This window comes from Promicromonospora sp. NPDC050262, from assembly GCF_040655935.1.
GTDB lineage: Bacteria > Actinomycetota > Actinomycetes > Actinomycetales > Cellulomonadaceae > Promicromonospora.
In genome coordinates, this window is the sequence record NZ_JBFAKX010000015.1 from 56,410 (window position 1) to 151,446 (window position 95,037).

79 protein-coding genes are annotated in these 95,037 nt (G+C 73.3%); 38 read left to right on the plus strand and 41 right to left on the minus strand.

All coding sequences use genetic code 11. The features are described from left to right. Nucleotides 1–116 precede the first annotated feature (116 nt). Nucleotides 117–623, plus strand: a complete 507-nt coding sequence (locus tag AB0I29_RS20825; protein ID WP_285100746.1) for a GNAT family N-acetyltransferase — start codon at nucleotides 117–119, stop codon at nucleotides 621–623. Nucleotides 624–743: 120 nt separating this feature from the next. Beyond that, entirely contained in the window at nucleotides 744–3,050 is a 2,307-nt protein-coding gene (locus tag AB0I29_RS20830; RefSeq protein ID WP_357485282.1) for a family 43 glycosylhydrolase, read from the plus strand. 110 nt (nucleotides 3,051–3,160) lie between these two features. Here the strand turns inward: AB0I29_RS20830 and AB0I29_RS20835 are convergent, their stop codons facing one another. Next, nucleotides 3,161–4,021: a helix-turn-helix transcriptional regulator gene (locus AB0I29_RS20835; protein ID WP_357485287.1), complete on the minus strand. Its 861-nt coding sequence runs from the start codon at nucleotides 4,019–4,021 to the stop codon at nucleotides 3,161–3,163. Nucleotides 4,022–4,199: 178 nt separating this feature from the next. Here AB0I29_RS20835 and AB0I29_RS20840 point away from each other — a divergent pair, with 178 nt between their 5' ends. Further along, on the plus strand, nucleotides 4,200–5,066 hold the full coding sequence (locus tag AB0I29_RS20840; RefSeq protein WP_357485291.1) for an SDR family NAD(P)-dependent oxidoreductase: 867 nt from the start codon (nucleotides 4,200–4,202) through the stop codon (nucleotides 5,064–5,066). A gap of 24 nt (nucleotides 5,067–5,090) precedes the next feature. Here the strand turns inward: AB0I29_RS20840 and AB0I29_RS20845 are convergent, their stop codons facing one another. Then, nucleotides 5,091–5,984, minus strand: a complete 894-nt coding sequence (locus tag AB0I29_RS20845; protein WP_357485294.1) for an SDR family oxidoreductase — start codon at nucleotides 5,982–5,984, stop codon at nucleotides 5,091–5,093. 103 nt (nucleotides 5,985–6,087) lie between these two features. Here AB0I29_RS20845 and AB0I29_RS20850 point away from each other — a divergent pair, with 103 nt between their 5' ends. After that, complete coding sequence (locus tag AB0I29_RS20850) at nucleotides 6,088–6,678, plus strand: TetR/AcrR family transcriptional regulator (RefSeq protein ID WP_357485296.1); 591 nt, start codon at nucleotides 6,088–6,090, stop codon at nucleotides 6,676–6,678. Nucleotides 6,679–6,684: 6 nt separating this feature from the next. On the opposite strand, the gene AB0I29_RS20855 is transcribed toward AB0I29_RS20850, so the two are convergent. Both AB0I29_RS20855 and AB0I29_RS20860 read right to left on the minus strand, forming a co-directional pair. Then, a complete protein-coding gene (locus tag AB0I29_RS20855) occupies nucleotides 6,685–7,461 on the minus strand; it encodes an ABC transporter permease (RefSeq protein ID WP_285100752.1) in 777 nt (258 codons plus the stop codon). Further along, a complete protein-coding gene (locus AB0I29_RS20860) occupies nucleotides 7,458–8,222 on the minus strand; it encodes an ABC transporter ATP-binding protein (protein ID WP_357485300.1) in 765 nt (254 codons plus the stop codon). Before AB0I29_RS20860 ends, AB0I29_RS20855 begins: the two co-directional genes overlap by 4 nt. Before the next feature lie 114 nt (nucleotides 8,223–8,336). Between AB0I29_RS20860 and AB0I29_RS20865 the strand changes: the two genes are divergently transcribed. Together AB0I29_RS20865 and AB0I29_RS20870 are read left to right on the plus strand one after the other, a co-directional pair. Continuing rightward, nucleotides 8,337–9,437: a histidine kinase gene (locus AB0I29_RS20865; protein ID WP_357485303.1), complete on the plus strand. Its 1,101-nt coding sequence runs from the start codon at nucleotides 8,337–8,339 to the stop codon at nucleotides 9,435–9,437. Beyond that, entirely contained in the window at nucleotides 9,434–10,078 is a 645-nt protein-coding gene (locus AB0I29_RS20870) for a response regulator transcription factor (protein WP_285100755.1), read from the plus strand. Before AB0I29_RS20865 ends, AB0I29_RS20870 begins: the two co-directional genes overlap by 4 nt. Nucleotides 10,079–10,091: 13 nt before the next feature. Here AB0I29_RS20870 and AB0I29_RS20875 read toward each other — a convergent pair whose 3' ends face one another. The 6 genes from AB0I29_RS20875 to AB0I29_RS20900 all read right to left on the minus strand — a co-directional run bounded on the left by AB0I29_RS20875 (nucleotide 10,092) and on the right by AB0I29_RS20900 (nucleotide 17,286). Continuing rightward, on the minus strand, nucleotides 10,092–11,279 hold the full coding sequence (locus AB0I29_RS20875; RefSeq protein ID WP_357485307.1) for an AI-2E family transporter: 1,188 nt from the start codon (nucleotides 11,277–11,279) through the stop codon (nucleotides 10,092–10,094). A gap of 209 nt (nucleotides 11,280–11,488) precedes the next feature. Further along, complete coding sequence (locus AB0I29_RS20880; protein ID WP_285100757.1) at nucleotides 11,489–12,529, minus strand: 1-aminocyclopropane-1-carboxylate deaminase; 1,041 nt, start codon at nucleotides 12,527–12,529, stop codon at nucleotides 11,489–11,491. A gap of 4 nt (nucleotides 12,530–12,533) precedes the next feature. Further along, nucleotides 12,534–13,214, minus strand: a complete 681-nt coding sequence (locus AB0I29_RS20885; protein WP_357485311.1) for a GntR family transcriptional regulator — start codon at nucleotides 13,212–13,214, stop codon at nucleotides 12,534–12,536. 150 nt (nucleotides 13,215–13,364) lie between these two features. Beyond that, nucleotides 13,365–14,969 carry a D-aminoacylase gene (locus AB0I29_RS20890; RefSeq protein WP_357485314.1) on the minus strand — a complete coding sequence of 535 codons (1,605 nt, stop codon included), beginning with the start codon at nucleotides 14,967–14,969 and terminating at the stop codon, nucleotides 13,365–13,367. Further along, nucleotides 14,953–16,206, minus strand: a complete 1,254-nt coding sequence (locus AB0I29_RS20895) for a glycosyl hydrolase (protein ID WP_357485317.1) — start codon at nucleotides 16,204–16,206, stop codon at nucleotides 14,953–14,955. The genes AB0I29_RS20890 and AB0I29_RS20895 overlap by 17 nt, the downstream gene beginning before the upstream one ends. Before the next feature lie 57 nt (nucleotides 16,207–16,263). Further along, nucleotides 16,264–17,286 carry a LacI family DNA-binding transcriptional regulator gene (locus AB0I29_RS20900; RefSeq protein ID WP_357485319.1) on the minus strand — a complete coding sequence of 341 codons (1,023 nt, stop codon included), beginning with the start codon at nucleotides 17,284–17,286 and terminating at the stop codon, nucleotides 16,264–16,266. Between the two features lie 158 nt (nucleotides 17,287–17,444). On the opposite strand from AB0I29_RS20900, the gene AB0I29_RS20905 reads away from it, so the two are divergent. From AB0I29_RS20905 to AB0I29_RS20930, 6 genes are all read left to right on the plus strand, one after another. Beyond that, nucleotides 17,445–18,731: an ABC transporter substrate-binding protein gene (locus AB0I29_RS20905; RefSeq protein WP_357485322.1), complete on the plus strand. Its 1,287-nt coding sequence runs from the start codon at nucleotides 17,445–17,447 to the stop codon at nucleotides 18,729–18,731. 29 nt (nucleotides 18,732–18,760) lie between these two features. After that, complete coding sequence (locus tag AB0I29_RS20910) at nucleotides 18,761–19,696, plus strand: sugar ABC transporter permease (protein ID WP_285100763.1); 936 nt, start codon at nucleotides 18,761–18,763, stop codon at nucleotides 19,694–19,696. A gap of 43 nt (nucleotides 19,697–19,739) precedes the next feature. Further along, a complete protein-coding gene (locus AB0I29_RS20915) occupies nucleotides 19,740–20,591 on the plus strand; it encodes a carbohydrate ABC transporter permease (protein WP_285100764.1) in 852 nt (283 codons plus the stop codon). Next, the gene (locus AB0I29_RS20920) at nucleotides 20,588–22,909 is read left to right on the plus strand and encodes a glycoside hydrolase family 3 N-terminal domain-containing protein (RefSeq protein ID WP_357485328.1); all 2,322 of its coding nucleotides are present in this window, start codon (nucleotides 20,588–20,590) and stop codon (nucleotides 22,907–22,909) included. Before AB0I29_RS20915 ends, AB0I29_RS20920 begins: the two co-directional genes overlap by 4 nt. Next, the gene (locus AB0I29_RS20925; protein WP_357485331.1) at nucleotides 22,906–24,198 is read left to right on the plus strand and encodes a glycoside hydrolase family 125 protein; all 1,293 of its coding nucleotides are present in this window, start codon (nucleotides 22,906–22,908) and stop codon (nucleotides 24,196–24,198) included. Before AB0I29_RS20920 ends, AB0I29_RS20925 begins: the two co-directional genes overlap by 4 nt. 146 nt (nucleotides 24,199–24,344) lie before the next feature. Beyond that, on the plus strand, nucleotides 24,345–25,298 hold the full coding sequence (locus AB0I29_RS20930; protein ID WP_357485334.1) for a patatin-like phospholipase family protein: 954 nt from the start codon (nucleotides 24,345–24,347) through the stop codon (nucleotides 25,296–25,298). Nucleotides 25,299–25,340: 42 nt separating this feature from the next. Here the strand turns inward: AB0I29_RS20930 and AB0I29_RS20935 are convergent, their stop codons facing one another. After that, a complete protein-coding gene (locus tag AB0I29_RS20935; protein WP_357485337.1) occupies nucleotides 25,341–27,008 on the minus strand; it encodes a LuxR C-terminal-related transcriptional regulator in 1,668 nt (555 codons plus the stop codon). 366 nt (nucleotides 27,009–27,374) lie between these two features. After that, nucleotides 27,375–30,191, minus strand: a complete 2,817-nt coding sequence (locus AB0I29_RS20940; protein ID WP_357485339.1) for a hypothetical protein — start codon at nucleotides 30,189–30,191, stop codon at nucleotides 27,375–27,377. Nucleotides 30,192–30,562: 371 nt separating this feature from the next. Here AB0I29_RS20940 and AB0I29_RS20945 point away from each other — a divergent pair, with 371 nt between their 5' ends. Beyond that, entirely contained in the window at nucleotides 30,563–32,374 is a 1,812-nt protein-coding gene (locus tag AB0I29_RS20945) for a M15 family metallopeptidase (protein ID WP_357485342.1), read from the plus strand. 704 nt (nucleotides 32,375–33,078) lie between these two features. Continuing rightward, entirely contained in the window at nucleotides 33,079–34,797 is a 1,719-nt protein-coding gene (locus AB0I29_RS20950) for a DUF222 domain-containing protein (RefSeq protein ID WP_357485429.1), read from the plus strand. Between the two features lie 244 nt (nucleotides 34,798–35,041). On the opposite strand, the gene AB0I29_RS20955 is transcribed toward AB0I29_RS20950, so the two are convergent. Next, nucleotides 35,042–35,446: a pilus assembly protein CpaE gene (locus tag AB0I29_RS20955; RefSeq protein ID WP_285103137.1), complete on the minus strand. Its 405-nt coding sequence runs from the start codon at nucleotides 35,444–35,446 to the stop codon at nucleotides 35,042–35,044. A 52-nt stretch (nucleotides 35,447–35,498) separates the two neighbouring features. Further along, on the minus strand, nucleotides 35,499–35,888 hold the full coding sequence (locus AB0I29_RS20960; protein WP_285103135.1) for a VOC family protein: 390 nt from the start codon (nucleotides 35,886–35,888) through the stop codon (nucleotides 35,499–35,501). 233 nt (nucleotides 35,889–36,121) lie between these two features. On the opposite strand from AB0I29_RS20960, the gene AB0I29_RS20965 reads away from it, so the two are divergent. Both AB0I29_RS20965 and AB0I29_RS20970 read left to right on the plus strand, forming a co-directional pair. Beyond that, nucleotides 36,122–36,343 (plus strand): hypothetical protein, encoded by a 222-nt coding sequence (locus AB0I29_RS20965; protein WP_357485344.1) that lies wholly within the window; start codon nucleotides 36,122–36,124, stop codon nucleotides 36,341–36,343. Between the two features lie 102 nt (nucleotides 36,344–36,445). Beyond that, the gene (locus AB0I29_RS20970) at nucleotides 36,446–36,838 is read left to right on the plus strand and encodes a BlaI/MecI/CopY family transcriptional regulator (RefSeq protein ID WP_285103132.1); all 393 of its coding nucleotides are present in this window, start codon (nucleotides 36,446–36,448) and stop codon (nucleotides 36,836–36,838) included. A gap of 72 nt (nucleotides 36,839–36,910) precedes the next feature. On the opposite strand, the gene AB0I29_RS20975 is transcribed toward AB0I29_RS20970, so the two are convergent. Next, nucleotides 36,911–37,582 carry a DUF5134 domain-containing protein gene (locus AB0I29_RS20975; protein ID WP_357485345.1) on the minus strand — a complete coding sequence of 224 codons (672 nt, stop codon included), beginning with the start codon at nucleotides 37,580–37,582 and terminating at the stop codon, nucleotides 36,911–36,913. A gap of 118 nt (nucleotides 37,583–37,700) precedes the next feature. Between AB0I29_RS20975 and AB0I29_RS20980 the strand changes: the two genes are divergently transcribed. Beyond that, nucleotides 37,701–37,913: a heavy-metal-associated domain-containing protein gene (locus AB0I29_RS20980; RefSeq protein WP_285103128.1), complete on the plus strand. Its 213-nt coding sequence runs from the start codon at nucleotides 37,701–37,703 to the stop codon at nucleotides 37,911–37,913. On the opposite strand, the gene AB0I29_RS20985 is transcribed toward AB0I29_RS20980, so the two are convergent. The 6 genes from AB0I29_RS20985 to AB0I29_RS21010 form a co-directional block, all read right to left on the minus strand. After that, entirely contained in the window at nucleotides 37,897–39,354 is a 1,458-nt protein-coding gene (locus tag AB0I29_RS20985; protein WP_357485346.1) for a PepSY-associated TM helix domain-containing protein, read from the minus strand. The genes AB0I29_RS20980 and AB0I29_RS20985 overlap by 17 nt on opposite strands. 13 nt (nucleotides 39,355–39,367) lie before the next feature. Further along, entirely contained in the window at nucleotides 39,368–40,591 is a 1,224-nt protein-coding gene (locus AB0I29_RS20990) for a Dyp-type peroxidase (protein WP_357485347.1), read from the minus strand. Continuing rightward, nucleotides 40,591–41,145 (minus strand): copper chaperone PCu(A)C, encoded by a 555-nt coding sequence (locus AB0I29_RS20995; RefSeq protein ID WP_357485348.1) that lies wholly within the window; start codon nucleotides 41,143–41,145, stop codon nucleotides 40,591–40,593. Before AB0I29_RS20995 ends, AB0I29_RS20990 begins: the two co-directional genes overlap by 1 nt. Nucleotides 41,146–41,171: 26 nt before the next feature. Continuing rightward, on the minus strand, nucleotides 41,172–41,792 hold the full coding sequence (locus AB0I29_RS21000; protein WP_357485350.1) for a copper resistance CopC family protein: 621 nt from the start codon (nucleotides 41,790–41,792) through the stop codon (nucleotides 41,172–41,174). Nucleotides 41,793–41,877: 85 nt separating this feature from the next. After that, on the minus strand, nucleotides 41,878–42,522 hold the full coding sequence (locus AB0I29_RS21005; RefSeq protein WP_285103118.1) for a hypothetical protein: 645 nt from the start codon (nucleotides 42,520–42,522) through the stop codon (nucleotides 41,878–41,880). A 104-nt stretch (nucleotides 42,523–42,626) separates the two neighbouring features. After that, nucleotides 42,627–43,238 carry a TetR/AcrR family transcriptional regulator gene (locus AB0I29_RS21010; RefSeq protein WP_285103117.1) on the minus strand — a complete coding sequence of 204 codons (612 nt, stop codon included), beginning with the start codon at nucleotides 43,236–43,238 and terminating at the stop codon, nucleotides 42,627–42,629. A gap of 144 nt (nucleotides 43,239–43,382) precedes the next feature. On the opposite strand from AB0I29_RS21010, the gene AB0I29_RS21015 reads away from it, so the two are divergent. Both AB0I29_RS21015 and AB0I29_RS21020 read left to right on the plus strand, forming a co-directional pair. Beyond that, a complete protein-coding gene (locus tag AB0I29_RS21015; RefSeq protein ID WP_285103115.1) occupies nucleotides 43,383–44,243 on the plus strand; it encodes an alpha/beta hydrolase in 861 nt (286 codons plus the stop codon). A gap of 20 nt (nucleotides 44,244–44,263) precedes the next feature. Further along, nucleotides 44,264–44,992: an aminotransferase class IV gene (locus AB0I29_RS21020; RefSeq protein ID WP_357485356.1), complete on the plus strand. Its 729-nt coding sequence runs from the start codon at nucleotides 44,264–44,266 to the stop codon at nucleotides 44,990–44,992. 18 nt (nucleotides 44,993–45,010) lie between these two features. On the opposite strand, the gene AB0I29_RS21025 is transcribed toward AB0I29_RS21020, so the two are convergent. After that, a complete protein-coding gene (locus AB0I29_RS21025) occupies nucleotides 45,011–45,466 on the minus strand; it encodes a helix-turn-helix domain-containing protein (RefSeq protein WP_357485358.1) in 456 nt (151 codons plus the stop codon). 71 nt (nucleotides 45,467–45,537) lie between these two features. On the opposite strand from AB0I29_RS21025, the gene AB0I29_RS21030 reads away from it, so the two are divergent. Continuing rightward, nucleotides 45,538–46,950: an MFS transporter gene (locus tag AB0I29_RS21030; protein WP_357485361.1), complete on the plus strand. Its 1,413-nt coding sequence runs from the start codon at nucleotides 45,538–45,540 to the stop codon at nucleotides 46,948–46,950. Nucleotides 46,951–47,147: 197 nt separating this feature from the next. Here AB0I29_RS21030 and AB0I29_RS21035 read toward each other — a convergent pair whose 3' ends face one another. Both AB0I29_RS21035 and AB0I29_RS21040 read right to left on the minus strand, forming a co-directional pair. Then, on the minus strand, nucleotides 47,148–51,203 hold the full coding sequence (locus tag AB0I29_RS21035; protein WP_357485364.1) for a S8 family serine peptidase: 4,056 nt from the start codon (nucleotides 51,201–51,203) through the stop codon (nucleotides 47,148–47,150). A gap of 174 nt (nucleotides 51,204–51,377) precedes the next feature. After that, nucleotides 51,378–52,238 carry an alpha/beta hydrolase gene (locus AB0I29_RS21040; protein ID WP_285103105.1) on the minus strand — a complete coding sequence of 287 codons (861 nt, stop codon included), beginning with the start codon at nucleotides 52,236–52,238 and terminating at the stop codon, nucleotides 51,378–51,380. Between the two features lie 110 nt (nucleotides 52,239–52,348). Between AB0I29_RS21040 and AB0I29_RS21045 the strand changes: the two genes are divergently transcribed. Both AB0I29_RS21045 and AB0I29_RS21050 read left to right on the plus strand, forming a co-directional pair. After that, nucleotides 52,349–55,138 (plus strand): AAA family ATPase, encoded by a 2,790-nt coding sequence (locus tag AB0I29_RS21045; protein ID WP_357485368.1) that lies wholly within the window; start codon nucleotides 52,349–52,351, stop codon nucleotides 55,136–55,138. Nucleotides 55,139–55,242: 104 nt separating this feature from the next. Further along, nucleotides 55,243–56,067: an alpha/beta hydrolase gene (locus AB0I29_RS21050; RefSeq protein WP_357485371.1), complete on the plus strand. Its 825-nt coding sequence runs from the start codon at nucleotides 55,243–55,245 to the stop codon at nucleotides 56,065–56,067. Here the strand turns inward: AB0I29_RS21050 and AB0I29_RS21055 are convergent. Next, nucleotides 56,054–57,355 carry an MFS transporter gene (locus AB0I29_RS21055; protein ID WP_285103101.1) on the minus strand — a complete coding sequence of 434 codons (1,302 nt, stop codon included), beginning with the start codon at nucleotides 57,353–57,355 and terminating at the stop codon, nucleotides 56,054–56,056. The genes AB0I29_RS21050 and AB0I29_RS21055 overlap by 14 nt on opposite strands. A gap of 73 nt (nucleotides 57,356–57,428) precedes the next feature. Beyond that, nucleotides 57,429–58,436, minus strand: a complete 1,008-nt coding sequence (locus AB0I29_RS21060; protein ID WP_285103099.1) for a helix-turn-helix domain-containing protein — start codon at nucleotides 58,434–58,436, stop codon at nucleotides 57,429–57,431. 116 nt (nucleotides 58,437–58,552) lie between these two features. Between AB0I29_RS21060 and AB0I29_RS21065 the strand changes: the two genes are divergently transcribed. After that, on the plus strand, nucleotides 58,553–62,347 hold the full coding sequence (locus tag AB0I29_RS21065) for a S8 family serine peptidase (protein WP_357485374.1): 3,795 nt from the start codon (nucleotides 58,553–58,555) through the stop codon (nucleotides 62,345–62,347). Nucleotides 62,348–62,428: 81 nt separating this feature from the next. Here the strand turns inward: AB0I29_RS21065 and AB0I29_RS21070 are convergent, their stop codons facing one another. From AB0I29_RS21070 to AB0I29_RS21080, 3 genes are all read right to left on the minus strand, one after another. Then, the gene (locus AB0I29_RS21070) at nucleotides 62,429–62,734 is read right to left on the minus strand and encodes a helix-turn-helix transcriptional regulator (RefSeq protein ID WP_285103095.1); all 306 of its coding nucleotides are present in this window, start codon (nucleotides 62,732–62,734) and stop codon (nucleotides 62,429–62,431) included. Then, nucleotides 62,731–63,120 carry a type II toxin-antitoxin system RelE/ParE family toxin gene (locus AB0I29_RS21075; protein ID WP_285103093.1) on the minus strand — a complete coding sequence of 130 codons (390 nt, stop codon included), beginning with the start codon at nucleotides 63,118–63,120 and terminating at the stop codon, nucleotides 62,731–62,733. The genes AB0I29_RS21070 and AB0I29_RS21075 overlap by 4 nt, the downstream gene beginning before the upstream one ends. Nucleotides 63,121–63,578: 458 nt before the next feature. Further along, nucleotides 63,579–64,166, minus strand: a complete 588-nt coding sequence (locus AB0I29_RS21080) for a hypothetical protein (protein WP_357485378.1) — start codon at nucleotides 64,164–64,166, stop codon at nucleotides 63,579–63,581. 153 nt (nucleotides 64,167–64,319) lie between these two features. Between AB0I29_RS21080 and AB0I29_RS21085 the strand changes: the two genes are divergently transcribed. Both AB0I29_RS21085 and AB0I29_RS21090 read left to right on the plus strand, forming a co-directional pair. Further along, nucleotides 64,320–64,688 (plus strand): YciI family protein, encoded by a 369-nt coding sequence (locus AB0I29_RS21085; protein ID WP_357485380.1) that lies wholly within the window; start codon nucleotides 64,320–64,322, stop codon nucleotides 64,686–64,688. Beyond that, entirely contained in the window at nucleotides 64,685–65,929 is a 1,245-nt protein-coding gene (locus AB0I29_RS21090; protein ID WP_357485382.1) for a sigma-70 family RNA polymerase sigma factor, read from the plus strand. Before AB0I29_RS21085 ends, AB0I29_RS21090 begins: the two co-directional genes overlap by 4 nt. 13 nt (nucleotides 65,930–65,942) lie before the next feature. Here the strand turns inward: AB0I29_RS21090 and AB0I29_RS21095 are convergent, their stop codons facing one another. Then, nucleotides 65,943–66,980, minus strand: a complete 1,038-nt coding sequence (locus AB0I29_RS21095) for an aldehyde reductase (protein ID WP_357485384.1) — start codon at nucleotides 66,978–66,980, stop codon at nucleotides 65,943–65,945. A 54-nt stretch (nucleotides 66,981–67,034) separates the two neighbouring features. Here AB0I29_RS21095 and AB0I29_RS21100 point away from each other — a divergent pair, with 54 nt between their 5' ends. The 3 genes from AB0I29_RS21100 (at nucleotide 67,035) to AB0I29_RS21110 (ending at nucleotide 69,517) form a co-directional block, all read left to right on the plus strand. Further along, entirely contained in the window at nucleotides 67,035–67,709 is a 675-nt protein-coding gene (locus AB0I29_RS21100) for a TetR/AcrR family transcriptional regulator (RefSeq protein ID WP_357485387.1), read from the plus strand. A 293-nt stretch (nucleotides 67,710–68,002) separates the two neighbouring features. Then, nucleotides 68,003–68,761: a C40 family peptidase gene (locus AB0I29_RS21105; protein WP_285103073.1), complete on the plus strand. Its 759-nt coding sequence runs from the start codon at nucleotides 68,003–68,005 to the stop codon at nucleotides 68,759–68,761. Nucleotides 68,762–68,857: 96 nt separating this feature from the next. Then, nucleotides 68,858–69,517 (plus strand): class I SAM-dependent methyltransferase, encoded by a 660-nt coding sequence (locus AB0I29_RS21110; RefSeq protein ID WP_357485390.1) that lies wholly within the window; start codon nucleotides 68,858–68,860, stop codon nucleotides 69,515–69,517. On the opposite strand, the gene AB0I29_RS21115 is transcribed toward AB0I29_RS21110, so the two are convergent. Further along, a complete protein-coding gene (locus AB0I29_RS21115; protein ID WP_357485393.1) occupies nucleotides 69,480–70,208 on the minus strand; it encodes an SDR family oxidoreductase in 729 nt (242 codons plus the stop codon). The genes AB0I29_RS21110 and AB0I29_RS21115 overlap by 38 nt on opposite strands. Nucleotides 70,209–70,273: 65 nt before the next feature. Here AB0I29_RS21115 and AB0I29_RS21120 point away from each other — a divergent pair, with 65 nt between their 5' ends. Then, nucleotides 70,274–70,663 carry a MerR family transcriptional regulator gene (locus AB0I29_RS21120; protein ID WP_357485395.1) on the plus strand — a complete coding sequence of 130 codons (390 nt, stop codon included), beginning with the start codon at nucleotides 70,274–70,276 and terminating at the stop codon, nucleotides 70,661–70,663. A 13-nt stretch (nucleotides 70,664–70,676) separates the two neighbouring features. On the opposite strand, the gene AB0I29_RS21125 is transcribed toward AB0I29_RS21120, so the two are convergent. The 4 genes from AB0I29_RS21125 to AB0I29_RS21140 all read right to left on the minus strand — a co-directional run bounded on the left by AB0I29_RS21125 (nucleotide 70,677) and on the right by AB0I29_RS21140 (nucleotide 78,491). Further along, nucleotides 70,677–71,846: a cation:proton antiporter gene (locus AB0I29_RS21125; RefSeq protein ID WP_357485397.1), complete on the minus strand. Its 1,170-nt coding sequence runs from the start codon at nucleotides 71,844–71,846 to the stop codon at nucleotides 70,677–70,679. Further along, nucleotides 71,843–73,111 carry a chloride channel protein gene (locus AB0I29_RS21130; protein WP_285103064.1) on the minus strand — a complete coding sequence of 423 codons (1,269 nt, stop codon included), beginning with the start codon at nucleotides 73,109–73,111 and terminating at the stop codon, nucleotides 71,843–71,845. The genes AB0I29_RS21125 and AB0I29_RS21130 overlap by 4 nt, the downstream gene beginning before the upstream one ends. Before the next feature lie 122 nt (nucleotides 73,112–73,233). Then, entirely contained in the window at nucleotides 73,234–74,826 is a 1,593-nt protein-coding gene (locus AB0I29_RS21135; RefSeq protein WP_285103062.1) for a peptide chain release factor 3, read from the minus strand. A 167-nt stretch (nucleotides 74,827–74,993) separates the two neighbouring features. Next, complete coding sequence (locus AB0I29_RS21140; protein WP_357485401.1) at nucleotides 74,994–78,491, minus strand: family 43 glycosylhydrolase; 3,498 nt, start codon at nucleotides 78,489–78,491, stop codon at nucleotides 74,994–74,996. 275 nt (nucleotides 78,492–78,766) lie between these two features. Between AB0I29_RS21140 and erm the strand changes: the two genes are divergently transcribed. Both erm and AB0I29_RS21150 read left to right on the plus strand, forming a co-directional pair. Beyond that, nucleotides 78,767–79,627 (plus strand): 23S ribosomal RNA methyltransferase Erm, encoded by an 861-nt coding sequence (gene erm / locus AB0I29_RS21145; protein WP_357485403.1) that lies wholly within the window; start codon nucleotides 78,767–78,769, stop codon nucleotides 79,625–79,627. Between the two features lie 65 nt (nucleotides 79,628–79,692). Beyond that, complete coding sequence (locus AB0I29_RS21150) at nucleotides 79,693–80,304, plus strand: hypothetical protein (protein ID WP_285103058.1); 612 nt, start codon at nucleotides 79,693–79,695, stop codon at nucleotides 80,302–80,304. A gap of 24 nt (nucleotides 80,305–80,328) precedes the next feature. Here AB0I29_RS21150 and AB0I29_RS21155 read toward each other — a convergent pair whose 3' ends face one another. Next, nucleotides 80,329–80,658 (minus strand): nuclear transport factor 2 family protein, encoded by a 330-nt coding sequence (locus AB0I29_RS21155; protein ID WP_285103057.1) that lies wholly within the window; start codon nucleotides 80,656–80,658, stop codon nucleotides 80,329–80,331. Nucleotides 80,659–81,329: 671 nt separating this feature from the next. Here AB0I29_RS21155 and cysK point away from each other — a divergent pair. Together cysK and epsC are read left to right on the plus strand one after the other, a co-directional pair. After that, nucleotides 81,330–82,265: a cysteine synthase A gene (cysK, locus tag AB0I29_RS21160; RefSeq protein ID WP_357485407.1), complete on the plus strand. Its 936-nt coding sequence runs from the start codon at nucleotides 81,330–81,332 to the stop codon at nucleotides 82,263–82,265. Beyond that, the gene (gene epsC / locus AB0I29_RS21165; protein ID WP_285103055.1) at nucleotides 82,265–82,861 is read left to right on the plus strand and encodes a serine O-acetyltransferase EpsC; all 597 of its coding nucleotides are present in this window, start codon (nucleotides 82,265–82,267) and stop codon (nucleotides 82,859–82,861) included. The genes cysK and epsC overlap by 1 nt, the downstream gene beginning before the upstream one ends. Before the next feature lie 63 nt (nucleotides 82,862–82,924). Here the strand turns inward: epsC and AB0I29_RS21170 are convergent, their stop codons facing one another. Continuing rightward, entirely contained in the window at nucleotides 82,925–83,317 is a 393-nt protein-coding gene (locus AB0I29_RS21170) for a hypothetical protein (protein ID WP_285103054.1), read from the minus strand. A 104-nt stretch (nucleotides 83,318–83,421) separates the two neighbouring features. Between AB0I29_RS21170 and AB0I29_RS21175 the strand changes: the two genes are divergently transcribed. Further along, a complete protein-coding gene (locus AB0I29_RS21175; RefSeq protein WP_357485410.1) occupies nucleotides 83,422–84,534 on the plus strand; it encodes an LLM class F420-dependent oxidoreductase in 1,113 nt (370 codons plus the stop codon). 132 nt (nucleotides 84,535–84,666) lie between these two features. Here the strand turns inward: AB0I29_RS21175 and AB0I29_RS21180 are convergent, their stop codons facing one another. Then, nucleotides 84,667–85,143: an MGMT family protein gene (locus AB0I29_RS21180; protein WP_357485413.1), complete on the minus strand. Its 477-nt coding sequence runs from the start codon at nucleotides 85,141–85,143 to the stop codon at nucleotides 84,667–84,669. A 55-nt stretch (nucleotides 85,144–85,198) separates the two neighbouring features. Between AB0I29_RS21180 and AB0I29_RS21185 the strand changes: the two genes are divergently transcribed. Together AB0I29_RS21185 and AB0I29_RS21190 are read left to right on the plus strand one after the other, a co-directional pair. Further along, complete coding sequence (locus AB0I29_RS21185; RefSeq protein ID WP_357485415.1) at nucleotides 85,199–86,515, plus strand: GNAT family N-acetyltransferase; 1,317 nt, start codon at nucleotides 85,199–85,201, stop codon at nucleotides 86,513–86,515. Continuing rightward, nucleotides 86,515–87,495 carry a phosphotransferase gene (locus AB0I29_RS21190; protein WP_357485418.1) on the plus strand — a complete coding sequence of 327 codons (981 nt, stop codon included), beginning with the start codon at nucleotides 86,515–86,517 and terminating at the stop codon, nucleotides 87,493–87,495. Before AB0I29_RS21185 ends, AB0I29_RS21190 begins: the two co-directional genes overlap by 1 nt. Here the strand turns inward: AB0I29_RS21190 and AB0I29_RS21195 are convergent. Both AB0I29_RS21195 and AB0I29_RS21200 read right to left on the minus strand, forming a co-directional pair. Beyond that, nucleotides 87,486–88,511: a zinc finger domain-containing protein gene (locus AB0I29_RS21195; RefSeq protein WP_285103049.1), complete on the minus strand. Its 1,026-nt coding sequence runs from the start codon at nucleotides 88,509–88,511 to the stop codon at nucleotides 87,486–87,488. The two genes, AB0I29_RS21190 and AB0I29_RS21195, sit on opposite strands and share 10 nt — an antisense overlap. Continuing rightward, complete coding sequence (locus tag AB0I29_RS21200; protein WP_285103048.1) at nucleotides 88,504–88,956, minus strand: ribose-5-phosphate isomerase; 453 nt, start codon at nucleotides 88,954–88,956, stop codon at nucleotides 88,504–88,506. The genes AB0I29_RS21195 and AB0I29_RS21200 overlap by 8 nt, the downstream gene beginning before the upstream one ends. A 49-nt stretch (nucleotides 88,957–89,005) precedes the next feature. On the opposite strand from AB0I29_RS21200, the gene AB0I29_RS21205 reads away from it, so the two are divergent. Next, nucleotides 89,006–91,027, plus strand: a complete 2,022-nt coding sequence (locus AB0I29_RS21205) for a M13-type metalloendopeptidase (RefSeq protein WP_357485422.1) — start codon at nucleotides 89,006–89,008, stop codon at nucleotides 91,025–91,027. 98 nt (nucleotides 91,028–91,125) lie between these two features. On the opposite strand, the gene pepN is transcribed toward AB0I29_RS21205, so the two are convergent. Then, the gene (gene pepN / locus AB0I29_RS21210; protein WP_357485425.1) at nucleotides 91,126–93,690 is read right to left on the minus strand and encodes an aminopeptidase N; all 2,565 of its coding nucleotides are present in this window, start codon (nucleotides 93,688–93,690) and stop codon (nucleotides 91,126–91,128) included. 207 nt (nucleotides 93,691–93,897) lie between these two features. On the opposite strand from pepN, the gene AB0I29_RS21215 reads away from it, so the two are divergent. Then, complete coding sequence (locus AB0I29_RS21215) at nucleotides 93,898–94,911, plus strand: hypothetical protein (protein ID WP_285103045.1); 1,014 nt, start codon at nucleotides 93,898–93,900, stop codon at nucleotides 94,909–94,911. Nucleotides 94,912–95,037: the final 126 nt, after the last annotated feature.

A 95,037-nucleotide genomic window follows, 5' to 3' on the forward strand; every position in this document is an offset into this window, starting at 1 on the left:
TCCGACAAGGCTAGACCACTGTCAGGATCCGCCGGGCGGACGGCCGGTCGGGGTTAGCCTCTCACCGGCGTGCCCGATCAGGCCGCGCCGGCGTGGCAGTCGTGAGAGGAAGAGCAGTGGAACGAACCCGGGTCCGTGAGACGACCGACCAGGACGAGGCGGTCGTGCTCCGGCTCATGACCGAGTACATGACGTGGGCACTCGCGACCTTCGAGGAGACCTACGGGTTCGCGATGGGTCTGGACGCGCGGCACACCAGCGCCGACCTGGACACGTTCCGCCGGCCCACCGGACTGATGGCGCTCGCCGACGTCGACGGTTCACCCGCCGGCGTCGCCGCGCTGCGCGCTCAGGACGACGGCGTGGTCGAGATCAAGCGGATGTTCGTGCGCCCCGAGCACCGCGGGGAGCACCTGGGCTCGGCGATGCTGGACTGGCTGCTGGAGCGCTCCCGGGCGGACTTCGGCGCGCGGACCGTGCGGCTGGACAGCAACCGCTTCATGACCGGGGCGCACCGGCTCTACGAGTCGCGCGGCTTTGTCGAGCGCACGCCCTACCCGGGCTCCGAGATCCCGGGCGAGCTCCAGCACCTGTGGCGGTTCTACGAGCTGTCGCTGGACTGATCAGCCCCTTGCCGACCGCAGGTTATCCGTTGTAACTTCGCGCGTGGTTATCCGTTGTAAAGGAGCGACGGCCACGTCATCGAGGACGTGGCGCGCGGCCGCCCGAAGGGACGATCACCCATGGAGATACGGTTCGTAGCCGCCCTCGCCACGCTCGCGCTGGTCGTCAGCGCCGTGGCCCTGCCCGGTACCGGAGGTGCGGCGGCAGCCCCCGCGGAAGCCGCGCCACCGCCGTCGGGCACCACGTATACCAACCCCGTGACCGACCCGTTCTCGGACACCTACGCCGACCCGGCGGTGATCCGCGGCAAGGACGGCTGGTGGTACCTGTACGCGACCAGCGACCCGCTGGTGTCGGGCGGCCCGTTCGGCAACATGCACGTGGCGAAGTCGCGCGACCTGGCCACGTGGGAGTACGTCGGCACCGTCTTCGACGGCGAGAACCGGCCCGCGTGGGCCGCGGAGGCGTCCTACTTCTGGGCGCCGGACATCCGGTACGTGGACGGCCGGTACGTCATGTACTACACCGTCACGGACACGGCGGCGAACCCCGACGCGTGGGACTACACGATCGGCGTCGCGACGGCGCCCACCCCGACGGGGCCGTGGACGGACTCGGGCGGGCCGGTCCTGGACCCGCGTCCCGCACCGGGCGGCGGGTACCTCAACACGATCGACCCGGCCCTGTTCGCCGACGACGACGGCTCCCGCTACCTCTACTTCGGCGGCTTCAACGGCGGCATCTGGGTCACGGAGCTGGACGAGACCGGAACCCGCGCCGTGGGTGAGCCCACGCGCGTGACCGTCGCGGACCGCTACGAGGGCGCGTTCGTGGTCAAGCGGGACGGCTGGTACTACCTCATGGGGTCGTCGGCCAACTGCTGCTCCGGCCCCGTGACCGGGTACAGCGTCTACACCGGCAGGTCGCGCTCGCCGCTGGGCCCGTTCACCGACCACGAGGGTGTGGGCATGAACGAGTCGCGCGTGGGCGGCACCCTCGTCGTGGCGCAGAACGGCAACAGGTGGATCGGCGTGGGGCACCACGCGGTGTTCGCCGACGTGTCCGGGCAGGACTGGATGCTCTACCACGGCATCGACCGCGACAACGCGTGGCTGAACCAGCCCGGCGGCGTGAACCGCCGGCCCACGCTGCTCGACCGGCTCGACTGGATCGACGGCTGGCCCGTGGTCAACGCCGGGGCCGGCCCGAGCGAGGGCGCGCAGACCGCGCCGGTGGCCGCGAGCGAGCTGGGCATCGTGAGCGCCGACCCGGCCTCCGGGCACGCGCTGCGGCGCGTGACGGGCGCGTTCGCCCGGGGCACGGACGGCTCCGGCGACGCCGGGGCGATCGCGCGGCTGGTCCCGGACCGGCGGCACGCCGCCGTCGTGCGGACGGCGCCCGCGCCGCGGGACGTGCGGGTCGAGACGGACGTGCGGCTGCCCGACGCCGACGGGTCGTTCACGGTCACGGTCGGCGGGCCCGGCTCGGCCGGGGTGTCGGTGCGGCTGGACGCGCAGGAGCGCGAGCTCGTCGTCGGACAGGGACGGCAGAAGGTACGGACGGCGCTGCCGGCGAACGCGGACCTGACCTCCTGGCACGTGCTGAGCGTCGAGGTGCGCGACGGCGTGGCCGATGCGCGGCTGTCGTCGAGCGGCCTGGGTGACGTGGACGCCGAGGCACGGTTCGAGCCGCGGACGCCGCTGCCCCGCAAGGCGCCGGTGCGCCTCGTGGCGGACGGCGCCGAGGCGCAGCTCGACAACCTGACCGTCGTCGCGGCGCACGAGCCCGTGACGGAGCGCGTGTCAGAGCCGGAGGCGGGCGCGGTCACGTTCGCCGAGGAGTTCGACGGCGATCTGGACGCCGGCTGGCGCTGGCAGCACGGGCCGGCCGCCGTCGACGTCGCCGACGGGGCCCTGACCTGGCCGCTGACCGGCCACGACCTGGTGGGCACGCGGAACGACGCGCCGGTGCTGCTGCGCGACGCGCCCGACGGCGACTACGTGCTGGAGGCCACCGTGCGCCTGCCGCTGGGCGAGGACACGGTGCGCAACTTCCAGCAGGCGGGCCTGCTGGTGCACGCGGGCGACGACGACTTCCTGCGGCTCGGCTCGGTGGCGATCGGCCGGACCCGCCAGGTCGAGTTCGGCAAGGAGCTCACGGCCGACGGCGCCGTCCGGTTCGGCGGCTTCGTCTCCGGTCCGGTGGCCGACACCATGCACCTGCGGCTGTTCCACACCACCGATCCGGTCACGGGCGAGCACCGCTACCGCTCCGCCACGTCGCGCGACGGTGACCACTGGCGCTTCGGGGCCACGTGGACGCTCCCGGCCGACACGGACCCGGCGATCGGGATCTACGCGGGCGGCGGCGCGACACCCGCGGTGAGCGCGGTGTTCGAGGAGGTGCTGGTCCGCGACCTGGGCTAGACCCGGGGGCGCCCCTCTGGCGCCCCTCCCCTTCGAGGCCTAAGTTTCTTCGCTTTGAGCGGCCTCAAAGCGAAGAAACTTAGGCCTCGAAGAAGGTTGACCCCGTCCGCCTACCGCTCCGCCGGCGTGGCCGTCAGGGACCAGCTCGCCAGGAGGCTCAGCGCCCGCTGGGACGGCGAGCCCGGCTCGGCCGAGTAGACGTACAGGGTCGTGTCGGGGTCGCCGGGCAGGGCGAGGGTCTCGTACTCGACGGTGAGGTCGCCGACGACGGGGTGGCGCAGCCGCTTGGACCCGTACGTGCGCTGGTAGACGCGGTGCTCCGTCCACCAGGCGGCGAACTCGTCGCTGGCCTCGCGCAGCTCCGCGATCAGCGCGGCCGTGGCCCGGTCTGCGGGGTCGTTCCCCGCCTCCAGCCGCAGGTTCTCGACGGCGGCACGGGCCTGCTCCTCCCAGTCGACGAACAGCGACCGCGCGCCGTCGTCGAGGAACATCCAGCGCGCATAGTTGCGCCGCGGCGCCGGGAACCGCTCGAAGTCGGTGAACAGGGCCCGGCCCATGCGGTTCTGGGCGAGCACGTGGGCGCGGCGGCCCAGAACAAGCACGGGCGCGTCGCCGAGCGCGTCGAGCAGCTGGTACAGCCCGGGGCGGACCCGCTGGACGGGACGGGTGCGCGGCTGGACCGACCCCGAACCGAGCCCGATGAGGTCGGCCAGGTGGGCACGGCCGGCCTGGTCCAGCCCGAGCGCGCGCCCGATGGCGTCCACGACCGACGGCGACGGCACGATGCGCCGGCCCTGCTCCAGGCGGGCGTAGTAGTCGGTCGAGACGCCGGCCAGGAACGCGACCTCCTCGCGGCGCAGGCCGGGCACGCGGCGCACCCGGCCGTCGGCGGGCAGGCCGGCGCGCGACGCGTCGCCCTGGCTCCGTGCGCGACGCAGGAAGTCCGCCAGCTCCGTGTTCTTCTCGGCCATGGCTCCATTCTGGGCAGGCCGCCTCGTGCGGCGCACCCGTCAGGGTGGACCTCCGCGTCCTAGTCAGCCGCGACCCAGGACGCAGGGGGCCGGACATGGCGCCCTGCGGCGCGGTTCCGGGCGGAAGTCTTGACGTGTCGGCACGCCCCGCCGACCTGACCCTCCCGAGGAGACCACCATGTCCTACCCCACCGACCGCCCCGCGACCTGGTTCGTCACCGGCGCCTCCCGCGGGCTCGGCCTCGAGCTCGTCCGGCAGCTCCTGGAGCGCGGCGAGAACGTCGCCGCCACCACCCGGTCCACCGAGCGCCTGACGAGCGCGCTCGACGACGTCGACACCTCCCGGCTGCTCGCCCTGACCGTCGACCTGGCCGACCAGGCCCAGGTGAACCGGGCCGTCGCCGCCACGACGGAGCGCTTCGGCACCCTCGACGTGGTCGTGAACAACGCCGGGTACGGCTACCTGGCCGCCGTCGAGGAGGTCTCGGACGCCGACGCCCGTGCGATGTTCGACGTCCAGGTCTTCGGCGTCTGGAACGTGCTGCGCGCGGTGCTGCCGGGCTTCCGCGCCCACCGCGGCGGGCACGTGATCAACGTGTCCTCGATCCTCGGCCTGCTCTCGTTCCCCGGCTGGAGCCTGTACGCGGCGGGCAAGTTCGCGCTGGAGGCGATCACGGAGTCCCTGGCCGCCGAGGTGGCGGACCACGGGATCCGCGTGAACCTCGTCGAGCCCGGCTACATGCGCACCGACTTCCTGCGGCCCGTGTCGCTCGGCCTGCCGTCGGACACGAACGAGGCCTACCCCGCCGTCCGCGAGATGGTCGAGCAGCACCTCGGGATGCCGGGCACCCAGCTCGGCGACCCCGCCAAGGCGGCCGCGGCGATCATCACCGTCGCGACCTCCGGCGAGGCGCCCCTGCACCAGCTCCTCGGCTCGGACTCGCTGGGGTTGGCTGCGGGACGCCTGCACAGCCTGTCCGACGACGTCGAGGCGTCCCGCCCGCTGGCGACCACCACGGACATCGCTGAGACGCCGGCGGCCTGAGGCTTCTCAGGCCGGGCGCCCGGCCTAGACCGCGGCCGTCGTCGAGTAGGCGCCGGCCGCGATGTCCTCGACCAGCGTCGGGCCCGTCGGCGTCCAGCCGAGCAGCTCGCGCGTCGCGGTGCTCGTCGCGGACCCCTCCATGCCGAAGAACCCGCCGATCCAACCGAAGTGCGCGGCGACGTCGTCGGGCGCGATCGAGGCGACCGGCAGGTCGAGGGCCGCTCCGATCGCCTCGGCGATCTCGCGGCTCGTGACCCCTTCCTCGGCCACGGCGTGCAGCCGGGAGCCGGACGGGGCCTTGGCCAGGCCGAGCGCCACGAGGCGCGCGGCGTCGGAGCGGTGCACGGCGGCCCAGCGGTTGCTGCCGCCGCCCGGGTAGCCGGACACGCCGTGGCGGCGGGCAGCGTCGGCGATCACCGAGATGAAGCCGTGGTCGCCCGCCCCGTGCACCGTGGGCGAGAAGCGCAGGCTCACGACCCGCACGTCGCGGTCGACGTACTCCAGCGCCAGGTTCTCGGCGCCGCCGCGCGGTGAGCCGGGGCCGTGGGCCGACGAGGCGTCCGCCTCGGTGGCGGGGCGGCCCTGTGCCAGCCCGGCGGTACCCGCCGCGAAGAGGAACGGCCGGCCCGAGCCTGCGAGGGTGTCGGCGAAGGTCTGCACGGCGGCCCGCTCGGCGGCGTTGGACGCGGCCGGGTTCGAGAAGTCGTGCTTGTTGGCCAGGTGCAGCACTGCCTCGGCGGCGTCGGCGCCCCGGCGGAGGCCGTCGAGGTCGTCCAGGTCGCCGCGCTGCACACGGACCCCCTTGGCCTCCAGCGCGTCCGCGGACGCGTCGGACCGGGCGAGCGCGGTGACGGCGTGGCCGTCCGCGAGCAGCTCGTCGACGGCGGCCGACCCGATCCAGCCGGATGCTCCGGTCACGAAAACCTGCATGGTGAACCTCCAGTGATGTCAGTGACTGCTGTCAGTCACAGACATCACCTTACGCGTGACGTCAGCCTCTGTCATCACCTAGACTGGAGCCATGGTCAGATGGCAGCCCGGGACGAGCGAACGACTGCAGGCCGCCGCGCTGGACCTCTTCGCGAGCCAGGGCTACGAGCAGACGACGGCCGCGGAGATCGCGCAGTCCGTCGGCCTGACCGAACGCACCTTCTTCCGGCACTTCAGCGACAAGCGCGAGGTGCTGTTCCACGGGCAGCAGCTCCTGGTCGACGCGTTCCTCGCCGGGATGGCGGCGGCGCCGGACGACGCCACGCCGATGGAGCTGGTCGCGGCCGCGCTGGAGTCGGCGGCCGAGTTCTTCCCGGACGAGCGCCGCGAGCACTCCCGGCTGCGGCAGACCGTCATCGACCAGAACCCGGCACTGCAGGAGCGGGAGCGGCACAAGCTGTCGGTGCTGGCGGCGACGGTCTGCGAGGCGCTGCGCGCCCGGGGCGTCACGGAGCCGGCGGCCACCCTCGCGGCGGAGTCGGGCGCCACGGTGTTCGGCGTCGCCTTCACGCAGTGGATCGCGCCGGGCGAGACCCGGCCCATCACGCAGATCGAGCGCGCGGTGCTCGCCGAGCTGCGCGGCCTGACCGCCGTCGGACCCGGCCCTGCCGCCGGGGACTGACGCCGGTCAGCCCCAGCGGAACAGCAGCGCCGCGGTCACCGAGCCGACGACCACCGTCACGCCCAGGCTGATCAGGTGCACGGGCTCGACGGGAGCCCCCACCCAGGCCGCCGCGAGCGCCTGGACCGCCGCCCCGAAGGGCAGCCGTTCGCCGACGGCGGCGAACGGCTCGGGCAGGCTGCCGGGGCCGCCGAACATGCCGCCGAGGGCACCGAGCGCGAAGAAGCCGACGAGCCCGATCGCGACGGCCGAGTTGGGCGTGGGCGCTACGGCGGCCACGATCATCCCGACGGCGTACATCGCCGCCATCGCGAGGGCGTAGACCCCGACGGCCGTGGCGGGATGCGCGGGCGGGCTCGCACCGAAGCCGAGGAACGCCACGCCGAGGGCGAGCGCCAGCCCGAGGACCGTCTGGAGCACGCTGACGATCACCTGGGCGACGAGCACCATCGCGGGTGACGCCGGGGTGACGGCGAGCCGCCGCAGGATGCCGCTGTGGCGGTAGTAGGCCAGGAAGCTCGGCATGTTGATGACGCCGATGGTCGCCATGACCATCGTGAGCACCAGCGGCAGCACGTACGCCTCCAGGGCGGAGAACCCGGCGACCACCTCCTGGTCGCCGGCCGCGTGGGCGCTCGTCAGGAGGATCAGGAGCGGCAGGCCGAGGGGGACGACGAGGCCGGCGGTGTCCCGCGCGACCATCTTGGCCTCGCAGACCACGAGGGTGAGCCAGGCCCTCGGGCCCGGCCGCCGGACGGTGACGGGAGTGGCGATGGTGCTCATTCGGCTGCCTCCAGCTGCTTTCCGGTGAGGGCGACGAACGCGTCGTCGAGGGTGTCCGCGCCCGCTCGCGCGGTCAGCTCTCCCGGCGGTCCGACGGCGACCAGCCGGCCGGCGTCGAGCAGCGCGACCCGGTCGCAGAGCCGTTCGACCTCCTCCATCGCGTGGCTGACGAGCACGATCGTCACGCCCTCGTCGCGCAGGCGCTCGACCGTCGCCCACATGCGGCGGCGGGCGAGCGGGTCGAGCCCGGTCGTGAGCTCGTCAAGGATCACGACTCGCGGCCGGCCCACCATCGCGAGCGCGATGGAGACCCGCTGCTGCTGGCCGCCGGACAGCTTCTCGAACCGCACGCGCCGCTGCTCCTCCAGGCCCACCAGGCCGAGGAGCTCGGCAGCCGGGCGTGGGTCGGGGTAGAAGCTGCGGTACAGGTCCAGCAGCTCGGCCACCGTGAGCGCGCCGTGCAGGTAGGCCGCCTGGAGCTGCACGCCCAGCACCTGGCACACCTTCGCCCGGTCCCGCCGCGGGTCGAGGCCCAGCACGCGGACGCTCCCCCGGTCCGGCCGGCGCAGCCCCGCGATCATCTCGACCGTGGTGGTCTTGCCCGCGCCGTTGGTGCCGAGAACACCGAGCACCTCCCCGGTGTCGACCCGCAGGCTGACGTCGTCGACGGCAACCTTGTCGCGGTACCGCTTGACGAGACCCTCGGCCAGGATCGCCGGCGCTCGCCCGCCGGTGCCGCTCCCGTTCGTGTCGCTGCTCATGTCCGACGACGCTAGGCGCCGGGCCCGGGCGCGCACCTGTGCCGTTGGTCAGGGATGTGAACCATGACTTTCGGCACGGGCGGGGTCGGGCGCGCCGACCGTAGGGTGGCTGTCATGCGGCGCCTGGGGACCGAGGAGTGGTCGGGTCTCGCGATGCTCGTGGTCGCGCTGGCCCTGGCCGGGCCGGTGCTGTTCGGGTACGCGGCGCCGTCCGTGCCGCGTGGCTGGTGGATCGCACTGTTCGTCCTCGTGATGGTGACCCTGCTGGGCTCCCTGATGCGGGAGAAGGCCGACCTGCTGCGGCACACGATGTTCGGGACTGCCGTCGTCGCGTCCTGGGCCGTGGTGCTCACCGCTCCGCAGGTCGGCCTCATGCCGGTGCTGCTGGTCGTCATCGCGAGCGTGAGCGTCTACGTCGCTCCGCTGGGGGTGGGCTTCGTCGTCGTGGCGCTGAACACCGTGGTGCTGGTCGTGCTCGCGACCCTGCGCGACGACGGGCTCGCCGACGCCCTGGTGGGTGTCGGTTTCTACCTGCTCATCCAGCTCGCGACGATGCTGAGCTCGATGACGCTCGTCCGCGAGCAGCGCCTGCGCCGGGAGCTCAGCCAGGCGCACGTCGACCTGCGGGCGGCGTCGGCCCTGCTCACGGAGTCCGCGCGGACGGCGGAGCGGCTGCGGATCTCGCGCGACCTGCACGACCTCATCGGCCACCAGCTCACCGTGCTCACCCTGGAGCTGGAGGCGGCGCGGCACCGGGACGGCGCGCAGGCCCGCGACCACGTGGAGCGGGCGAACCGGGTGGCCCGCGACCTGCTGGCCGACGTCCGGGCGACGGTCGGCGAGCTGCGGACGGCGTCGTCGGACCTGACCGAGGCGTTCCGGCAGGTGGTGCGCGACCTGCCGGACCTGGACGTGTCGATCGACGTCGGTCCGGACCTGCAGGTGGACGAGGAGCAGACGGCGGCCCTGGTCCGTGCCGTGCAGGAGATCGTCACCAACACCCTGCGGCACGCCGATGCCCGTGCGCTGCGGATCGCGGTGGCCGCCGGACCCGGCGGCGTCGTCCTGACCGCGCTGGACGACGGCCGCGGGTTCCACGAGCTGGTGCCCGGCAACGGGCTGCGCGGCCTGGCGGAGCGGTTCGAGGCCCTGGGCGGCGGCGTCGAGTTCGACGGCGCCGACGGCTTCCGGGTCACGGCGCGGGTGCCGACGTGACCCGCGTCGTCATCGTCGACGACCAGACGCTGGTGCGGCACGGCATCCGGGCCCTCCTGGAGATCGCCGACGTCGACGTGGTGGGCGAGGCCGACGACGGCGCGGCCGCGCTGGAGGTGATCGCCGCGACCGAACCCGACGTGATCCTGCTGGACCTGCGGATGCCGCGCCACGACGGCCTCTGGACCCTGGGCCGGCTGCGGGAGCTGGGCAGCGACGTGCCCGTGCTGGTGCTCACCACGTTCGACGACGACACGCTCGTGCTCGACGCGCTGCGCTCCGGCGCGCGCGGGTACCTGCTCAAGGACGTGACGGTCGAGCAGCTCACCCGGGCGGTGCACGCACTGGCCGGCGGCGGGACCCTCGTGGCGCCGTCGATCACGGACCGGATGCTGCGCGCGATCCGCGCCGTGCCGCCGGCGAGCGGCGCCGACGCGCTGCCGGTGCAGCGGCTGACCGACCGCGAGCTCGAGGTGCTGCGGCTCATGGCCGAGGGCTACACGAACCGCGAGATCTCCGGCGCGCTGTCCCTGGTCGAGGGCACGGTCAAGAACCACGTCTCGACCATCCTGCTCAAGCTCTCGGCGCGGGACCGGACCAACGCCGTGCTGCGGGCCCTGCACCTGGGCGTGCTCGGCTAGCGCGTCTCCTGGCCTAGCGCATCTCCTGGTACGGGATCACCACGCGCTTGATGACCAGCAGGCCCGCCGCCGCCACCGGGACCGCGACGAGGGCCCCGAGGATGCCGCCGAGCGCCGCGCCCGCCAGGGCCGCGACGATGACCAGGACGCCGGGCATCGACACCGCGCGGCTCATCACGCGCGGGGACAGGACGTACGCCTCGACCTGCATGTAGACCAGCAGGCACGCCCCGACGACGATCGCGGCGACGGGGCTCACCGTCAGCGTCGCGAGCGTCACGAGGATGGACCCGATGACCGTGCCCACCACGGGGATCAGGGCCGCGACGAACGCGATGACGGCGAGCAGGATCGGGGCCGGGCTGCCCGCGAACAGGGTGAGCACCAGCGTGAACGTGGCGTTGATGGTCGCCAGGATGAGCTGCCCGGAGACGTACCGGCCCACGGAGTCCAGCACCTCGTCCAGGAGCGACCCGGTCATCTCCCGCCGGGAGCGCGGCACCAGGCGCAGGACGGCGGCGACCATGGTCGGCAGCGTCAGGGCGAAATAGATGGTCAGGGCCGTGACGATGATGACCGCCGTGACGCCGTTGATCAGCCCGGTGCCGACCTGCAGCACGCCGCCGGCGATCGCCGAGAGCTGTCGCGGGTCGCTGAGCAGGTCGGTCAGCGAGGACAGCAGCCCGTTCAGGTCGAGGGCGCCGAGGTTGCTGGTCGCCCACGCGTACCAGGCCTGGTCGGGCAGGGTGCGCAGCAGGTCCACGAGCTGGGTGCCGAAGCTGCTGACCTGCGGGACGGCGATCGGCAGCACCGCTACGACGACCAGCGCGATCACCACCAGCGACCCGACGACCATCACCGTCGCCGCCACCCAGCGGGGCAGACCCCGGTCGGTCAGGGTCTCGATGCCGGGCTCCAGGGCCAGCGCCAGGAACAGCGCCAGCCCGACGTAGACGAGCACCGTCGCCACGGCGGACAGCGCGCCCAGCACCGCGAGTCCCGCACCGACCCCCAGCGTGGCGAGCATCGCGTATCCGAACGGGTTGGCGGGCAGCCCCACCACGGCGCCGCCCCGGCCCGCGGCCCGCCCGCCCGCGATCCGCGCCGGTCGCGTGGGTGCCGCCGGGCGGAAGCTCGCGTCGAGGTCCCGCCCCCTGGGCAGGCGTGGCGGGGTGCCGGGGCGGTGCAGCAGGCGGGCCATGACGCTCCATCTCGATCCCGGGTGTCCGCGGTGAACATCCGGCGCGTGCCAAGCCTCCCCGAAAGCGGCCTGCTTGTCGCCGACCCGCGCGGCGGGTCTCCTCGGCGCGCCCACCGAGGAGACCGCCCACTGTGACAAGCTCAGCCAGCCGTCAGCACCTGCGACCTGTTCCCGGTGTCGTCGCCCGGGGGCACGACGCCGGGAGGCGCTCAGCCGAGCACGGGGCGGGTCTGCGTGAACAGGCCGCTGTAGGCGTTCAGGGCCGGCTGCCCGCCCAGGTGGGCGTACAGCACGTTGCTGGTCGCGGGGATGTCGCCGCTGGTCACGAGGTCGATCAGCCCGGCCATCGACTTGCCCTCGTAGACCGGGTCGATGATGACGCCCTCCAGCTCGCCGGTGAGCCGGATCGCGTCGAGCGTCGACTCCACCGGGATGCCGTACAGGTCGCCGGCCCAGCCGGGCAGCACGGTGATCTCGTCGTCCCGCAGCGGACGGCCGACGCCGATCAGGTCGGCCGTGGCGCGCGCGATCCGCGCGACCTGGTCACGCGTCTCGTCCAGCCTGGCGCTCGCATCGATCCCGATGAGCCGGCGCGGCGGGCCGCCGGCCTCCTCCAGCGCCGCGAACCCGGCGATCATGCCGGCCTGGGTGGATCCCGTCACCGCGCAGACGACGATCGTGTCGAAGAAGACGCCGAGCTCGCGCTCCTGCTCCTGGACCTCGTACGCCCAGCGGGCGAAGCCGAGACCGCCGAGCCGGTGGTCGGAGGCGCCCGCCGGGATCGCGTACGGCGTGCCGCCGCGCTCCTTGACGTCCTCGATCGCGCGGGACCAGGAGTCCTTGAAGCCGATGCCGAAGCCGGCCGGGTCGAGCCGCACCTCCGCGCCCATGATGCGGCTGAGCATGATGTTGCCGACCCGGTCGGCCACGGAGTCGGGCCAGTCCACCCAGTTCTCCTGCACCAGCACGGCCTTGAGGCCGAGCGACGCGGCGACGGCCGCGACCTGGCGCGTGTGGTTGGACTGGTAGCCGCCGATCGATACCAGCGTGTCCGCGCCCTGTGCGAGCGCCTCCGGGACGAAGTACTCCAGCTTGCGGGTCTTGTTGCCGCCGTAGGCGAGGCCCGCGTTGCAGTCCTCCCGCTTGGCCCAGACCGACGCGCCCCCGAGGTGGGCGGTGAGCCGCGGCAGCGGGTGGACGGGGCTGGGCCCGAAGGTGAGCGGGTGGCGGGGGAAGTCGGACAGGGCCATGGGTCTACTCCTCGCGGGCGGGCTGGTCGGTGTCGGCGTCCGTGTCGGTGGGCAGGGTGCTCCACGTGTCGAAGGCGACCGCCGCCGCCCCTTCCGCCTCCCCGGCGGCGCAGAGCCGGATCAGCTCCTCGTGCCGGGCGAACGACGCGCGCCCGCCCAGCGAGGAGAACCGCAGGCGTTCCGCGCGCCGCAGCACCGGCGTGAACTGGTCGAGCACGGACGACAGCGCCCGGTTGGCCGCCACCGTCACGGGCACGCCGTGCAGCGCGTCGTCGGCACGCAGGGCCGCCTCGACGTCGCCCCGTTCGATCGCCTCGCGGAACTCGCGCTCGGCCGCGCGCATCGCGTCGAGGTCGGCCTCCGTGAGACCCGGCACCGCCGCTCGCACGGCCACCTCGTGCATCGCGGCGACGACGTCGCGCGCACCGCGCACCTCACGCAGGTCCAGCGAGCTCACGGTCGTCGAGCTGCCCGGCCGGGCCACGACCAGCCCGGCCTCGGCCAGGCGCAGCAGCGCCTCCCGCACGGGCGTCCGGCTGACGCCGAGCCAGGCCGCGAGCTCGACGTCGCGCAGCTGCTCCCCCGGCGCGAGGCTGCCGTCGACGATCGCGTCGCGCAGCCGGCCGTAGACGTCGTCACGCAGCAGCCGGCGATCGATCCCGGGCACAGTTCTCGGAATGGGCATGCAATATATTACATACATCGAACCGCGTTCTGGCAAGACCGGTGCACCTCTGCCAGACACCCCCTGGCAGGGACCCCTGGCGAGACCTGCGCACCCTCGCAGGGGCGCAGTGCGCTTGGCACACTATTACTGCTGGTTCGACACCTCCCGTCAGCGCGGAGCGTGCCGCAGCGCCCCGCCCGGGCGCGCGGCGGTGCGCGCGCCCTCCTCGATCACCGGGACGCCGCCCACGAGCACCCACGGGATGCCCGCCGCGGTCAGGCGCGGCTCGTCCGGGGTCGCCCGGTCGGCGACGGCGGCGGGGTCGAAGAGCACGACGTCGGCCACGTGGCCCTCGGCGATCCGGCCGCGGTCGTGCAGGCCGAGCCGGGCCGCGGGCCGGGCCGACAGGTGCACGATCATCTCGGCGAGCGACAGCACACCCTCCTCGCGCACGTACCGGCCGAGGTAGCGCGGGAAGGTCCCGGAGCCGCGCGGGTGCGGCTTGGCGCCGACCAGGATGCCGTCGCTGCCGCCCGTGTGCCGGGGGTGGCGCATGATCTCGCGGACGTTCTGCTCGTCGCCCACGTGCTGCAGGATGCTCGTGCCGAGCCGGTCCGCGACCAGCAGGTCGAGGAACACCTCGGCCGGCGACCGGCCCTCGTCGAGCGCGATCCGGGCCACGGTGCGACCGACCCGGTCACCGAGGGCGGCGTCGCGCACCCCGGCGATCTCGATGGTGTCCCAGTCGACGGGCACGCCGTGGCAGCCGTCGCTGCCGACGACCTCGACCTCGTGCGTGATCCAGGCGCGCTCGGCGGGGTCGCCCAGGCGGGCGAGCGTCCGCTCCGGACCACCCACGGCCGCGCGGCTCGGGAGCAGCGCGGACAGCGTGGTGGAGCCGGGCAGGTAGGGGTAGGTGTCGAGCGTGATGTCCACGCCGTCGGCGACCGCCCGGTCCACGAGGGCGAGCAGCTCCCCCGCGCGGCCGCGGTTCTCGGGGAAGTTCATCGTCGCGTGCGTCAGGTGCAGGGCGCACCCCGAGCGCCGCGCGACGTCGACCATCTCGGCGTACGCCCCGATCGCGCCCGCGCCGTAGGACCGCTGGTGCGGGGCGTAGAAGCCGCCGCGCCCCGCGACCACCTCGCACAGGGCGACGAGCTCGTCGGTGTCGGCGAACATCCCGGGCACGTACGTGAGCCCGGACGAGAGGCCGAACGCGCCCTCCCGCAGGCCCCGGTCCACCTGGGCGCGCATCTCCGCGATCTCCGCGGGGGTGGCGCGCCGGTCGCCCGTGCCGACGACGTTCATCCGCACGGTGCCCTGTGGCACCAGGTAGGCGACGTTCGTCGCGCTGCCGCGCCGGTCCACCTCCGCCAGGTACTCCGCGACGGAGCGCCAGGAGAAGTCGACGCCGTCCGGGATGCCGTTCCAACCCGCGATCTGCTCGCGGACCAGCGCCATCGTCTCGTCGGTGACGGGCGCGTACGAGATCCCGTCCTGCCCCACCACCTCGGTGGTCACGCCCTGCGTGACCTTGGCGAGGTGGTCGCCGTCCGCCAGGACGGCCAGGTCGGAGTGGGCGTGCATGTCGATGAACCCGGGGGCCACGGCCAGGCCGTCGGCATCGACGACCCGCGCGCCGGGCGCGTCGATCCGCCCGCCGACGGCGGCGATCCGGCCGGACCGCACCAGCACGTCGCCGGTGACCGGCTCCGCCCCGCTGCCGTCGACGACCAGACCGCCGCGCAGGAGCAGGTCAGCCCGCGTCGACACGGACGAGCTCCCGGATGCCGCGGGCCTCCAGCGCCGCGGGGTCCGCGGCGGCGGCGCTCGTCACGACGGCGACCTCCACACCCTCCTCGCGCAGCGCGTGCCAGCGCTCGAAGACCGCCCCGCCGGGACCGAGGGACGGCCGGGACAGGGGCAGGTCGTCCGCGTCGACGTCGACCACCACCGCCGTCGCCCGCCCGGGGCCTGCCGGACGCGCACCCGCGGCACGCGCCTCCGCGACCACCTCGGCGAACCGCCGGCCGAGCGGCTTGACCCGGTTCTCGGTGTCGAGCAGGCCCAGCGAGTACTCCAGGTCCTTGTAGTCGCCCAGCTCGCGCGTCACGTCGTGCGAGCACCACCACGTGACCGCGTAGAGGTCGTCCGTGGTGAGCGCCGCCTCGATGGTGCGCGCGCAGAACTCGGGCATCTCCGCCTCGGCGAGGTTCATCGACGGCGCGCCGACCTCCTGCAGCCAGACGGGCCGGCGGGGCTCGGCGGCGAACGCCTTGGACAGCTCGATCATCCACTCGGCGTGCCGCACCGACTGCGGCGACAGCGCGCCGTAGGTCGCGGCCGTCCCGTTGAAGATCCAGGAGTGCACGGTGGTCACGTCGCCCAGGCGGGAGGCGTGCACCGGCACGAACGGGTGCTCGTCGCGGTACCAGAGGTGGTCGTTCTCGCTGTGGGTCACCAGGTGCCGCGGGTCGCGGTCGCGCGGGGCCTCCAGCAGCGACGTCAGCCAGTGCGTCACCTCGTCGCGCTTGGCGGGCATCGCGGCCGGGTTGGGCCGCTGGAACTGGTTGAGCTCGTTGCCGAGCGTGAGCCCCAGGAAGTTCGGCTTGTCGCGGACGGCGTCGTAGACCGCGGCGACGAGGGCCGCCTGCGCCTCGATCGCAGGCTGGTCGGTGAACATGTTGCCGTCGTGCCAGTTCACGAGCCACGCCGGCACGAAGTCGAAGCCGGACATGTGGCCCTGGATCACGTCGACCGCGATGTCCAGGCCCTGCTCGGCCGCGAGGTCGGCCACGAGCGCGATGTCGTCGAGCGCCCGCTGCCGGATCAGGGTGCGGTTGGGCTGCAGCACGGGCCACAGGGGGAACACCCGCACGTGGTCGACGCCGAGCGCCGCGATCGCCTCGAAGTCGGCGCGCACTACGTCCGGATCGATCGCCATCCACTGGAACATCCAGTCCTTCGACGGGGTGTAGTTGACGCCGAAACGCGGTGTGGTCGTGGTCAAGGGCCTGCCTCTCAGGTGACTCAGGATGCCCGGGCGTCGCAGCCCGGGCAGGGGTGATCAGGCGCGGGCGCCGGGCGCCGCGGACGTCGACTCGCGCACCATGAGCTGGCGCCCGCCGACCGTCTGCGACGTGACGTCCTCGCCCCGCACGAGCCGCTCCAGGAGGGCGACGGCGGTGCGGGCGCTCTCCTCGACCGGCGCGTCGAGCGCGGTCAGCCGCGGGCGCACGAGGGTGGAGACCCAGGAGTCCTCCCAGGCCACCACGGAGAGCTGCCCGGGGACGCTCACCCCGAGCTCGGGCGCGTGCGCGACGATCTCGGCGGCGATCACCTCGCTGTCGACGATGATCGCCGTGACGTCGCCGATCCGGCCCAGCAGGTCGGCCACGGGGTCGGTCGCCGTGGCGTCCCACACCGCGTAGGACGGCTCGACGCCGCACTCGGCGGCCGCCGCTGCGAACCGCCGGTCGCGGGCCTGGGTGTGCGCGAGGCCGGGCGCGTCGTTGATCCGCGCGACCCGGCGGTGGCCGAGCTCGGTCAGGTGGGTCAGCACGGCCGCGAACGCGGCGTCGTCGCGCACCGTCACCGCGGGGACCGCGGCGTCCACGGGCGCGCCGAGCACCACCGCGGGCGCCCCGAGCTGCCCGACGAGGTCGAGCCGCGGGTCGTCCGTCCGGGCGTCGACCAGCAGGAACGCGTCGACCCGCTGCTCGGCCCACCACTCGCGGTAGACGCGCGCCTCGTCGTCGACCGCCACGAGCGTGAGGGAGAGCGACCAGCCGATGTCCGCCAGGGGCTGCGTGAGCCCGGCCAGCAGCCGAATGAAGAAGGGGTCGCGACCGAAGGTGTCGCTCGCGCGGGCGATCACCAGCCCGAGGCTGCGCCCGCCGCGGCCCGAGACCTTGCGGCTGGCGTAGTTGGGGCGCCAGTTGAGCTCGTCGGCGGCCTGGCGGATGCGCTCGGCGGTCGCGGCCGAGACGTTGGGCCGGCCGTTGAAGACGTGGGACACCGCGGACGGCGACACGCCGGCACGGCGAGCCACCGCGGCGATCGTTGCTCGTTTCGGGGGTGTTTCGGTCACGTGCCAGACACTACGGGGGTTGACCCTCGAAAGTAAAGCGGTATACATTCGCGGCCAGCCAGATTGTGTACCGCTTTACAAGGCCCGGCACGCGGATGTGCCCCGCCCGTCTCGATCGACACACCGAAGTCCCAGGTCGACAAGCTCCAGGAGGTTCCGTGTCCCACGGCATCAGCAGGCGCACCTTGTTGGGCGCCGCGCTCAGCGGCGGGATCATCACGCCGCTCCTCGCCGGGTGCGGGGCGCTCGTGCCCGCGTCCAGCGGCCCGAACGCCCTGACCGTGCACACGCAGATCAGCGGGGCCGTCGCCGGCGCCCAGGTGTTCTCCGACGTCGTCGCGGCGTACCAGCGCGCGACCGCGCGCCGGGTCGCGCTGCTGAAGAACGGCTCCGACCTGCCCATCGTGTTCGAGACGAGCACGCTGGCGGGCAAGGAGGCGGACGTCGCGATCGTCAACATGATGGGCCGCACGCTCTCCTGGACCCGCCTGGGCGCGACCGTGCCCGTGAACGACTACCTCGACGACTGGGGCCTGCGGGACGTGATCATCCCCGAGGCGCTGGCGGAGTGGACCGACGACGAGGGCCGGCTGCGCGCCTTCCCGTTCACCCGCACCAACTGGCCGGTGTCGTTCAACACCGGGCTGCTGGAGGAGGCCGGGGTGGGCGCCATCCCGACGACGTCCGACGAGCTGATCGCCGCCGCGGACGCGCTGCGCTCCCAGGGCATCGGCCCCGTCACCGTGGGCGGCTCCGACTGGAGCGGCCAGAAGATGTTCCTGCAGATCATCCAGGGCTTCATCACCCAGGACGAGGCGCGCACCGTGTTCTCGACGGGCAAGATCTCGGAGAGCCCCGGCGCGATCGCCGGCGTGGAGCACTTCGTGGAGCTGCGCGACGCCGGCGTCTTCGTCGACAACGTCCAGGGCTACACGTCCGACTCCGAGCTCACGCAGTTCAACACCCGCAAGGCCGCCATCGTGCCGGCCATGTCGTCGGCCCTGGCGCTGGTGCCCAACGAGCGCGCGGCGGAGGTCACCGTGGGCGGCTGGCCCAAGCCGTCCGGCGGCGGCGTGCTGGAGCACCCGAGCGTCATCAGGAGCTTCAACGGCCACGGCATCTGGATCAGCGAGAACGGGCGCAAGAAGCTCGACCTCATCAAGCCGTTCGTGCAGAACCTGTACACCCCCGAGGTCACCGACGAGTTCATCCTCGGGTCCGGCCGCGACATGAGCCGCATCACCGACACCGTGAGCCAGGACTTCCCGCTGGTGGCCCAGGGCTCGCGCCTCACGGACGACGACGTGACGCCCGTGATGCTGCCCGACCTGCTCATCCCCGACGCCGTGTTCGAGCCGATGATCCAGGCGACCGCGCTCGCCTACGGGTCCGCGCCCGCCGACCGCATCATCGACGCCTTCGAGAAGTCATACCAGGCGGTCTGACCGCTCGAGCTGGGAAAGGACCCCCACCCATGACCGCGCTCCTCGACGCCGGCCGCCCCGAAACGACCGGTGACGGCACGACCGCCGCCCCCCGCACCCGCCGCCGCGGGACGATCCGCGACCGGTTCCCCGGCCTCGCCCTGCCCGCGCTGATCTGGTACGCGGTGTTCATGATCGGCCCCGTGGTCGCGATGTTCGTCATCGCGTTCCTCTCCTGGCCGGGCATGCTCACCACGCCGACGCCGGCGGGCCTCGACAACTTCGCCCGTGTCTTCGCCGACGAGACCTTCTGGACGGCGACCGCGAACTCGGCGATCCAGATCGTGGTGGGCCTGCCGATCATGATCGGCCTCGCTTTCCTCCTCGCGTTCTACGTGGTGCAGAAGCCGCGCGGCCACCGCGTGCTGCGGTACCTGCTGTTCATCCCGGCGCTCATCTCCGCCCCCGCGACGGCGATGGTGTTCTACGCGATGCTCAACCCGGACGGCCTGGTCAACGGCTTCCTGCGCCCGCTGGGCCTGGAGGGCAACGAGTGGCTCGCCGACCCGACCACCGCGCTCGGCGCCATCATCGCCGTGGAGCTGTGGAGCGGCATCGGCTACTCGGCGGTGCTCATCGCCTCCCGGCTCGACGGCGTCGAGAGCGAGCTCGTGCAGGCCGCGCGGCTCGACGGCGCGGGCGACTGGCGGCTGGCCTGGCGCATGTACTGGCCCATCGCGCAGGACTTCATCGGCGTCGTCGCGATGCTGCAGTTCCTGTCCATGCTGTTCAACTCGGCGCAGACCGTGCTGCTGCTCACGCAGGGCGGCCCCGAGAACGCGACCACCACGCTCGCGTACCTCATCTACCGCAAGGCGTTCGTCGAGACCGACCTGGGCTACAGCCAGGCCGTCGGCGTCGTGCTCTTCGTGATCGGGCTGCTCGGGATGTGGGCGATCCGCCGCACGCTCCGCGCCACGCACTGATCCCGGACTCGAACCGCCTCCCGACCCCGCCCAGGAGAACCTCATGGCTCAGCGCACCGCACTCCCCCTGCGCGACCGCATCGGCTCGATCACGAGCGGCACGCTCGCGTGGATCTACGCCGCACTGCTGGTCATCCCCTTCTACTACTTCATCGTCTCGTCGTTCAAGACGAACGAGGAGATCTTCGAGTCGCCGCTCGCGTGGCCGACGACCTTCGACCTCTCCAACTTCACGACGGCGATCCAGCAGGCCGACCTCGGCCTCGCGGTGGCCAACTCCGCGCTCACCACGGTCGCCGCGCTGGTGCTGACCCTGCTGCTCGCGCTGCCGGCGTCGTTCGCGCTGGCGCGGGCACGGGGGCGGGCCGGCAAGATCGTCGAGAGCGTGTTCGCGCTCGGGTTCCTCATCCCGTCGTTCGCGGCACTGTTCCCGACGTTCCTGCTGGCCGCGGCGCTCGGCCTGTTCCACACCCGCACGTTCGTGGTCTTCCTGCTGCCCGCGACGGCGCTGCCGCTGTCGATCGTCATCCTCACCTCGTTCATGCGCACCATCCCGCGCGAGCTCGAGGAGGCCGCGTCCATGGACGGCGCGTCCTCGCTCCAGGTGCTGCGGCAGGTCTATCTGCCCATCTGCGTGCCGGGCATCGCGACGGTGCTGCTGCTCAACTTCCTGTCGTTCTGGAACGCGTACCTGTACCCGCTGATCCTGATCGGCCCGGACACGGCGCAGCGCACCATCCAGGTGGCCCTGCCCACGCTCAAGGTCGACGCCGGCACCGACTACGGCGTGCTGATGGCCGGCACCCTGTTCACACTGTTGCCCGTGTACCTCGTCTACACCGTGCTCCAGCGCCAGATGCAGCGCGCACTGCTGTCGGGGGCGGTCAAGGGATGACCCACCCCCGAGCCGCCACGCTCCCGCTCGCCACCCGCATCGGCCAGGTCAACCAGCGACTCAAGGGCTGGGAGGCGGTCCGGTGGGTCGACGGCGTCCCGCGGGTCACCGACGTGCTGCGGCGCGAGGTGGACCGCTGGGGCGGGCTCGGGGCGATCTACGGCGTGCTGCGCGCCGACCCGTGGTCGGCGGTGCGCTGGGACAACGGCATCCCGCCGGAGCGCAGCGCCGAGGCCTACGCCGCGATCCAGGACCACGTCACCGCCTACGGCGACGGGATCCCCGTGCTGTTCGTGGAGGAGGCGCCGCACGGCCTCATGGCGCTCGGCGGCACCACGCTGCCCGTGAACCTCGCGCTCGGCGCGGGCATGGACGCGGACCTGACCGAGGAGCTGGCGGCCGCCGTCGCCGCCGAGGCGCGGGCCCGCGGCACGCACGTCGCCCTGGTCTCCGGCCTCGACGTGCTGCGCGACCCCCGCTGGGGCCGCGCGGAGGAGTGCTTCTCGGAGGACCCGGCCCTGGCCGCCCTGCTCGTCGCGGCGACGGTGCGCGGCATGCAGGGCACCACCTCGGCGGCCGATCCGATCGACACGGGGCACGTGGCCGTCGTGGCCAAGCACCTCGCCGGGCAGGGCGCGGGCATCGGCGGGCGCAACGGCTCCGGCGCGCCCGTCGGGCGGCGCGAGCTGGGCGAGATCCACCTGCGCCCCGCGTTCGCCGCGGCGCGTGCGGGCGTCGCCGGCTTCATGGCCGCGTACAACGACGTCGACGGCGTGCCGTGCACCGCCAACGAGGAGCTGCTCACCGGCACGATCCGCGAGCGCTGGGGCTGGGACGGCGTGGTCATGGCCGACGGCACCGCGATCGACCGGCTTCGGGACAGCTCGCCCGACCCCGCCTTCGCCGCCGCGCTCGCCCTGCGGGCCGGCGTGGACCTCAGCCTCTGGGACGAGGCGTTCACGCACCTGGAGCCGGCGATCGAGCGGGGCCTGGTCGAGGAGGCGGTGCTCGACCGCGCCGCGGACCGGGTGCTGGCCCTCAAGCGGCGCCTCGAGCTGTTCGGGGCGCCCGCCGCTGCTCCGCCTGAGGCGGAAGCGCCGGACGCACCCGCGGGGCGCGACCTCGTCGCGCTCGTGGACCGCGCCGCCCGCCAGTCCGTCGTGCTGGTGGACGACGGCAGCGTGCTGCCGCTGCACCCCGGCGCGACGATCGCCGTCGTGGGCCCGAACGCCGACGACCTGGACGCCCAGCTCGGCGACTACACGCCGCCGCGGCCCGTCCCGGACCCGGTCGCCTCGACGGTGCGCTCGGCGCTGACCGCGCGGTTCGGCGCCGACCGCGTGCGGTACGCGCAGGGCAGCCGGCTGCGCGGTCCCCTGGACGCACCGCACGCGGACGCCCCGGACGCGCTCGACGCCGTGCGGGCCGCGAGCGCCGGCGCCGACGTGTGCGTCGTGGTGCTCGGCGGGACCAGCCGCCGCACGTACGACGACGAGTTCGCCGACAACGGCGCTGTCGACGGCCCTGCCCTGGACACCACGAACGGCGAGGGCGTGGACCTGTCGTCGGTGGCGCTGCCACAGGCGCAGCTCGACGTGGTCCGGGCGGCGCGATCCGCCGGTACGCCGGTGGTCGCCGTCGTGCTGGACGGGCGTCCGCGGGCGCTCACCGAGCTCCGTTCCCTGGTCGACGCGCTGCTCGTCGTGCCGTTCCCCGGCCCGGGCGGGGGCGCGGCGATCGTGGCCGCGCTGTGCGACGGCACGGCGTCCGGCCGGCTGCCCGCGACCTTCCCGGCCGCGGACGGCGTCATGCCGGTGGCGCACGACGAGCGGATGGAGACGGCGCGCGGCTACGTGGACACCGACGTGCTCCAGCGCCTGCCCCTGGGCACGGCGCTGCTGCCGGGCGTGACCGCGCGTCTGCGGGGTGCGGCGCCGGCCGCGGCGGCCACAGCGCCGTCCGTGCCTGCCGCCGCGCTGGCCGACGGCGGTGTGGTGAGCGTGACCGTCGAGGTGACCAACACGGGCGCGCACGACAGGTCGCTCCCGGTGCCGCTGTACGCGCGCCGGCACGAGCCGGGCGTGCGGCCGCGCCGCCGTCAGCTCCTCGCCGTCCGGCGGGTGACCGTCGCGGCGGGCGACACCGCCGCCGTGCCGTTCGACCTCGGCCTGGACGAGCTGGGATCGTGGGCGACCGGCGCGCCGGTCGCCGAACCCGTCACCCTCAGCGTGTGGTGCACGCCGGAGTCGGACCCGCCCGCCGACGCCCTACCGGTCCGCGTGACCGACCAGAACGGAGCCACCCCGTGGGAGCGATGACCCGCACCCCCCTCGACCCCGCGATCACGACGACCCTGACGGAGGCCGCCGATCGCGTGCGCGCCACCTCGGGCACGCAGGTGGGCGACATGGTCGAGGCCGCGCTGCTGCGCACGCTGACCGACACGGTCACGATGGGCGACGACGGCACGGCGTTCGTGATCACCGGCGACATCCCGGCCATGTGGATGCGCGACTCGACGACGCAGCTCACGCCGTACCTGCGCTTCCTGGCGACGTGCCCGCCGCTGGCCGACCTGGTCGCCGCCGTCGTGCGGCGTCAGCTCGCGTGCCTGGACCACGACCCGTACGCGAACGCCTTCAACGACGGCCCGACGGGCGCGCACTACGACCCGGACGACGTGTGCGACGACCCGCACGTGTGGGAGCAGAAGTACGAGATCGACAGCTTCGCCTACCCCGTCACGCTCGCGCACACGCTCTGGCGGACGACGGGCCGGGAGGACGTGTTCGACGGGCGTGCCCACCGGGTGCTGCGCACGATCGTGGACCAGCTCCGCACCGAGCAGGACCACGACGCGTCGCCGTACCGGTTCCGGCGCGACACCGACATCCCGACCGAGACGCTCGCGCGCGACGGTCGCGGCACCGCCGTCGGCCGCACGGGCATGACCTGGAGCGGGTTCCGGCCGTCGGACGACGCGTGCACGTACGGGTACAACATCCCCGCGAACCTGTTCGCGGCGCAGGCGCTGCTCGCGATCCGCGACATCGCGGGCGAGGTGCTCGACGACGCCGCCCTGGCCGCCGACGCGCTGGCGCTGTCCGGCGAGCTCGTGGCCGGCGTCCGGGCGTTCGGCGTCGTCCCCGGCGACGGCGCCCCGATCTACGCCTACGAGGTGGACGGGCTGGGCGGGGTGCTGCGCATGGACGACGCCAACACGCCGTCGCTGCTGTCGCTCCCGCTGGTCGCGCCGGACGTGTACGACGCGGACGTCTGGCGCGCGACCCGTGAGTTCGTGCTCAGCCCCGCCAACCCGTACTACGTGACCGGCACGGCGGCGAGCGGCATCGGCAGCCCGCACACCAAGCCGGGCCGCGTGTGGCCCATCGCGCTGGCCGTCGAGGCGCTCACGGGCACCCCGGAGGACCGGGTCCGCGTCCTCGGTGTGCTCACCCGGACCGACGGCGGCACCGGCCGCATGCACGAGGCGTTCGACGCCTCGGACCCGACCGCGTACTCGCGGCCGTGGTTCTCGTGGGCCGACTCGATGTTCTGCGAGGTGGCGCTCGTGGTGGCCGACGAGACGGCCCCTGACGTGTGCTAACGTCGTCGCGATCGTGAATCCGAGGCAGGAGGTGAGACCCGTGAACGCTGTATCCGTACCGGGCGCTCCCCCGCAGCCCACGATCGCGCGACTGCGCTAGTCGCCACCGGGAGCGCCCGCCAGGCAACTCGCGAGAGGCGACTCCCATGAACACCACACCTTCTTCTGCTCCACCTTCTTCCGCCCTGCCCTCCACGTCGGACACCGCCGCCCGTGAGCGCGCGCTCGTCCTCGGCGGCGGCGGCTCCACGGGCAACGCGTGGCTGCTCGGCGTCGTGGCTGGCCTGTTCGACGCCGGGCTGGACGTGACCACGGCCGACCTGACCGTCGGCACGTCGGCGGGGTCGACGGCCGCGGCGCAGCTCTCCGGCGCGACACCGGCCGAGCTGTACGCCGCGGCCCTCACCGCGCCGCCGTCAGCCTCGCCCCGGACCGCTCCGGCGGGAGCAGACGGCGGGCGGCACAGCACCCGGCCCGTGACCGACCACATGGAGCGGACGCGCCGGATCATCGAGGCCGCCGAGGACCCGGCCGACATGCGCCGCCGGATGGGCGCCCTGGCGCTCGACCTGCCCGGGTCGTCGGACGAGACGGTGCAGGCGCGGTGGCGCGCCACCGTCGCCGCGCGGCTGCCCGCCCGGTCCTGGCCGGAGCGGACGGTGCTCCTCACGGCAGTCGACGCCGTGACCGGGGAGCCGGCCGTGTTCGACCGGACCAGCGGGGTCGACCTGGCGGACGCCGTCGCGGCGAGCTGCTCCAGCGGCTTCGCCTTCCGGATCGGTTCCGGCCGCTACATCGACGGCGGCTACCGGTCGGGCGCCGAGAACGCCGACCTGGCCGCCGGATACGCCCGGGTGCTGGTGCTGTCGCCGTTCGGCGGCCGGAGCCGGACCCCGGCGGCCTGGGGCCTGGACCTCGCGGCCCAGGTCGCGGGCCTCCGCGCGGGCGGCAGCCGGGTCGAGACGATCTTCCCGGAGCCCGACGCCGAGCACCTGTTCGGCATCAACGCGATGGACGGGTCCCTGCGCCCGGCCGCCGCCCGGGCGGGCTACGACCAGGGCAGGGCCCGCGCCGGGGAGCTCACCGAGCTCTGGCGCTGACCGCCGCGCACGCCCCGGGCCCCGCGCGGCGCCTGACCTCGGTCAGGCGCTGCGCGGGGTCTCCGGCGGGATCAGCCCGAGCTGGCCCGCGCGGGCGAGGGCGCTGGTGCGGTTCGACGCGTTGAGCTTGCGGTACACCTTGCGGACCTGGGTGCGCACGGTGTTGACCGAGACTCCGTGGTCCGCCGCGATCCGGACCGCGCTGTCGCCCGCGGCCAGCCCGACCAGCACCGCCCGCTCCCGCCGGGTGAGCAGCACGATCGGGCCTGAGACCGGGTGCCTGACGTCGTCGGGGGAAGCGCGGGTGATCCCCAGGTGCCGGGGGTCGAGACCCGTTCGGTGGCACAGGTCCAGCATCTCGTCCCGCGGGAACAGGGCGAACGGCGCCAGGAGCCCCTGCCGCCCGAGCTCGGCGGCGTGCAGGAAGCGCGCCCGTGCCTCGTCGAGCTCGCCCGAGCGCAGGTGCACGACGGCGATGACGAGCTGGAGCTCGAGCGCGTCCCGCGGCGTCACGGCCGCGTCACGCATCGCCCGCCCGGCGACCGTCAGCGCACCGTCCGTGTCACCGGCCAGGAGCCGCACCCGTGCGACGGGCGGCAGCAGCCGGCTGGCCCCGGCGGCCTCGGCGAGGGCCACCACCCGGTTGCCCTCGCCGGTCGCGGCGAGCAGGTCGGCGTGGGCCCGCAGCAGCACGGGGTGTGCGCCCGGGCCGGGGCGTGCCCCCATCCCGTGGGCGAAGCAGACGGCGTCGAGACCCAGCAGACCGTTCACGGGCTCGTCGAACGCCACCGCGTACGCCGCCCGGGCGGCCGCGAGGAAGGGCCAGAGATCGCCCGGGTCCTCCGCGCTGCCGGCCTGGTTCAGGGCCTCCCGCGCGGCATAGGGGTCCAGCCGGTCGATCGCCAGGAGAGCCCGTGCGATGACGGCGCCGAGCAGCAGGTGGTGCTCCAGCCACTCCGGGACCGGCCCGCACCGCCGGATGCGCTCCAGCCAGCTCTCGGCCATCGCGTGGTGCCCGCGCACCGCCGCCAGCAGCGCGAGGTTCGCGCACGCCGAGGCGCCCGCGAAGTGCTGGAACGGCGGTGGGCCGGACTGTTCGTAGGCGCGGCGCAGGTGGCCGGTCGCGACGGCGGGATGCCCGGCCAGCATCGCCGTCACGCCCCGGCTCAGTGCGATGAGGCCCGGCCGGCCCACCCGGCGGTCACCGCTCCAGGGCAGCGCCCCGGTGTCGTCGGTCCGGAGCAGGTGCTCCTCGACCCACGCACCGATGCCCTCGGCCGTCCGGTGCTGGCCACGCGTGCGCGCCGCGTGCATCGCGAGCACCCCGGCGGCGACCACGTCGCCGGGTCGCGTGAACGAGCGCAGCCGCCTGGACAGGCGCACGCCGTGCAGCTCGAACAGGCGCATCGTGGCGCGGAGCTGCGCGTCGTCGCGCGCCTCGGTGAGCTGGTAGGCCAGCACGCCCGCCATGAGCAGCCGCGGCCGCCGGGCGGCCATCGCGGCGGGCAGGCGTTCGAGCAGGCCGAGCAGCTCCGGGCCGAAGCGGGCGGGCAGCTCGAACCACCACACGTCCGCCAGGTCCTCGAGCGTGTCCAGGTCTCCGGAGGCGATGGCGCTCAGCACCCCGTGTTCGCCGTGGTCGTCCGCTCGGTCCTGTACCGCCTGGGTGTCCGGTTCGAGCGTGACAAGCCACTTCAGGTCGTCAGACAAGTCGTTGCGTCCCATTTCCACCAGGCCGTCGGCGCACTTCCGTGGCGGGGAATGCGGCCTGGAATGCCGGCCCGGCCACCCGGCGTGACCGCCCGGGCACACGAGGGGCAACTCCGGCGTTTCCCCTGCTCAGGGCTGCACCAGTGCTGGTTCGTCAGGAGTTGGAGCATCGTTTCTCATGAAGTATGCGACGGCACCATAAGCCATTCCGCAAACCCTTGGAAAGGGCTGTCCGGTCCGGCCTGATACCGCCGACCAATAAAGCAAGAATTGCCCGGAATGGCGCGCTGCTCCGTAGTGCACGACATCCGGCCGGCAGCGGCCCCTCGCCCCGCCGCGCGGGCGGCGGGACGAGGAACCCGACGATCAACTCGTCGTGCGGCGGCGCACCACGACCAGGAGCGTGGCACCGGTCAGCAGGAGCAGCGCCGCGAGGCCTGCCGCCCAGCCGAGGTCAGCACCGGTCGAGGCCAGGGCACCGCCCGCACCGTCCGGGGCCGGCGGCGCGGGGGCGTCGTCCGGGTCCACCGGCACCTTCGCCGTCGACGGCGGCGAGGTGGGCGGCGGGGTGTCCCCCGGCGGGGTGCCGGTGGCCGTGGCCGTGTTGGTCAGCTCACCCGTGTCCAGGTCCGCCTGGGTGACCTTGTACGTCGCGGTGCAGGTCACCGACGCGCCCGGCGCGAGGTTCGCGACGTCCGCGGGGCACTCGACCGGCGACAGCTCACCCGAACCGGAGAAGTCCGAGTCGTCGACCGTGACGTCGCGGAGCACCACGTTGCCGGTGTTGGTCACCTTGAAGCTGTAGGTGACCTGCTGGTCCACCGTCGTGATCCTGTCCGTGTCGGAGGTCTTGACCACCTCGATCCCGGGCGCAGGGGTGCCCGGGATGTCGTGGGTCGACGGCGGAGACTCCGGCGGCGGGGTGCCCCCCGGCGGTGTGCCCGTGGCCGTGGCGGTGTTGCTCAGCTCGCCGGAGTCGAGATCCGCCTGCGTGACCACGTACGTGGCCGTGCAGGTCACCGACGCGCCCGGCGCGAGGCTGGCGGCCTCGGCGGGGCAGTCGATCGCCGACAGCTCACCCGAGCCCGAGAAGTCCGAGTCGTCGACCTCGATGTCGGTCAGCGTGACGTTGCCGGTGTTGGTCACCGCGAAGCTGTAGGTGATCTCCTGGCCCACCTCGCTGATCTCCTCGGTGTCCGAGGACTTGACCACCTCGATGCCGGGCTCCGGCGTGCTGGGGATCTCGACGGTCGACGGCGGCGACTCCGGCGGCGGGGCGTCGCCCGGTGGCGTGCCCGTGGCCGTGGCCGTGTTGGTCACCTCGCCGGCGTCGACGTCCGCCTGCGTGATCACGTACGTCGCGGTGCAGGTCAGGGAGTCCCCGGGCGCCAGGACGACGTCGGCGGGGCACGCCGGGACCGGAGCCTCGCCCGTACCGGTGAACTCGGTCTCGTCGACCGTGACGTCGCTCAGCGGCACGTGGCCGGTGTTGGTCACCTCGAAGGTGTACGTGATCTCCTGGCCCACGGTGTACGACTCGGGGCCCGACGGCGTCGCGGACTTCACGACCTCGATGCCGGGGTCCGGGGCCTCGGTGGGCGTGCTCGTCTCCGAGGGCGGCGAGCCGATCGGGGTGTCCGTGCCGGGCGGGGTGCCGGTGGCGGTCGCCGAGTTGTCGACCGAACCCGCCTCGACGTCCTCGTCCGTGACCACGTAGGGCTCGTCGGTCGTGCAGGTGACGGTGTCTCCCGGAGCGACCGAGGTCGCCTCGCAGGTGATCGCGCCCACCTTCGGGTCGTCGATCGCCAGGTCGTCGATCGCGACGTCGCCGGTGTTGGTCACCTCGAACGTGTAGGCGATGGTGTCGCCGGTGTCCGTGATCCTGTTCTCGTTGACGTCCACGGGCTCGCCCGCGGTCTTGACGAGACCCAGGCTCGGGTCGCCGAACGTCACGGTCGAGGGGTCCGGGTAGTCCAGGCCGATCGCCGAGATGTTGTCGGCGTCGTTGGTGAAGCTGCCCGCCTCGTCGGAGGTCACGTTCACCGTGATGGTGCACGAGGCCATGCCGGCGTCCAGGTTGCCGGTCGCCGACACCGCGGTGCCGCCGGCCGGGGCGGTCACGTCACCGGCCGGGCACGTGGTGGCCACGGCGGCCGGGTCCGCGATCGTCAGCCCCTCCGGGAGGGTGTCGGTGAACGACCAGCCGTTCTTGGCGGCCAGGTCGCTGGTGTTCGTGACGGTCAGCGTCAGGGTGGAGACGCCGCCCGTGGCGACCGACGTCGGGCTGAACTCCTTGTCGAGCTGCGGCGTCACGTCCAGCACGCGGATGTTGTCGTACGCGCCGTCGTTGCCGCCGCCGTTGCCGTTCTCGTTGCGCATCACGATGCCGAACGAGCCGCCGGTGACGAGCGTCGAGCCGTCGGCGGGGAACCGCCCCCCGGTCACGAGGCGCGTCGTGCCGTCCTGGGTCGGGGAGTTGTACGACGTCCCCCGGGGATCGGTGCACGGGTCGATCGCCGCGCTGGACACGGGGATCTCCGCACCCTCACCGTCGACGAGGTAGAAGCGCAGCTCGGGGTGGGTGGCCTGGCAGTTCTGCGCGACCGCGTCCACGGAGAAGGTCACGTACCGGCCCTCGGTCGTGAGCGTCAGCGGGTCGGCCGTGCGGAACTGGACCTCGCTGTCCGCGGAGCTGCCAGAGGTGTACGACGCCGCCGCAGCATTGCTCACCGGGTCGGAGCTGTTGACGGTGCCGAGCGCGTACGGCAGGGCCGTCAGCGAGGTGAAGACCGCGACACCGAAGGTGTCGGGCTGCGCCCCGCTGCAGTCGCCCGCCACGCGCGGGCTGGTCTGGTTGATGATGAAGCCGTTGCAGGCGTTGCGGTTGACCCAGAACGGATCGGCCGAGTAGGCCGTCCCGTCAGCGCCGGTGTAGTCGGTCAGGAGCACGTTCGAGTCCGCGGCCCGGTTCTCGAAGTCCTCGACGAAGAGGACCGTCGGCTCGCCGGGCACGCCGGGGTTGCCCGGCGCGGCGACCGCGCTCGGCGTGACCGCCGTGAGCGAGGTGGCGACCAGAGCCGCCCCGACCAGGCTGAGCGCCGCCAGGGCTGCCGGGACCCGCCCGCGTCGTCGCCTGAACGTCCCGCCCCGGGTGGTCCTCGTCGTCGGCCTTCGTACTCGCATCTGTATTTCCCCTCGCTCACGGGCCACAGGGCCCGTATCCAGTACGGCGAGTTCAATGCCATCCCCTCGACGCGCGATCACCACTCAGGGATCAAGAAATCACCAACCGAATCACCAACTCGCTGGCGTTTTTCACCCGTTCCACGACGTCTGACATGGTGACGAGGGGGTGAGCAGCTCGTTCGCCGGGCAGGGCCGGGCACCGCGAAGGCCGAGGCAAGGCAGTCACGCCCCGGGAACGGCAGCGAGGCCAGGACGCCGTGGGCGTCACCGCGTGCGCCTCGCCGACTCGTGATATTTCTTTGTCTGCCACGCAGGACTTCTTTACCCGCCGAGAGGCGAACCGCAGCACCGAACCGAGGGAGCGACGCGTGCAGGAGCAGGCGAACGAGCTGGTGTCCCCCGTCTACGGCCCCGACCGGCGCAGGGTTCTGCGCACCACCTGGGCGGGCGCGATCGCAACAGTGACGGCGGGAGGGCTGTTGTTCGCGGCAGCGCCGGCCGTCCCGGGGACGCACGGTCCCGGGGAGGGCCGGGACCGGGCGGCCCGGCACCAGGGGCTGATCGAGGCCGCGCCGGCCGCCCGCACCGGGACCACACCGCGGCACGTGACGCCGGAGCAGATCACGGCGGTCCTCGCCCGCGCCGACGAGCAGGCACGGCGAGATGGTCCCGACCTCAGCCCGGCGGTCGCCCAGGCCGCCGCCGAGCTCGGCATGCTCTACACCACGTACCTCATGCAGGAGCTCGCGTTCGGCGAGTCGACCGACGGCCTGCGCGTCCAGGACGCTCCGGTCGCGCGCGCGGTCAGGGACGACGACGGCGCGGGGACCACGTCGGTCACGGAGGCCCTCGCGGCCGCGATCCCGGTGTCGGACGAGCACGGCGCGGTGCCGCCGGCCGCCGAGCCGGAGGGTGAGCCGGAGGCGACGTCCGCGGAGGCCGTTCTGGAGGCGACGTCGGCGGAGGCCGTGCCGGAGGCGACGTCGGCGGGCGAGGCGGTCCTGCCCTCGGGCCGGATCACCTATCACCAGGTGGTGCTGGCGGCGGTGCGGCTCGCGAACCTGCTCGACCCGTCAGTGGCCAGCACGCTGGTCGAGGTGGAGGCCACCGGCGAGGACCAGGAGTCGTCGGGCGGGACCGCCGGCGCGCTCGGCGCCCAGGACCGCGCCGGCAGCACGCTGCGCGAGAGCCTGCTCGACGTGGTCTCGGCGTTCGGCACCTCGACCCTCGAGTACACAAACGGCCGCATCCCGGCCGACGTGCTGTGCCCGCTGGACTTCGCGCCGGGCCACCTGCTGCGCTGTGACGCCGCGGAGCGGCTGACGGCGCTGAACGGGGAGTTCGAGGAGGAGTTCGGACACCCGATCCCGATCACCGACTCCTACCGGTCCTACGTGCAGCAGGTGGCCGTGGCCGACGCCAAGCCACACCTGGCGGCGGTCCCGGGCACGTCCAACCACGGGTGGGGCCTGGCGGTCGACCTGGGTGCGCCGATCTCGGGCGGGAGGTCCCCGGAGTACGTGTGGCTGCGGGTGCACGGTCCGGACTACGGCTGGGACAACCCCTCGTGGGCGCGTCTCGACGGCGCCAAGCCGGAGCCGTGGCACTTCGAGTTCTTCGCGGCGGGCTCGGTGCCCAACCGCGCGATCGACCCGTCCGACGTCGGCCGATGGACCTCGGGCGACGCTTCCGAGGACGACGGCCCGCGGTACGAGGCCGCGGCCGACGCCCCGTCGAAGGACCGACCGACGGCCGAGAAGCCGCGCAAGCCTGTGGCCATGCCGCCGGACGAGCCGCGCGAGCCCGGGACGAAGCAGCCGGCGAAGCCCGGCCCCAAGCCGAAGCCGAGTGACCCGACCCCGAAGCCGTCGCCCAGGCCGACCGACCCGTCGCCGAAGCCCACGCCGTCGCCTACGCCGTGGCCTACGCCGTCGGACCCTGGCGTGCCCTCGCCGTCCCCGACCCCGTCGCAGCCGGCGCCTAGCCCGACGCCGACGCCGACGCCGAGCGATCCGATGCCGACGCCGAGCGCGCCGGAGACCTCGCCCAGCCCGGCAGCGGAAGCTACCCCGAGCGGCAGCGAGACGCCGACCTCGCCGGTGCCGTCGTCCAGCCCTTCGACAACAACGCGTGACTCGCTGCTGGGCCTGGCCGAGGAACTGGGCCTGACCGACGACTAGACGGTCGATTCCATGGGGTTAATGGTCGTAGGCGGGTCAGGCTGTGGCGGCTGTGGCGGCTGTGTGCTGGTGCGGCGATGCCTGTCCTGCGCCTGGACGCCCTGCGACTCGGTGGTGCCGAGCTCTCGATATGCGGCCGCCCGGCATCCCGATCGCCCCGCGTCCCGGGGCGGTGGGGCGGTGGGGCGGTGGGGCGGTGGGGCGGTGGGGCGATTCGCGCAACGGGCGTGGCTCGGAGCGCTGGTGGGACCGCTCGCCTCACCGGTGACACGCGCGCGCTCGTCTCGACCTTGTGCTGGCCGGTGCTGTGCTGGCCGGTGCCGTGCTGGCCGGTAGGGCGTGTCTGAGGTTTCCGTCCCCGCGACGGATGCCTGGCGTGATCAACGAGACGGCCCGCCCGTTCGGGGCCGCCGGCCGCCGAGTTCCAGGGCTTCCCCCAGACGAGCAGGCGATTCTGCTGTCGGCAGATCGGGTCCGTTCGGCGAGCGGTACGAACGGGTGTGCCATATGTTGATGGCATGACGCGAACCAGTGGAGTGCCAGGACGGGCAGGCGAACAGCCTGCTCGCCCGGTGCTGCCCGACGGCCCGCCGCAGCACGGTGGTGCTCCGCAGCACGGCGGCACCGGGGCGTCCGGTGCGCCCACGTCCGCGGGAGTGGTCGACGTGGCGGGTGTGCGGGCGGTGCGGGAACTACTGGCAAGCATGATCCTGCCCGGAGCCACTGACACCAGGTCTGGTGCTGTTGACTCGGTCGTGGATGCGCGGGCCGCGCAGGCCGAATGCGTCGATCTGCTCGGTGAGCTGGAGGCGGTCAAGAACGCGATCACCGCGACCCAAGCACGGCTGGCGGTCGTCCTGGACGAGGCCACGCGTGCCGAGGAGGCCCGGCAGTCCATTCGCGCCGAGCGGCAGGGTCGCGGGGTGCCGAACCAGGTCGGTGCTGCGTTGCGGGTGAGCCCGCATGCGGGTGCGGGGTTCGTGAGCACGGCCCGGGTGTGGGTCACGCAGATGCCCCACACGTTCAACGCGCTGCGCTCGGGGGTGTTGTCCCAGTGGCGGGCCACGCTCTTGGTGCGGGAGACCTCCCACCTGTCCCTGGAGCACCGTGGCCTGATCGATGAGGAGATCTGCGGACCTCAGCACCTGGCCGAGCTGGCCCGGATGGGCACCCGCCGCCTGATCGCGAGGATCAAGGAACTCGCCGCCGAACTGGACGTGCACGCGTGTGTGAAGCGGAACGCGAAGGCGGTGTCGGAGCGGCGGGTGTCGGTGCGTCCGGCCCCCGACCTGATGGTCTACCTCACGGCCCTGGTCCCGATGGCGCAGGGCGTGCAGGCGTACGCCCAGCTCAAGGCGACCGCCGAGACCACGAAGGCGGCCGGTGACGTGCGTGGGGTGGGTCAGATCATGGCCGACACCCTCATCGAACGCACCACCGGCCGCGACCCCGGCCACGCCCAGGATGTGCCAGTCACGATCAACCTCCTGGTCTCCGATGACACCCTCCTGGCGAACGGTGACCAGCCGGCTGTGGCGGTCGAGGGAGCCCCAGCGGGTGTGGGCGTCATCCCGGCCCCGATCGCCCGCCACCTGGCAGCGCACGCGATCGACACCGACACCGCGTGGCTGCGTTCGATCTACGTCAACCCCCACGGACGGTTGGTAGCGACCACCTCGACGTCCCGGTTCCACCCCCAGGGACTAGCAAGCCTCTTGAGGGCCCGGGAGCAGGGCATCTGCGCCACCACGTGGTGCGACGCCCCCGTGCGTCACCTGGACCACGTCACCCCACACGCCGAAGGCGGCCCGACCAGCCTCGACAACGGGCAGGGCCTGTGTGCCCGGTGCAACCACGCCAAGCAGGCACCCGGCTGGTCGCAAAAAACCACCCAGGTCCACGGGCGGCATGCGGTAGAGACCATCACACCCACGGGGCACACGTACGTCTCGGTCGCGCCCGCACCACCGACACCCGCCTGGACCAGCGGCACGGCACCGGCCCGGACCGTGCCACGAGTGCATGACGCGGCCTCGGTTCTCGGCGACGCACCGGTTCTCGGCGACGCACGGGTTGGCGACACGGACCCCGGTCGTAACTCCGCCGCGCCCGGTGACGTGTCGGTGACGGACAAGACCGACGGCGCCCAGGGCTCACCGTCTCACCGTGACCGCACCACGACCCCGGCCTGGACCCCCGCGGTCGGCATGACCGGCCCCGCACCCGGCCACACCCCACGCAGCCGCTACCAGATCGGCTGCCAGACCACTCCCGCCCACGGCGCGATCGCCTACCGACCCAGCCCACCACCACCGCAGCCCCGCCCGGCCCGCCAACCACTACACCGGCCACCCAACCGGACACGAGGCCGAATACCAGCCCGGCACCGGCACCCCGACCTCTCCTGGACCCACCCCGCCTGACGACCACTGACGTCATCAACCACCTAGGGTGCTCGACCCGGTTCCCGTTTGCCAGGCCGCTCGCCGTGGCGCGCCTCGTGCTCGCCGTCGGCTGCTCCGCTGAGCCGGCCCCTCCACCGACGACGTCGCGCACCAATCGTCACGCCCGGCTCTCACGACCGCACGGTCCCTCCCGGACGCGTGCGATCCGGACGCACCGCTGTTCATCGTGAACAGATGGGCGCCGGGAAGCGCCGGATCAAGCTCAGCGGCTGAGCTCGATGAGCGCCAGCAGCGCCAGCCCGTAGGCCTCCGCCGGCTCCGGGTCGGCGAACAGCCGGGTCTCGCCGAGGAGCTGGACCTCCACCTCGAAGCCGTCGCCGGTACGGCGCAGCGTGTGGAAGGCCGAGCGCAGCAGCACGCGGAGCTGGTCCTCGCGCGGCAGCCAGAGGGCATCCTCGATCGCGACCGAGTCCAGCGCCCACTCGGTGGTGCCGTTGAACCCCAGGATCGTGCCCGTCGGGTACTCGTGCGCCTCGATCGTCATCGTGCTCACGGTGAAGACGTCGCTCGCGAGGTCGGGCGCCTGGACCCGGAACTGGTCGCCGTCGACCGGCGTCCAGATCAGGCCCGCGTCCTGCAGCTTCGTGGCCAGCTCGGTGGAGATCATCGAACCATTCTGACGCCGTTCACCCACGGCATGTCCGATGCGCACCAGGTCTCTACGGCGCCAGCGTCCGCAGGACGCAGAACTCGTTGCCCTCGGGGTCCGCCATGACCTGCCACGTCGCGTCGGCGCCCTGACCGACGTCCTCCGTGGTGGCACCCAGCCCGACCAGCCGGGCCACCTCGTCCTCGGTGCTGCCGTCGATCGGGCTGACGTCGAGGTGCAGCCGGTTCTTCACGATCTTGTTCTCGGGCACCGGGACGAACACCAGCGTGGGCGCCATCTGCCGGGCCCGGACGTCCTCGACCGTCGGCTCCCAGGAGCCGATCTCGACCTTGCCCCCGGACCGGTCGATCACGGCGAAGCCCAAGACCTCGCACCAGAAGGAGGCGAGCCGCTCCGGGTCGTGGGCATCGACGACCAGCTCGGTGAACCTGCTTGTCATGACTCTCCTTGGTGTGTCGGTACGCGGTGCTGCGGGTCGGTGAACGCTCCAGCGGCGGCGGCGGCCGGCGCGGTCGCGGCGACGAGCAGGCTACGCGCGTCCGGGTGCCCGGAGCGCTCCACGGCGCGGGCTACCACACCCAGATCTTGACGTGTTGTAGAGATAGGGCGACCCTCGTAGAGGGCATCCAGCACGCGCCCGAGTCCCGTCCGTTCCATCCAGAGGAGACAGCGATGAGCGAGAACTCTCAGCTACTTCACGTGGCGACGTTCTGCGGCAAGTGCGACTGCGGCTGCCCGGAACTGTTCGTCGACCCGACCGCCGAGCCCCTGAAGCAGATCGTGATCACCGACGACTTCGGCCAGCACATCCAGATGAGCCACGACCAGCTCGCGGACCTGGTGGAGCAGGCCCGCAGCGGCGCGCTCGACGCGGCGGCGCTCCAGCCGGCCTGACGGCAAGGGCGTTCCGTCCGGTATTCCGGACGGCGGCAAAGGTGGCTGTCCACTCACCGGTGGGCGGCCACCTTTGCAGTATGGTCCTGGCAGGAGGGCACTATGTCAGGCAGGACTCGCGCACGCGGACAGCTCGAGGCGGAGGTCATGCGCATCCTCTGGGACCACGAGGACGCGATCGGGGCACGAGCGATCCAGGAGAGGTTCGGGGACGAGCACGTCCCGGCCTACACCACGCTCCTGACGGTGCTCGACCGCCTGGAGAAGAAGGGCGAGGTGGTCCGCATCGCGGCCTCCCCCCGCAAGGTCCGCTTTCGGCCCACCCGGTCCGACGGCGAGCGCGCCGGTGCCGCGATGCTCTCGGTGCTGGAGGGCACCGGCGACCGCGAGGAGGCCCTGCTCCGGTTCGCCGACCACCTGACCGCCCGGGACGCCGAGATGCTGCAGCGGGCGCTGCGCCCCAAGCAGCCTGCCGGACGCCGCCGCGCGGGCTGACCTCGCCCAGCCGAGCTCGCGGGGTCAGGGCCGACCTCCAGGTCCGACTCGGCCCCCGGGGTGCAGGTTCGGTCAGCCGGCGAGCATGAGTCCGCACATCGCGGCCGTGCCGAAGCTCATCAGGCCGCCCGCCATCAGGTCGAGGCCGGCGTGGTCGAGCCCGGCACGGTCGCGCGCGGCTCCACCCGAACGTGTGTGCCGGACCGCCGCGACAAGGAACAGCGCGCCCCCGACCACGAGCAGCACGACGAGCACCGCACCACCGGCAGCCGTCAGGGCGTCCAGCGGCGCGGGCACGGCCCCGTGCACGGCCGCGTGCTCGGCCGCATGACCGACGGCAGGTCCGCCGTGCCGGGTCATCACCGCGAGCGCCCACACCATCGCGAGCATCATCACGGCGTGCGCCGCCTGGCACCGGGCGCTCTCGTGATGGCCCGCCCGCCGCCTGTCCGGCGTCGGGCCGCGGCTGCCTGCCGGACGACTCAGGGCGTCGATGCCGTACCAGCCCGCGGCGGCCGCGAAGCAGGCGGCGCCCACGGCGAAGAAGGCGACCTGGGGCACTGCCGGCAGGCGGACCCACCACGGCCAGACCATGACCACCATCGCGAGGCTCATGCCCAGGTGGAACAGGTGGCTCGCCGCGACGAGGAGCCGGCGGGTCGTGGTCAGGCGCCAGAGCGACCAGGCGCTCAGGGTGCCGAAGATGACTGTCGCCGCCCACTGCACGGCTGGGTCCGACGTCACTGGCGCCCCCGCGTCCCGAGAAGTTGAAGCGGCCGAACCGCCGCCGACAGTACCACATGATGTAGAGATGTTGTACGGTTCTGGGGACCAGAGGCGGACGTGGAGCGGGGTGGTTCCGGTGCGCACGACCGAGCTGTACGTGAACACCGGAACCTGCGAGCACTGCCGCCGCGCCCTCTTCACCGAGCTGTCCGCGGTGCCCGGCGTCTGGCGGGTGCGGATCGACGCGACGTCGGGCCTGGTCACGTTCCGGACCCTCTCGCCCGTCGACCGCACCCGCGTCGAGACGGCGGTCACCGACGCCGGGTTCGAGGTCAGGGCGTGGCGCTGACCCCCGTCCGGTCCCGCCGTGCCTGGACCAGCCCGACGACGACGTCCACCAGGACGAACGCCACGAGGGTGTACCCGACCAGCGGCAGGAACGTCCCCACCGTGATCGCCACCGCGGCGACCGCCGCGAGCCCCCACCACGGCGTGTCCTGGAGCACCCCGCGCCGCGGGGGCGGGCCGCCCAGCCCGCGCGGCTCGCGCGTGGGCCGCCGCCTCCACCACATCAGGTAGCCGAGCACCACCATCGAGCCGATGCCGAACGCGAGCACGAACAGCAGAACCTGGTTGACCGTGCCGAGCAGGAGACCCATGTGCAGGTCGATGCCCCACGTGGTGAGCTTGGCGGGCAGCGGGAAGCTCACGAAGTCGGTCCGGTGGACCACCTGCAGCGTGGTCCCGTCGACCGCCACGGAGTCGGCCTCGGTGGGTACGTCGCTCTTGTTCTCCTGCACGGTCCACGCGGTGCCGGCCTCGGTCGGCGGCTTGATCTCCACCTCGTCGGTGTTGACGTTGATGCCCTGGGCGACCGCGAGCACGGCGTCGAACGTCGCGGGGTCCACCGCGCCGGCCGCCCCGGGGGTGCCGCCGCCGTGCCCGGCGTGCTCGTCCGCCTCGGCGGGTGCGCCGCCGGTCAGCTGCGTGTCCAGGGCGGGCGTGGTCCAGCCGAGGTCGCTGCGCAGCGCGCCGACGTTGGCGCCGCCGTACTGGGACCAGGTGATCCCGGTGACGGACAGGAAGAGCGCGCCCAGCACCACCACGGCGCCCACGGCGGTGTGCCAGGACAGGAGGCGCCGGTACCCGGTCTGCCGGCGCTTCGGCCGGGCGACGCCGGCGGCCCGCCGGGACGCGCGCAGCCGGTTGATCCACAGGATCAGCCCCGCCACCACGACGATGCCGAGCCAGGACGCGGCCAGCTCGCTGTACAGCCGGCCAGGATCGCCGAGGTGCAGGCTGCGGTGCAGGTTGGAGATCCAGGTCCGCAGCGGGAGCGCTCCGCTGGAGCCGTAGACGGTCAGGTCGCCGCGCACCTCGCCGGTCGCGGGGTCGACGAAGATCGCCCGGGACTCGCTGGGGCCCAGGCCGTCCTCGCCGAACATCACGCGGGTGGTGTCGCCGGGTTCGGGTGCGGGGCGGACGGCGGTGAGCACGGCGTCGGCGCCGACCTGGCCCTGGGCGACCTCGACCTGGTCGCCCAGGCTCAGGGCCGTGTCGGCGACCGGGGCGTGCAGCTCCTGGTCGTAGACCACCTGCTCCAGGGCGGGCGCGAGCGCGTAGAGGGCGCCGCTGGTCGCGGCGACCAGGATGAACGGGCCCACGAGGAGGCCCGCGTAGAAGTGCAGCCGCCGCAGCAGCGGGCCGAACCAGGGCGTACGGCCGGGGCGGGGTGGTGACGGGTCGGCCGTGGGGACGTCGGAGGCCGAGCCGGTCATCGTGTCGGTCATGTGGGGCCTGCTTTCAGGTGAGGAGGGATTCGCCGATGAATCCGCCCTCGCCGCACCCGGGTGGGATGGCGAAGACGGCCGAGCCGATGGGCACGGTCCATTGGTTGAGCAGGTCGAGCTGGTCCAGGCGGCGCTGGAGGGGGACGAACTGTCGGTCGACGTCCGCCTGGAACGAGACGAAGATCAGGCCGGCGTCGGAGACCTGCGCCCCGGCACCGCCGTCGTCGTAGTTGTAGGCCCTGCGGAAGATGCGCTCGTCCGGGTTCTCGCTGCGCGCGCGGCGCAGGTGCGAGAACTCCGGGATCACGGGGAACCCGATCGCGGTGGTGGCCGCGAAGTCGGGTTCGTCGAACTCGTCCGTGCCGGTCAGCGGCGCGCCGTCGGCCAGGTACCTGCCGACCGACTGCTCGCGGCCGCCCCGGTCGAGCTCGTCCCACGTGTCGAGGTCCATGCGGATGCGGCGCACCACCATGCCGGTGCCGCCGGCGAGCCACCCCTCTCCCGCCCAGACCACGCGGTCGAAGTCGGGAGTGCCCGGGGCCGGGTTGGTCGTGCCGTCGACCTGGCCGAAGAGGTTTCGCATGGTCGTACCCGGCGCGACAGTGCCGTGCGCGCGCCGGAACCCCTGCTGGGTCCAGCGCACGGACGCGAAGCTGCGGGTGTCCTTGAGCAGCATGCGGGACGCGTGGGCGACGGTCAGCGGGTCGTCCGCCGCGATCTGGAGCAGCAGGTCGCCGTCGCCGAGCTCGGGCACCAGCCGGTCGATCGAGAACGACGGGAGCGGCCGTAGCCAGTCCGGGCCGGTGCCCCGCGCCCGCTCGACGAACCGCGGCCCGAAGCCGAACGTCACCGTGAGCCGGGCGGGGGCGGCGGCCAGCTCCGGCTCGGAGTCCGCGAGCGCCGGGACGCCCTGGGTGAGGCGGGCGGCGTCGTCGGTGAGGATGCGCATCATCCGGGTCAGGTCCGCCCGGTCCGTACCGTCGTGCAGGTCGAGCGCGACGAAGAGCCCGTGCGCCTGGGCGGCGGTGTCGATCCCCGCCTGGTGCGCCCCGTGGAAGGGGACGGTCAGGTCGCCGTTCAGCGGCGCCGACGGCGGCTGGTCCGCCGAGGCGTTCAGCGCGGTGTCGGCGCCGATCGCGGCGGCCGCGCCGACGCCGGCGACAGCTCCCCCGAGGAGGAACTGCCGCCGGGTCGACCCCGACCGCGCGGCGCGCGCACCGTGGTCAGGCGCGGTCATCAGCCGTCCGTACCCGACCCGGTGTCCCCGCCCACGTAGTTCTCGTTGGCCCCGGAGTAGTCCTTGACGGGCGCCGTGAACTCGTAGGTCGAGTCGTCGGAGAAGGTGAGCGTGAACGTGACCTCGTCGCCCGCCTCCAGCGGGTCGGCCAGGTCCATGAGCATGATGTGGCTGCCGCCCGGCTCGAGCGTCAGCGTGTCCCCGGCGGGGATGACGAACCCGCCGTCGATCTCCCGCATGACCAGCTCGCCCGTCTCGTTCTCCACCGTCTCGTGGAGCTCCAGCATCGAGGAGGCCTCGGTGGTCGCCGAGACGACCGTGACGTCCTGCGCGCCGGAGTTGGTCAGCCCGCCGAACGCGGCGGACATCCCGGAGTCGGCGGCCTTGACCCACGCGTCGCTCAGGGTCACGCCCTGCGCGGCGAGCGCGGCGGAGCCGCCGTCGTCGTCCGCGGCGTCCGCGGTGGCGCAGCCCGCCAGGGCCAGCGCGGCGAGGACGACGCCGAGACCGGCGGTCGTGGATCTGCCCCGGCGGTCGGTCAGGCGGTTGTTCATCGTTCGGTTGTGCACAGCAGTACCTCTCACATCGTTCCCGACGGGTCCGGGGTGTTCCCGGAGTCGTCGGGGCCGGCCGCATCCCTGCGGCGGCGGAGAACGTGGACCAGCGCGAACAGGGCCGCCGCGACGGCGGCCCCGCCCGCACCGACGAGGACGACCCGCCAGGGCCCCTCGTCCTCTCGTGCGGTCTGGTTCTGCGTGCTGCTCTGCGTACCGGCACCCGAGACATCGTCCCCGGCAGGCCCGGCGGCGGATCTCGCCCCCGCCTCCTCGCCGTCGCCGACGGCGAACGGGACGATCCCCGTGATGGGGTGCCCGTCGGAGGACACGACCCGCCAGCGGATCTCGTAGCCGCCGTCCGGCAGCCCGGGATCCAGGACGGCCGTGACGGTGGGCCCGTCGATCGCGGGCGCGGCGGACACCCAGTCGGTGTCGCCGCCGTCGGTGACGACCACGGCGGCGCCCATGTCCAGGACGTCGGCCGAGAACGTCAGGGACACCTCGGCGGGCGCCTCCTGGAGCACCTGGTCGGACGCCGGATCACTGGAGACCAGCTTGTCGTGGGCGGACGCCGGGGCCGCGGTCGCGCACAGTGCGACGACGGCCACCGCCAGCCCGGCCACGAGCGGACGGGTTCGGGGCATGAAGAGACCTCTCCTCGGACGTCATGGATCGACGTCGGCACGCACGGAACAGCCCACGGGCACACGTGCGCCCGTGGGGCAGGGCTCAGACCGCGTGCGGTGCGGGAGGTCCCCTCCGCAGGAGGGGTGAGAGCTGGGGACCCGGGTGGAGCGGGCGGAAGGTCTCGGCGGGCACGCCGGAGCGGGCGGGCGCCACGAAGGAGATCGGGCGGTCGAGGACGACCCACGCGCGCAGCAGCCAGGCCGCCATCCGGCTGCCCAGCTCGCGCAGGCGCCGCAGCAGCAGCTCCCCGCGGTGCAGCACCACGACGGTGACCGCCGCGGCGATCCCGTGCCAGAGCCACATCGACGGCCCGCCGTGCAGCAGCGCCGTCTGGACCGGCGCGCCCGACGTCGCGAGCGGCGCCATGTCCCCGTGCCCGCCGTGGGCCCCGTGCGGGTCTGCGACGGCCTGGAGCGTGCCGACCGGGGTGCCGAGCTGGAAGAGCAGGTGGAACAGGAGCTGGCTCGCCGCGACCGAGACCGAGAGCCGCGGCAGCGTGAGCCGCCGGGCGACCAGGGCCGTGCAGACGGGGAGCGAGAGCACCCAGGGCACGAGGATCCCGAGCCAGCCCGGGACGTCCCCGCCGCCGGCGAGGTGCGAGGCGAGGGCCACGAGGGTCGCCGCCGACGCCGCGAGGACGCCGCGCACTCCGCGCGCGGTCCCCCGTCCTGCGTCGGGTGCGTTCATCAGGCCGTTCCCCCTCGTGACGGTCGTACGACGGACGCCAGGATATGGGTCAACGCTCGGCACAGGGAAGTCCGGTATGTGGCTTGCCGGACCGGCGCGTCGCCCTACGCCGCCGGGTCCAGCCCCGCCGCCTGGCGGGCGGCGCTGACGAAGGCCACGCGCACGTTGTCCCAGCCGTCGAGGTAGCCGCCGACCAGCGCGGCGTCGCGCAGCAGCACGAGCTGCCCGGCGCGCGTCACGGCGTCGTCGACGCCGGCGGCGGTGAGCACCTGTTCGAGCGCGCCCCGGAACCAGGCGCGGTGCGTGTCGACGGCGCGCCGCACCCCGCTGTCGGCGTCGGGGTACTCCGCGGCGGCGTTGATGAAGGGGCAGCCGCGGGTGTGGTGGCGGGCGACGTCCTCGGCGATGCCCTCGATGAGCAGGCCCACGAGCTCGACCGGGTCGTCGGTCGCCGAGGCGGCGCCGTCGAGCGCGGCGCGCAGGTTCGCGTCCTCCACGCCGAGGTAGGCCTCGACCAGGTCCTCCTTGCTCGGGAAGTGCCGGTAGAACGTGGCGCGCGTGACGCCGGCAGCGGCGACGATGCGGTCGACGCCGACCACGTGGATGCCCTCGGCGTAGAACAGCTCGGACGCGGTGCGCAGCAGGCGTTCGCGCGCCTCGGAGCCTCCTTCGGCGGTCTTGCGCGGGGCGCGGGAGGCAGTGGATCTGGGTGCCATGTCAGTCAGCATAGAACGATCTTTCTCCTTGGGCATTGACGCCGGCCGGGTGCGGGCGTACCTTTCTGGAATAACAGAGAAAGAACGATCGTTCTTCCTGCCGACGGACCGGGAGCCCGGCCCACCGAACCTGAGGAGCCCGCCATGAACGCCACCCCCGACACCACCAGCAGCGCCGCCGGCACCACCCCGGAGAAGCTCCCGATCGTCCTGATCCACGGCCTCTGGATGACCCCCGCGAGCTGGGACACCTGGGCAGAGCGGTTCCGCGCCGCGGGCCACGAGGTGATCGTCCCGGGCTGGCCCGGCATCGACGACCGCAGCGTGCAGGACATCCGCACCAACCCCGCGCCGCTGCGCGGCATCGGCCTCAAGGAGATCACCGACCACTACGAGCGCATCATCCGCGCCCTGCCGGTGAAGCCGATCATCATGGGCCACTCGTTCGGCGGCGTCATCACCCAGATGCTGGCCGACCGCGGACTCGGCGCCGCCTACGTCGGCGTCGCCCCCGGGCAGACGGCCGGGATCTCCACGCTGCCTGCCTCGACGTTCCGCACGGGCCTGCCGATCCTGTCCAACCCGTTCAACCGCAACGGCGTCAAGCCGATCTCGAAGGGGCACTTCCACTTCACCTTCGGCAACGACCTCTCCCGCGCCGAGTCGGACGCGCTCTGGGAGCAGCTCGCCGTCCCGTCCTACAACCGGGTCCTCTTCGAGGGCGTGGCCTCCACCATGAACGAGAAGAACGGCGTGACCCACGTCGACTACGCCCGCGCCGACCGCGCGCCGCTCCTGGTGATCACCGGCGGCATCGACAACGTGGTCCCGCCGGCCATCGGCAAGGCGATCGTGGCCAAGTACGCCGCCACGGACAGCCCCGCCGTGGTCGAGTACAAGGAGTACGCCGGCCGCACGCACCGGCTCGTCTCCCAGCCCGGCTGGGAGGAGATCGCGGACCAGGCCCTCACCTGGGCCACGTCCCACGCCGCCGTCACCGCATGACGGCGGGCTAGGGTCCGAGGGTGCGCATCGAGACCGACGGCCGCCCCGCGGCGCCCAGCGACCTGTTCAGCACCTACGGCCACTTCACGGCCATGCAGGTGCGGGACGGCGGGGTCCAGGGCCTGGCCCACCACCTGACCCGGCTCGACGACGCGCACCGTGAGCTCTTCGGCCGGCCGCTGGAGGCGGAGCGGGTCCGCGACCTGGTGCGGCACGCGCTGGACGGCACGCCCGACGCGTCGGTGCGTGTCGTCCTGCGCCACGCCGAGCACGTCGTGGTCACGGTGGCCGAGCCCCACCATCCGCCCGCCACGCCGCAGCGACTGCGGTCGGTCCCCTACCTGCGGCCGTTCGCCCACCTCAAGCACCTGGGCGGCTTCGCCCAGATCGAGTGGGCCCGCCGCGTCGGCCTCGACGGGTACGACGACGCCCTGCTCACCACGCCCGACGGCGCCGTCGCGGAGTCGTCGATCGCCAACATCGGCTTCCTGGAGCCGGACGGCGCCGTCGTCTGGCCGGAGGCCCCCTGGCTCCACGGCACCGCGATGCGCCTGGTCGAGGCCACGACGCCGTCGTCCCGCAGGCTCGTCCCGCTCGCCGACGCCGCCGGCTTCGCCGGTGCGTTCCTCGTCAACTCCATCGGGGTGGTCGCCGTCGCCTCGATCGACGACGTCCCGCTGCCCGACGCCGGCCCGCTCCTGACCGCCGTCGTCGACCGCCTGGCCGCGGTCCCGTGGGACCGGATCTGACCGGCCCGCCGGACCTCTTCAGACGGTGACGCCGCCGTTGGCCGCCTCGAACGCCTCGCGGGCCTGAGCGATCTGGTCCTGGTGCTCCTCCGTCCAGGACACCAGCGCCTGCGTCGTCGCGAGCAGGGTGCGGCCCAGGGCGGTGAGCTCGTACTCCACGCGCGGCGGGACCTCGGGGTAGACCGCGCGGCTCACCAGGCCGTCGCGCTCGAGGTTGCGCAACGTGACGGTGAGCATGCGCTTGCTGATGCCGTCGATCTCGCGGCCCAGCTCGCCGAACCGGAGCTTCTTCTCGTCCAGCAGCGCGATGACCAGCAGGGACCACTTGTCGGCGATGCGGTCCAGGATCTGCCGCACCTGGCAGTCCTCACGCACGTCCCACTGGAACGGGTCGCGGTCCGCCCGGCACTCCGCCAGCTCCGCGGCGGTTACCTCGAGGGAACCCGGTGACGTCGAAGTGCCTTCTTGTGCCATCCGTCGATCGTGCCCAACGATCGTCATGGTTACAAGTGGTAACCATGCCGGACCTGAGCGAGGAGATCCCTGTGACGGACACGAGTGCGGTCGCACGACCGACCACCGCGACGCGGACGGGCTGGGGAGTGCTCGCCGTCGTCTGCGGCGCGCTCTTCCTGGAGGGCATCGACATCGCGATGCTCAACGTCGCCGTGCCGGCCATCGCCGCGGACATCGGCCTGGCGACCGCCGACGCGCACTGGGTGATCAGCGCCTACGTGCTGGCCTACGGCGGGTTCATGATCCTCGGCGGCCGCACGGCCGACCTCGTGGGCCGGCGCCGCACCTTCCTGGTCGCCCTCGCGGTGTTCGTCGTGTTCTCCGGGCTCGGCGGCCTGGCCGACGACGCCTGGGTGCTGGTCGTCGCCCGGTTCGTCACCGGGGCCACCGCGGGGTTCATGACGCCGGCGGGCTTCAGCCTGCTGACCACCAGCTACCCCGAGGGCCCGCTGCGCGACCGGGCGCTGGCGATCTACGGGGCCATCGGCGCGGGCGGGTTCACGCTCGGCGTCGTGGCGGGCGGGTTCCTCACCGACGCGGGGTGGCGCTGGGTGTTCTTCGCGCCGGTGATCGTGGGCGCCGCGCTCTGGGTCGCCGGGCGGCTGCTCATCCGGCCGGACGAGCCCGCCGAGGGGCCGCGCGGCGGGTTCGACGTGGGCGGCGCGATCACGCTCACGGCCGCGATGGTCGCGCTCATCTACGGGGTCGTCGCGCTGGGCGAGGGCGGCGACGTCGTCGCCGGGGTCGCGTCGTTCGTGGCAGCGGCGGTGCTGGCCGGCGCGTTCGTGCTGATCGAGCGCCGGGCGGCCGACCCGCTGCTGCGCCTCGCCGTGCTCCGCGAGGGCCTCCTGCTGCGCGCGAGCCTCGCGGGGCTGCTGGTGATCGGCGCGTTCTTCGCGTTCCAGTTCCTGATCACGCTGTACCTGCAGGAGTACCGCGGGTGGTCGCCCGTCGCGACGGGGCTGGTGTTCGCCGTCATGGGCGCCGACATGATCATCGCGCCGCTGCTCACGCACCGGCTGGTCCAGCGGTTCGGGAGCGTCCCGGTGCTGGTGGCGGGCCTGCTGGCCGGTGCGGCGGCGTTCGTCCTGGCCCTGCGCCTCGACGGGACGTGGGGCTATCTCGACCTGCTGCCGTCCCTGCTGCTGGTCGCGGTCATGTTCGCCCTGGTGTACGGCCCGCTGACCGCCGCGGCGACGGCGGGTCTGGCCGAGTCGGAGCACGGCGTGGCCGGCGGCGTCGTCTACACGGCGTTCCAGTTCGGCGCCGCGCTGGGCGTCACGGCCGCCACGATCGTGCTGGTGGACGGCCACGCCACGGCCGCGGGGGCGGTCGACTACCAGCGCGCCCTGCTGGTCCCCGCGGTCGCGGCGGTCCTGGCGCTGGCCCTCGGGATCACCACCTGGTCCCGCAGCCGCCGGGACGCCGTCCGGGCACGCTGACGGCACTCGCTTCCGGGTGTGGGTGCGGTTCGACCCGGTGCGCGCGGGTGTGACGTCGACCGCGGACCGCGAGCTGACGACGAACGGTGTGGAGCGCACCGTGACGGTACCGCGAAGGAGAGCGCCTGCCCGTCCGGCGCCGGGATGTCCCCGGCGCCGGACGGGCAGGCGCTCTCGCGGTTCCTCCCTGCGGACCGTCAGCCGCAGTACTCGTCCAGCTCGAAGTCGTGCACCACCGTCCGGCCCTTGACGATGCGCGCGTTCTTCGACTCCGGCGGGTAGCCCGTCGCCGAGCTGAGCAGCGTCAGCCGGTTGTTCGAGACCCCCATCCAGCGGGCGTAGCCGCCGTCCGGCCCGGTCACCAGCGTGACGTCGTACTCAGACCCGTCGATGACCACGAACGCACCGTCGAGCGGGACGGTCCCGTCGTCACAGGTCGCTCCCGTCACCGTGCCGGCGATCTTGCCCCAGCTCGCCGGCGGGGTCACCGCGAGCGACACCTGGACCCGGGGCTCGGCGTACGGCGTGCCGCCGTCGGCCACGACGGCCGAGGTATAGGTGCCCGGCTGGTCCACCCGGCTGCTGTCGAGGTCCACGAACACCTTGGCCGACGCACCCGGGGCCAGCGTGAACGCCGGCGGCTGGACGTCGAGCCACGGCACGTCGACCGAGGTCTCACCGGTCACGTTGAGCACCGTGTGCATGTCCGGGAAGCCGAGCTCCTCGACCGTCGCGGGGTCGGGGTTGCCACAGTCGTCGGAGGCCAGGTACGACGGCGCCGTCTCCGGCTCCGCGTTGGACCCGATGAAGAAGTCCCCGGCGCTGACCACCTCGACCACGAGCGTGCCGGACGCGGTGCCGGTGACCGGCACGTCGACCAGCGTGAGCTCCTGCGCCTCCAGGGTGACGTCGGCCGTGCCGACCTTCGTCATGTTCGCGTAGACGAAGTCCCCGTCGAGCTCGTACAGGTTGACCGTGACGTCCGTGTCCGCCGCCGCGGTCTCCACGCCGAAGGACACGTCGGTCACCGCGAACTCGCCCTGGATGTCGAAGTCCTCCAGCGTGAACGCGCGCAGCCACTGCGTCTGGCTGCCCACGCAGGCCACGGAGTTGCCCAGCGTGATGTCCTGCGACGAGGAGTGCGTGATGGTGGTCCCGTCCGCGAGCAGCGCCGGCGGGGCGGACGGCGTCACCGTGCGCCCGGGGTGCTCCCCGTTCCGGGCCAGGCCGCCGTCCTCCGCGGCGGCCACACCCTGGGCGTCCTTTCCGCCCGACGACGGCGCCGTGCTCACCTCGGTCACCTCGCCGGAGGCTCCCCTGATGACGCCGGTGCCCGACGCGGCCCCGAGGATCTCGAAGTCGGACGACGCCGGCGCCACCTCGACGTCCGCGGGCGCGGTGCCCTCGTTCGTCACGGTGAACGAGCCGGACCGGGTGCCGCCGAGCCGCACCTCGCGGTGCAGCTCGCCCGGCGAGACCGTCAGCAGCGCGGCCGCGAGCTCCACGTCCTGCCGGGTGATCGCGTCGGCGACGACCGGCACCGTGGCCTGGGCGGACTCGTAGTCCTTGGCCGCGTAGCCGACCTGCTGCTCGCCCGTGGCCGGGGAGAACAGCGAGTAGTAGCCGGCGTCGACCGACGGGTTCTCGGGGTCGGCGGTCCGGACGCTCTGCTCCCCCGCCGTCACCGTGGCGCCGTTCACCCCGTCACCGGTGTTGAGGTCGCGGACGAACCCGGCTGCGAGGCCGCCGTCGACCGGCTCGCACGAGCCGACCGAGACGTTGTCGACCTGCCAGAACAGGGCGTACACGGCGTCGCCGTAGTGGAACCGGACTCGCACGTCGGGCTCGCCGCCCGCGCCCGGCAGCGGCACGACCGTGCGGCCCAGGGCGTCGGAGGTCTGGTGCAGCACCGTCTCCCACGTCTCGCCGCCGTCGAGGCTGAGGTCCACGTCGGCGTAGTCGAAGAACGCGCCGTACGCCTGGTCGAACGTCAGCAGCGGCGCGTCGAGGCCGCTCAGGTCGTAGGACGGCGAGGTGAGCGTCGTGTCCTGCGAGCCGCCCTCGCCGTAGGCGTCGCTGTTCACCTCGGCGAACAGGCCCTCGCCGCCGGTCTGGTTGGACGACTCGAACCGGTCGTCGAACGTCCAGACCTGCTCGGTGCCCGCCAGGTCCTCGACCGTCCAGCCCTCGGGCACGTCGCCCGACTCGAACTCCTCGACCCCGGCGCCCGCCCCGGTCAGGGCGTAGCCGGGCGCGGTGCACTCGGCGAGCACGGCCGGCGCGGCGTCGGCCGACGTCGGCCCGGTGCCCACCTCGACGTCCTGTGTGAAGGTCGCGTACCCCGCCACGGACGGCTGCACCACCAGGGTGTGCGTGGCCGACTGCGGCAGCTCCAGCGAGTACTCCCCCGTGAACGGGTCGGTCCAGGCGGCGACGCCGCTCGGCGCGCCCTGCACCGTGATCTGGGCGTCGAGCGGCCAGCCGTGCCCGGAACCGTCGGTGACGGTGCCGCTCACGGTGGTCGTGGGCGCGGCCTCCAGGCTCACGTCCACCGTCACGGTCTCGCCCTCGACGACGTCGGCCTGCGCCGTGGCGTCCAGGTACCCGAAGGCCGAGACCGCCAGGTCGTGCGCGCCCTCCTCCAGGCCCAGACGGAACGCGCCCTCGGCGTCGGTGGTGTCCGAGCGGTCGCCCGTGGTCACGCGGGCCCCGCCGACGGGCTCGCCGTCGGCGTCGGTCACGGTGCCCGAGACGAAGCCGTAGCCGTCGGTCGGCGCGGCCGCGACGAGCGCCGCGACGTCGAGCCTGCCCTCGCCCCACACGTTGTTGTCGGCGGCGGTGCCGCCGCAGGTGTCGTCGGCCACGTCGACCGAGGTCTGGTCCAGCAGGGCCTGGGTGCCCTCGATGTCGCCCACCAGGACCGGGGCCGCGCTCCACAGCAGCGCCACGGCGCCCGCGAGGTGCGGCGACGCCATGGACGTGCCGCTGAACTCGGCGTAGTCGCCGCCGGGCACGGACGAGCGCACGTTGTCGCCGGGGGCGGCCAGGTTCGGCTTGGTCACGCCGTCGGCGCCCGGGCCGCGCGAGGAGAACCCGGCGATCTCGCCGGACTCCCCGAACGCGCCGGCCGCGTAGGTGGCCACGTTGGCTCCCGGGGACGACGTCGACTGGCAGCCCGCCTCGCCCGCGTTGCCCGCGGCCCACGCGCCGAAGATGCCCGCCGCCTCCCAGGCGGCGATCTCCTCCGACAGGAAGTCGTCGATGGCGCCGGGCGCCTGCTGGCCCCACGAGTTGTTCACGACGTGCGGGCGCTGGGACGGGTCGGGGTCCGAGCCGTCGCTCCGCGTCGGCGCCAGGATCCACTGGCCCGAGGCGAGCAGGTCGGCGTCGGAGCAGGAGGCGCAGCCGTTGGCCGCGATCCAGTCGGCGCCCGGTGCGACGCCGACCTGGTTGCCCGCGCCGTCGTCGCCCACCATGGTGCCCATGACGTGCGTGCCGTGGGCGTCGCCGTCGCACGGCGAGCCGTCGCAGAAGCCGCCGGCGTCGAACCAGTTGTAGTCGTTGCTCAGGCCGCCCTCGCCCAGGTAGCCGCGGTAGTGCTCCAGGAGTGCCGGGTGCTCCACGTCGACGCCGGAGTCGATGTTCGCCACGGTGATGCCCTCACCGGTGAACCCGAGGTCCCACACGTCGGGGGCGCCGATGGCGTCCAGGCCCCACTCCGTCGCGAGCGGCGCGCGCTCGGTCGCGGCCTTGCGCTCCACTGGCTCGACGGGCTGCGCCGCGAACCGCTCGTGCACCTGCTCGACCTCGCGGCTGGCGGCCACCCGCTCGGCGAGCTCCTGCGTGCCGTCCTGCACGAGGATCGCGTTGCTGATCCAGTAGGACTCGTAGTCCACGCCGGCGGCCTTCAGGTCGGCGACGACGCCGGACTGCGACGCCGTGGCCGTGCGGGTCAGCTCGTCGTAGACGAACTGGCCGCGCTCGTCCCAGTCGGTGATCGCCTTGGCCGGCGCGAGGTCCGGCGCGTCGGCGAACCGGATCCAGAAGTCGGCGGTCTCCTTGGTCTCCAGCCGCGTCTGCACGCCGGGCGTGAGCTTGTCGGCGGCGCGGTCCGGCACGTCGGCGGCGACCGTGCCGGCCTCCTGCGCCCCCGTGGGCGCCGGTGTGCTCGCGAGCGCGGGGGTCACGCTCACCGTGGTGGCCAGCAGAACGCCGACCGCTGCGAGAGCGATCGGCGCGCGTCTGGTTGGCATGCGACTGTGCATCTTGCCTCCGGGGTGCAAGCGCTCCGTGCGGGGCGCGACCACTGACCCACGAGCGAGGGCCACGTGACACTCTGGAGAGAGCGGGCGAAAAGGGCAACGAAAGTCACCTGATCACCCGCTGCCCGCCGCCTGGGAACCAGCACCCAGGCGGCGGACAAGACGTCAGCTGTTGCGGGCCGCGTCCAGGATGACCTTGGTGACGGCGCCCGGCTGGCTCACCATGGCGGCGTGCCCGCTGCGGAGCTCGGTCGTCGTGGAGCCGGCGCGCTCGGCCATCGCCCGTTCCGCCTCGGGCGGGATGATGCGGTCGTTCTTGGCCACGATGTACCAGCTCGGGATGTCCTCCCAGGCGGGCGGGCCCGACGGGATGACCAGCGAGCTGAGCGTGGCCGGGCGCTGGCTCACGGCCATGAACTCCGCGGTGTCGCGCGGCAGGTCCTGGGCGAAGAGCCGCGGGAACCAGACGGGGTCGATGTACGCGTCCGCGTCGTTCTCCGGCGCGCCCGGGTAGGGGCGCAGCACGAGGTGGTCGATCACCTCGGGCGGCTCGGCACCGCCCAGTGCGTTGGCGTCGGCGACGGTCTCACCCTCGGCGAGCGCGAAGCCCGCCACGTAGACCAGGGCCTCGACGTCGGGGTCGCCGGTCGCCGCGTTGGTGATGACCGCGCCGCCGTAGGAGTGGCCCACCAGCACGATCGGCCCCTCGATCGTGTCGAGGAACAGGCGCAGGTACTCGCTGTCGGAGATCGGTCCGCGCAGCGGGTTGGAGAAGGCCAGGACCGGGTAGCCGCGGTCGGTCAGCCGTTCGGTCACCCCCGCCCAGCCGCTGGAGTCGGCGAACGCGCCGTGCACGAGCACGATCGTGGGCTTGTCACCTCCGCCGGGATGGCCTCCCGGATGCCCGCCGGACGAACCGTGGGTGCCGGCCGGCGCCGTCGCGCCGGACATGGTGGAGAGTGCGAGCAGCGCCGTGGCGAGCGCTGCGACCAGTGCAGTGGGGCGGGTGAAGCGTCTCCTGGTCATCGGTATGTCTCCTGTCGTGGTACGGACACCAAAGATCATCCGCAGCAAGCCGGGTGATATGGACCACGTGAACCACGTAGTCCCTCGCCGTCGGCCATACCGTGGGGCGCATGGAGACCGCCGCCGCCCCCGTGGGGCGCGACGAGGAGCTGCGTCGGCTGGCCACGCTGCTCGGGGGTGCGCGCAACGGCCGGGGCGGATCGCTGCTGGTCCTGGGCGAGCCGGGCATCGGCAAGACCTGCCTGCTGACCGCGGCGACGCGGGCCCCGGGCCTCGCCACGATCCACCTGGACGGGTACGAGTCGGAGTCGACCATCCCGTTCGCGGCCGTGCAACGGCTCGTCTCCCTGCTCCGCGAACACTGCGAGGGTCTCCCGGAGCGGCAGCGGCAGGCGGTGCGGGTGGCGTCCGGCCAGGCGGACGGGCCGGCCCCGGACCGGTTCCTGGTGGGCCTCGGCGTGCTCGGGCTCCTGGCCGCGGCCGGGGCCAGGACCCCGGTGGTGTGCGTGGTCGACGACGCGCACCTGATCGACGCCGAGAGCCTGGACGCCCTCGCCTTCGTGGCCCGGCGCCTCGCGGTCGAGAACGCGGCGGTCGTGTTCGCGGCCCGGGACGACGGCGGTTTCGCCGAGCGGATGGGCGGGGTGCCGCGGCTCGGCCTGACCGGCCTCGACCCCGAGGCGGCGGCGCAGCTGCTGAACCGGTCGGCCGAGCGGCCGCTCGCGCCGTCGGCGGCCGCCGCCATCGCCCGCGCGACCGGCGGCAACCCGCTGGCCCTCATCGACCTGGCGGGCGACGCCCTGGTGCACGAGCTCCCGGACCTGGGCCTCGGCGGGGCGCCCGTGCCCGTCGGCCGGCACCTGGAGGAGCACTACGTGCGGCAGGTGCGCCGGGCCGACCCGCGCGTGCAGACCTGGGTGCTGCTGGCCGCGGCGGACTCGACGGGCAACATCGACCTCGTGACCGCGGCGGCCGCCGACCTGGGCCTGGGACCCGACGACGGCGACCGGGCCGAGGTGGCCGGCCTGGTGGAGCTGCAGCCCGTCGTGCGGTTCCGGCACCCGCTGGTGCGCTCCGCCGTCTACAACGCCGCGCCCGGCGCCGAGCTGCGCCGGATGCACGGGGCGCTGGCGCGGGCGGCCGAGGGGCTCGGCATGGTCGAAACCGAGGCCTGGCACGCCGCGCGCACCGTCATGGGCACGGACCCCGCCGTCGCCGACCGGCTGGCGCACACCGCGGACCTGGCCGCGCGGCGCGGCGGCCTCGCCTCGCGCGCGACCATCCTGACGCGGGCGGCCGAGCTGACCGCGCCCGGCCCCGTCCGCGACGCGCGCCAGGTCGGCGCGGCCGAGGCCGCGCTGGCCGTGGGCGCCGCCCACGTGGCCCAGCGGCTCGTGGGCGAGATCGACCTGCCCGCCGTGGACCCCGTGACCCAGGGCCGCGCCCTGGCCGTACGCACCGCGCTCAGCCTGTTCACCGCCGACACCGAGGGGGTGCGCGGCGCCACCGCGGCGAACCTGCGCGCCGCCGACGCGTTCCACGGGCAGGACGCCGAGCGGGAGCAGGTGGCGCTCCTGCGGGCGTTCGAGAGCTGCTGCACGGCCGAGCGCCTGATGAGCGGGGTCACCCTGGAGCATCTGGGCCGCCGCCTGGCGGCGGGCGCCGACCTGGCCGGCGGCCCGACGTCGGACATCCTGCGGGGGCTGGGCGCCGTCGTCCTCGACCCGTACCCGCGGGCCGTGGCCCCGGCGCGCGCGGCCCTGGCCGCGATCCTCGCGCTCCCCGACGACCGGATGATGCACATGGGCACGGCCATCGCGTCCCTGGGCACGTTCCTCTGGGACGACGCCGGGCGCGCCGCCGCGCTCGACCGTGCGGCCCAGGCGGCGCGCGACTCCGGGGCCCTGCAGGTGCTCGACACGCTCCTGTGGGTGATGGCGCTCTCGGAGCTGTGGGGCGGCACCCTGCGGCGGGCCGTCGCGTACGACGAGCTGGTCCGCGAGGTGCGCCGGGCCATGGGGTACGACGCCGAGAACGTGCCCAACGTCGCGGTCATGGCGTGGGGCGGGGCGCCCCGCGACGTGGTGCGGGCGATCGCCGAGGGCGCCGCCGCCACGGGCTTCGGCGGGGTCGAGGCGTCCGCCGTCGCGTCGCTCGCGGTCCGGGACCTCGCGGAGGGCGGCTACCAGGACGCGTACGAGCGGCTCAACCCGCTGATCGCCGACCCGTTCCTGCAGGTCACGCCGGACCAGTACCCGGACTACGTCGAGGCGGCCGCGCGCAGCGGGCACCCGGAGGAGGCGGCGCGGGTCGCCAGGCTGCTGGCCTCGCTGGCGGAGGCGAACGGCTCGCCCTGGTGCCGCGGCGTGGCCGAGCGGGCGCTGGCGCTGGCCGGGACGGACGAGGACGCCGAGCGGCACCACGTCGCCTCGGTCGAGGCCCTGAGCGGTACCCGGGCGGAGATGGACCGGGCCAGGTCGCACCTCGTCTACGGCGAGTGGTTGCGCCGGGCCCGGCGCCGGCGGGACGCTGCCGAGCAGCTCCGGCTCGCCCTGGCGCACTTCCATCACAGCGGCGCCGAGCTGTTCGTCGCCCGGACGGTCGCGGAGCTGGCGGCCGTCGGCGCCTCGGGGGACGTCGACGCCCCGCCCCGGCGCTTCGGTCTGACGGCGCAGGAGCACACCGTCGCGCGGCTCGCGTCGGCCGGCCACACCAACCCCGAGATCGCGGCGAACCTGTTCATCAGTCCCAGCACCGTCGACTACCACCTGCGCAAGGTGTTCCAGAAGCTCGGGGTCACGTCGCGGCGGCAGCTCGCCGACCGGCTGGCGGCCCCGCCGTCGTCGGCGCCTGGCGCGACCCCGCCGTCGGACGACAATCCCCGCCCCACCACGTCGTAGCCCAGGTCACAGGCCTGCGGCGGACTACGCGGTTCGCGTGGTCCGCGCGCACCGGGGTCGGCGGCAAGGTCGAGGTTCATCATCCGACCGACCGAGGGGGCCACATGCCTTACGTCACAGCGGACGACGGCGCCGAGATCTTCTACCGGGACTGGGGCACGGACGGCACCCCCGTGCTGCTGAGCCACGGCTGGCCGCTGAGCTCCGACGCGTGGGAGGCGGCGGCGCTGTTCCTGGCGGAGCGGGGCCACCGGGTCGTCGCGCACGACCGGCGCGGCCACGGCCGGTCCAGCCAGACCTGGCACGGCAACGAGATGGACACCTACGCCGACGACCTGGCGGTGCTCATCGACACCCTCGACCTGCGCGACCTGACCCTCGTGGGCCACTCCACCGGCGGCGGCGAGATCGTGCGCTACGTGGGCCGGCACGGCACCGGGCGGGTCGCCCGGCTGGTGCTCGTCTCCGCCGTGCCGCCGCTCATGGTGCGTACCGACGACAACCCGGAGGGCCTGCCGCCCGAGACCTTCGAAGCCATCCGCGCGGGCGAGCGGGCCAACCGGGCCCAGCTCTACCGCGACCTGGCCGACGGCCCGTTCTTCGGGCACAACCGGCGCCAGGACGTCGCCCAGGGGTTCCGCGACGCGTTCTGGGCGCAGGGCATGGCGACCGGGCACCGCGGCGCCTACGAGTGCATCGCCGCGTTCTCGGCCACGGACTTCCGGCCCGACCTCGCCGCGATCGACGTGCCGACGCTGGTCATCCACGGCGACGACGACCAGATCGTGCCCTTCGAGGTGGGCGGCAAACGGTCCGCCTCGCTGGTCGACGACGCCGTCCTGACCGTCTACGAGGGCGCCTCCCACGCTCTGCCCGACACGGAGCGCGAGCGCCTGCACGCCGACCTGCTGGCGTTCATCGACGGCTGACCGCCCGTCCCGCCGGCGACCCGGTCGCGTCCGCGACGCCGTTCACCTCCGGCGTCACCCGCCGTCCGACGGCGAACGCCGTCGCCGCGATCCCGGCGCAGCCCGCCACCACCACGCCGATGAAGGCGCCGGACCAGCCGTGCTCCAGCAGCAGGCCCGCCACCACGGGCCCGGCGATGGTGCCCGCCTGGAACGAGCCGGACCCGATCGCGTTGTACCGGCCGCGCAGGTGGGCGGGCGCCATGTCGTTGGTCAGGGCGGGCAGCACGGACTGCATGAGGGTCTCGCCCAGGCCGAACACGCCGTGGAACGCCAGGACGATCACCACCGCGGCCATGCCGCCCGGCACCAGCCCCGTCACCCCGAGCAGCAGCCAGGCCGCCGCCCAGACGACGGCCATGAGCGCCAGCACCCGCGTACGGCGGCGTCCGCTGACCCGGTTCATCACCCAGAACTGGAGCGCCACGATCACCACGGTGTTCACGACGAACGCGAAACCGACCACGCGCGTGGAGACCTCGGCGACCTGCCGGGCGAAGGCCGGGAAGCCGCCCTCCATCTGCCCGTAGCCCACGAACGCCGCGAGCAGCCCGAGCGCGGCGAGCCACAGCACCTCGGGCCGGCGCAGGATCGCCAGGTAGCTCTCGCCGCCGGTATCGGCGTCGTGCGGCCGGTCCACGCGTCCGTGCAGGTGGCGCAGCGGACCGAGCAGCACCACGATCGGGAGCAGGAACGTCGCGGCGTTGACCAGGAACGCCATCACGAAGGTGCCGGGCCGGTCGACGTCGACCACGAGGCCGCCCACCACGCCGCCGACGCCGACGCCGAGGTTGAGCAGCGCGAAGTTCACGCCGTAGTACCGCTGCCGCAGGTCGCCGTCCACGACGGTGGCCACGAGCGCGTTCACGGACGGCCAGCCGACGCCGAGCTGCACGCCGAACAGGGCGAGCCCGAGGGCCGCGATCAGGGGCGTCGTGGCGAAGGCCAGCACCGAGTATCCCGCGACGGCGAAGAACAGGCCGGTGAGCATTACGCGCCGCGCGCCGTACCGGTCCACGAGGGCGCCGGCCGGGCCGGTCACGAGCACGCCGACCACGGCGATCAGGCCCATGAGCGTGCCGGACAGGGCGAGCGAGAACCCGCGCACCTCGTGCAGGTAGATGATCGTGAAGGGCAGCGTCAGGCCGCGGCCGAAGAACTGCACCACCACGGTGGACAGCAGCCAGCGGCCGTCCTGCGGCAGGTCCGCCCAGAATCCCAGGGCGCCGGTGCGTGGAGAGGAGGTCACCGCCCGATCCTCACCCCGGGCGCGGCGGCACGGAAAGCGGATTTCGGACGTCGCCGTGCCGACGTCGGGAACGTCACACCGGAACGGCCCCCGAGCGCACCCAGCCGCGGGTCGCGGCGTGCCAGCCGAGCTGCACCCGGGTCTCGACGCCGGCGAGGTCCATCAGCGCCCGGACCCGCCGCTGCACGGTGCGCAGGGACGTGCCGAGCTGCTTGGCCACCGCCTGGTCGGTGAGCCCGGCGAGCAGCAGCCCGAGCACGCGCGCGTCGTCGTCGTCCACGTGGTCCACGACGTCGCCGGCCATGCCGGACGTGCCGACCAGCAGCGGCGTCGCCCGGTCCCACACGTTCTCGAAGAGCGCGAGCAGGGCGTCGAGCAGCGTGCTCTCGCGCACGAGCAGCGCGCCGACGACGTCGCCGGACGACGTGAGCGGCATCAGGGCGAGCCGGCGGTCGATCACGATGAGCTTGAGCGGCACGCGCTCGGCGAACCGGACGTCCTCCCCCGCCTCCGTGGCCTCGACGGCCTCGTCGATCGTCACGTCCTGGCTCTCCAGCATGCTGCGCTCGACGACCACGCGGTACTGCACGCCCCGCTCCACGGCCTGCCCCTCGGCGGAGTTCTCCTGGCTGGACGTGACGATCACGGGCGGCCGCACGAACGCGTCCACGCACTCGCGGGCCCCGAGCTGGAGCTGCTCGAACCGGTGCCGCACGGCGTCCTCGCCCCGGATCACGTCGACCACGTCGGTAGGGCCGCGGCCCGCCGCGGCCACCCGGTAGACCTCCTCCAGCCGACTGAGCTCCACCTCGGCGTGCCGCACCTCGTCCTGGCGGCGCGCGAGGAGCGCCCCGAGCGCGATCGCGGGCGGCGCGGCCGCGAACCGCCGCTCGTCGCCGGTGATCCGCGCGGCCAGGCCGTGCTCCTCCAGGCGGCGCAGCAGCCGGTGGGCATCGCCCAGCGAGGTCCCGTAGGGGCTGAGCACCGCGGCGAGGTCGGCCACCGTGGCCGAGGGCAGGGCGACGAGCTCGCTGTACGCGAGGGTCTCGTCAGGGGTCAGTCCGAGCACGTCGCCGAGCATGGCACTCCTCCGTCACGTCGATGGGTGCCCAACTCTGGCGGAGTCGCGACATGCCGTAAAGCCGCCACGATGCGCCTCTTGTGACGTGTCGCCGCTCGCTGGGAGTGTCCAGGTCCATGAGATCCCCCACTCGGCGCGGGCTGTCGGCCGCCACCCGGGCCGCCGCGGCCGTCGCCGCGACCGCCCTGGTCGCTGCGATGGCCACCACGGCGCACGCGAACACCGAACCCACGTCCGGCTCCGGCTCCGGCGGCACCGCGCCGGCCACGCCCGCCCTGGCCGACGGCCGCACCACCGTCACCCTCGTGACCGGCGACGTCGTGGACGTCACCACCACCGACTCGGGCGCGCTGACGGTCGGCGTCGAGCCGGCCGACGGCGGCGCCGTCCGCACCCAGCAGGTGGGCGACCACCTCTACGTGGTGCCCGACGCCGCGCTGCCGTACCTGGCCGCGGGCACGCTGGACCGGCGGCTCTTCGACGTCACCGCGCTGCTGGAGATGCAGTACGACGACGAGACCGTGGCCGCGACGCCGCTCATCCTGGAGCACACCCGCGCCGCGGCACGCTCCGCCGCGGCCGAGCTGCCGGGCGCGAGGCGCACGCTCGACCTGCCGAGCATCGACGCCTCCGCCGTGGACGCGAACAAGAAGAAGGCGTCGGCCTTCTGGTCGGCCGTCGCCGCACCCGGGGCCGGGTCGGCGCGGGCCGCGCGCGGCGCGGCGGCGGACGCCGGGACCTTCCGCGGCGGCGTCGAGAAGATCTGGCTCGACGGCAAGGCCGAGTCCACGCTGGACCGCAGCACCGCGCAGATCGGCGCCCCGGAGGCGTGGGCCGCAGGCTTCGACGGCGCGGGCGCGACGGTGGCCGTGCTCGACACCGGCATCGACGCCACGCACCCCGACGTGGCCGACCAGATCGCGCAGGCGGAGTCGTTCGTGCCCGGCCAGGCGGTCGACGACGACCAGCACGGGCACGGCACGCACGTCGCGTCCACGGTGCTCGGCACCGGCGCCGCGAGCGACGGCCTCTACAAGGGCGTCGCGCCGGGCGCCGACCTGCTGGTCGGCAAGGTGCTCGACAACGACGGCTACGGCCAGGACTCGTGGATCATCGCGGGCATGGAGTGGGGCGCCGCGAACGCGGACGTCGTCTCCATGAGCCTCGGCGACTCCAGCCTCAACGACGGCACCGACCCCATGGCGCAGGCGCTGAACGCGCTGAGCGAGGAGACGGGCGCCCTGTTCGTCGTCGCGGCCGGCAACAGCTACGCCGAGGGCTCGCTCGGCAGCCCGGGCACGGCGGACGCCGCCCTCACGGTCGGCGCGGTGGACGACGACGACGTGCGCGCCGACTTCTCCAGCTACGGCCCGCGCGTGGGCGACCACGCGATCAAGCCCGACCTGACGGCGCCCGGCGTCGGCATCGTCGCGGCCCGCTCGCAGCAGTCGGGCGGCGAGGGCTGGTACGTGTCGATGAACGGCACGTCCATGGCCACCCCGCACGTCGCGGGGGCGGCGGCGATCGTCAAGGGTGCGCACCCGGAGCTCACGGGTGAGCAGCTCAAGACGGCACTGGTCTCCTCGGCGGCCGACATCGACGCCCCGGCGTACGAGGTGGGCACGGGACGCCTGGACGTCCCGGCCGCGCTCGACGGCGTGGACGCCTCCGGCGACGGGTTCCTCGGCTTCTACGGCTGGCCGCACGACGGCGACGAGCCGGCGAGCAGCACCGTCACCTTCACCAACGCCACGGACGCCGACGTCACGCTCGCGCTGAGCACCGACGTCACCGGGCCGGACGGCGCTCCGAGCGACCTGATGACGCTGTCCGCCTCCGAGGTGGTGGTCCCGGCCGGCGGCACGGCCGACGTCACGGTCACCGCCGACGCCGACGACGCAGGTCTTGCCGGCAAGTACAGCGGCGCCGTCGTCGGTACGGACGCCTCGGGCGAGGTGACGGTGCGGACCGCGGTCGCGCTGGTCAAGGAGGAGGAGCGGTACGGCCTCGACATCACGGCGCTGGACCGGTCCGGCGAGCCGGCCAGCGGCTACGTGGACTTCTACCGCTACGGCGACCAGTTCGTCAGCAGCCTGCCGATCGACCCGGCCACGGGCGAGGTGCCGACGCAGCGTCTGCAGCCCGGCGTCTACTCCGCCACGGCGTTCCTCGACGTCGCCGGCTCCAAGGGGCCCGGCTCGACCGGCGTCGCGCTGGTCGGTGACCCGCAGGTCGTCGTCTCCGACGCGGACCAGTCGCTGGTGCTCGACGCACGCGAGGCCGACGAGCTGACGCTCAAGACGCCTCGCGCGAGCGACGTCTCGTACCGCCGGTTCCAGTTCTTCAACGACTCCGGCATCGGCGGCCTGTACTCGACGTTCGGCGCCACGTACGCGGTGCCGGCCGACGTCGACTCGTTCTACGCCGCGAGGACGGGTCCGGTCGACAGCGCCGACTTCGACTTCGCCGTGCGGTGGCGGGCCACCGAGCCGGCGCTCGACCTGACGGCCTGGAGCCCGCTGCCGGTCGCGTTCGACCCGGTCTACCAGGCCGGTTCCGCGCGGCTCGACGGCCAGGTCTCGCTGCGGGCCGTCACGGCCGGCACCGGTACCGCCGCCGAGTACGAGGGTGTCCGCGCCGAGGGCAAGGCCGTGCTCGTCACCCGGGACGACGCCGTGTCCGCCGAGGAGCGGGAGGCCGCCGCCCAGGCCGCCGGTGCCGCGCTGCTCGTGGTGGTCGACGACCGTCCCGGCACCCTGGTCGAGAACGTCACCCAGGGCGACCTGCCCGTCGTCTCCGTGCCGGCGGCGCAGGGCGCCAAGCTCCTGAAGGCCGCCGCCAAGGGCCGGCTCACGCTGACCGGCAAGGCCGTCGAGTTCCCGACGTACCTGTACGACGTGTCCAAGAGCTGGCCCGGCGAGATCCCCGCCGAGCTCGCCCTGGCGCCGACCAGCCGTCAGCTCGCCACGGTGGAGAGCCGGTACAACGACACCGCCGAGCGGCTCGCGGTCGACGACCGTGCCGACTGCCGCGACTACCAGTGGCCGCCGTGCCTGAGCGTCCGGGCCCTCCAGCCCACGGCGTCGGAGCGGACCGACTACGTCTCCACCTACGACGACGTCACCTGGTACGAGGGCGTGAACCACGAGAGCGGCTGGGAGCAGCGCGGCGTCCGCCAGGCGTACGCGGCGCGCAGCACCACGGTGCGCGACTGGTGGGCTCCCGTGGCGGCGCCCCGCACGGGCGACGGCTACTGGGGTCCCTGGCACGGCGGCGACTGGTTCGCGGTCAACGTGTCCACGGCGGGTGGCCCGAACGGCCTGACCGGTGGGTTCGGCTGGGGCGAGACCCCGGTGACCTCCCGCCTCTACCAGGGCGACACCCTGGTCCGGGAGAGCATCGGCCAGGCGGTCCAGACGTCAGTCCCCGTGGCTGAGGGACCGCAGAAGTACCGGTTCGAGATCGACACCGACGCCGCCGACGACGCCCACCGGTACTCGACGAGCACCCGCACGTCGTGGACCTTCGTGGCCGATCAGGCCGACGAGGCGGTGCCCGGTGAACAGGGCACGCCGCTCCCGCTGGTGCAGCTCGACTACGACGTGGACACCGCCCTGGACGGCACCGTCCGGGCCGGCTCGACCGTCCCGTTCGCGGTGGAGCCGTACACGGTGCCGGGCGCTCCGCGGGCCGGGTCGGTCAACGGGGCGACACTGGAGGTCAGCTACGACGGTGGCAGCACGTGGTCCAAGGTCTCGCTGCGGCGCGACGACGACCGCTGGGAGGCGCGCCTGCGCATCCCGTCCCGCGGCGCCGACCTGGTCTCGCTGCGGGCGACCGCCCGTGACGACGCCGGCAACTCGGTGACCCAGGAGGTCACGGCGGCGTTCGGCATCTCGGGCAAGAAGTAGTCCCGCAAGAACGCCGACGAGGCCCGGTGCCCCGCACTCTGCGGGAGACCGGGCCTCGTGCCGCGTGGAGGCCTCGACCTGTCAGGCGACGATGTAGCGGGTGTCGCCGATCGTGACCTCGACACTCAGCGTGCCGCCCAAGGCCTGGGCGTAACGGCGCAAGGTGTCGAGCCGAGTCGATTCCGCGCCGCCGGACTCGATCTGCGAGACCCGGTTCTGGCCGACGTGCATGCGCTCCGCGAGCTCGGCCTGGGTCAGGGCCTGCTGAGTACGCAGCTCCCGCAGCTGCCAGGCCCGCTGGCGCGCGAGCAGCCGCTCCTCGGCGGCGGCCACCTTCTCCGGATCGACCGGCCGAGCACGGTCGAGGTCGTCAAGGTTTCGTGTCATCGTTCCTCTCCTCGTCCAGCGTCGCCGTCGGCACGCTTCCTGAGCGCTTCGAGATGGGCGTCGTAGCGGTCGTCGGCCATCGGGATCGCGGACCGGTACCAATCCTGCCAACGGCCTGCCTTGTCACCGCCGACCAGCAGGATCGCAGATCTCTCGGGGTCGAAGGCGAACAGCACCCGCAGCTCGCTGCGACCCGCTGATCCAGGCCGCAGCTCTTTCATGTTCTTGTGCCGCGATCCGACGACCGTATCCACGAGCGGTCGGCCCAGCTGCGGACCTCGGTCGCGCAACACGTTGAGCGCAGCACGAACCTGAACGAACGACTCCTCCTCCAACCCGGTCAACCACTCGAACACCGCCTCGTCGAACTCCACATCCCAGGACACGTTATCAGACTATCCTGATGTACTGATAGAGTCGCGGCGAAGAGTGCGGCGATGCGCTCTACTCGACGGGACCCCGTTCATCGGAGGAAGCCTCCCAGGACGTATAGGCATCGCGCGGGGTTACGGAGCGGCAGCACTGCTACCTCTCCGCAACCCCGGCTATCCGGGGATCCACGTCTGATCACTCGCGCGAGAACAGGCCTCCATCCCCACGCATGTGCGGTGGTGTGAGGAACCTCGGCCGGTTGAAGAGTGCGACATGAGGACGCTTGTGCCGTCGCGGGACACAAGGTCCAGCGCGGGCTTTCACCCGAGGCCGTAATCCCCTCCTCTTCGAGGCCCGAGTTTCTTCGCTTTGAGGGGGCTCAAAGCGAAGAAAACTCGGGCCTCGAAGGGGATGTGGCCGCGTCGACCCCGGCGGCGGGGTCCGTTGCAGCCGGCCGACGGCGGCCGGTCAGTCAGTCGCAGCTGTCGCAGACGCCCGTCGCCGGGAGCTGCATGTAGCAGGTGGGGCAGGTCGGCGGGGCCGGCTCTGGCTCCTGCGCGGCCGCCGCCTTCGTCTTCTTCGCGGCCTTCGCGGCGCTCGTCCGGCCCGACGGCGTGGACGGGGTCGCCAGCACCAGGCGCTCGTACCCGCCCTCGTCCTTGCGCAGGTCCACGGAGTCCTTGCTGAAGAAGGCGGTCACCTCGTGTCCCGTGCCGGGCGAGACCGCGATGTACGTGCGCGGCGCCGGGATCCAGATGCGGGACGTGTCGAGGCCCTCCGCGATGGCCCGCATGGCCGGCCGGTTCGCCTGCGGTACCTGCAGCGCCTCGAGCGCCGCGTCGAGGGACTCGAAGTCGTCGCGGCCCGGGTCGCCGTCCAGGGCGATGAGGCACGACCTGCAGATCTTGAACTTCTGCCGGTCCAGCTCGGTCGCGGGCTGGAGCGTCGCCAACCGGCTCGGGGTCAGGTGCGGGCAGTCCTTGCCGTGCAGGACCTTTCCGTAGGGCACCCGGTAGAGCAGCTCGATCGGTATCTCCGCCCCCGCCTCCGCAGGGGTCACGATGGACGTAGTCACACTCCAGTATGGCGGCTCGCCGGACCCCGTCCGGCCACACGAGGATTTCTCGTGGTCGGCTGTCGTATCCGGCCCGGCCGTGCCGACCAAGGGGTACGACGACGGCAGAGCGCCGTCGGATCCGACCCAGGAGGAACCATGAAGTACCTGATCCTGATGCAGATCAACCCCACCGTCCTCGAACAGCTCACGCCGGAGCAGAGCAAGCTGGTCCAGGACGGGCACGAGGCGTTCATGGCGCACATCAAGGAGCGCGGCGAGTTCGTCGGCACGCAGGCGCTGGCCGACCCGAGCCAGAGCAAGGTGGTGCGGTCCGTGGCCGGGGCGCCCCAGACCAGCGACGGGCCGTTCGCCGAGGCCAAGGAGTTCCTGGGCGGCTTCTACCTGGTGGACGTCGAGGACGAGACGCGGGTCCTGGAGCTCGCCCGCATGATCCCCGACACGTCGATCGACGGGCTGGCGGTCGAGGTGCGGCCCGTGATGTTCAGCGACCTCGGGGACCTGTGAACCCTGGACCCGCCGTCGGCGAGGACCTGCTGCGCGAGCTGGCGCCGCAGGTCCTCGCCCGGCTCGTGCGCACCCACGGCGCGGGCCAGTTCGACGTGTGCGAGGACGCCGTCCAGGACGCCCTGCTCGCGGCGTACCGGCAGTGGCCGGCCGACCCGCCGTCGGACCCGCTGGCCTGGCTCGTCACCACGGCCCGACGCCGGTACGTGGACCGCGTCCGCGTCGACAGCCGGCGCCGCGAGAGGGAGGCCCGGGAGGCGCTCCTGGCCCACCCGCTGAGCACACCGCCCGACGGCGCGGACCCCGACGCCTCCCCCGCCGACGACAGCCTGCTCCTCCTCCAGCTCTGCTGTCATCCGGCTCTTGCCCGCCCCGCGCAGGTCGCGCTGACGCTGCGCGCCGTGGCCGGCCTGACCACGGCGCAGATCGCGAACGTCCTTCAGCTTCCTGAGACGACCGTCGCCCAGCGCATCACGCGCGCCAAGCGGCGTCTGGCCGAGCTCGGCGGAGACCTGCCCCGGCCCCGGGACGCGGCCGAACGGCTCAGCCCCGTGCTCGACGTGCTCTACGTGATGCTGACCGAGGCCCACCACACGACGTCGGGCACGCCCGCCCGCGACACGGACCTCGCGGCGGAGGCGATCCACCTGGCCCGGCTGCTGCGCCGGGCCCTGCCCAACGACCCGGAGGTCTCCGGGCTGCTCGCGCTCATGCTGCTCACCGCGTCGCGCGGGCCCGCGCGGCAGGCGGACGACGGCTCCCTGGTGCCGCTGGACGAGCAGGACCGGACCCGGTGGGACCAGACCCTCGTGCGCGAGGGCGTCGCCCTGGTCGAGGCGACCGTACCCGGCGCGGCGCCGGGGCCCTACCTGCTGCAGGCCTGCATCGCGGCGCTGCACGCCGAGGCCACCGACACCGCCTCGACCGACTGGTCGGAGATCCTCGCGCTCTACGGCGTCCTGGAGGTCGTGACCGGCCGCCGGAACCCGACGATCGCGCTCAACCGGATCGTCGCCGAGGCCCAGGTGCTGGGCGATGACGCGGCCCTGGCCTCGCTCGACGACCTGGAGCGGCAGCATCCCGGGCTGCCCCGGCTCGACGCTGTCCGCGCGCACCTCCTGGAACGCCAGGGCCGGACGGCGCAGGCCGCCGACGCCTACCGCCACGCCGCCCGGGCCACCCGCAACCTCGCCGAGCAGCAGTACCTCCAGCGACGCCTGCGAGCCCTCCGGACCCCCTGAGGGACCTCACGACTCAAGCCGCCCGCACCGCGCCGCGCGGCCGGACGAGCCCCAGCTCGGCGAGGCTGCGGCCGGTGTCGACCAGCGTCTCCCGCACGGGCCGCATGCCCCAGCCCAGCTCGCGGTGCGCCTTCTCCGCGCTGACGAGCTCCGCGCTGCCGACGAAGTCGAGGCCGAGCCGCACCTCCCGGTCGAACCGGCCGATCGTCCAGAGCAGCCAGTACGGCATCCTGCGGCGGGGCACGCGGTACCCCTGCTGCCCGAACTCCTCGTCGAGGATCCGTGCGATGTCGCCGAACCACATGTTGTCGCCGGCGCAGATGTACCGCTGGCCCGCGGCGTCGGGCGCCTCCATGGCCAGCCGGTGCGCCCGCGCGACGTCGCGGACGTCGACCGGGGCGAAGCCGAGCTCCGGGACCGCCGGGATCTCCCGGCCGAGGAGCCTGCGCACCAGCGACACCGAGGTGCCCGACGCGGCGTGCTGCACCGGCCCCAGGACGAGCCCCGGGTTGATCACCGCCAGCTCCAGCTCGGGGTGGTCCGCCGCGAAGCTCCAGGCCGCACGCTCCGCCAGCGTCTTGCTCTTCGCGTAGGGCGCGATCCGGTCCGGGTCGCTCCAGTCCTCCTCGGTGCACCGCCGGTCGCCCGCGCGCGAGCGGGCCGCGCTCACGGCGGCGAGGGACGACGTCATGACCACGCGCCGCACCCCGGCCCGCGCGCTCGCCCCCAGGACCCGCAGGGTGCCGTCGACGGCGGGCCCGACCAGCTCGGACTCGTCCCGCGGCGGCGCGGCCGGGAACGGCGAGGCCATGTGCAGCACGTACTCCTGCCCGGCGACGGCCTCGTCCCAGCCGTCGTCGCGCGCCAGGTCTGCCTCGACCAGGTCGAGGCGGCCGCCGACGGCGTCGGCGACACGGTGCAGGTGCGCGACCCGGGCGGGGTCCCGCAGCGAGCGCACCGTCCCGCGCACCTCATGACCGTTCCTGAGCAGCTCCTCGATCGCGTGCCCGGCGATGAACCCCGTGGCGCCGGTGACAAGAACCCTCGACATCGCGTCTCCAGTCTGAGCAGTGTTTAGATTATGAGCACCGTATAGATTGCGGCCATGGAGGTCAACGGGTCACGCAAGCGGGAGACGTATCACCACGGCGCGCTGCGCGAGGAGCTGGTCCAGGCCTGCGTGCGGCTCATCGAGGCCGAGGGGATCGCCGCCGTGAGCCTGCGGCGCGTCGCACGCGAGGCAGGCGTGAGCCCGGGCGCGCCGTACCACCACTTCGCGGACCGGGCGGCGCTGCTGTCCGCGATCTCGGCCCGCGGCTTCGAGCTGCTCACGCAGGACCTGCTGAGCGCGGTCGGCCGGCCGGGCACCACGTCGGGCGGCGACGAGGTCTCGCGCACGGTCGCCGCCTACGTCGCCTTCGCCCGGCGGCAGCCCGGCCACTTCCAGGTCATGTTCCGCCCCGAGCTCTCCGAGCCCGAGAAGCACCCGGCCGTGCAGGAGGCGGGCGACGCCGCCCTCCAGGTGCTGACCGACCTGGTCGGCCGGCTCGGCGTCGCCGACCCGCACGCGCTCGGGCTCACGCTCTGGGCCACGGGTCACGGCCTGGCGGCGCTGGCGCTCGACGGCCTGCTCACCCAGAAGGCCGAGACCTGGGACACCGACCCCGACGAACTGCTCGCCCGCGCCGTCGGCCAGATCGGCCGGTCTGTCGACGCGCTGACCGGGCACACAGCGGAGAGCGGGCGGGCGACCGGACTCCGGAGCGTCCGGCAGGGCTGATCACAAAAAGATCACGCCAGGGAGGTCCCGCACCGCGGGAGGAGGCGCTAGTGTGGGCGCACCATGGGCCTGACACGTCACCTCCGCTCTCTCCTCGCCGGTACCCGGCCGGGGTCTTCCGGTGCCCTGACGGTCATGCTCATCGCCCCGGCCTCGCTCCACGCCCTGGGGATCTCCCGGACATAGACCGCCGCACCCCGTCGCCATCACCCGGAACCGACGGGCCCGGCGCGGCCCACCACGACGCCGCGCGTGCGGTTTCCCCCTCCGAACCAGAAAGGTCCCAGCCTTCTATGGATCCCAACCTCGAACCGGCCGCACTCCCCCGTGCACGCGGCCGGCACCGGGCGGCGCACCGCCCCCTGGCCGGCGTCGCGCGCGCCGCGGGCGAGCAGGTCAGCTCGTTCGCCGGACGTGGTGCGGTCGTCGCGGCGGCCGGCGGCGGCGTGCTGCTGTCGCTCATCGCCACCCCGGCCCAGGCGGCACCTGCCACGACGGCGCTGCAGGGCCAGCCCGTCCAGGGCGCGCTCAACACCGCGGACCTCAACGCGCTGACCGCCCAGGCCCGGGAGTCGGTCTCCGCCTCGCCGATGATCACCGTCGCCGCGGACGCGCAGCTGACGCTGGAGAAGTCGGCGGTCTCCGTGGTCTCCGCGACGGAGAACGCCGAGTACCAGGCGAAGATCGAGGCCGAGGAGGCCGAGCGCGCCGCCAAGGAGCGGGGCGCGTCGGTGGTGTCCATCGCGATGCGGTACCTGGGTGTCCCGTACGTGTGGGGCGGCACCACCCCGTCCGGGTTCGACTGCTCCGGCTTCACGTCCTACGTGTTCGCGCAGGTGGGCATCGACCTGCCGCGCACCTCGTCCCAGCAGCTGTACGCCGGCACGCCGGTGTCGTGGGCCGAGGCCCAGGCGGGCGACCTGATCTGGACCCCCGGTCACATCGCGATCTACGCGGGCAACGGCATGCAGATCGAGGCGCCGGTCCCCGGCAAGAGCGTGCGGTACACCAGCATCTGGCAGTCCAACCCGACCTTCCTGCGGGTCGGCTGACGCCAGGTAGCGCCATCGGGCGGTGTTGCGGAGAGTGGACGACGTCGACTCCCGCAACACCGCCCGATTCGTTTCCCGACCACCGAACGAGGCGCCATGGTCAGATCACCCGGCCCGGACCGGATCCGCCGCCACTGGGACCGGCAGGCGGCGGGCTACAACCGCAAGATGGACCGCGCCGAGCGGATGTTCGGCGACACCCGGGACTGGGTGTGCCGGCAGGCCACCGGCGAGGTCCTGGAGGTCGCCGTCGGCACGGGTCTGAACCTGGGCCGTTATCCCGCCGGGGCCACCCTGACCGGGATGGACCTGAGCCCCGCCATGCTGGACCGGGCCCGCCGGCACGCCGCCGAGCTGGGCCGCGCGGTCGACCTGCGCGTCGGCGACGCCCAGCGCCTGGAGTTCGACGACGCCTCGTTCGACACCGTGGTCTGCACGTTCGGGCTGTGCGCCGTGCCCGACGACCGCGGCGCGGTCGACGAGATGGTGCGCGTGCTGCGGCCCGGCGGCCTGCTGCTGCTGGCCGACCACGTGGTCAGCACCTCGGCGCCGATCCGCATGCTCCAGGCGGTCGCCGAGCAGTACAGCGTGCGGGTCGAGAACGAGCACTTCCGGCGCCGTCCGCTGCTGCACGTCCAGGCAGCGGGGCTACGGATCGAGCGGCACGACCGGTTCAACCGGGGCGTCATCGAGCGGCTCGCGGCCCGCCGGCCGGAGCTCAGCCCGCCGACATCGCCGCCAGGCCCCGCGCGGTAGCGGCGTCCCGCTCCTCCGGGGTCAGCAGCAGCCGGGCCTTGACGTCCCGGCTCCACTGGTCGGCGAGCACCTCGGCCGAGCCCGCCTCGACGCCGTCGAGCGCGGCGTCCGCCAGGTCCGACGGCGCGATCTTGTCGACGGACCAGCCCGCCGACATGTCGGTGTCGGCCAGGCCCAGGTGGACGGCCGTCACGAGCGTGCCCTGCCCGGCCAGCTCCAGGCGTACGCCGTTGGTCATGGCCCAGGCCGCGGCCTTGCTCAGGTGGTACGCGTTGGCGCCGTCGATCCCGAACCACGACATGGCGGACAGGACGTTGACGACGGCGCCGCCACCGTTCGCGGCGAGCGCCGGGGCGAGCTCCCGGATCATCGTCAGGCTGCCGAACAGGTTGGTCTCCAGCTCGTGCCGGACGTCGTCGAGCGGACTGGTCACGAGGTTGGTACCCGTGGTGATGCCGGCGTTGTTGACCAGCAGCGTGACGTCCGAGGCCGCCTCGGCGGCGGCGCGCACGGACGCGGGGTCGGTGACGTCGAGGGCCAGCACCTCCACGCCGGGCAGGTCCACGGTCCCGGCCCGGCGGGCCGTTGCGTAGACCTTGCGTGCGCCCCGGTCGAGGAGCCGCTGGGCGAAGGCGCGGCCGAGCCCGCGGTTGGCTCCGGTGACGAGGGCGACTGAGTTGTTGATGTCCATGTCCGGTACGCTAAAACCTGACGCTGACGTCAGGGTCAAGCATGGAGTCGCCGGAAGGGGCAGTGATGACGGTCACCGAGGCAGCGGCCGAGGGAGGAACGGAGCCGCTGATCCGCATCGGCGAGGTGGCGCGGGGCGCCGGCGTCTCGGTGCGCGCCGTGCGGTACTACGAGCAGCAGGGGCTGCTCACCGCGGGGCGCAGCCCGTCGGGTCAGCGCCTCTACCAGCCCGACACGGTGGAGCGCGTGCGCTTCTTCCAGCAGATGTACGCCGCCGGCCTGACCAGCCGCAACATCGCGGAGCTGCTGCCGTGCATCGAGTCCGGGCACACGGACGCCGAGCAGCGCACCATGCTGCACGCCGAGCGCGACCGGATCCGGGCCCGGATCGACGAGCTGCAGACCGCCCTGGACCGGCTCGACCAGGTCATCGAGGTCACGGCGAGCCACCCGTAGGCCCGCCGTCCGGTCACCTGGTCCCGTGCCCGGCCGGCTCGCCGCCGCGTACCGGGATCCGGCCGGCCACCAGGGGCAGCACGATCACGGAGAGCACCCCGGCGCCGACGAGCGCCGCCCCCGTCTGCGCGGACATGATCCCGCGCTCCACCGCGATCCCCGTCAGCGCGACGAGCAGCGGGAGGGCGGTCGCTGAGTAGAGCGCGGCCTGGACCCGTTCCCCGGTGGGCAGCTCCCGGCGCAGCCACAGCAGCACCGGCCCGCCGCGGACCAGCACCATCAGGGCGAACAGCACCAGGGGCAGGGCGGGTGCGGCGGCGATGGAGGCCACGTCCAGTGCCATGCCCGAGCTCACGAAGAACACGGGGACGAACACGCCGAACGCCACGGCGTCGAGCTTCTTCTCCAGGCGCCCGACGTCGCCGGGCGCCCAGCGCCGCAGCACCATGCCGCCCACGAACGCACCGAGCACGGCGTCGAACCCGAACGCCGAGGCGACCGCGAGCAGGCCCACGAGCAGCAGCACCGTGAGCCGCAGCGTGCTCTGCCCGGTGCCGTGCTCGGAGTCCTGGACGAGCCGCACGGCCACCGGTGCCCGGAAGCCCGGCACCAGGGCCACGGCGACGGCCAGGACCGCGAACAGCACCAGCAGGACGGCGGCGGCCCCCGAGCCGCGGGTCCCGAGCAGCAGCGCCATGGCGACGATGGGCCCGAGCTCGCCGTACGCGCCGACCACGAGGACGGCCCGGCCGAACGGCGAGTCGAGCCGGCCGGCGTCCCGCAGGACCGGGAGGACCACGCCGAGCGCGGTGGTGGTCAGCGCGATCGCCCCGGCCGCCAGCTCCTCCTCCTCGTCCGGCCGGATGAGCACGAGGACCACCACCGCCGCCAGCACCAGCGAGGTGCCCCACGCCGCGCCGGCACGGCGGCCGAGCCGCTCGCGCAGGTGGCTCGGCTGCAGCTCGTAGCCCGCGAGGAGGAAGAGGAAGCCCATCCCGAGGTCGGACAGGAGCGTGACGTCGTCGGGTGCGGCGAGCCCGAGCACCGCCGGGCCGATGAGCACGCCGCCCAGCAGGAGCAGCACCACCTGGGGCAGCCGCGCCCGCACCGGCATCAGCCCGGTCAGCAGCGGCGCGAGCAGGGCCACCACGAACACGGGCACGAGCGGCGCGTAGACGTTCATGACTCGACCGTGGCGGGCCGGCGGGCGTTCAGCAGCCCCTTGAGCAGCGTGCCCACGAGCGCCCCGAGGATCGCGGGGACGGTGACGGCGGGACCCGCGCTCACGCACAGCAGGAGCGCGAGGACGAGGGCCGTGACCGGCATGCCGGCCGCGGCCGCCACGCCCGCGGCGATGCCGCAGGCCACCTGCGGCGCCAGCGCCGTCCCGGGCACCAGCAGGGCGGCCGCCGCGCCGACCGTCGCCCCGATGAACACCGACGGGAAGATCGTCCCGCCGTGGAACCCGGTGCCCAGGCTCACGGAGTAGGCGGCGGACTTCACGACGGCGACGACCAGCAGCGTCCCCGCCGCGGTGGACGCCGTCACCGTGGACAGGGACTGCTGCCCGGAGAACAGCACGGTGCTCACGTCCACCCCCGTGCCGGCCCGGGTGAGCACCGCGAGCCCGCCGATCGTCAGGGCCCCGACGATCAGCGCCACGAACGGGCGCCGGGCCGCCAGGCGCCGCGCGCCGCTGCCACCCCGCATGGCCGCGATGATCAGTCCCGCCGCGACCAGCGCCACCACGACCCCGCCCACCAGGTCGATCACGTGCAGAGCCGGGTACGTGCCGATGTCGCCCATGGTCAGCTCGGGGACGTGGGTGCCCGGCCAGTCGTCGATGCCGATCCGCACCACGTAGCCCGCGCCCAGCGCCGAGAGGATCGGGACCACCTGGTACAGCGGCTGCTCCGGGCGCGGACGGGACGAGAGGAACATCGCCTCCAGGACGAGCAGCATGGTCACGACGGGATTGCCCAGGACGACGCCGAGCGCCGCCGCGGCGGCCGCCATGACGAGCACGCGCGACGCGTCGGTGCCGAGCCGGCGGTGCACCGCGAACCCGAGGCTGGTGCCGATGGCGAGCAGCGGGGCCTCCGGCCCGAGCACGACGCCGAACACCAGGGACGAGGCCGCCGCGAGGAGCGTCGAGGGCAGCTCACGCGCCGTGATGTCGAAGGCGAACCCGTCCAGCGGGTGGTGCCCGCCGTGCCCCGGCAGGCGCGTCGCGGCCGCGACCCCGGCCGCGCCGACCAGCAGCAGGAGCAGAACCCACCACCACGGCACGCCGTCCAGCCCGAGCGTCTCGGGGAGCCACGTCCAGAAGAGCTGCTCGCCGCCGTGGACCAGCGAGGTGAAGGCCGTGGCGAGCACCGCCGCCACGACGCCGACCACCGCGGGCAGTCCCACGAGCGTGGCCAGCGGCCTCTTGCCGTGTGCGTGCATGACCACGCCCCTGGTCGCTTACCGCTGAACATGCCGATCGTCGCACCGCGGCGCGGGGTTCGCGCGCGGACGAGCGCGCACGGCCACCGCCGTGCGGCTCGCCCGGGTGGTGTCCTCCGCCGTCAGACGCCGCTGGCGACGAGCGGGATCAGCGGCACGTCCGGGTGCGCGCGCTCGAAGGCCCGGGCGTGCCAGACGTCGCGCAGCAGCACGAGCGGGGTGCCGTCGCCGCGGCGCACGACCTCGACGCCAGGGTAGGCGGCGATCGTGTCGATGTGCTCCGGCGCGGCCTCGCGGGCCAGCGACAGACCGAGCTGCTCGGTCCGGATGGGCGCCGAGAACTCGTGCTCCATGCGGAAGGTCGCGACCTCGAACTGGAGCGGGCCGACCGCCCCGAGGATCGGGTTGCCGTCGCCGCGCGCCTCGGACACCAGGACCTGGACCACGCCCTCCTGCTCGAGCTGCGAGATGCCCTTGCGGAACTGCTTGGAGCGGCCCGGGTCTGCCGAGCGGGCGGCCGCGAAGTGCTCGGGCGCGAACACCGGCATCGGCGGGAAGCGCACGTGCGGGCCCGCGGCGTCGAACACGGTGTCGCCCACGGCGAGCGTGCTGGCGTTGACCAGGCCCACGACGTCGCCGGGGTAGGCGTCCTCGACCGTCGAACGCTCACGGCCGAAGACCGACAGGGCGTACTTCGTGGCGAACGGCCGGCCGGTGCGCTCGTGCGTCACGACCATGCCGCGCTCGAAGCGGCCCGAGCACACGCGGATGAAGGCCACGTGGTCGCGGTGGTTCGGGTCCATGCCGGCCTGCATCTTGAACACGAAACCGCTGAACGCCTGGTCCACGTCGCGAGCGGAGCCGTCGACGTCGGGCCGCGCGCCGGGCGCGGGGGCGAGGTCCACGACGGCGTCGAGGAGCTGGCGGACGCCGATGTTGGCCAGCGCCGCACCGAACAGCATCGGCGTCGTCGTGCCGGCGAGGAACGAGTCGCGGTCGAGCTCGTCGAGGAGCTGCACGCTCTCGACGGCCTCGGTGTGGTCGTCACCGAGGGTGTCGGCGGCGGCCTGCGGGGTGAGGAGCTCCTCCTCGGCGATCGACGCGCCGCCCGGGGCGCGGCGGTAGGTGCGCACCTCGCCGGTGGCGCGGTCGAGCAGCCCGAGGAACCGGCCGGCCTCGCCGATGGGCCAGCTCAGCGGTGTCGGGCGCAGGTTGATGCGCTCCTCCAGCTCGTCGCACAGCTCCAGCGCCTCGCGCCCGGGGCGGTCCCACTTGTTGACGAACGTGATGACCGGCACGCCGCGGCGGCGGCACACCTCGAACAGCTTGAGCGTCTGCGGCTCCAGACCCTTGGCCGAGTCGAGCAGCATGACGGCGGCGTCCACCGCCGTCAGCACGCGGTAGGTGTCCTCGGAGAAGTCGGCGTGCCCGGGGGTGTCCAGCAGGTTGATCACCACGTCGCCGTAGGCGAACTGCAGGGCAGCGGACGTGATGGAAATCCCACGCTTCTGCTCCATCTCGAGCCAGTCCGAGACGACGCCGGCGCGGTTCCCCTTGCCGTGCACCGCCCCGGCCTCGTCGATCGCGTGGGCGTGCAGCGCCAGGGCCTCGGTGAGGGTCGACTTGCCGGCGTCGGGGTGGGAGATGACCGCGATGCTGCGGCGACGTGCCGCCTCGGTCCCGACCGGACGGGTGTCAGAGGTCAGGACGGTCATCGGGCCCCGCCCCTCAGTTCGTGCTGCGCCAACGCCATCCCCATCTGTTGCGACTCCCGCTCCGGACAGCCTGCAACTCTACCCTCCCGCTCCCCCCGCTGAGTGCTGGGTATTCGCCCTCCAGAGCCCCCGAAAAGGGCGAATATCCAGCACTCAGCGATCGGCGGCTAGGCGGGGGTGCGGGTCCGGCAGGGGGCCGGGTGGGCCGTGATCCGCGCGGTCGGGTCGGAGACCGCCGTGCCCGGCAGGGCCCCCGGCGTCGCCGCCGTCACCCGCACGGTCAGGCGGTGCCCGACGTCGGCGCCGGTGAGCCGGTACGCCCGGCCCTCCGCGCCGGCGACCACGGCGCCGTCCCGCAGCCACTGGTAGGCGAACGTGAGCCGCCGCTGGTCCCAGTGCCCTGACGTCGCGGTGAGCGTCGAGCCGGCCGTGGCCCGGCCGCTCACCTTCGGCGGCCGCTGGGCCCGCGGCCGGACGCCGGCGTAGGGCAGCGGGTCCACGCTCGTGAGGGTGGGCGTGACCTTCTGCATGAGGCCGTCGGCGCCGAACGTGAGCCGGTCGATCGTCGTCTCCCGGTGCGTCCCGTCGCCGCCGGGGAGCGCGAACCGGTGGTAGGCGATGTACCACTCGTCGGTGCCCGGCACCTGGACGATCGAGCTGTGCCCGGTGGCGAGGATCCCCTGGGCGGGGTCCTTCTCCAGGATCACGCCGCGGTAGGTCCACGGGCCGTCCACGCTGGTGGCGGTCGCGTAGCCGACGCGGTAGTCGGCGGAGCCCGTGTCGTCGATCGAGTACGTCAGGTGGTAGAGCCCGTCGCGGTAGTTGAGGAACGTGCCCTCACGGAAGTTCGTGAGCCCGCCGATCCGCGCCAGGGAGTCCTGCCTGATCGACAGCATGTCGTCGCTCAGCTCGGCGTACACCGGGCCGTTCGACGGCCCGCCGTTGCCCCAGAACAGGTAGTACCGGCCGGTCTCGGGGTCCTGGAAGGCCGCCGGGTCGATCGCCTGTCCGGACGCGACCGGCTCGTTGTTGAGGACCAGCGCCGTCGGCTGCGCGACGAACGGGCCCTCGGGGCGGTCGGCGACGGCCACGCCGATCGTCTTGCGGTTGTACGTCGGGTTGTGGCCGGAGAAGTAGAAGTAGTACTTCCCGCCCCGCTCGATGATCGTGGGCGCCCAGGCGTTGCCGCCGGCCCACGGCACGTCGCCGTCCGCTCCGTCCAGGGTGAGGATCGGCTCGGCCGAGCGCTCCCAGTCCACCAGGTCCTTCGACGTCCAGACGTAGAAGTCCTTGCCGCCCCAGCCCGCGACGCCGTCCGACGTGGCGTAGAGGTAGTAGCTGTCGCCGAAGTGCGCGATGTTCGGGTCGGCGTACAGGCCCGGCAGCGCCGGCGAGCGCATCTCGACGGCGCGCACGGTCCAGGCCCGGCTGGCGCCGTCCTGCGCGGTGACGGTGAACGTGCGGGGCGCCGACAGGTCGATCGGCCCCGTGACCTGCGGCGAGACCGTGGACGTGGACACCGTCTCGAAGGCCGGCTCCAGTGCGGTCACGTCGGTTCCGGGCGTCACCGGCAGCGTCACGGTCGACGTCGCGGCGTCGATGACGGCGGGCACCTTCAGGGCGTCCAGGTCGACGCCGGTGATGGCGGTCGGGTCCGCCCCGAGCTCCCGCACCTCGTCGGCCGACAGGGCACGGTTGTAGATGCGGAAGTCGCGCACCCTGCCCTTGAGGTACCTGTCGGCGGTGTAGGTGGAGCGGCCGATGTAGTTGGCCGCCGTCCGGCCGTCGCCGATGTCGCCCGGCTCGATCGTGACGCCGGTCTTCTCGCCGACCCGTGCGCCGTCGAGGTAGAGCCGGGCGGTGCCGTCCTGAAGCGTGTACGTCAGCGTCTTCCAGGCGCCGCGCGGCAGCGCCGCGCCCGACGCCACGGTCTGCTCGGTGGACCAGTTGCCCGTCGCGATCGACGAGCGGTAGTTGTTCCCCGTGGTGAACAGGTAGCCGTTGCCGACGCCGCCGCCGTCGGTGTTGCCCAGGCCCCAGATGAAGTACGGCGTGGCCTGCGCGGGGTCCAGCCAGACCTTCGTGGAGACCGTGATCGCGTCGAGCCCGGCCATCATGTCGTCCGGCAGCCGCACGTGGCCGTTCGTGCCGCCCAGGTTCAGCGCGCCGTCGGCCCAGGTGGCGTCGCCGCTGACGACGCCGTCGTACCCGTGGCCGGTGCCGTCCGCGGCGACCGTGCCCGCGGTCTCGTCCAGCGCGTAGTGCGCGACCAGGCCGTTCTCGTCGGCCACGACCGGCGTCGGCGGCTCCGGGACCACGATGCCCTCGCGCAGCGCCGCGAGCTCGGCGGCCGTGACCGGGATGACCGTGCCGTGGCGCGGGCTGGCGGGCAGGTCGTAGTCCGCCGGCACCTGCCAGTCGGGGTGCTCCAGGTCATCGGTGCCGAGCGGGATGTAGCCGCGGCCGCCGTACTCGTCGACGAACAGGTAGTACGGCGAGCCGGACGTGTCGCCCGGGTTGGCCTTGAAGACGGTGGGCCCCTCGACGGCGGAGGTGCCGGCCTCCCGGCCGATGCAGCCGGCCATGAACTCCCACGCGGGGTCGCCGGGCAGGTCGACGGCGGTCAGCGACGCCGACTTCTCCTGGATGATGTCCGAGCAGCCGGTCCCGCCGCCGCCCTCGTCCTTGGTGAAGCGGTAGTAGACGTCGTTCTCGCGGATCACCGTGGAGTCGATCCGTGACTCGCCGCGGTCCTGCCAGACCTGCGCCTCGCTGAACGTCACGAAGTCGCGTGTGGTGGCGTAGAGCATGCGGTTGTACGCGCTGCCGGTGTGGTCGGGGTCGTCCTGCGCGTACAGCTTCGAGGCCCAGAACACGACGTACTGCCCCAGCTTCTCGTCCCAGTAGGCCTCGGGCGCCCAGGTGTTGCCGGCGTTCTCGGGCGAGACCTTGACGTGCCGCTGCTCGGACCAGGTGATCAGGTCCGTGGACTCCCAGACCTCCAGGTACTGGCTGCCGTGCCGCTGCGCCGCGTCCCAGTCGCCGTTGCGCCCGATCGAGAGGTCGGTGGCGATCAGGAAGAACCGGTCACCCTCGGGCGAGCGGATCAGGAACGGGTCGCGCAGGCCGAGCGTGCCCTCGGTCGACTCCAGCACCGGCTGCCCGTCGTTCACCTCGTCCCAGGTCAGGGCGTCGTTGCCGCGGCTCGCCGCGAAGTAGATCTTCTCGCCGGCGATCGAGTTGCCCGTGAAGTAGCTGAACGCGTAGCCCTCGTACGGGGCCGCCTCCGGCTGCTCACGGACCGTGAGCGCGATCTCCCGGGTCGCGGAGGCGTCGGCGACGTCGGCGGTCGCGGTCAGGGTGACCTCCGTGTCGCCCGCGCCGTGCGCCGGACGGCGGACGATCCCGTCGGCGGCGACCACGGCGGGGTCGGACGACGCCCACGTGACGCTCGCGCCGTGCAGCCCGGACGTCGGAAGCGTGAGGTGGCCGCGTACGTCGTCGGCGTGCACGACGCTCAGCGCCGCGGCGGCGGCGTCCGCCTCCGCCTGGGTGGTCGTGGCGCTTGCGGGAAGGAGCGGAACCAGGCTGCCGAGCAGTGCGACGACGGCGCCCGTGGCGACCGCGCGCAGGGGCAGGCGGGAAGGACGAGTGCTTCTTTGCACAGTGACCTCGCGAGAATGTGAGCGTTAACAGTCGCGTCATCCGACCATCGGCGCATCGCCCTGTCAAGGGACGGGCGAAAAAGCGTGGCGCCGGGCGGACGCCGGCTCGTAGGGTCGGCCGCGATATGAACGCAATGATCAGGCAGCGTTCCGCCCGCTAGCGGCGCGGAACGCACACCACCACCCAGCGCGTGCTCCGCGCCGCCGGCTTCCGCCGGGCGGCGCGTTCGTGCTGCCCGGATTCCTGTCAGCCGACGAATCCTGGAGCACACACCATGTCGCGCAACCGATCCTCTCGTCTCCCTGCCCGCACGCCCGGTCGCCGGCCGGACCACCTGGACCCGGGCATCACCCGACGGCTGAGCGAGCACCCCGGCGGCGCCCACGAGCTCGGCCAGAACCTCCTGGTCGACGCGCAGGTGATCGACCGGGTGGTCGCCCTGGTCCTCGACGCCGACCGGCCCCTGGTCGAGTGGGCCGCCGGGCGCGGCGCGCTGACCCTGCCGCTGGCCCGGCTCGGCCGGCCGGTCGAGGCCGTGGAGATCGACCCGCGCTCGGTCGCGCGCCTGGGGCGGATCGCCCCGGGCAACGTCGCGGTGACACGGGACGACATCCTGCGCCACGCGCCGCCGTCGGGCGCCTACGACCTCGTGAGCAACGTGCCCTTCCACCTGACCACCCCCGTGCTGCGCCGCCTGTTCACGCTGGACGGATGGGAGCGCGCCCTGCTGATCACGCAGTGGGAGGTCGCGCGCAAGCGCGCCGCCGTCGGCGGAACCACGCTCCTGACGGCGCAGTGGTGGCCGTGGTTCACCTTCCGCCTGGACCGGCGCGTCCCCGCCGCGGCCTTCCGGCCCCGCCCGAGCGTCGACGCCGGGCTGCTCGTGATCGACCGGCGCCCGCGGCCGCTCGTGCCCGTGACCGACCTCGGTCGCTACCAGCGCTTCGCCGCCGCCGTGTTCAACGGTCCCGGCCGGGGCGTCCGCGAGGTGCTCACGCGGTACGGCATCGGACGGAACGACGTCGGACGGTGGGCCCGGGAGAACGGCGTCGGGCCGAACGCGCTGCCCCGCGACCTGGACGCCTCCGCCTGGGTGGACGCGTACGCCATGAGCGTCCGGCGGCGGTCGCGATGAGACCCATCACGTGATGCCCAGCGGTTCGCCATGAGTCCGGCATGACGATGCTGTCGAATAGGCGCATGTCGTCGAACGCAGCCGCGCCGCCGAGCGCACCTCGCCGTCCCCGTCGTTGGATCGTCGCCGTCGTCTCCGTGATCGGCGTGCTGGTCGTCCTGGGCGTGGTCGGCGAGGTGGTGCTGCGCGGCATCATCGACGACCGGATCGCGGCCGCCGAGGCGGACCTGCCCGACGGCGTCACGGTCGAGCGCGACGACACGCTCGCGCTGGTGCAGCTGGCGACCGGGCGGGCGACCCTGCGCGCGGAGGTCTCGCCCGCGGCGCTCACCGACATGGCCCGCTCCGCCGCCGACCTGCCGGACCTCGAGGTCACGCCGCAGTCCGGCAACCTGGTCGCGCAGGTGCCGCTCTCGATCGCGGGCAGCGAGCAGAACGTGGACGTGCTCCTCTCCGTGGCCGCCGAGAACGGCCGGGCGGTGCTGCGCGCGGAGTCCGTCGAGTTCGCCGGGATCTCGCTCCCCCTCGCCACGCTCGCCGACCAGCTCGGCAACGACCAGCTCGACCAGCTCGTCGAGGGCGTGGCCTTCCCCGAGGACGAGACCGACGTGACGATCTCGTCGGCGGTCGCGACCGAGAAGGGCCTGGAGCTGGGCGCGGAGGTCGCGATCTGGTGATGCGCCGCTCGTCCGGACGCCCGCTCAGCTCAGCACGAGGCTCGCGACCTTGCCGCCGCGCAGGTCGAACTTGAACGGCCCCGTCCCGTTGAACCGGTTGCTCGTCACCTTGATCGTGACGGTGTAGGCGTCCGGACCGTCCCCGGGCGCCACGGACACGAGCTCGAACTGGCTCTTCATCCCGATGTTGTCGGTCTCGTTCCAGCTCCGCACGCCCTCCGGGCCGTGGAACTCGCGGCCCCAGTCGTTCAGGTAGGCGTCGTCGGTGAACGTCGCGACGAAGCGCTCGGTGTCGCCGGCGTTGGTCGCGTCGATGAACTCCTGGATCGCGGCGGGCAGTTCGGTAGCAGCCATGAAGTGCCTCCTGGGCGTTCGGTTGCCCCGACCTTAAGCAGGACGTGCCGCTCCGCGCAGGGCTGCCGGGGGAAGCCATGTGCAGCCGAGGGGGTAACGCTGAGGCAGCAGTGCTAGCTCAGCGTTACCCCCTCGACTGCGCAACCACTTCCCCGGAGACCTGCCAGACATGCGACGCGGCCTCAACTGTTTCACCCCGTGATCCAGCCCGCCCCGGCTCCGGACTCACGGACGAGGCAAGCAAGCGCAAAGTATCGACATGATCGATACCTGAGACAGATCTTGTCTCACAGTGGCTGCCCGCGTAACCTGCACGAGTCGAGCCACCCGCTCGCCACGTGACACGCAGCCGCGCGACCACACGGTCGCCACACGCAGGGAGGACGTCTTGAGCACCGTGCGCTCCGCACTCCCCGACCGCGCCCTCTCCGTCGACGCACGCTCGATGTGCGAGACCGGCCGCTGCCCCCGAGGCTGTCTGTAGAGCGTCCGCACGCGCCAGACCACGCCGGCACCGTCCGCGTGGCCAGGTCGCCAGCGGGACGCTCCGGCCCCGACACCAGCCCCAGACGCTCGACGCCGGCTCCGAGGCGCGCATCCGCACGACCGGTGCGCCGACGTCGGGCAACGCACGAACCAAGCCAGACCCGCCACCCAGCGAAGGAAGAACAATGGCCCGCATCTACGACGACGCGACCAAGCTCATCGGCAACACTCCCCTGGTCAAGCTCAACCGCCTGACCGACGGCCTCGAGGCGACGGTTCTCGGCAAGCTCGAGTTCTACAACCCCGCCAACTCCGTGAAGGACCGCATCGGCGTGTCCATCATCGACGCCGCCGAGGCGTCCGGTGAGCTCAAGGAGGGCGGCACGATCGTCGAGGGCACCTCGGGCAACACGGGCATCGCCCTGGCCTGGGTGGGCGCGGCCCGCGGTTACAAGGTGGTCCTCGCGATGCCGGAGACGATGTCCAAGGAGCGCCGCGCCCTGCTGCGCGCCTACGGCGCCGAGCTGGTGCTCACGCCGGGTGCCGAGGGCATGAAGGGCGCCGTGGCCGCCGCCGAGAAGATCGCGCAGGAGCGCCCGGGCGCCGTGCTGGCCCGCCAGTTCGCGAACGCCGCCAACCCGGCGATCCACCGCGCCACGACCGCCGAGGAGATCTGGGCGGACACCGACGGCGCCGTCGACATCCTCGTGGCCGGCATCGGCACGGGCGGCACCATCACCGGCGTCGGCCAGGTGCTCAAGGAGCGCAAGCCCGAGGTCAAGGTCATCGCGGTCGAGCCCGAGGAGTCGCCGATCCTGAACGGCGGCCAGCCCGGCCCGCACAAGATCCAGGGCATCGGCGCCAACTTCGTGCCCGACATCCTGGACCGCGAGGTCTACGACGAGGTCATCGACGTCAACCTCGCCACCGCGATCGACGCGGCCCGGCGCGCCGCCAAGGAGGAGGGCCTGCTGGTCGGCACCTCGTCCGGCGCCGCGCTCTCGGCGGCCCTGGAGGTCGCGAAGCGCCCGGAGAACGCCGGCAAGACGATCGTCGTGATCATTCCCGACTTCGGCGAGCGCTACCTGTCCACGCCGCTGTTCGAGGGTCTGGTCGACTGATGGCGAAGGGGCGCGGGCTGCTCGGGGTCCTGTCCGAGGACCTCGACGCCGCGCGCGCCCACGACCCGGCCGCGCGGTCCCGCCTGGAGGTCGCGCTCGCCTACCCGGGCGTGCACGCCCTCTGGGCACACCGGGCCGCGCACCGGCTCTGGCGGGTGCCGGCCCTGCGCCTGCCCGCGCGGCTGCTCTCGCAGCTCGCGCGGGCGGCGACCGGGGTCGAGATCCACCCGGGGGCCCGGCTGGGACGAAGGATGTTCATCGACCACGGCATGGGCGTGGTGATCGGCGAGACGGCGGTGGTGGGCGACGACGTGATGCTCTACCACGGCGTCACGCTCGGCGGCCGGTCGCTCAACCGCGGCAAGCGGCACCCGACGCTCGGGGACCGCGTGACCGTGGGCGCTGGCGCCAAGGTGCTGGGCCCCGTCTGGGTGGGCGACGACGCGCAGATCGGCGCCAACGCCGTCGTCGTCAAGGACGTTCCCGCGGGAGCCGTCGCGGTGGGCATCCCCGCGCGGATCCGGGTGCCGAAGGCGCCCGTCGCGGAGCGCTCCCGCAACGAGGACCCGTCGGAGCTCATCGAGTACTCCATCTGACGAGCCCAGGCCCTCGGACGGGCAGCGTGACGGGATCACCGGCCCGCCGGTCAGCACAGGGTCTCAGCGCAGGCGGTCGGCGTGCTGCTCCGCGAGCCCGGGCGGCGCCGTCGCCAGCCAGGCGTCGACCAGGGCCTCGCGCAGCCCGGCCTCGGCGATGACGTCGAGCTGGATCAGCATCCCGGCGAAACCGTCGAAGTGCGTGATGGTGAAGAACCCCGGCCGCCCCTCGGCCAGGATCGCCTCCTTCTCCCCCAGGTCCTCGACCCGCACACCGAGGATCGGGCCCCGCGGCACCGGCTCGTCGCCGAACCGCTTGAGGTCGGCCTTCGTGAAGGGGCGCTCCCAGGCGAACGCCTTGGTCCCGACGGACCAGGCGCGGTGGCGATAGCTCGAACCCTCGGCCGTCTCGGGCAGCGCGAGGGCGAGCCGGGCGACGTCGTCGTAGGTGGCCACGAGTCCACCGTAGCCACAACGGGCGCCGCAGGACCGGTAAGGTGTGGGCCAGTACCTGGGACGCGCCGTCCCAGGTAAGCCGTTCCCACGACGAGGTGAACCCCATGCGCATCGGATTCCAGACCGGTTACTGGTCCCGCAGGCCCCCGAAGGGCATCCAGCAGTTCATCGTTGCCGCCGACAAGCTGGGCCTCGACTCGGTCTGGACCGCGGAGGCCTACGGGTCCGACGCGTTCTCGCCGCTGGCCTGGTGGGGCTCGCGGACCAGGAACGTGCGGCTGGGCACGGGCATCGCCCAGCTCTCCGCCCGCACGCCGACGGCCACCGCCATGCAGGCCCTCACGATGGACCACCTGTCCCGGGGCCGGTTCGTGCTGGGGCTCGGCGCCTCCGGCCCGCAGGTCGTCGAGGGCTGGTACGGGCAGCCGTACAAGCGGCCGCTCGCCCGGACGCGCGAGTACGTGGACATCGTGCGGCAGGTCATGCGTCGCGAGGCGCCCGTGACGCACGACGGCTCATTCTACCAGCTCCCGCTGTCCGCCGAGGCGCCCGGCGCGACGGGGCTCGGCAAGGCTCTCAAGCCGACCGTGCACCCGTTCCGCCCCGAGATCCCGATCGTGCTGGCCGCGCAGGGCCCCAAGAACGTGGCCCTGGCCGCCGAGATCGCCGACGGCTGGATGGCCGGCTTCTACGCGCCGCGCATGGACGACGAGTTCCGCGCGCTGCTCGCCGAGGGCTTCGACGCCCGCTCGGAGGAACGTTCGGCCACCGACCGGTTCGAGGTGTGCGCCACGGTCCCCGTCGTCGTCCGGGACGACGTCGAGGCCGCCGCCGACGTGATCCGCCCCCACATCGCCCTGTACGCGGGCGGGATGGGTGCGAAGGAGGCGAACTTCCACAAGCAGTCGCTCGACCGGCTCGGCTACCAGGAGCCGCTCGACAAGGTGCAGGAGCTGTACCTCGCCGGGCGCAAGGAGGAGGCTGCCGCGGCCGTGCCGACGCAGCTCGTGGAGGAGATCGCGCTGGTCGGGCCGATCGAGAAGATCCGCCGCGAGCTGCCCACCTGGGAGAGCACCGCGATCACGACCCTGCTCGTCCAGGGCGACCCGGCCTCCATGCTCGCGCTGCTGGCCGCGACGCAGGACGCGTCCCTGGCCGGCCGTGCCCGTTCGACGGCGGGCTCCCTCCTCGCGAAGGTCGCCCCGTCCAAGGTCTGATCCAAGCCCTCCCCGGTCGTTGAGTGCTGGATATTCGCCCTTCTGGCACACGAAAAAGGGCGAATACCCAGCACTCAGCGGCTGCGGGAGGACCGTGATGCGGCCGCGTCCGGCGTGACGTCGATCGTGCGGTCAGGCGTCGTGCGGCGGCTCCTCGTCCTCGGGGAACCAGACCGCGCGTCTCAGGTTCACGCGGCGGCCGTCCTTGGACAGCGGGCAGCCCTCGGCGCGCAGCGCGTCGAGGGCCTCGGTCAGGAAGTGCTGGGGCGGTGATCCGGCCGCGTTGACCACACGCCACCAGGGCACGCGGTCGCCGTCCGACGGCGGTGCGTCGGCGCCCTCCGCACCGGCCCCGGGCTCGCCGTCGTCCGGGACCAGGTGCGCATACTTGCTCCCCGAGCCCGCCATGACGCTCCCGACCTGGCGCGGGCCGCCCCGGCCGAGCTCCTCACCGACGATCTCCGCGATCAGGCCGTACGTCATCGCGCGGCCGGACGGGATGCGCCGGACGACGTCGAGCACGGCGGCGGCGTACTCCTCGACGTCGGTGAGCGGGGGTCCGGGCGGCGGCGGGGTCACGGATGCGATCGTAGACGCGGACACCGACATCGGCCGCCGCCCGACCGGCCAATTTCCGCTTGCCGACGGGTGCGACGATCGACGCATGGCACTTCCCCAGATCGCCCTGCCGGCGGGCTACCGCTGGCGCACGCTGACCTCCGACGACCAGCGCCTCGTGACCGAGCTCGACACCTGGGCCTTCCCGACGGGCCACGCCCACGACGACCTCGACGCCACCCCGTCCCCGCTGACCTGGGAGCGCGCCCTGGCCATCGAGGCGGACGGCGTGGACGGCCTGGTGGCCATGCACGCGTCCTACCCGTTCGGGCAGTTCCCCGTGCCCGGCGCCGAGCTGCCGACGGCGGGCCTGACCTGGGTGGGCGTGCACCCGCAGCACCGCCGCCGCGGCCTGCTGACCGCGATGATCAACCTGCACCTGGCGCGCTCCGCCGAGCGGGGCGAACCGCTCAGCGCCCTGTTCGCCGCGGAGGCCCCGATCTACGGCCGGTTCGGCTACGGCCACGCGGCCGACGACCTGCGTCTCGACATCCCGCGCGGCGCGGCACTGCGCGACGTGCCGGGCGCGGAGCGGCACACGGTCCGGGTCGAGGTGGCCTCCCGCGAGCGCCACGGCGAGCTCGTCGACCGCCTGCACCGCGCGGCCGGCGCCGTGCCGACCGGGGAGCCGGGCATCAACCGGCCCGGCTGGGTCACGCGTGAGACCGAGGAGCTGCAGGCCGTCCTCTGGGACGACGCCCCGATCCATCGCGGCGGGCGCGAGTCGCGCCGCATCATCGTCGTCGAGCTCGACGGGGAGCCCCGCGGCTACGTGACGTTCCGGCGCAACCTCTCCTGGGAGCCGACCGGCCCGCGCGGCCAGGTCAGCGCGGGCGAGGTCGTGGCGCTCGACGCCCCGGCGGCCCGCGCCCTGTGGGGCGCGCTGCTGGACCTCGACCTGACCAACGAGGTCAGCCCGTTCATCCTCCCCGTGGACGACGTGATCACGCAGCTCCTCGTGAACCTGCGCGCCGCCGCGCCGCGCACCCCGGACAACCTGTGGGTCCGGCTGGTCGACGTCCCCGCCGCCCTCGCGGGGCGGCAGTACGCCGCCGACGTCGACGTCACGCTCGCCGTGACCGACTCCCGCCTCCCGGCGAACGCCGGCGTGTACCGGCTCCGGGCGGAGGCGTTCGGGCCGGCAGCGGTGGAGCGGGTCGACCCGGAGTTCGAGGCGCCCGACCTGTCGCTCGACGTCCGCGAGCTGGGCGCCGCCTACCTCGGGGGCACGTCGCTCGCGACGTTGGCAGCGGCGGGCCTCGTCACGGTGCATCCCCGGCCCGGGCAGCGGCCCGGCGTGCTGGCCCGCGCGAGCACCGCGTTCGGCTGGCCGGTCGCGCCGGGCGCGTCCTGGGTGTTCTGATGCCGGCGTTCTCCGCGGTGGTCACCGGAGACGCGTGGCGCGCCGAGGCCGAGTCCTGGGTCGCCGACGTCGTCGCACGACGGGGCCACGAGGTGACGTCCGTCGCGCAGCCGCGGGTGCGCCCGTGGTCGACCCAGCTCGCGGTCGAGACCACAGGCGGACGTCTCTGGTTCAAGGCGGGCTGTGCGGCGATGACGTTCGAACCCGGGCTCCAGACGCTCCTGGCCCGGCTGGTGCCCCACGAGGTGGACGGTCCGGTCGCCGCCGCGCCCGACCGGGGCTGGATGCTCACCGTGGACCGGGGCAGCACCCTGGCCGACTCGCACGAGCCCGTCCTCGACGACTGGGTCTCCGTGCTGCGGACCTGGGCCCGCCTCCAGCGGCACGTCGCGCAGCATGCGGACGAGGCACAGGACACCGGGCTGCCCGACCGCGCGCCGCAGGGGACCGCGGACCGGTTCGGCGCGATGCTGGACCGCCTCGCCACCCTCCCGCCGGGCCATCCGGCCCGGCTCGCGGACGACGTCGCGGCGCGTCTGCGCGAGGCGTACCCGGTCGTCGAGCGCGCGTCCGGCACGCTGGGGGCGGGCCCCTTCCCGACGTCGCTGCAGCACGGCGACCTGCATCCGGGCAACGTCTTCGTGGTCGACGGGGACCTGCGGGTCTTCGACTTCGGCGACGCCCAGTGGGCACACCCGCTGGAGACGCTCATGGTGCCGCGGGCGGTCGTGGAGCACGACGGCCAGGTGCCCTGGGAGCCGGTCCAGGCCGCGTTCCTCGCGGAGTGGGACGTACCCCTCGACGCCGGAGCGCTCGACGAGCTGCTGCGTGCCGCCGCGGTGACCCACGCGGTCAACCGCTCGTCGTCGTGGTGGGACGCCCTCGGCGAGGCCTCCGACGCGGAGTGGGCGGACTGGGGTGAGGCGCCCGCCCGCCACCTCGCGCGGGTGCTCGACGAGGTGGCGCGCGATCAGGCCTGACAGGTACCGCACCAGAACAGGTTGCGGCCCGCCAGCTCCTTGACCAGCACCGGCGACCCGCACACCCGGCAGGCCAGCCCGTCGCGGTGGTACACGTAGAAGGCCTGGTCGGAGGGCACCGACCCCGGCGAGCCGTCGGTGTTCTGCCGGGTCCGGCCGCGGCCGGGCGCCGGGACGGGCTCGGCGCCGCCGTCCGCCCGGTCCGCCGGTCGCGTCGTGACGATCGCGCCCCGGTCGGCGCCGTCGCGCATGAGGACCACGAGGTCGTCCCAGATCGCGCGGACGGCCGCGGCGGGCACGTCGCGCCCCGGGCGCAGCGGGTCGACGCCGGCGCGGAACAGCACCTCGGCGCGGTAGATGTTCCCGACGCCGGCGACGACGGCCTGGTCCATGAGCTGCTGCCCGATCGTCACGCGCGACCGGCCCACGGCGGCCACGAACGCGTCGGGGTCGCCGTCGTCCCGGATGGGGTCGGGGCCCAGCCGGGCCTCGACCGCCTTCTTCTCGTCGGCGGTGATCACCTCGCACGCCGTCGGACCCGTGAGGTCGGCCACGGCGTGCGCGCCGAGCAGGCGCACGCGCACCTGCCCGCGCGGCTCGGGCACCTCCCAGGCGTCGGACGGCGCCGCGTCCGTCGGCAGAACGTCCGGGCCGGGCGGCGCCGGCACCGAGTCCCGCTCCCCGATCCGGCGCCGGGGCGCGCCGATCGCGTGCGCGACCTCGGGTGCGTCCGGGGCGCCGGCGAACGTCCACGCGCCGTACAGCCCGAGGTGCGTGCGCAGCCACAGGACGTCGGCCGCGCGGGAGCCGGCGGCGGCAGCACCCGGCGCGTCGGCCGCCGCGAAGCCCAGGAAGAGCTGCTTGCCCCAGGCCTCGCTCGCCACCAGACGGCGGCCGTCGAGCACGGCCGCGCCGTCCGCGAACCGCCCCTGCGGGCTGCTCACCAACAGGACCTGCCCCGCGAACAGCGACGAGAACGTCCGCGCGAGGCGGTGGACGGTGTGCCCCTCAGGCACGCTTGCTCTCGTACTCGGCGAGCTGGTCGATGCGGCGCTGGTGCCGCGCGTCGCCGCTGAACGGCTCGGCCACGAAGGCCTCGACGAACGACGTCGCCTCCTCCACGGAGTGCATGCGCCCGCCCACGGCGATCACGTTCGCGTCGTTGTGCTGGCGGCCCAGCCTCGCGGTCTCCAGCGACCAGGCGAGCACCGCCCGGACCCCGGTCACCTTGTTGGCGGCGATCTGCTCGCCGTTGCCCGATCCACCGATCACGATGCCGAGCGAGCCCGGCTCGGCCACGACGGCCTCACCGGCGGAGAGGCAGAAGGACGGGTAGTCGTCCTGGGGGTCGAGCTCGTGGGCACCGTGGTCGACGACCTCGTGCCCGGCCGCGGTGAGATGGCCCACCAGGTGCTGCTTGAGGTCGTACCCGGCGTGGTCGGCGGCGATGTGGAGACGCATGGCCCCATCTTCCCTCATGCACGAGGTCCACGTTGCGTACGCTGGCGCAATGACCACCGACGCCACGGGACTCACGTCGGGGATCGACCTCGACGCGCTCGACCCCGCAACCCGACCGCAGGACGACCTGTACCGCCACGTGAACGGGAGGTGGATCGACGGGCACGAGATCCCCGCCGACCGCGCGATGGACGGGGCGTTCCGCGCTCTCTACGACCAGGCCGAGGTGCACGTCCGGGAGATCATCCAGGACGCGCCCACCGGCTCCACGATCGGCGACCTGTACGCGAGCTTCATGGACACCGAGCGCATCGCCGAGCTCGGCACGACACCCCTGGACGAGGACTTCGCCCTGATCAAGGACGCCGGGGACGCCGCCGCGCTGACCCGCGCGCTGGGTGCGCTGCAGCGCACGGGCGGCACCGCCGGCGTGCGCTTCTGGGTGGACAACGACGCGTCCGACCCGGAGAAGTACGTCGTCTACCTGCGGCAGTCCGGGCTCGGCCTGCCCGACGAGGCGTACTACCGCGAGGAGCAGTACGCCGAGCTGCGCAAGAAGTACGTGCCGCACGTGGCCCGGATGCTGGGCTTCGCCCCGGTCCAGGAGACGTGGGGCATCACGCCCGAGGACGCCGCGCAGCGCGTGTACGACGTCGAGAAGCAGCTCGCCGGCCACCACTGGGACGTGGTGCGCGACCGCGACGCGACGCTCACCTACAACCCGATGACGCTGGCCGCGCTCGTCGACTCCGCGCCGGGCTTCGACTGGGTGGCCTGGGCCGAGGCGCTGGGCGTGCCGGCCGGGTCGTTCGACGACATCGTGGTGCGCGAGCCCGACTTCGCGACCGGGTTCGCCGCCCTCTGGAGCGAGCTGTCGCTGCTCGACTGGCAGCTCTGGATGACGTACCACGTGGTCAGCGCCCGGGCGCCGTACCTCACCGACGAGATCGTCGAGGCCAACTTCGACTTCTACGGCCGCACCCTCACCGGAGCGCAGGAGGTGCGCGAGCGTTGGAAGCGCGGCGTGGCGCTGGTCGAGGGCGCGCTCGGCGAGGTCGTCGGCGCGGAGTACGTCGCGCGGCACTTCCCGCCGTCGAACAAGGCCCGGATGGACCGCCTCGTGGAGGCGCTGGTCGCCGCCTACCGGGAGTCGATCGAAGGCCTCGACTGGATGACCGACGAGACCAAGGCGAAGGCGCTGACCAAGCTGGAGAAGTTCACCCCCAAGGTGGGCTACCCGGTGCGCTGGCGCGACTACTCGGGCCTGGAGGTGGACGCCGCCGACGTGGTCGGCAACGTGCGCCGCTCCAACGCGTTCGACCAGGACTACGAGCTGGCCAAGATCGGCAAGCCGCTGGACCGCGACGAGTGGTTCATGACGCCGCAGACCGTCAACGCCTACTACAACCCGGGCATGAACGAGATCGTGTTCCCCGCGGCGATCCTGCAGCCCCCGTTCTTCGACCCCGAGGCGGACGACGCCGTGAACTTCGGCGGGATCGGCGGCGTCATCGGGCACGAGATCGGGCACGGGTTCGACGACCAGGGCTCCAAGTACGACGGCGACGGCCGACTCGAGGACTGGTGGACCGACACCGACCGGACCGAGTTCGAGAAGCGCACGAGTGCGCTGATCGCGCAGTACGACGCGTTCCGGCCGGCGCAGCTGGCGGCGTCCGCCGTCGGCGAAGGTGCAGGTACCGCAGGGGAGGCCGCCGCGGAGGGCCACGTCAACGGCAGCCTGACCATCGGCGAGAACATCGGCGACCTGGGCGGGCTGTCGATCGCGATCAAGGCCTACCGGATCGCGCTCGGCAAGCCGCTGGACGAGGCGCCCGTCGTGGACGGGCTCACCGCCCTGGAGCGGATCTTCCTCGGCTGGGCCCAGGTCTGGCAGTCCAAGGGCCGCGACGAGGAGGTGCTCCGCCGCCTCGCGACGGACCCGCACTCCCCCAACGAGTTCCGCTGCAACGGCGTGGTGAGCAACGTGGACGAGTTCTACGCGACCTACGACGTCCAGCCGGGCGACGCGCTCTACCTGGCCCCGGAGGACCGGGTCCGCATCTGGTAGTCGCCCCTCACCCTTGAGGCCCGGGTTTCTTCGCTTTGAGATGGCTCAAAGCGAAGAAACCCGGGCCTCAAAGGTGAGCGGAGGTCCAGCCGCCGGCGTCAGGCGTCCTTGGCCTGGGCCTTCAGCGCCCGCTCCGTGCCCGCCAGGGCCTCGACGACCAGACGGCGCAGCGCCGGGGCCGCGTCCGCGTTCGTCTCCAGCCACGCCGCGGTGGCGTCCCGCAGCTCCGACGAGGCCAGCGGGGCCGGGTAGAAGCCCTCGATGATCTCCTCGGCGATGTGGTAGCTGCGCTCGTCCCACACCTTGAGCACGGCGTCCAGGTAGGGCTGCACGACGTCGGCCAGCGGGGCCGGGTCGTTCACGTGCAGGAACCCGAGGCCGGTGTTCCGGATGATCGCGTTCGGCACGTCGGCGGCGTCCACCACCGAGGACAGCGCGGCCAGCTTGCCCTCGACCGTGGGCTTGGCGGCCCGGGCGCGCGCGGCGGACTGGCGGCCCGTCGCGGTGTCGTCGGCGGCCAGCGTGGTGTCGATCTCCGCGTCGCCCGCCGCGCCGTTGAGCACCAGGCCCTCCAGCAGCTCCCAGCGCAGGTCGGTGTCGATCTCCAGCCCGTCGAGCGCGACCGAGCCGTCCAGCAGCCCGGACAGCGTGGCCACGTGCGCGGGCGTGGAGGCCACGTGCGCGAAGAACTTCACGAGCTGGAACTGCGTGTCCGAGGCGGCCTCGGCGTCGCCCACCAGGGACCAGAGCGTGTCGCCCACTTCCGCGAGCGTCTCCGCACGGGCCGACGGCGCCACGAACTGCTTGGCGGCCAGCACCATCTGGTTGAGCGTGGTGCGCAGCGTGGTCGACTCGGTCTCGCCGGCGATGCCGCCCAGCACGAGCTTCACGTACTCCGACGCCGGCACCTCGCCGTCGCGCACCGCGTCCCAGACCGAGCCCCACACCAGGGAGCGGGCCAGCGGGTCCGCGATGTCGGCCAGGTGCTCCAGCGCCACCGCGAGCGAGGCCGGGTCGAGCCGGATCTTCGCGTACGCGAGGTCCGCGTCGTTGAGCAGCACGAGGGCCGGGCGGTCGAGCTCGACGAGCTCCTTCACGTCCGTCCGGGCGCCGTCGACGTCGACCTCGACGAAGTGGGTGCGCGCGAGCTCCCCGGCGTCGGACAGGCTGTAGAAGCCGATGCCGAGGCGGTGCGGGCGGATCGTGGGCCACTCGGCAGGGGCCGTCTGCTCGACGACGAACGACATGATGCGGCCGTGGCTGTCCGTCTCGATGACGGGGCGCAGCGTGTTCACGCCCGCGGTCTCCAGCCAGAGCTTGGACCAGGCCTTGAGGTCGCGGCCGCTGGTGGCCTCGAGCTCGGTCAGCAGGTCCGGCAGCTCCGTGTTGCCCCACGCGTGCTTGCCGAAGTAGGCGGAGACGCCCGCGACGAAGGCGTCCCGGCCCACCCAGGCCACGAGCTGCTTGAGCACCGAGGCGCCCTTGGCGTAGGTGATGCCGTCGAAGTTGACCTGGACGTCCTCCAGGTCCTTGATCTCCGCGACGATCGGGTGCGTGGACGGCAGCTGGTCCTGCTTGTAGGCCCAGGACTTCTCCATCGCGGAGAACGTGGTCCAGGCCGCCTCCCACTCCGTGGCCTCGGCCGTGGCGAGCGTCGAGGCGTACTCGGCGAACGACTCGTTGAGCCACAGGTCGTTCCACCACTTCATGGTGACCAGGTCGCCGAACCACATGTGCGCCAGCTCGTGCAGGATCGTCACGACGCGGCGCTCGCGCACGGCCTCGGTCACCTTGGAGCGGAACACGTACGACTCCGTGAAGGTCACGCAGCCCGCGTTCTCCATGGCGCCCATGTTGTACTCGGGCACGAAGAGCTGGTCATACTTGGTGAACGGGTACGGCACGCCGAACGTCGACTCGTAGAACTCGAAGCCCTGGCGGGTCTTCTCGAAGATGTAGTCGGCGTCGAAGTGCGCCGACAGCGACTTGCGGCAGAACGCGCCGAGCGGGATCTCGCGGCCGTCCGACGACGTCAGCGACGAGCGGACCACCGCGTACGGGCCGGCCACCAGCGCCGTGATGTAGGTCGAGATGCGGCCCGTGGGCTCGAAGGTCCACGTGGCGGCCTCGACACCGGCCTCGGTGGCGTGCTGCGCCGCGGTCGGCTCCGGCGTCGGCTCGTTGCTCACGACCTCCCACGCGGCGGGCGCGGTGACCGTGAACTGGAACGTGGCCTTGAGGTCGGGCTGCTCGAAGCAGGCGAACACGCGGCGCGCGTCCGGCACCTCGAACTGGGTGTAGAGGTACACCTCGCCGTCCACGGGGTCCACGAAGCGGTGCAGGCCCTCGCCCGTGTTCGTGTAGCCGCAGTCGGCGACGACGACGAGCTCGTTGTCCGCGGCCAGCCCGTCCAGGGCGATCCGCGAGTCGGCGAACACGGCGGCGGGGTCCAGCTCGCGGCCGTTCAGCGTCACGGACCGCACGGCCGGTGCGACGAGGTCGACGAAGGTCGCGGCACCCTCGGTCGCGGTGAAGCGCAGCGTCGTGGCGGACGCGAAGGTCTCCGGACCAGTGGTCAGGTCCAGGGCGATCTCGTACGACTCGACCGATACCACGCCGGCTCGTTCGACCGCCTCGGCGCGGGTCAGGTTCTCTCCGGGCACGGGCCCTCCACGTCTGTCTGCTCATGGGCACCAAAGGCGCCCAGCGCGTCCGAATAACGCGCTTTATCGGTTGGCTTCTCGTCCGGTGTGTGAACTACCTGCGACGACTCGTCGATCATGCCACGCAGGAGTAACAGCGAGTAACGCCTTTGTGTACGATCGACCGCGGTCGCCCAGACCGACCGATTTGAGCTGAGGAGTTGCCCGATGTCCGGCACTGTGCCGCCCCCGCCACCGCCACCGGGCGGCAGCCCTGACGAGGAGCCCACCGCTCCCCTTCAGGAGCAGCACCCCGCCACCATGCCCACGCCTGTCCAGCAGGCGCCGGTGCAGCGTGTCTCGGCGGCGACGCGCAAGCCGCCCGCCATCTCGCCGACCAACCAGTTCGCCCAGGCCGTCACCCCCGCGCCGGCTGCACCGGGTGCTCCCATGGTGCAGTCCGTGCAGCGCGGCGGCGACCCGACGATGCAGCAGCAGTACTACCCCGAGCAGTACCAGCAGGGGTACGCGGCGCCGCAGGGCGGGCAGTACAACCAGGGTCAGTACCAGCAGGGTGGGCAGTACCAGCAGCAGCCCGGGCAGTACCAGCCGCCCGCGCAGTACCAGCCGCAGGGCTACGACCAGTACGGCCAGCCCGTCTACGCGGGCCAGCCGGGCGGTTACGAGCCCGAGCCCCCGCGCCGCAAGCTCAGCCCCGGCTGGATCGCGTTCATCGCCCTGGACGTGCTGCTCGTGATCGCCGCGATCGTGTTCGCCGTGAACCTGCTCGGCTCCCCCGACACCTCCGCCTCGGGCGGCGGTGAGTCCCCGGCCGCCGAGCAGTCGGCCGAGCCGGAGGCCGAGGAGGGCCTGGAGACGGACGGCGGGGCCGGCGTCGAGACGTTCGCCGCGCCGTCGCTCAACATCACCTGCACCATCTCGGCCGACGCCGCGACGTGCGGCATCGCGGAGCTCACCCAGAAGCCCGCGCCCGACGCCTCGTGCGACGGTGCGTCCGGCTACGTGGCGAAGGTCGACCCGAGCGGCAACGTGACGCAGCCGTGCGTGAGCAAGAACGACCAGCCCAAGAAGGCCAAGGGCGACGTCGCGATCCTCGACTACGGCCAGACCAAGAAGGCGCACGGCTTCACGTGCGCCAGCGCGGACACGGGCATGACCTGCGTGGCCGACGCGACGGGCAGCGGCTTCTCGATCGCCCGCGCGGGCATCGGCTCGGCCTGACCCGCACCACCCGGTATCGGGAAGTGCGCATCGACCCAGTCGCCGGGCCCGGAACTCACGTGGTTCCGGGACGAGCGTCAGCCCGCCCACCCAGGCGCCGAACGCGTTCCCGATGTTGAACGCGGC

What these genes read in the sequence shown, in the direction of transcription:
- AB0I29_RS21200 (WP_285103048.1), bottom strand. Translation starts at nt 88,956, where the DNA reads ATGCGTCTCCACATCGCCGCCGACCACGCCGGGTACGACCTCAAGCAG.
- AB0I29_RS21110 (WP_357485390.1), top strand. Translation starts at nt 68,858, where the DNA reads ATGGTCAGATCACCCGGCCCGGACCGGATCCGCCGCCACTGGGACCGG.
- AB0I29_RS21050 (WP_357485371.1), top strand. Translation starts at nt 55,243, where the DNA reads ATGCCTTACGTCACAGCGGACGACGGCGCCGAGATCTTCTACCGGGAC.
- AB0I29_RS21070 (WP_285103095.1), bottom strand. Translation starts at nt 62,734, where the DNA reads ATGACACGAAACCTTGACGACCTCGACCGTGCTCGGCCGGTCGATCCG.
- AB0I29_RS21185 (WP_357485415.1), top strand. Translation starts at nt 85,199, where the DNA reads ATGGCACTTCCCCAGATCGCCCTGCCGGCGGGCTACCGCTGGCGCACG.
- AB0I29_RS20970 (WP_285103132.1), top strand. Translation starts at nt 36,446, where the DNA reads ATGTCAGGCAGGACTCGCGCACGCGGACAGCTCGAGGCGGAGGTCATG.
- AB0I29_RS21040 (WP_285103105.1), bottom strand. Translation starts at nt 52,238, where the DNA reads ATGACCAGGAGACGCTTCACCCGCCCCACTGCACTGGTCGCAGCGCTC.
- AB0I29_RS20985 (WP_357485346.1), bottom strand. Translation starts at nt 39,354, where the DNA reads ATGACCGACACGATGACCGGCTCGGCCTCCGACGTCCCCACGGCCGAC.
- AB0I29_RS20880 (WP_285100757.1), bottom strand. Translation starts at nt 12,529, where the DNA reads ATGGCCCTGTCCGACTTCCCCCGCCACCCGCTCACCTTCGGGCCCAGC.
- AB0I29_RS21100 (WP_357485387.1), top strand. Translation starts at nt 67,035, where the DNA reads ATGGAGGTCAACGGGTCACGCAAGCGGGAGACGTATCACCACGGCGCG.
- AB0I29_RS20915 (WP_285100764.1), top strand. Translation starts at nt 19,740, where the DNA reads ATGGCTCAGCGCACCGCACTCCCCCTGCGCGACCGCATCGGCTCGATC.
- AB0I29_RS20830 (WP_357485282.1), top strand. Translation starts at nt 744, where the DNA reads ATGGAGATACGGTTCGTAGCCGCCCTCGCCACGCTCGCGCTGGTCGTC.
- AB0I29_RS21190 (WP_357485418.1), top strand. Translation starts at nt 86,515, where the DNA reads ATGCCGGCGTTCTCCGCGGTGGTCACCGGAGACGCGTGGCGCGCCGAG.
- AB0I29_RS20990 (WP_357485347.1), bottom strand. Translation starts at nt 40,591, where the DNA reads ATGACCGCGCCTGACCACGGTGCGCGCGCCGCGCGGTCGGGGTCGACC.
- AB0I29_RS21150 (WP_285103058.1), top strand. Translation starts at nt 79,693, where the DNA reads ATGTCGTCGAACGCAGCCGCGCCGCCGAGCGCACCTCGCCGTCCCCGT.
- AB0I29_RS21155 (WP_285103057.1), bottom strand. Translation starts at nt 80,658, where the DNA reads ATGGCTGCTACCGAACTGCCCGCCGCGATCCAGGAGTTCATCGACGCG.
- AB0I29_RS20875 (WP_357485307.1), bottom strand. Translation starts at nt 11,279, where the DNA reads ATGGCCCGCCTGCTGCACCGCCCCGGCACCCCGCCACGCCTGCCCAGG.
- AB0I29_RS20835 (WP_357485287.1), bottom strand. Translation starts at nt 4,021, where the DNA reads ATGGCCGAGAAGAACACGGAGCTGGCGGACTTCCTGCGTCGCGCACGG.
- AB0I29_RS20995 (WP_357485348.1), bottom strand. Translation starts at nt 41,145, where the DNA reads ATGAACAACCGCCTGACCGACCGCCGGGGCAGATCCACGACCGCCGGT.
- AB0I29_RS21125 (WP_357485397.1), bottom strand. Translation starts at nt 71,846, where the DNA reads ATGAACGTCTACGCGCCGCTCGTGCCCGTGTTCGTGGTGGCCCTGCTC.
- AB0I29_RS21120 (WP_357485395.1), top strand. Translation starts at nt 70,274, where the DNA reads ATGACGGTCACCGAGGCAGCGGCCGAGGGAGGAACGGAGCCGCTGATC.
- AB0I29_RS20865 (WP_357485303.1), top strand. Translation starts at nt 8,337, where the DNA reads ATGCGGCGCCTGGGGACCGAGGAGTGGTCGGGTCTCGCGATGCTCGTG.
- AB0I29_RS21015 (WP_285103115.1), top strand. Translation starts at nt 43,383, where the DNA reads ATGAACGCCACCCCCGACACCACCAGCAGCGCCGCCGGCACCACCCCG.
- AB0I29_RS20950 (WP_357485429.1), top strand. Translation starts at nt 33,079, where the DNA reads ATGATCCTGCCCGGAGCCACTGACACCAGGTCTGGTGCTGTTGACTCG.
- AB0I29_RS20855 (WP_285100752.1), bottom strand. Translation starts at nt 7,461, where the DNA reads ATGAGCACCATCGCCACTCCCGTCACCGTCCGGCGGCCGGGCCCGAGG.
- AB0I29_RS21025 (WP_357485358.1), bottom strand. Translation starts at nt 45,466, where the DNA reads ATGGCACAAGAAGGCACTTCGACGTCACCGGGTTCCCTCGAGGTAACC.
- AB0I29_RS20960 (WP_285103135.1), bottom strand. Translation starts at nt 35,888, where the DNA reads ATGACAAGCAGGTTCACCGAGCTGGTCGTCGATGCCCACGACCCGGAG.
- AB0I29_RS21105 (WP_285103073.1), top strand. Translation starts at nt 68,003, where the DNA reads ATGGATCCCAACCTCGAACCGGCCGCACTCCCCCGTGCACGCGGCCGG.
- AB0I29_RS21130 (WP_285103064.1), bottom strand. Translation starts at nt 73,111, where the DNA reads ATGCACGCACACGGCAAGAGGCCGCTGGCCACGCTCGTGGGACTGCCC.
- AB0I29_RS21115 (WP_357485393.1), bottom strand. Translation starts at nt 70,208, where the DNA reads ATGGACATCAACAACTCAGTCGCCCTCGTCACCGGAGCCAACCGCGGG.
- AB0I29_RS20965 (WP_357485344.1), top strand. Translation starts at nt 36,122, where the DNA reads ATGAGCGAGAACTCTCAGCTACTTCACGTGGCGACGTTCTGCGGCAAG.
- AB0I29_RS21175 (WP_357485410.1), top strand. Translation starts at nt 83,422, where the DNA reads ATGCGCATCGGATTCCAGACCGGTTACTGGTCCCGCAGGCCCCCGAAG.
- AB0I29_RS21065 (WP_357485374.1), top strand. Translation starts at nt 58,553, where the DNA reads ATGAGATCCCCCACTCGGCGCGGGCTGTCGGCCGCCACCCGGGCCGCC.
- AB0I29_RS21060 (WP_285103099.1), bottom strand. Translation starts at nt 58,436, where the DNA reads ATGCTCGGCGACGTGCTCGGACTGACCCCTGACGAGACCCTCGCGTAC.
- AB0I29_RS20925 (WP_357485331.1), top strand. Translation starts at nt 22,906, where the DNA reads ATGACCCGCACCCCCCTCGACCCCGCGATCACGACGACCCTGACGGAG.
- epsC (WP_285103055.1), top strand. Translation starts at nt 82,265, where the DNA reads ATGGCGAAGGGGCGCGGGCTGCTCGGGGTCCTGTCCGAGGACCTCGAC.
- AB0I29_RS21035 (WP_357485364.1), bottom strand. Translation starts at nt 51,203, where the DNA reads ATGCCAACCAGACGCGCGCCGATCGCTCTCGCAGCGGTCGGCGTTCTG.
- AB0I29_RS21215 (WP_285103045.1), top strand. Translation starts at nt 93,898, where the DNA reads ATGTCCGGCACTGTGCCGCCCCCGCCACCGCCACCGGGCGGCAGCCCT.
- AB0I29_RS21005 (WP_285103118.1), bottom strand. Translation starts at nt 42,522, where the DNA reads ATGAACGCACCCGACGCAGGACGGGGGACCGCGCGCGGAGTGCGCGGC.
- AB0I29_RS21045 (WP_357485368.1), top strand. Translation starts at nt 52,349, where the DNA reads ATGGAGACCGCCGCCGCCCCCGTGGGGCGCGACGAGGAGCTGCGTCGG.
- AB0I29_RS21180 (WP_357485413.1), bottom strand. Translation starts at nt 85,143, where the DNA reads ATGTCGGTGTCCGCGTCTACGATCGCATCCGTGACCCCGCCGCCGCCC.
- AB0I29_RS20840 (WP_357485291.1), top strand. Translation starts at nt 4,200, where the DNA reads ATGTCCTACCCCACCGACCGCCCCGCGACCTGGTTCGTCACCGGCGCC.
- AB0I29_RS20930 (WP_357485334.1), top strand. Translation starts at nt 24,345, where the DNA reads ATGAACACCACACCTTCTTCTGCTCCACCTTCTTCCGCCCTGCCCTCC.
- AB0I29_RS21095 (WP_357485384.1), bottom strand. Translation starts at nt 66,980, where the DNA reads ATGTCGAGGGTTCTTGTCACCGGCGCCACGGGGTTCATCGCCGGGCAC.
- AB0I29_RS21010 (WP_285103117.1), bottom strand. Translation starts at nt 43,238, where the DNA reads ATGGCACCCAGATCCACTGCCTCCCGCGCCCCGCGCAAGACCGCCGAA.
- AB0I29_RS20910 (WP_285100763.1), top strand. Translation starts at nt 18,761, where the DNA reads ATGACCGCGCTCCTCGACGCCGGCCGCCCCGAAACGACCGGTGACGGC.
- AB0I29_RS21085 (WP_357485380.1), top strand. Translation starts at nt 64,320, where the DNA reads ATGAAGTACCTGATCCTGATGCAGATCAACCCCACCGTCCTCGAACAG.
- AB0I29_RS21000 (WP_357485350.1), bottom strand. Translation starts at nt 41,792, where the DNA reads ATGCCCCGAACCCGTCCGCTCGTGGCCGGGCTGGCGGTGGCCGTCGTC.
- AB0I29_RS21205 (WP_357485422.1), top strand. Translation starts at nt 89,006, where the DNA reads ATGACCACCGACGCCACGGGACTCACGTCGGGGATCGACCTCGACGCG.
- AB0I29_RS20955 (WP_285103137.1), bottom strand. Translation starts at nt 35,446, where the DNA reads ATGATCTCCACCGAGCTGGCCACGAAGCTGCAGGACGCGGGCCTGATC.
- AB0I29_RS20885 (WP_357485311.1), bottom strand. Translation starts at nt 13,214, where the DNA reads ATGCCCATTCCGAGAACTGTGCCCGGGATCGATCGCCGGCTGCTGCGT.
- AB0I29_RS20850 (WP_357485296.1), top strand. Translation starts at nt 6,088, where the DNA reads ATGGTCAGATGGCAGCCCGGGACGAGCGAACGACTGCAGGCCGCCGCG.
- AB0I29_RS20920 (WP_357485328.1), top strand. Translation starts at nt 20,588, where the DNA reads ATGACCCACCCCCGAGCCGCCACGCTCCCGCTCGCCACCCGCATCGGC.
- AB0I29_RS20860 (WP_357485300.1), bottom strand. Translation starts at nt 8,222, where the DNA reads ATGAGCAGCGACACGAACGGGAGCGGCACCGGCGGGCGAGCGCCGGCG.
- AB0I29_RS21135 (WP_285103062.1), bottom strand. Translation starts at nt 74,826, where the DNA reads ATGACCGTCCTGACCTCTGACACCCGTCCGGTCGGGACCGAGGCGGCA.
- AB0I29_RS20940 (WP_357485339.1), bottom strand. Translation starts at nt 30,191, where the DNA reads ATGCGAGTACGAAGGCCGACGACGAGGACCACCCGGGGCGGGACGTTC.
- cysK (WP_357485407.1), top strand. Translation starts at nt 81,330, where the DNA reads ATGGCCCGCATCTACGACGACGCGACCAAGCTCATCGGCAACACTCCC.
- erm (WP_357485403.1), top strand. Translation starts at nt 78,767, where the DNA reads ATGTCGCGCAACCGATCCTCTCGTCTCCCTGCCCGCACGCCCGGTCGC.